The sequence below is a fragment of the Vibrio sp. NH-7 genome (assembly GCF_053643215.1).
Window position 1 is genome coordinate 1 of record NZ_CM132187.1, and the last position, 115343, is coordinate 115343.

Consider the following 115343-nt stretch of genomic DNA (forward strand, 5'->3'; position numbering starts at 1 on the left):
GTGTCATCTTCGCTTTGGTTGCAATGTCTGCAACAGCTTCAAGAAGAGCTACCAGCAACTGAATTCAGCATGTGGGTTCGTCCGCTACAAGCGGAGCTCAATGACAATACGCTCACCTTGTTTGCCCCAAACCGCTTTGTCCTCGATTGGGTTCGTGATAAGTACCTCAACAGCATTAATCGACTGCTGCAAGAGTATTGTGGCAATGACATTCCGAGCTTACGCTTTGAAGTGGGCAGCAGACCTGTTTCTGCACCTAAGCCGGCACCGAAACGCACGCCAGCCGATGTGGCTGCAGAATCTTCGGCACCGGCACAATTGCAAGCTCGTAAACCGGTTCATAAAACCTGGGATGACGACGCACAAGCCATTGCAGACATTAATCACCGCTCTAACGTTAACCCAAAACACAAGTTTACTAACTTCGTTGAGGGTAAATCGAACCAGCTCGGCTTAGCGGCAGCACGTCAGGTGTCGGATAACCCTGGTTCAGCATACAACCCGCTGTTTTTATACGGTGGTACTGGCCTAGGTAAAACACACTTGTTGCACGCGGTCGGTAACGCGATTGTGGACAACAAACCGAATGCTAAAGTGGTTTACATGCATTCTGAGCGCTTCGTGCAAGATATGGTAAAAGCACTGCAGAATAACGCGATCGAAGAGTTCAAACGTTACTATCGCAGTGTTGATGCTCTACTTATCGATGATATTCAATTTTTCGCCAACAAAGAGCGCTCGCAAGAAGAGTTTTTCCATACCTTCAATGCGTTATTGGAAGGCAATCAACAGATCATCCTCACGTCTGACCGTTACCCGAAAGAGATCAACGGTGTAGAAGATCGTTTGAAATCCCGTTTTGGTTGGGGTCTGACGGTTGCGATCGAGCCGCCTGAGCTTGAAACGCGCGTTGCGATCTTGATGAAAAAAGCGGAAGACCACCAAATCCACCTAGCAGATGAAGTGGCATTCTTCATTGCTAAGCGCCTGCGCTCTAATGTTCGTGAGTTGGAAGGGGCATTGAACCGCGTTATCGCCAACGCTAACTTTACCGGTCGTCCTATTACCATCGACTTTGTTCGTGAAGCACTGCGTGACTTGCTTGCTCTGCAAGAGAAGCTAGTGACCATTGATAACATTCAAAAGACGGTTGCGGAATACTACAAGATTAAAGTGGCGGACCTCTTGTCCAAACGCCGTTCACGTTCGGTGGCTCGTCCGCGCCAGCTCGCGATGGCACTGGCTAAAGAGCTTACCAATCACAGCTTGCCTGAAATCGGTGATGCGTTTGGTGGTCGTGATCACACGACAGTTTTACATGCCTGTCGTAAGATTGAGCAGCTTCGCGAAGAGAGCCATGACATCAAAGAAGATTACTCGAACTTGATTCGTACCCTTTCTTCGTAATTCGCAGTATTCTATGGCCTTGAATGTTCTAGGCCATTGCACCTGAACTAATCTCTTTTATAAAGCTAGAAGAATTCTGATAAGAGCGTCCTATGAAATTTTCCATTGAGCGTAGCCATTTACTGAAGCCTCTCCAGCAAGTCTCAGGGGCTTTAGGTGGTCGTCCAACTCTGCCTATTCTTGGTAACCTGCTACTCAAAGTCGAAGACAATGTACTGTCAATGACAGCAACCGACTTAGAAGTGGAACTGATCAGCCGAGTGACGTTAGAAGGCGATTTTGAGGCGGGGAGCATTACTGTCCCGTCGCGTAAGTTCCTTGATATTTGTCGTGGTTTACCCGATGACTCGGTGATTACCTTTGTCTTAGAAGGTGATCGCGTTCAAGTTCGCTCTGGTCGTAGCCGCTTCTCCCTAGCGACGCTACCAGCTAATGACTTTCCGAATATCGAAGATTGGCAAAGCGAAGTTGAAATCTCATTGACCCAAGCAGAGCTGCGCGGACTGATTGAGAAAACTCAGTTCTCAATGGCCAACCAAGATGTGCGCTACTACCTCAATGGTATGTTGTTTGAAATTGAAGGTTCAACGCTGCGCAGTGTGGCGACTGATGGTCACCGAATGGCCGTTTCGCAAACGGCACTGGGCGCTGACTTTGCTCAGCAACAGATCATAGTGCCGCGTAAAGGGGTCCTTGAGCTGGTCAAGTTGATGGATGCGCCTGAGCAGCCCGTCACGTTGCAAATTGGCAGCTCCAATGTGCGCGCCGAAGTGAATAACTTTGTCTTCACATCCAAGCTTGTTGATGGCCGTTTCCCAGATTATCGCCGCGTAATGCCGCAAAATACAACCAAGACGTTGGAAGCGGGTTGCGATGAATTGCGTTCCGCGTTTTCTCGAGCTGCGATTCTTTCCAACGAAAAATTCCGTGGGGTTCGCGTTAATCTAGCCGATACTGAAATGCGCATTACCGCCAACAACCCAGAGCAGGAAGAAGCGGAAGAGATGTTGGATGTGAGCTTTGATGGTGAGCCGATCGAAATTGGCTTCAACGTCAGCTACGTATTGGATGTGCTCAACACGTTACGCTGCGAAAAAGTACGGGTCTCGATGTCGGATGCCAATGCCAGTGCTCTGATTGAAAATGCAGAAGACGACAGTGCCATGTACGTGGTGATGCCAATTCGACTTTAGCATGCCGCTTACACGTCTCATCATTAAGCAGTTTAGAAACATTGAAGCCTGTGACATTAACCTGTCAGCAGGCTTTAACTTTCTTATTGGCCCCAATGGCAGTGGCAAAACCAGCGTCTTAGAGGCGATCTATTTGTTGGGTCATGGCCGTTCTTTCAAGAGCTCTTTGACCGGCAGAATTATTCAAAATGATTGTAATGAACTGTTTGTTCATGGGCGTTTTTTGAACTCGGATCAATTTGAGCTACCAATTGGCATTAATAAGCAGCGTGATGGCTCAACAGAGGTTAAAATAGGCGGTCAATCTGGGCAAAAGCTCGCTCAGTTAGCGCAGGTTTTACCTCTGCAATTAATACACCCTGAAGGGTTCGATTTGCTGACGGATGGACCGAAACATCGCCGCGCATTTATCGATTGGGGGGTATTTCATACCGAGTCGGCATTCTATGATGCGTGGGGGCGATTTAAGCGCCTCAACAAGCAGCGCAATGCCTTATTGAAAACAGCAACCAGTTATCGAGAGCTCAGTTATTGGGATCAAGAGATGGCTCGGTTGGCTGAAAATATCAGTCAGTGGCGCTCAGTGTATGTTGAGCAAATGAAGTCAAAGGCTGAAGAAATCTGTCAAACTTTCCTGCCGGAGTTTGATATCCAGTTGAAGTATTACCGAGGCTGGGACAAAGAGACCCCATATCAGCAAATTCTTGAGAAGAATTTTGAACGGGATCAGGCCCTAGGTTACACCTTTAGTGGCCCAAATAAGGCAGATTTAAAAATTAAGGTAAATGGCACGCCTGTAGAGGATGTGTTATCTCGTGGCCAACTGAAGCTGATGGTATGTGCCTTACGAGTGGCACAAGGCCAACACTTGACTGAAATGACAGGCAAACAGTGTGTTTACCTTATAGATGACTTTGCATCGGAATTAGATAGCCAACGTCGGGAGCGTCTTGCGGACTGCTTAAAAGAGACGGGGGCACAAGTTTTTGTAAGCTCTATTACGCAAAGCCAGATTGCCGACATGGCAGATGAAAATGGTAAGATGTTCCATGTGGAACATGGCACAATAGAGCAAAATATATAGTGGAAGATAACTCATGTCTGAAAATTACGATTCATCGAGTATTAAAGTACTAAAAGGTCTGGACGCGGTACGTAAGCGTCCTGGTATGTACATCGGCGACACGGATGATGGTACCGGTCTGCACCACATGGTTTTTGAGGTGGTGGATAACTCAATTGATGAAGCGTTAGCGGGTCACTGTCAGGACATCGTGGTTACAATTCATGAAGATAACTCGGTATCGGTACGCGACGATGGTCGTGGTATCCCTACCGAGATGCACCCAGAAGAAAAAGTCTCAGCGGCGGAAGTTATCATGACGGTACTTCACGCGGGTGGTAAGTTTGACGACAACTCATACAAGGTATCGGGTGGTCTGCACGGTGTTGGTGTTTCGGTAGTAAACGCACTGTCTAAGCAAGTAACGCTGACAATCCATCGCGGTGGGCAAATTCACACTCAAACTTATCATCATGGTGAGCCTCAAGCACCATTGGCTGTGATTGGTGAGACTGATAAAACGGGTACAGAAATCCGTTTCTGGCCGAGTGAAGAGACTTTCTCTAATACTGAGTTCCATTACGATATTCTCGCAAAACGTCTGCGTGAGCTATCTTTCCTAAACTCTGGCGTATCAATCAAGCTACGTGACGAGCGTGAAGAAGACAAACAAGATCACTTCATGTACGAAGGTGGTATTCAAGCCTTTGTCGATCACTTGAACACCAACAAGACTCCAATTATCGAGAAAGTCTTCCACTTCAACGCAGAGCGTGAAGATGGCATTGCAGTTGAAGTGGCGATGCAGTGGAATGACGGTTACCAAGAGAATATCTTCTGTTTCACTAACAACATTCCTCAGCGTGATGGTGGTACCCACCTTGCGGGCTTCCGTGCTGCGCTAACGCGTACCTTGAACTCGTTCATGGACAAAGAAGGCTTCTCGAAGAAAGCGAAAACCGCAACGTCTGGTGATGATGCGCGTGAAGGTCTAACAGCGGTTATCTCGGTGAAAGTGCCAGATCCTAAATTCTCAAGCCAAACCAAAGACAAGCTGGTTTCTTCTGAAGTGAAATCTGCGGTTGAGTCTGCAATGGGCGAGAAACTGTCAGAATTCCTTGTGGAGCATCCAACAGAAGCAAAAATCGTTTGTACCAAGATCATCGACGCAGCTCGTGCTCGTGATGCGGCGCGTAAAGCACGTGAGATGACTCGTCGTAAAGGCGCACTAGACTTAGCCGGTCTACCAGGCAAACTGGCGGACTGTCAGGAAAAAGATCCAGCGCTCTCTGAACTCTACATAGTGGAGGGTGACTCGGCAGGCGGCTCCGCAAAACAAGGCCGTAACCGTAAGAACCAAGCTATTCTTCCTCTGAAAGGTAAAATACTTAACGTAGAGAAAGCGCGTTTTGACAAGATGCTTTCTTCTCAAGAAGTCGCAACGCTGATCACTGCACTAGGCTGTGGTATCGGTCGTGACGAGTACAACCCAGACAAACTGCGTTACCACAACATCATCATCATGACCGATGCCGACGTCGATGGTTCGCACATCCGTACGCTACTATTGACCTTCTTCTACCGTCAAATGCCAGAGCTTATCGAGCGTGGCTACGTTTACATTGCTCAGCCACCGCTTTACAAAGTGAAGAAAGGTAAGCAAGAGCAGTACATTAAAGATGAAGATGCGATGAACCAATACCAAGTGGCATTGGCGCTTGATAACGCATCTCTGCACGTAAATGCAGAGGCACCAGCACTGGCGGGTGAAGCACTAGAGAAACTGGTTCAGCAATACAACGCTGGCATCAAGCTGGTGGATCGCATGAGCCGTCGTTACCCACGCGCGCTCGTTCATGAGTTCATCTACACGCCGCGTTTAACTGCTGAACAGTGTCATGACGCCGCGGCAGTTGAAGCTTGGACTAAGCAACTTGTCGAGCAGCTCAATGCGAAAGAAGTGGGCGCAAGCCAATACAACGCAGAAGTTGAGCAGCACGCAGAGCTAGGTCTAAGCCTACCTAAGATTGTGGTACGCACTCACGGCGTGACGCATGAGCATGTACTAAGCATTGACCTCATCAACTCGAAAGAGTACAGCAAGCTAGCAAGCCTATCGGAAGCACTAGATGGCCTGATCGAAGAGGGCGCATACATTAAACGTGGTGAGCGTACTCAGCCTGTTGCAAGCTTTGTTGATGCACTAGAGTGGCTAATCAAAGAGTCGCGTCGCGGTCTAAGCCTACAGCGCTACAAAGGTCTAGGTGAGATGAACCCAGATCAGCTTTGGGAAACCACAATGGACCCAGAAACGCGCCGTATGATGCAAGTAACGATCGAAGATGCAGTTGGTGCTGACCAGTTGTTCACGACACTAATGGGTGACCAAGTTGAGCCGCGTCGTAACTTCATCGAAGAGAATGCACTTAAAGTTGCCAACTTAGACGTTTAGTATCTTTGATACTTCACTCTTTGGCTTAATTTCTGTGTCGGAGGTGCTCACATACATTCGTATGCTCCGCGCCTCCTCCTTGAACTAAAGCCAAATAGCTTCGTCTCAAAAAACTAAAATCATTTTAAAGCACTATCCTTTGGGTGGTGCTTTTTTATGTTTGTAAGGTATTGAAAAATATTGGTTTGGAAAAATATTTGAAAATAATCCCTTGAAACTGATTTGTGGTATCCACATATCTATTGGTGAAGAGGAAAGCTGTCTTGCTCAAGAGAGAAGAAACAGGCCTCTGGACTCGCTGATAAGGTATCGCTCAAGAGAGGATGACTTTAGAGGCACACTATTGAATTGATTTATTACTGCGTCCCAGTGCTGATTGAGCCCGAGGAGTAGAATATAAATCCCTTAGCCGGCAAGGATCGAACAGAGCATCGATCTACGCAAACTCACGGCTAAGACTATTGCTTATTATGAGGATAGCATTATGAGAACTGTAGATTTCACTCCACTTTACCGCAACGCAATTGGCTTCGATCGTCTTTTGAATATGATGGAAGCGAATGCATCAAAGAATTCTTCTGGCGGTTACCCTCCATACAACATCGAGCAGCAAGACGAAAACCACTACCGTATTACCATGGCCGTAGCGGGTTTCGCCGAAGAGCAGTTAGATCTGACTCAGAAAGAGAACATGCTAATTGTTAAAGGTGAGCGTAAAGCCGAAGAAGAGAAACAATACGTTTATCAAGGTATCGCAGAGCGCGATTTTGAGCGAAAGTTCCAGTTGGCAGACTACGTGAAAGTCGTAGGGGCAAGTATGGAAAATGGTCTACTGCATATTGACCTAGAGCGCGAAATCCCAGAAGCGATGCAGCCACGTAAAATTGCGATTAACGGCAGCAAGCTTATTGAAAGCAAATAATTGCGAGTAACGAGTGAAAGAGCACCATCTAGGTGCTCTTTTTTGTATCTTACGTAAGCGACTTGGCAAGCATTCATTATTCAGGTCGCTGGCTAGGTATTATCCTTGTTGGTACGCCTTTTCGACCTCTTCAGAGATAATCTTGATGCCTTTTTTCATCATCTCGTCATCCTGAACATAGTTCATGCGCAAGCACTGATGCGCATGCTCCCAATCATCTTCTTGACCGATAAAGAAGTACTCACCAGGGACAATCAATACGCCACGGGATTTAAGGCGTTTGTAGAGCTCCATTGTGGTAATCGGCAACTCATCAAACCATAGCCATAGGAAGATGGCGCCTTCAGGTTTATGGATACGAAAGCGCTTATCGGTAATGGCTTCTTGCAGCAATTGAACCGCACGTTGAGACTTTTGTTGGTAAAACGGCTTAATCACATTGGAACTTAGCTCAAGCAGATCGCCTTTTTCGATCATACGATTGGCCATCGCAGGGCCTAAGCTGCCTGGAGCTAGGCTGATGATGCCATTCATGTTGGTCATCGCTTGGGTTATCTCTTCACTCGCAATCACAATCCCGCAGCGAACACCTGGTAGACCGAGTTTGGACAGGCTCATACACAGGATGGTGTTCTCATTCCAGAAGGGTTCAACGTCTTCAAAAATAATATTTGGGAACGGTAAACCGTAGGCGTTATCGATGATCAGTGGAATGTTGTTTTCACGTGCCAGCTTATCCAATTTATGGATTTCTTCATCAGTGAGTACATTGCCTGTCGGGTTGGTTGGGCGAGAGGCACAAATTGCGGCAACTGAGTCATCGACCTTAAGCTGTTCAAAATCAACGTGGTATTTAAACAAGCCGTTATCAAGTAGCTCAATTTCTGGGTGGTAAGAGACGAAGATATCTTCATCAATGCCAGCGTCGCCATAGCCAATATATTCAGGGGCAAGTGGCAGAAGAATCTTTTTATGCGAACCGTCAGGTTGCTTACCGGCCAGTAAGTTGAATAAGTAGAAGAAGCCACTTTGACTGCCATTGGTCAGGCTGATGTTCTTCTCACTGATGTTCCAACCGTAGGTGTCTTTTAACAGCTTTGCTAGCGCTTTTACGAACGTGTTTTTGCCCTGAGGACCATCGTAGTTCGCCATGGCGGCCACGAGTTCACCACTGGAGAGCATCTCTTCACTGGTTTGATGAAAGTAATCGAGCATGGCTGGAATCGCGGCAGGGTTACCGCCTCCGAGCATGATGGCACCTGGAGTGCGTAGACCATCATTGAGATCATCCATTAATTGTGTGATACCTGAGTACTGATTAAATTTTTCACCAAATTGAGAGAATTGCATCGCAGATTTTACCTAATTCATTATTGTCATTGCTTTTTGTTATCAGAGATCAGTGCGTGGCTGATCAATCGAGTAATCCTTGAACATACCTTAATGGTCATAAGACGAAAAGCACTAAATTGGGGCAGGCTAGAATAAGCGGAAAAATAAAGCCCAACTCCGTGGAGTTGGGCTTTAAAGGTCTTACTTTAAGTAAGGTCTTCTGAGGTTTAATCGAAGGCTTACTTTTGTAGTAAAGAGATATCTGCAATCTGTAGGAACAGGTTACGTAGGTTGTTAAGTAGCGTTAGACGGTTCTTCTTCAGAGCTTCGTCGTCAGCCATTACCATTACGTTATCGAAGAAGGCATCAACAGGCTCGCGTAGACCCGCTAGCTTGCTTAGCGCTTCTTGGTAGTTACCTGTCGCGAATGCCGGCTCTAGCGCTTCTGTCATTACTTCAACGCTTTCTGCTAGAGCTTTCTCTGCGTCTTCTTGTAGAAGAGCTAGGTCGATTTCAGCGGCTAGTTCACCGTCGAATTTCGCTAGGATGTTACCTACACGCTTGTTCGCAGCGGCTAGTGCTTCAGCGGCTTCTAGTTCACGGAAGTGAGATACCGCTTTCACACGCTGGTCGAAGTCTGCAGGTTTAGTTGGACGGTTAGCCAGTACCGCTTGGATGATATCCACGCTGAAGCCTTGGTCTTTGTACCATGCATTGAAACGACCAAGCATGAATTCAATAACGTCGTCTGCAACGTTCGCGTTTGTTAGCTTGTCGCCAAATAGAGACTGAGCTTTCGCGATAAGGTCTGTTAGGTCTAGGTTGTAGCCGTTTTCTACGATGATACGTAGTACACCTAGTGATGCACGACGAAGTGCGAATGGGTCAGAACCTTTAGGCGCTTGGCCAATACCGAAGATACCAACGATAGTATCTAGCTTGTCTGCCATTGCTACAGCAGATGAGATCCCTGTGCTTGGTAGTTCATCACCAGCGAAACGAGGCATGTACTGCTCGTAAAGTGCGAGTGCAACTTGCTCGTCTTCACCATCGTGAGTCGCGTAGTGCATGCCCATGACACCTTGAGTATCGGTAAATTCGAATACCATAGAGGTCATTAGGTCACACTTAGCCAGTAGGCCTGCACGCTTAGATTTTTCAACGTCAGCATCGATTTGCTCAGCGATGTAGCCAGCAAGCTCAGTGATACGGTCTGTTTTGTCTTTGATCGTACCAAGCTGCTTCTGGAAGATAGCTTGCTCTAGCTCAGGTAGACGATCGATTAGAGGACGCTTACGGTCAGTGTTGAAGAAGAATTCTGCATCCGCTAGACGTGGACGTACAACCTTCTCGTTACCTTCGATTACGTAGCGAGGCTCTTTTGATTCGATGTTTGAAACGAAGATGAAGTTAGGCAGTAGCTTCTTGTTGTCATCGTAAACAGGGAAGTACTTCTGGTCACCTTTCATAGTGTATACCAGCGCTTCAGAAGGTACTTTTAGGAACTCTTCTTCAAACTTCGCAGTAAGAACGACTGGCCACTCAACCAGAGAAGTCACTTCTTCTACTAGGTCATCTTCTAGATCCGCTGTACCACCAACCGCTGCTGCTGCTTTTTGCGAATCAGCCAGGATGATTGCTTTACGCGCTTCGTAATCTGCCATTACTTTACCGCGCTCTTCTAGGATCGCTGGGTACTGCTCTGCAGATTCGATAGTGAACTCTTGTTCACCCATGAAGCGGTGACCACGGATAGTGCGGTCTGATGCTACGCCTAGGATCTCACCTTCAATAAGGTCAGAACCCATTAGCATGGTTAGCGTTTTAACTGGGCGGATAAACTGAGTTGTCTTGTTACCCCAACGCATTGGTTTAGCGATAGGTAGGTTACCCAGTGCTTTTGCTGCCAGCTCAACAACGATTTCAGACGTTGCTTGGCCTTTTACTTCTTGTTTGAAAAGAAGCCATTCGCCCTTGTCAGTCACTAGACGGTCAGCTTGTTCAACAGTGATACCGTTACCACGCGCCCAGCCTTGAGCCGCTTTAGTTGCATTGCCGTCAGCATCGAATGCCACAGAAACGGCTGGACCACGCTTCTCAACCACTTTGTCTTCTTGGCCTTCAGATAGAGCTGAAACCTTAAGCGCTAGACGACGAGGAGCGGCGTACCATTTCACACCTTCATGTGCTAGGTCTGCGCCTTTTAGCTCAGCTTCGAAGTTTGCTGCGAACGCTTCCGCTAGCGTGCGAAGTTGCGTTGGTGGTAGCTCTTCAGTACCCAGTTCAATTAGAAATTCTTTAGCCATGATTACTTCTCCTCTTCCTTACGGCACATTGGGAAGCCAAGCGCTTCACGTGATGCGTAGTATGCTTCTGCAACAGACTTAGTCAGGTTGCGGATACGAAGGATGTAACGTTGGCGCTCTGTTACAGAGATAGCTTTACGTGCGTCTAACAGGTTGAAAGCGTGTGCCGCTTTTAGGATGCGCTCGTAAGCTGGTAGAGGTAGAGGCTTCTCTAGCTCTAGGAGTTCTTTTGATTCTTTTTCACACTGGTCGAAGAAGCTGAATAGGAAATCAACGTCAGCGTGCTCAAAGTTGTACGTTGATTGCTCAACTTCGTTTTGGTGGAAGATATCACCGTAAGTCACGTTAGAACCGTCTGGTGCTACGTTCCATACAAGGTCGTAAACTGAGTCTACTTCTTGGATGTACATAGCTAGACGTTCGATACCGTAAGTGATCTCACCGGTAACAGGTTTACACTCAAGACCACCAACTTGCTGGAAGTAAGTGAACTGAGTCACTTCCATGCCGTTTAGCCATACTTCCCAACCAAGACCCCATGCGCCTAGCGTTGGGTTTTCCCAGTTATCTTCTACGAAACGAATATCGTGAACTAGCGGGTCGATACCAAGAACTTCAAGCGAGCCTAGGTACAACTCCTGAATGTTATCTGGAGAAGGTTTTAGAGCTACTTGGAACTGATAATAGTGCTGCAGACGGTTCGGGTTTTCACCGTAGCGACCATCGGTCGGGCGACGTGAAGGTTGAACGTAAGCTGTCGACATTGGCTCTGGGCCAAGTGCACGTAGACATGTCATTGGGTGAGAGGTGCCTGCACCTACTTCCATATCTAGAGGTTGAACAATGGTACAACCGTTTTGTGCCCAGTAATCCTGCAGCGCGAGGATCATTCCCTGGAAGGTTTTGATATCGTATTTTTGCATAGTAATTCGCGCGATTCTTTGAGTAATAGTTGTGTCTAAAATAGACAAAAAATAACAATCAAGTATACCCAGATAATTGGCATGGGAGTAGCGCTAATCTTGATTAATTCCTAGTCGAAATTCTCCTTTAGTAGATTTTTAATGGCTTATTCGTCCAAATTTTCCTAAAAGGGAGTTTTTCACCAGTTTATTGCTTGAGATGTTGCAATGAGATGACTAAAATGCAGCCATCTTTGGGGAGTAGCTTACTTGATAGATACCACGTTTATCAGGTTCGTCCGTCAACATAATTGGTGCAAAATCACCATGGCGTTCGAGGCTCATGCACATGAGCTTAGCAAGACCTTAGATAAACATCGTGAACCGGGGTGGGGCGCGAGGTTTGTCTATGGTTAAAAAACTATAATCCCTACCCCAATGAGCATGTCGTGAGCGTTTTAGCTATTTCAATTACTACCGTAGCCTTAGCAGAAATTGGCGATAAGACCCAATTGCTATCCTTGCTACTGGCCAGTCGATACCGTAAACCCATTCCCATTATTGCAGCGATCTTTTTTGCCACTATTGCCAATCATGCGTTAGCGGCATGGCTTGGGGTTGTAGTGGCGGATTACCTTTCTCCAGAAGTCTTAAAGTGGGTGGTCGTTGTCAGCTTTTTAGCCATGGCAGGCTGGGTGTTGATTCCTGATAAACTGGATGACGATGAAGAGATTTCCAACCGCGGTCCTTTTGTTGCCAGTTTTATTGCCTTTTTCATTGCGGAAATTGGCGATAAAACACAGATAGCCACTTCTATCTTAGGTGCGCAGTACTCCGATGCCTTAACTTGGGTCATTCTAGGTACGACGATAGGCATGCTGCTTGCTAATGTACCTGTCGTGCTGATTGGCAAATTGTCCGCCGATAAGATGCCGCTTGGCTTGATCCGAAAAGTGACCGCATTGCTGTTTGTTGCTTTGGCTGTTGCCGCAGCGCTTTTCTCTTAAACGTCGGTATTCTCAAGGCGACCAGAAAGAGTTTTAATCTGGTCGCATTTTTGTTGATTGGTATGTTGTTGATGTCACTGGAAGATGTGGTAATTTTCCTTCAAACATGACGCCATTTGATGATATGACACGCAAAGCATCCGCAATCTTGATAGAATTGTGGTTGCTTAATAATTAAACAGTGCTGGCTTGTGTTATTTTTGCAACTTTCTGTTTTTTATCAAAAATTACTCATATTGAAGCAGAGCGATAGTCCGGTTAGTTTTTATGCATCTCTACTCGTAAGGTATTGTCATGAAAACAAAACTTTTATCTACTCTGATTACGTCATCATTAGTATTTTCAGCCCATTCTATGGCCGATGCGAACTTAGACAACATGTCGAAGTTGACGATCATTCCCAACCACAACCCTTCTCTGATTCGAAACTTCAACCCTTATGCGGTTTCTCGTTTGCATACGGCTCGAGACTTTATTTTTGAGCCTTTGGTTATCTTCAATGAACTAAAAGGTAATGTCCCAGAGTACCGCCTTGCGACGGGGTACACGATGAGTGATGATCTACTGAGTATCACTTTTGACCTTCGCGAAGGAGTGAAATGGTCAGACGGAGAAACCTTCGATGCCGATGATGTGTTGTTTACCTTTGACCTTGTGCGTAAAAATCCGAATATCGATGACCGTGGTATCAACAGCAAAATTAAGTCGGTTGAGAAATTGGGGCCATATCAGGTGCGTTTCAATTTAGACAAGGTGAATACCAATATCGGTTATGAGATCGCTCAAGTACCTGTTGTTCCTGAGCATCAATGGAAGTCCGTTGACGATCCTGCCGCATTCATGAACCCAAATCCTGTTGGTACTGGACCATTTACTGAGTTGCCTCAATTCACTTCAACACTATTTCTCCAGTGTCGTAATGCGCACTATTGGGATCAAGCAAACCTAGATGTCGACTGCTTACGCGTCCCGCAAATGAATCATAATGACCAAGTGCTCGCTGAATTGATGAACTCGCGCATCGACTGGGCTGGATCTTTTGTTCCTGATATAGACCAAACCTACATGAAAGCGTCAAATCACCATGGTTATTGGTACCCACCCGCAGGAACCCAAGCATTTATGTTTAACTATGCATCGAAAGATAAAGTCAAACATGCGGTGCTGAACGATATTAACTTCCGCCGCGCTTTCTCTATGGCGATCGACCGCCAGACATTGATTGATATCGCTAACTACGGAAATGCGGTCTTGAATGACTTTGCTTCTGGTTTGGGCTACGCGTTTGAAGCTTGGTCAGATGAAAAAGTGCATAACCAGTACAAGCCATTTATGACTTACTCGCCTGAGAAGGCCAAAGCGTTACTTGCCAACTCAGGTTATAAAGATATCGACAATGATGGCTTTGTTGAGTCTCCGTCGGGTGACAAATTTGAATTGAGCATTCAGTCTCCGCAAGGGTGGACCGACTTCAATAACACGGTAATGCTTGCCGCAGAGCAGCTCGTCAGTGTTGGGATTAAGGTCAAAGCACGTACGCCTGATTTCTCTATCTACAATAAGAGTATGCTAGGGGCTGACTACGACATTGCGTACACCAACTACTTCCATGGACCGACGCCACACAAATATTGGGACAGTGGCTATCACTCACGCTTGCAAGCATCGGAAGGAATGCCTCGATTTGCCATGCATCACTGGAAGAGTGAGAAGTTAGATAACTTGTTAGACAGTTTCTACAAAACGGCTGATATTAAAGAGCAGAGAGCCATCGCTCACTCAATCCAAAAGACCATTGCTGAAAATCAGGTCACGGTTCCTGTGTTGTCTGGGCCGAATTTCTACCAATACAATACGACCCGCTTTACTGGCTGGTGGAATGCGGAAAACCCGAAAGGGCGCCCAATGATTTGGGAAGGCACACCTGAGCGTTTACTGCATGTGCTTGACTTAAAGCCTCGTAGCTAGCGACAAGAGTACACCAATATTCAAGGCCCTGATTTCGATTGGGGCCTTTATATTTCAATAACAAAGCAAGTTTCGTGACGCATTGAATAGATTCGGTGGAAGTCGTGATCGCTGACATATTAGTGTCACAATTGTCATGCTAATTTAATCCTGTGGATGATAGCGAGAGGGCAAGTTTATGCTTACACGTTACATGGGGATGACCCCAAAAAGTCAGAGTTATTTGTTCACCTTTGGTCTCGCCTTATGCTTACTAGCAATGGTGCTTACCGACATGTGGTTACCCATTGTCGCCGGGACGTTTATTTTAACTGGGTTGACGGTAGAAGCATGGATTCGCGTCGCACACATTATTCCTATGCACGAGGAGATGAGAGCGATGAGAAAACAGCTCAATAAGCTCCAATCGGAAGTCCGCACCTTAGAATATGATGAATAATTGAAAGCAGCCGTCGGGCTGCTTTTTTTGTCCAATTTTTGAAGTGAAACGTAAACTGTCGGTAAGGCTGTTGCTCTGCTCTAAGGGGCTGTTACAACTAGCGTTATGCGCCAGTTTTGTTTTATTTTACGTATTGTTGAAGCCGTTGAAACTCGCTTACCGTGCAAGCTTGAGATCAACGCACTTGCTGTGTTGATCACGCACCCAATATAGAGATTTTCACCCTCTTCGGTGATGCCTGTGATTATTGCTTTCAGATCATGCTTTTTACTCGCCTCTCTAGTGACTTCTTCGCTCTCGTTGCACCCGATTAAGGCAATAGAAGTCACCAATAGGGCAATCAATTTTCTTCACATTTAGGAACTTCTTGTCAAACTTAATGTATTGAGCTGTTGTTGCCGCTGTTTAATGAGTGGAGGAACAAACAGCAATAATGCGACAGCCACTAAGCTGAGGTTGAAGTTTGGCTGGAAGTTAAAATAACCTAATGCAAACGGTGCTAGAGCAAAAATCACTACGTAGTGCCAAGTAAAAACATGGAGGGAATAGCGGCCAAGAAGCGCTAGTGGCTTAAACGCGAGCTCATTGGGTTTGCAATGCAACAGCCAAGAAAATAAGTAGACTAACAGCATCAAGTTAAAGGCTCTTAGCCAGCCAATAAGAGGCTTATCTGCAAGTTCATACAGTGTCCCATAGTGGATACCATACTCGGCTAATACGTTGCGATTGAGGAAGAAAATGATTGTCGCGATGATAGCTACGGCAACCGTGACAGAGCGATATTTAAACCAGTTTATCGGCTGGTGTTTTGCGTAGTATCCCAAGGTGATACCAATTACAAATATCAACTGCCAAGCCAGTAAACTGAAGTAGCCGGTATTGAGTTCGCTGTCGGGGAAATATGGAGTGAGCCACTCAGACAGGTTTATCACTCGACTCTACAGCCAGAGCAAAACACTGACGATCAGCACTTGAGTAGAACGGCCGTTTTGCAACTGGCTCAGGACGAGCGGAGCAAGTAGCAGGAAAACAATATACATCGGCAAAATATCGAAGTACGCCGGCTTGTGAATCAAGGTGGCACTTGCCGCGACCGCAAGCAGTTTGTTCTCTATCAGGCCAGGAAATATCTTGTTATAAAAGGCTTGAATCGAAGGCTCCAGTGCAATTTGTAGCGACGCGATGGTCAGTAATCCGGCAATCGCTGCCATGTGATAGAAGTAGAGTTGCTTGGCTCTGCGGAACAGTTTTTGGCGGGTCACTTGGCGATCATAGACCGAGTATATTAGCCCAACCATCAGGCCTGAAATGAGAATAAAGCCTTCCGCAGCCCCGACTTGCCCGAGCGGTTGAAGAGTAAAGTATTGAATCTCTGTCCACCCCACAGTAAGCCAAATAAAGTGGTTAACGGACATGATCAGCAGCAAAGTGCCGCGAATGGCATCAATGGAATGATTACGTTGCATAAAATTTCCTCCCTTAATGCTGCTAGCTTAGAAGGGAGGAAAAATGAAAAACTGACTAATTGTGTGGTGAATCGATGAAGTGCGATCCGGCGGTTAGTCTAGCTAAGCCCTTTCTTGATGAGATACAGGTAGGGTAACGCCTCTGTCTGAGAACCAATTAATTGATGATCCATAAAGCGACAGAAACTCGGGATATCTCGAGTGGTTGATGGGTCGTCTGCTTTGACCAACAAAACTTCCCCATCTTGCATAGTTCGAATTGTCTTCCTGACCATCATTACTGGCTCTGGGCAACGTAATCCTTCTGCCTCTAGTGTTTTATTTGCCTGTTCTGGATTGAATGTCATGGTCATATCTGTTTTACCTCAGTTGGGCCTAGATGATACTGCTGAAGAAAAAATATTCAATAACCCCTTGGCAAAGTGATCATTTTGTTTTAACTTAGTTAACAAGTTGGTAACATTTAAAACGGAGAGCAGATATTATGACAGCTTTAGATCGGCTAACAATCTATTCAGTGCTGTGTTTTATTTCCTTTTGCGCTCTTGTTTTACGTTCTCCATCTGAATCGTCTTCATTTATGCCGTTACTTGGTATGGGTGCGACGGTCGTAGGGATTTGGCTCGAGATGCACCGCTGGCCGAGTGCATCTGAAGAGCATGAGAACGGTCAATAGACTTCCAACTATTGTCCGCACTTGCCACTACACTCAACTACATTCCGACACTATCCCCAGTTTTCTTGGGCTTCCCCGCTGAAAAGCGGGATTTTTTTTGCCTGAAAAAGGTACAATAGCGCATCCCATTTTAATGACCTTGGCAGAACGTGGAACTAGAAGACATCTATCGTCGTGATCTGAATTTGCTTGTGGCACTGCGCGTTTTAATCGAAGAATGCAGTGTAAGCAAAGCGGCAAACCGTTTAAATCTAAGCCAATCGGCGATGAGTCGAGTGCTTGGGCGGTTGCGTGACATGTTAGGAGACCCACTCTTTACCCGCCAAGGGCAGCATTTGATTCCAACCGAAAAAGCGCTGGAAATTGATCGATCTTTGGGAGAGCCACTCGAGTCATTGCGTCAGTTGCTGTCACCGCTGGAGTTCGATCCACAAAGCTGCGATCAGACCTTTACTATCGCCACGACCGATTACGCGATGCAAACCATATTGCCGTTTGCCTTGCCGCGTATTTATCAAGAAGCGCCAAATGTCTCGTTTAACTTTTTACCCTTGCAGCATGACAGATTGGCAGACCAACTCACTTACGAGAATGCCGATTTAGCCATTTGTCGCCCGATTGGTCCTGTTGAGCCATTGCGTAGCGAGATCTTAGGCCGAGTTGGGGTGCTTTGTTTGCTCTCTAAACAGCATCCTTTAGCGGACGCAGAAATGAGCTTGGCGGATTATCTGACTTATCCGCACGCGATGATCGCAATCAGTGATGGAGTGAAAGCGTTGATTGAGGGGGCACTTGTCGATCAGCCAAAGCGTAAGATGGTACTTCGTGCCTACCATTTGGAAGCGGCGCTGGCGATCGTTGATACCATGCCCATCATTATTACCGTACCCGCTGACTTAGCGTATCTAGTCGCAGAGCGTTACGACTTAGTCATCAAGCCGTTACCATTTCAGTTTACGCCGTTTGACTACTCAATGATTTGGCACCCACGCTGTGAGCACTCTCCGGCTCAGGAGTGGTTGCGAGGAATTGTAAAGGAAGAGTGCAGTCGCTTGATTGCTAAACGCATTGATGACATTGGATTGGACTAAATGCAAAAGAGCCAGCATTACAGGTGCTGGCTCTTTTTCTTTGTCGCGTTTATTACAGCTTAATCACAACACGACCCGTGACTTGGCCGTTCGTGATGTCTTCTGCGTATTTTGGGGCTTCGGCTAATTCAACCTCGGTACATGCTTGCTCAAAGTAGCTCTCTGGTAGTAGCTCAACCAGTTTTTCCCATGCAGCGATTCGCTTGTCTGTTGGACACATTACCGAATCGACACCTTGCAAACGAACGTTACGTAGGATGAATGGCATTACTGTTGTTGGTAGGTCAAAGCCACCAGCCAGACCACAGGCTGCAACGACGCTGTTGTAATCCATTTGAGCGAGAACTTTCGCGAGCACTTTGCTACCAACAGTATCAACCGCACCTGCCCAAACTTGTTTTTCGAGTGGGCGCGCTGGCTCTTCAAACTCGCCACGCTCAATGATGCGGCTCGCACCAAGTTTTTCAAGTAGTGGACCGTTCTGTTCAATGCGGCCTGTCACTGCTGCCACTTTGTAGCCTAGTGTTGATAGAAGTGTCACGGCTACTGAGCCAACACCACCACTTGCGCCAGTGACTAGGATTTCACCGTCTTCTGGTTTCACGCCACCATCAATGATGGCTTGAACACACAGCATCGCAGTGAAGCCCGCTGTACCGACCATCATGGCTTTTTTGCTGTCGATCCCTTTTGGTAGTGGCACTAGCCAATCTGCTTTTAGGCGTGCACGCTGTGCCATGCCGCCCCAGTGGCTCTCACCCACGCCCCAACCAGTAAGTACAACTTTGTCGCCAGCTTGGTAACGGTCATCGACTGAGCTTACTACTGTACCCGCGAGGTCGATGCCCGGTACCATAGGGAAGTTACGGATGATTTTTCCTTTACCTGTGATTGCTAAACCGTCTTTGTAGTTTAGTGATGAGTAGTCCACATCGATCAGTACTTCGCCTTCCGGCAGTTGCGCTTCATCGATCTGTTCGATGGTTGCGATAGTACGTTTTTCTTCTTGGTTTAGAATCAGTGCGTTAAACATAGTGATCTCCACAAATAGAGCAGCAATTTAAAAACTGGTTATGAGTGTAGACCTAATTTGGGTATGACTAAAATGAAACTTTAGCATTATATCTATGCGTATCACGCATTCTGTGACAATGCTGCGATAAAAATTAAAGCCAGTCGATTGACTGGCTTTAAGCTTGTTAAGAGAGGAAGAACTTGTATGACGGGTTGTCGGTTTCGTCCTTGCACTGGTAACCAAGTTCGCGCAGATGTGCTGAGAAGCGTGATAAGTCTGATTCATCAAGCTCAAAACCACATAGGACACGACCATAATCCGCACCGTGATTGCGATAGTTGAATAAGCTTATGTTCCAGTGTGTTCCGAGCGTGCTCAAGAATTTCAGTAGCGCTCCTGGGTACTCTGGGAACTCAAAGCTGTACAAACGTTCTTTGAGAGGCTTGGAAGGTTTACCACCAATCATGTAGCGTACGTGCAGTTTTGCCATTTCGTCATCGGAGAGGTCAACCACTGGATAGCCTCCATCACGTAGATCGTGAATGATGTGGTTTAGCTCATCTTGGCCACCTTGCAGGCGGACACCGACGAAAATATTGGCTAACGCATCATCGTTGTAACGGTAGTTAAATTCCGTTACCGCTCGGCCGCCAATGAGATTGCAGAACTCAAAGAAAGCGCCCTGACGTTCAGGAATCGTCACTGCCAGCAAGCCTTCACGTTTTTCACCCAGTTCACAACGCTCAGAAACGTAGCGTAGACCGTGGAAGTTGGTATTAGCCCCTGATAAAACCGTACCTAGATTCTTACCCTTAAGCTCGTTTTGCTCGGCAAACTTTTTCAATCCCGCCAAAGCTAACGCGCCAGAAGGTTCAGCAATCGCACGAGTGTCTTCAAAGATATCTTTGACTGCTGCACAGATTTCATCACTGGAAACAGAGATATGACCATCGATGAACTGCTGGCATAAACGGAACGTTTCTTCACCGATGCGTTTTACCGCAACACCGTCGGCAAACATGCTGACTTGGTCAAGCACCACAGGTTCGCCCGCATCGAGTGCTGCTTTTAGACAAGCAGAATCTTCAGGCTCAACCGCAATCACTTTGATTTCAGGCATCAGCTGTTTCACCAGTACCGCAACACCTGCAGCAAGACCGCCGCCACCGACAGGCACGAAGATGTAATCGAGATGGCCATTTTGCTGCAGCATCTCCATACCAATCGTCCCTTGACCTGCAATCACTAGAGGGTGATCGAATGGGGGCACAAAGGTGTAGCCATGCTCAGCAGACAAGCGCTCTGCTTCGGCCTTGGCTTCATCAAAGTTGCTGCCATGCAGAACTACGTTACCACCAAAACCGCGCACCGCTTCGACTTTGATGTCTGGGGTGGTTTTTGGCATCACAATGGTGGTCTTAATACCCAGCTTGGTGCCAGACAGTGCCATGCCTTGAGCGTGGTTACCTGCGGATGCTGCAATTACGCCTGCTGCTTTTTGTTCATCCGTGAGGCTCGCCACCATGTTGTAAGCACCGCGCAGCTTGAACGAGTGCACCGGTTGGCGGTCTTCACGCTTGATTTGTACATTGTTGCCAATGCGAGCTGCTAAGCGAGGCATTTCTTGAAGTGGCGTTACCGTTGCCACTTCGTAGACTGGAGCTCTTAATATCTGGCGCAGATAATCTGCGCCAGTTTGGTTTGTCAGAGTCATAAGCTAGTCCTCTAGCTTAGATTTATCTCGTACAGCGCCTTTGTCAGCACTGGTCGCCATACTTGCGTACGCTTTTAGTGCAAATGAAACTTCACGTTGACGGTCAACTGGTTTCCAGCCTAACTCGTCTTGTTTTGCACGGCGCTCAGCAAGCTCTTGTTCAGATACTTCTAGAGAGATTGAACGGTTTGGAATATCAATCGCGATAATATCGCCTTGTTTTACCAGACCAATTGCGCCGCCGTTTGCTGCTTCAGGAGAAGCGTGACCGATAGACAGACCTGATGTACCACCCGAGAAACGGCCATCCGTCAGCAGTGCACACTCTTTACCAAGACCCATCGATTTTAGGTAAGTGGTTGGGTAAAGCATTTCTTGCATGCCCGGACCACCTTTAGGGCCTTCATAACGAATCACCACAACATCACCGGCTTTGACTTTGCCGCCTAAGATGCCTTCAACCGCATCTTCTTGGCTTTCAAATACGACTGCAGGGCCAGTGAATTTATGGATGCTTTCATCTACGCCAGCTGTCTTAACGATACAGCCATCAAGGGCGATATTGCCTGAAAGTACCGCTAGACCACCTTCTTGTGAGAACGCGTTATCGATGGAACGGATACAACCTTCAGCGCGGTCATCATCAAGACGGTCCCAGCGACAATCTTGTGAAAACGCTTTAGTGGTACGAATACCAGCAGGGCCTGCGCGGAAGAACTTCAATACGTCTTCGTCTTCCGTTTGGATGATGTCGTATTTCGCAAGTTGCTCTTTCATCGAAAGACCAAGTACCGTGCGAGCTTGATTATGAAGTAGGCCTGCACGGTCCAGTTCACCAAGAATCGCCATCACACCACCTGCGCGGTGTACATCTTCCATGTGATATTTCTGGGTTGATGGTGCCACTTTACATAGGTGAGGAACCTGGCGAGATAGGCGATCGATATCTTCCATGTCGAAATCGACGTCACCTTCTTGCGCAGCTGCAAGTAGGTGAAGAATAGTGTTGGTAGATCCACCCATCGCGATATCGAGTGCCATCGCATTTTCAAACGCATCGAACGTTGCGATGTTGCGTGGCAATGCAGATTCGTCGTCTTGCTCGTAGTAACGTTTAGTGAGTTCAACAATGCGTTTACCCGCGTTGATGAAGAGCTGCTCACGGTCTGCGTGCGTTGCTAGCATAGAACCGTTACCTGGCTGAGATAGACCAAGTGCTTCGGTTAGACAGTTCATCGAGTTTGCCGTGAACATACCTGAACATGAACCGCAAGTCGGACACGCGCTACGCTCAATTTGCTCACTCTGATCGTCTGAGACTTTCGGGTCTGCGCCTTGGATCATCGCATCAACAAGGTCGAGCTTGATGATTTGGTCAGAAAGCTTGGTTTTACCCGCTTCCATTGGACCGCCAGAGACAAAGATCACAGGGATGTTTAGGCGCATTGACGCCATCAGCATTCCCGGAGTGATTTTGTCACAGTTAGAGATACATACCATGGCATCGGCGCAGTGCGCGTTGACCATGTACTCTACCGAATCTGCGATAAGCTCACGTGAAGGCAGCGAGTACAGCATGCCGCCGTGGCCCATCGCGATACCATCATCAACGGCGATGGTGTTAAATTCTTTGGCGATACCGCCCGCTTTTTCGATTTCACCTGCAACCAATTGGCCCATATCTTTTAGGTGAACGTGGCCTGGTACAAACTGGGTGAATGAGTTCACCACGGCGATGATCGGTTTACCGAAATCTTCGTCTTTGACACCTGTCGCACGCCATAAAGCGCGCGCACCGGCCATATTGCGTCCATGTGTTGTGGTTGCTGATCTGTATTTTGGCATTGTGTTACTTCCTATATTTGCCGGTGCTTTTTAAGCTTTTTCTGCGTCTTGTGGGTACACGTAATCGAGCCAACCCCATTTGTCTTCTGTAGTGCCATTGAATAGGCCGAAGTAAGCTTCTTGGAGCTCTTTGGTGATTGGGCCGCGTTTGCCTGTGCCGACTTCAATCTTATCGATAGTGGCAACAGGAACGACCTCTGCTGCTGTACCGGTCATAAAGACTTCATCTGCTAGGTAAAGTGCTTCACGAGCAATGTTTGCTTCACGAACTTCATAACCGCGATCACGAGCGATTGTCATGATGGAATCGCGAGTGATACCCGGCAGGATCGCACTGGTTGCTGGTGGCGTGGTGATAACACCATCTTTAATCACAAAGATGTTTTCGCCCGCACCTTCAGATAGGTAACCATCAACGCTTAGCGCGATACCTTCGTCGTAACCGTGACGACGGGCTTCACCGCCGACAAGTAGTGATGATAGGTAGTTACCCCCCGCTTTTGCTGCGGTAGGAATGGTGTTTGGTGCTGCGCGGTTCCAGCTAGAGATCATCGCGTCTACGCCTTTCTCTAGTGCTTCTTCACCTAGGTAAGAACCCCAAGGGAAAGCCGCAATGATCAGATCCATTTCAGTGCCGACTGGCGGGCATACACCTAGACCTACATTACCAACAAAGCCCAGTGGGCGAATGTAGGCGCTTTCAAGTTTGTTTTGACGCAGTGTTTCACGCGTCGCTTCCATGATCTCCTCAACCGTGTACGGGATTGGGAAGCGATAGATTTTTGCGGAATCTTTAAGGCGCTTTGCGTGCTCTAGATGGCGGAAGACAATTGGGCCTTTGGGTGTGTTGTAGCAACGTACACCTTCGAATACTGACGTTCCATAGTGCATCGCGTGAGTCAAAACGTGTACATTTGCCTCCGCCCAAGGAACCATTTCACCATTAAACCAAATGTAGTCTGCTGTTTTTGTAGCCATTTATTGCCTTCCTTATGCACAGATTTTTTGTTGTAGATTGTTATTTGGGAGTTCGTCACGAGCGATTTGCGTGACTTCAACGGTGCGCACATCCCAAAGCTTCTCAATTTGATTGGTTAAGAATGAGATAGGGCGATCGCTGTCGACAATGATTTCAACGCTGGCAACCTTGCTTTCGTGATTTTGAGTGCCAGCCACTTGTTTCACCACAAATCCGCGGTGACGCACGACGCGAAGAACACGCTCTAACAGTACCGGTTTATCGTCAGCTTTGATGTCGATTAAGTATCTTTCCATGTTAGGTGTTCTCCAGCATGTCATTGTTTGATGCACCTGGCGGTACAAGTGGCCATACGTTTTCTTCTTCATCGATTAAAACATGAAGTAAGTATGACGTCTTACTTTCTAGCATTTCTTTCAGTGCTGGCTCAACTTCTTCTTTCTTGGTGATGGTTTTTCCAGGAATATCAAAAGCTTTTGCTAGCATGACGAAATCTGGGTTGTCATCCAAAATCGTTTCACTGTGGCGTCCATCAAAGAACAGTGATTGCCATTGACGAACCATGCCTAGGCGTTGGTTATTGAGCAGAACGATTTTCACTGGGATTTGACGACGCTTAAGTGTCCCCAGCTCTTGCACGTTCATCATAAACGACCCATCACCTGTAATAAGGATAGATTGGTCATCAGGGCGCGCCACTGCCGCACCCATGGCAGCAGGAAGGCCAAAGCCCATGGTGCCAAGGCCTGCCGACGTGATGAAGTTTTGTGGTTCGCGTGGTTGAATGTGCTGCGCTGCCCACATTTGGTGTTGACCAACGTCGGTTGAGACGATCGAGCTGTCTGGCATCATGTCAGACAGCTGATTCAGCAGACCTGGGGCGTAGATAAGTTCGCCTGGGTGATTGTAGTTCCATTTAAAGTCACTACGCAGACTTTCACTGTGCTTCACCCAAGGGGTGATATCTTGCGTCAATTCAAGTTGAGGAAGAACGGCAGGGATCTCTCCACGTACTGGTGCATTGGCTTGGCGCAACTTGTGGATCTCTGCGGCATCGATATCGATATGGATGACTTTAGCGTTTGGCGCAAAGGTATCGAGCTTGCCCGTAACTCGGTCATCGAAACGGGCACCCACAGCAATCAATAGGTCACACTCTTGCACCACTAAGTTCGCCGCTTTGGTTCCGTGCATGCCTAGCATGCCGAGATAGTGCGGATCGTGACGTTCAATAGTGCCTAAGCCTTTTAGCGTACTGACCGATGGCATTGGATTTAAACGCAAGAACTCGCGCACTGCGTCAGTCGCATGACCAAGCTGAACACCGCCGCCAACATACATGACAGGACGTGAACTTTGCGATAACAAGGCTTGCGCTTTGGCTATATCGTCGTTGCTTGCAACTGGCATTGCAGGTAGTGTGAAAGGAGGAAGAAGAGTGACAGGTGCTTGACCTAATTGAACATCTTTTGCGATATCGACAATGACTGGACCGGGTCGCCCCGTTTTTGCCACTTCAAACGCTTCAGCAAGAGTTGGTGCTAGCTCATGAATGTCAGTGACAAGATAACTGTGCTTGGTACAGGAGAGAGACATACCGATCACATCCATTTCTTGGAATGCATCGGTACCGATGTGGGAGCTGGCAACCTGACCTGTTATCGCCACAAGGGGGATGGAGTCCATAAAGGCATCGGCAAGACCTGTTACTAGGTTGGTTGCGCCGGGCCCAGAAGTGGCCATACACACGGCAACATCCTGCGTTGCTCGCGCCATTCCTATGGCAGCCATTGCAGCGCCTTGTTCATGGCGGCAAAGAATGTGTTCGACGCCACCATCATAAAGGGCGTCATAGATTGGCATTATGGCACCACCAGGATAACCAAATACGGTTTTGATCCCTTGTTGTTTTAATGCGGCTACGACTAATTCGGCACCTGTCATCGTAAGCCTCCTTGTTTACCGCTTGAGCGATGTTGTGTTGCATTGCACTTCATGTGCGCTCCCATTCTTCCTGTCATCAGGGTCAAGAACGACGTTGACCAAGATGAACTCTATTTTAATTTTCTGGCGTAAGTTGTAAAAAAACCCCCGGACTTTTCAGTGCGGGGGTTTTTAAAATGCTGTGGTTATTTGTCGCCCACTAGCCCCCGCGTGGAATCAATAATGACCACGATAATCAGGAGAATCAGTGCGTTGAAGCGGGCGTTTAAATTCATAGTTCTTTTAAGTCTTTTGGTACTCAATACTGGTACGAAATTGTTTGCGTCACTAGTGGTAACATACAATTCCGTTAAATGACAAGCAAAAACTCATACTTTTTTCACATTCTTTCAGCAACTGGGCAGGCTATATAACAACCTTGATGACAAATTCAGCGAACTATCAGGGAGATAAATAATGGATTGGAATGTGAGTCAATTATGGGGTTAGCCATCATCCATAGCCGAGCCTCTGTGGGAGTTGAAGCGCCCAGCGTCACAGTTGAAGTCCACATCAGTAATGGAATGCCAGGGTTTACCTTGGTTGGTCTACCGGAAACAACCGTCAAAGAATCCCGCGATCGGGTGCGTAGCGCGATTATTAATTCTCGTTTTGAGTTTCCAGCCAAGCGGATTACGGTCAATTTAGCCCCAGCAGATTTACCTAAAGAGGGAGGCCGCTTTGATCTGCCGATCGCGCTGGGCATCCTTGCCGCTTCAGAGCAGATTCCCTTAACCCATTTGGCCGACAAGGAGTTTATTGGTGAATTGGCGTTATCGGGAGAGTTGCGGCGCGTAAAAGGTGTGTTACCTGCGGCATTGGCGGCGAATCGAGCGCAACGTTGTTTAGTGGTTCCGCAGAATAATGGGGACCAAGCGGCATTGGTGGGTGAAGACCAGCATAAGTCAGCCAGCACTTTGTTGGAGGTCTGCGCGGCGTTGTGTGGCCAAAATGAACTGCAGCTCTACCAATCTCCACACGAGATGTCGTCTCCCGCGCTAGAGCGTGACTTGCAAGATATTATTGGCCAGCAACAAGGGAAGCGTGCACTAGAGATCGCTGCTGCGGGCAATCACAATCTCCTATTTCTTGGTCCGCCGGGGACGGGGAAAACCATGCTCGCCTCTCGCCTTTGTGATTTGTTGCCCGAAATGACCGACGAGGAGGCGATGGAAACGGCCTCCGTTGCCTCTCTAACGCAGCAAGAAATTAATGCCTACAACTGGAAACAGCGTCCATTTCGGTCGCCGCACCACTCTAGCTCGACTGCAGCATTGGTGGGCGGTGGGTCAGTACCGAGACCTGGAGAGATCTCTTTGGCGCACAATGGTTTGCTGTTTCTTGATGAAATGCCCGAATTTGAGCGCAAAGTGTTGGATTCTTTGCGTGAGCCTCTGGAATCAGGGGAAATTATTATTTCTCGTGCTCAAGGGAAAACGCGTTTTCCTGCTCGCTTTCAATTGGTCGGCGCACTCAACCCGAGTCCGACAGGTTACTATGAAGGCAATCAGTCTCGAGTGAACCCTCAAGTGATTTTGCGTTATTTAAGTCGCCTATCTGGGCCGTTATTAGACCGGTTTGATATGTCGCTAGAGATTCCCGCTTTGCCCAAAGGAACCTTGGCGGAAGGAGGGGATCGCGGTGAAACAACTCAAGTGGTGAAGCAGCGAGTTATTGAGGCGCGCGAGAGAATGCTGAGTCGATCAAACAAAGTGAATGCTTTGCTAGGCAGTCGTGAAATTGAGCGATATTGCCCACTACGTAAAGAAGATGCCCAGTTTCTGGAAAGCGCATTACACCGATTGGGCTTGTCTATTCGTGCTTATCATCGAATTATCAAGGTGGCACGCACCATTGCTGATTTGGAGGGGGCAGAGCGCATTGAACGTAATCATTTGGCGGAAGCGTTAGGTTATCGTTCGATGGATAGGCTACTCAAGCAGTTAACGGCTCAAGCTGTATAGAAAGGCTCGCGAAATGCGAGCCTTGATGGTCTGAGAGCTTTGCGTTAAAAGCGGTAGTTTATACCAGCGGAAACCAATGACTCTTGGGTATCGTAGAAGTTTATATTGGCTTGGTTAGAGCCGTAACCCGCAAGACCAATCAGCGACCAGTTTTGCCATCCCATAAACTGCTTGTACTCGTAGGCGGCGAATAAGCTCCACTCGCCATCCTCGCGTGTTTTGTTATACAGCGGATTTTCTTCGTCATAAGAACGAGTGGTGTAGCCAGCCGTGAGAGCGAGCTGATGACGATTCATGATCTTGAAGTAGGAAATTTCGCCGCCGACAGAGTTAAGAGAATTCGCCTCTCCCTTGGCGTCGGTTTTGATAAACGTCATCGAGGGTTGGATAAAAGCGGTTCGGCTTAGAGGGAATCGGTAACTGCCTTTGATGTAGTAGGATTGGGCATCACGTCTGAGACGATTTGCTTCAGCGCTAGTAAGTTGAGAAGTGCCCGACGCTTCGTCTTCCACGTCTTTATTGGCATAAGCGGTATCGATACTCAAGCCGCTGCCAAACAGATTGCTGAGTTTGAGTCGGTAGGCATGACCAGTTTCTTCTGTTGTACTGCGCTTCTCTCCGACGAGATAAGGGTCTTCCCATGTCTTGCCTGACATAATTGTTGGTAGGTATGAAATGTCGACAACGGTACCTGAGCCGAGCTTATGCTTGTAGCCCACTTCGAGTGCTAGCGTACCTACCGCCAAATCTTCACGGGACGTACCCACATAAAATTGCTGATTAAGTGGTACGCCAAAGGTATAGGCTAAATTGCCAAGGGGGGCGGCAATAAATCCATTGTCACTTGATGGCTGATGATCAAGGCTATCGATGGTTTTATCACCAGACGTATTAAAGTTGGATGTGGAAGAGGTGTATCCGACATTAAAGCTCAGCTCTCCACTAAAGCCCGCGCTATCCGAGAGTTGGGCGAAAGCTGGGCTGGCAAAGAGCGAGAGAGTAAGCACTGATAATGTTGTTTTCATAAGTTTTCTTCCTAGATCTAACGTTGGTTGTATGGCCTGAGTAACCTAACTAATCTGACCATAGTCGCAGTGATTCCAATGTGCTTGAGGACCAGTATAATTACACGCTGTTTTATTGTTCATATATGAACCTCATTAAACTTTCATACGGAGCTCACAATTAATCGCTATGTTGGCCTATCTGACTCTTATCCTAAACGTTGTGTTGGTTGCTTTAAACTCCGCTGTCTGCTCTTTAATCATTTGTATCATCGCTGTGTTTAAGATTGTATTACCCACCGCCCTGTTAAAAGCTAAAGCGACTGAAATGGCGAACAAGACAATGTGGCTTTGGGCATCCATTAATGCAGTCATCTTGGCCATGTTCAATCGAGTTGATTGGGACATAGAAGGTGGAGATGAGCTGAAAAAACACGGTTGGTACTTGCTGATTAGCAACCATTTAAGTTGGACCGATATCGTGGTGCTTTGCTGCGTGTTTAAAGATCGTATTCCAATGCCGAAGTTTTTCCTTAAACAGCAGCTACTGTATGTGCCTTTTATTGGGATGGCTTGCTGGGCGCTCGATATGCCGTTTATGCGTCGTTACTCGCGAGAATACTTGATTCGTCATCCGGAAATGCGGGGTAAAGACTTAGAAACGACGCGCCGTTCATGTGAAAAGTTCAAATACTCTCCCACAACGGTGGTGAACTATGTGGAAGGCACGCGCTTTACACCGGAAAAGCAGCGCAAGAGTAAAGCCGGTTACGATTACCTACTTCAACCCAAAACGGGTGGCATCGCCTATACGCTAGCGGCAATGGGGGATCAGTTTGAGAATATTATTGATGTGACTCTCGCCTACCCAGAAAACACCCATAAACCTTTTCGAGACATGTTGATGGGGCGAATGACGAAAGTGGTGGTTCGGATAAATGTCTTGCCTGTCGATCAGCAAGTTCGAGGTGATTACTTTAAAGATAAGCCGTTTAAGCGTCAGTTCCAGCAGTGGCTGGGTAATGTATGGCAAGAGAAAGATGAGTTACTGAAAGAGATTTATCACAAGCAATCATAGAAAAGGGAGCGAAACGCTCCCTTTTTAGTGTGTTTATTTTTGTGTCAGCAAGTAGTTAACCAGTTCAAAATATTCATCAATCGTTTTGATGCTTTGCGCTTGAACCAAGTACTTGTTATTCACCACGACAGCGGGTACACCTGATAAACCGCTATCTTTAAACTGTTTGTCGAAGCGACGAACCATTGAGTCCACCGCAAAACCGTTAAATGCCGCGTCAAATTTTTTCGCATCCACACCTTCATCTAGGAAAATCTGGCGTAACTCTTCGTCATTTTTAGGTGCTTTACGCATGTTGTGAATACGGTTAAACAGCACAGGTGTCATTTTGTCTTCCACTTTTAGCACCAGCATGGTTGCGTATGCCTTGCTCATGGACTCGCCCATGTTTCCGCCCATGAACGAAACGTGGTTCTTTTGGAACTTTGCGTTGTCAGGCAACTGCGCTTTCAACTGCTGAATGATAGGTTCAAAGGTATTACAGTGAGGGCAGTAGAAAGAGAAAAATTCGGTCACAGTTGGCTTTTTAGATGCTTCTAGCTCAAGAACCTTAAAATGCTCGCCTTCTTTAAATTGCGCTGCGTGAGCAGTAAGGCTCAGCATCAAGGTTGCAAATAGTGCAAACAGCTTTTTCATTATTGACTCCATGTTTGTCGTTGTTTGGCTTTTTACCACTGCGGCATCAGTGATAATGGTGGCTCATTCAGTGCTGAGATTTGTTCTTTGAATGCCAACACTTGGCTTTCCCAATATTTTGGATCATCAAACCATGGGAAGGCGAGCGGGAAAGCAGGATCCTGCCATCTTTTTGCTAACCATGCCATATAGTGCACCATACGTAGACCGCGTAATGGTTCGATTAGTTTCAATTGATTCGAATCAAAGTCACTAAATTCTTGGTAGGCTTCCAAGAGAATGTCCAGTTGCATCAGCTTATCGGCACGCTCTCCGTTGAGCAACATCCATAGATCTTGAATCGCGGGTCCATTGCGAGCGTCATCCAAGTCGACAAACATAGGCCCATCACGCCATAAGATGTTACCAGGGTGGCAATCGCCGTGGAGACGAATCTGGGAACTTGGCGTTGTCCAATGCTGCTCAAGCGTTTTGATCAGTAGGTCTAGATCGTTAAAAAAAGCATTCTCTAGGTGCATTGGAATAAACTGAGAGTTTTGCAGCAAGGTACGAGGCTGATAAAGATATTCGTCTAAGCTGATGGAGGGGCGGTGCTCAAATGTCTGTTTTGCGCCAACCTTGTGAATACGTCCTAGGAATCGGCCAACGCCTTCGAGTTGTTCCAAATTATCCACTTCAAACTGGCGTCCGCCGACGCTCGCAAACAAGGCAAACAGATAGCCTTGGTATTGATGGAGTGACTGACCGTTGACGATGACAGGAGGCGCGACTGGAATCTCGGATTCGATCAGCTCAAGGGTAAAGTCGTGCTCTTCTTGAATCTGAGCTTGGCTCCAGCGTTCTGGTCGGTAAAACTTAACCACGTAGCGTTGGCGCTCTTCATCAGTAAATTGGTAGACGCGGTTTTCGTAGCTGTTGAGGGCCAAGAAACCGGATTCTGCGCGAATGCCAATGCTTTCCAGTGCGTACCACATAAAGTCTGGCGTCAGAGCATCAAAGTTAAAAGCGTGTTGAGTCATAAATAAAAAAGGCTCATTGCTGGGCTTTTTGCCTCTCAGTCATAAAACGTGATTAAGCATAAAGCGTTGATTTAAAAGGTTTCACACTTGCTGTTAAATCTCAAAAAACATCATGCGTGGTCTAGTGTGTGGACACTTTGTGGACGCACCATTCTCAGTGGATTGCGCTTCACGGCATCGGTTAAATGTTCAGGGGCAAGGTGCGCATAAACCATCGTCTGATTGATGCTAGCATGGCCCAATATTTCTTTTAGTGTCAGTATATCACCACCATTCATCATAAAATGACTTGCGAAAGTATGGCGAAGTACGTGAACCTTTTGCCCTTTCGGAAGTTCAAAGCCTAGCTCATCAAATACACGGTATAAGCGTTTTTGTGGATCATCGGTAAACAGCTTGCCCCCTTCTAGCGGGTAAATTTCATTGTATAGCTGTTCGTCGATTGGAACGGTTCTTGGTTTGCCTGTTTTTGTATTGGTAAACCGAATACGAAATGGACTCAAGTTACTGGATTTTAGAGTTACAGTTTCACGCCACCTTGAACCAGTCGCTAAGCAAATCTCGACTATTTTCAACAGCTCCCAATCATCATCTAGTGCATCAAGTAGCCGCTCTATCTGACTGGCTGTTAAGTAGGTCATTTCTGACTTTTCTGGCGTGGGTTGTTTGAGTCCATGCAAAGGGTGTGAACCTTTGAAGTCACCCGTTTCAATCAAAACAGAAAACACATTACTCAAGCATGAGGTTAGCCGTCTGACAGTGTTCGCTTTCTGGCCTTTGGCTAAGCGTTCAAGCTGCCAGTTCGTAATCAAAGAGTTGTTTATCTTATCGACCGTTGGATCGCCTAAGTCTTTACAAACAAGGTCTACTTTTTTTCGGTAGTTGTCGGCGGTGCGTTTGAGCTGGCCGGACTTAACCCACCACAACTCTATTAGCTCGGAAAGATGGCGTTTATCAACGGGTGTCCCAAGCCACTCTTTGTTGTGATGAGTCGCTAGGATATGTTTCTCGTACGCAATAGCCTCGCTTTTCTTTTCGAACTTCTTACGAAAGCGAGGTCCTTGTCGTCCAGCAGGGCGAATATCAACCGCCCATTTTTCACCATCTTTCTTCAAACTCATAATATCGGCTTCATTAATGTAGTAACTGCTTTACCAATGATTTTGAAATTTCGGCCATTGTTATGATTTATCTGGAAATTCTTATGTGCAGGATTGTCTGAAATCACCTCGTAAACGCCGTCAGCAATATCCCAACGTAAGCGTTTCACATAAACGGCATCATCAATTCTTATTACATAAACGCCATTCGCAACAGGGTGTTGTTGCTCTCGAATATCAACTAGAAGTCGATCTTTGTGGTTCAGAGTTGGTTCCATTGAGTCACCATCCACATAGATTACTGCGGCTGTAAACTCATCTAGGTTGAAATCTTTTAACCAATCGCATGGGATTTGTAGCATCCCAATTTGAAACTCACTATTGATTAAGTTTCCCGCTCCGGCGGCAGCATGCACATCAAACAACTTTAAATTACACCATTCGTTTATTGTAGATATTGGTTGAATGGAAGCTGGCAAATTAGCTCCATGTAATTCTTCTGATTGGATATAACGTTCCCATTCAGATGCTTGGGTCTCGTAGAAATCTTGAACGCTTTTATCAAATACCTCGCCTAAATTTTGCTTATCTAATTCTGTGGCGTACTTCTCATAAAGCGACTTTTGTATATCAAAGTGAAAGTTGGAAATATGGTATTCCATAGCCTTTCCTTTCACCGATGCTTTTCTTTTTAACCAATTGTTTCTACTGGCTTTTCTTGATACTGCGGTAGTCGAGTTTGGCATGCCTTCCAAGTGCATTAGCTCTGTACTTAAAAACCATTCCTTCATAATTTCTCCCGTGACACCTATTGACACTTACAGATTGTTTTATTTAACCTTGTAAGTGTCAGTAAAGGTCAGATAAAACAGTTTTGAGGGTTTAAGTATATGTTAGAACATAAAAACAAATCAGGAAACGTCACGAACAACCATTTTGCGCCATTTGTGACGCCTGAGAAATATGCAGAATTGACAGGTTTTACGGTTGAAGCGGTCAAAAATCAGGTTCAAAGAGGAAAACTACCAGTTCTCAAGCGCTCTTCCGTCAATGATTCTCGTCGAACCTTAATCAATATGCGCGCGTTGGAGTTGTTCGCTTTGGAGCAAGCGGAACAGCATCAAGACTGGAAAGCGGCAATGTAGAGGGCGACTGATATGAATACACCAGTTCACGCAATCAATATTGATTTTACTCACTCAAGCGAAGCTAAAGCACTGCTTGAGGTGATTGATTCACGAATGGCACCAGTGCCAGATTCAGAAGTGTATCTAGATCGAGTTAGTAACCAACTCAAAGAAGCGATTGAACTACTTGAGAGTTTGGAGGTGTAGCCATGCCGACCGAGCAAGGACTAAAAATCCTAGACGAAATTAAGGCTAAATGGTTCCCGAATGGATACCGTCCACAACCTCAAGGCGGGAAAGATTTCCGCTTTAGCCGTAAAGGTCAGGCTGAGTTTAAGAAGGCCGCACGACTTCAAGCCATTAAGCACAAAGAGATTTTAGTTTGAACCACTTATACGAACCGCAAGCTGAGCGAGAGTTTACCAATGTTCTTAGCCCACACGATGTGGGCTATGTGACAGCCCTAGCTCAAGATGTCACCACAACTGAGAAAAACATAGCCGCTATTGAGAGCGGTTTTTTTAGTACTCCAAATTCTGATTGGATGGAAAGTGAGTTGAACAAGGTTCGTTCTGCGGAGCAAGTTCACTTCCATAACACCAAGGAGTCGGCTGAAACTTGGCAGTTAGTTCAAGATGGAAAGCTCACGTTAATCACCCCCGAATATTTCAACAATCCTAAGCGCGAAGCGCACGCCGTAGGCGTGGAGACACTAGGCTTGTCAAAGGGCGGCAAAGTCCGACACACCAACCGCAAGCACTTAGAACGGTTTATTACCCGCTCACGCCGTCTCAAACCGCGAGCAAAAAGCGAGAGCGTTTACGTTGAACCCCAATGCTATGGCTCTGAACATATTGCACAGCAAACCGGATGGGTGCGAGATAGCGAGAGCAAGAAACTCGATTTCATTCCAAACAAGGGAATGAGCCGCGCCTACCTGCTAAAACGTGATTGGTCGAAGCAAGTTAAGTTGCAAGTGACGTATCACCCAAGCCCAAGTGATGCTCCACAAGCCCCAACGGGTGAGCGCAACACGGAAAAACTGTCTCAAAGCGCGGTTAAGAAAATATTTGAATCGGGTGCTTATGTAGCCGCGTGTCATGGTGGGTTTACCACTTTCCTGACGCTCACGTTTAACGACTTTGAGCGCGCAAAGCTGTTTGCTACTGATTCCAATGTTCATTTGACTTCGCAAGGTTGCGAGTTTACACCGCTTTCAGATGATATGGCCCCATATTCGCCGTTACAAATCACGATTGGTAGTGAGGTGTCGCGTTTTCTCGATGGAGTAAAGCGCATGTTTCATCGTGGTTTCAGCTACAAACAAAGTCACCTATCTGGGCAAGCTAATTTACCCCTTGAGGGGGATGATGTTCGAGTGGCAGGGCATTACAAACCCGTGTCATTGAAGGGAAAGAAAAAGAAAGTGGAGCTTTTCGGCCCTGCTAAGCCGTTAAGTTCTAAGCGTTGGGAAGCAAGACCTATTTGGGGGTGTGAAAGCCAGTGTGAATTAGTAGGCCCCGCGCGCGGCAAAGCGGATTTTCATTATATTTGGGTGGCTGAGTGTCCGACCAACGAACACGGTCAACCTAACCCCCATGTGCATGTGTTGTTGAACTGGCAAGTGGCCCCCGAACATTTCCAAGCGTGGGCGAAACGCATTGAGCGGTTGTGGGGGCATGGTATCGCCCACTTGGAGCGTATCCAGTACAAAGACGCGGCTGCGAGTTACCTTATTAAGGCTGTGGGGTATGCCGCCAAAGGTGACAACGAAGACCAAGGGCTTATTAAAGGAAACCGCTACAACATAGCTCGTTGCAGTCGAGCACCAGATTGGGAGGCGTTGGCGAGCTTTGATGTACACAACATGACCGGAATTATTAAAGAGTGTGGCTACCGATTGGAGCGATGGCGCGCACCCATTAAGCGATCTATTAACCGAAAACAAACCCTAAAATCTGAGACGAAGAAGGCTATCGACATCAACAAAAAATCTCGAAAAGTTGATGTGGTAGTGAAGCTCAATCGATTAATGAAGCAGCTCGACAAAGAAATCAAAGCAGAAAAAGAGCACTTGCGAAGTCGTGGTGTATTCGCCAGTTCAGGGAATCAGTTCTGTATCAGCTTCGAGGGCGAAGATTGCGACGACAAAGCGAATGAGTTTTTAGAGTGGGCGGCGGGGGCTCGTGGTTGGAGTATGCGCACCGACGATATTTATATTGATGATATTCGTCTTGAAGCCAAAGACCGTTATCGACGCGACTTTGAGGCTTGGCTACTCAAGCAATCGGATTGGCGGAGCCAGCTAGAACAACCTATACCGCCGTTGATCTCCGAAGAGATACACAACGAGCTAATGAGCCGAAACATGAGTGAACTTGAGCAGTATTTTCAGTTTCACTAACCAAACACGCCAACGATGGGAATCAGGGGCATCTTATTAACTAACGTCGTGAGACAGAGGAAAACCAATGAAATCACTCTCTATTCAAGAATGTCAGCGTGACCTTGCCGCGTTAGATGCGGCAGACCAATTAACGGCCAACGTTGAGAACGAAGTGAAAAAGCTCAAAGACATGGACATGAGCAAGCTAATGAGCAAAGCCACCAAGATGTTAATGACGGGCTCGTTTTCACTGGAAGCGTTAGGGCTTGTGCCCAACTTCTTCGAGCAAATTGAGCAGTTAACCAAGCTCAACAATGTGGCGCGTAAGAAATACCGCGCTCATGTGACCGCTAACCTCAACCAGTTAGATGGAATTGAAGAGGCGCAAGTGGTGGAGGGTAGCCATGAGTAAACATCCGAATCCAGTTCGAGGCTATGTGCCTTGTCCGGTTTGCTCAAGCGTTGCAACGGTACATCAAGTGGGGGAAGGGCGGTTGATTGCCGAAGGCGAGCCACCGAAGAACAGCCGCAATCTTGGTTTGAAGTATTACAAGTGCCCAAGTTGCGGTAATAGCTCCATGAGCAAAAGCGTTGATAAGTACATTGATGAGCACTTTTCAACGGATAAGGACACGGTAGCACAAACGCTCGAAGCGCTAGATTCAACCGAAGCCAACACACTAGAAACCGTTGAACGCGTTGAGCCTGATGCTATCGCTGAGCCCAGTGATAGCAAGGTTGAAAGCACTGAGTTAACCGAAAGAGAAACCGAAGAGAAAGCGCCCGTCTCAAAGTCGTTCTTCTCGTTCAAGCGTGTATTGACTGCACTTGGTGTACTGATTGTCCTACTGTGGGCTTTTCGCTTATTGATGCCAAAACCACAATCTGAGGAGGTCGCCAATGCAGCAACCGAATGAAACCTTGGAGCCATTGACTGAGGGCGATGATTGGGGCGATTTTGGCGGGTTTATCAAGCAGCTTGAAACCGAAGAGTCACCCACTGAGCTAACCGAAGAAACCGCACCAGAAACCGAAGGGCTGAACGATGAAGCGCTGCAAGGTTTTATGGGGGTGATGTTCACCTTGTGCGAACAAGCCACCTGCATTATTTCCGGAGTGGAATTTAGTTTTGATGAAAAAGGCAAAACCGAAGTGATCAATGCGGCGGTGCCTGTGCTCAATAAACATGGCGGCAGCATTATGGCCGTGTTTGGGGATTACATCGAAGAGGCCACGCTACTGATTGCGGTGCTTGGTCTGATTTACACCTCAAAGCGCACCATCAAAGAGTTAGCGATGCAAAAAGCGGAGGAGGAAAAGCGCAATGTCGAAAAAGCCAAAGCCGCTCAACCTGCCTAATCCGGTGAACTCCAACCCGTCACACGATGCAGAGCATGTGATTTATGTGGCGGGAACGGGCGGGGGTAAAACCTCGGCAGTGAAGCATTTGGGGCTCGTGCCGAAAGCCTCTCAAGCGGTGTTCTTTGACCCGTACCGAAATTATGCGGGGGCGAAGTTTCAGGGACAGATGTGTCATGGCACGGAATCTCGCGCCGCGTTCGTCAAATCGTTGGTGATGGCTCGTCGCTCCGGTCAGTCGTTTAAGCTCGCGTACATTCCCAAGGGCGGGGCAACGGCTGACGAACTGGAGTTCTTTAGCGCCGTGGTGTGGGCGATGGGGAACGGCCATGCGCCCAAGCTGCATACCGTTATTGAAGAGTTGGCGAGCTGCGTTGAGACCTCCGGCAAGCTCAAGGGCAAAGCGGGGGAGCTGCTTCGCGGTGGTCGTCAGTATGGTTTAGTGATTCACACCGTGTTTCAGCGTGGTCAGGAAGTGCCAAAAACCGTGACCGAACAATCCTCGACTTGGTGGATTGGCGCGGTCAACTCGATGTCCGATGCCAAATGGTTGGCTGACAAAAAAGGCTTAGAGATTAGCGAGATTGCCTCGCTGGTCTCCGCCAAGGTCAACAAGCAAAAAATCAACAAGCCGATTGCTGAATACATGCTCGTGCGTGACGGGATTGGTAACGTTGAAAAGCGCGCGTTTAACTGCCAAACAGGGGCGAAAGTCTCCCTAAACTATCGGTGACGCTCTTCACACTCCAACCTATAGGTTAGCCACTTAACCTATAGGTTGCCTTCCGTTGTCTAACTCGTTTTTTCCTCGCTTAATCAAGGCTCTTTTCAACCTGTGACGAATTGGAAACAACATGAAAGCACAACACAAAAACATGTTAATCACGGCCTTGCTGACCATCATCATCTTGGCGGCGATTAACAACATTGCGGCCATGAAAACTCTGAAAGAAACCATCAACGGCAAAACTGGCTGGTTCTAAGGAGAACGGTAATGGAAGCACTTCAAACACTATTTAACCCGCGTCCAAAAGAGCTCGACCCTGTTGAGGGTGTGGCATGGGGCAACCAAGCTACGCTGCGTTTGGTGTCGGGGCCAACCTATCAAAACCTTGAGTTGGTAACGAACATCTTTAACCCGTCTGATATTGAGCGCGTGCGTATCACTCACAACGGTAAAGAGATTGTCTCGCTCTCTGGTCAAGACATGGTGGATTTACAAGAGCACCGCTCGAACTACACGCAGCAAGGCCGCTACGTGATCTCGTTTAGCGACATGACCATGCGCACCAAGATTGGCGTTCGCCAAGGTGAGCTTGTGACGTTGCCAGGCGAAATCTGGTTTGTGTACATCCAACTGAAAGCGAAAAGCGGTGTCGAAGCGCCAAGCATTCGCGCCCGCGCTCATATTACGGAAGCGCAAACGCAGCGCATCTTCATGCCGCGCATCTTCTCGCTGACGTGGTTCGCGTCTGCGTCTGGTCGTACGCCGTTTGATTGGGCTGAGCGCTCGCCGTATCTGAACATTAACCGTGTTCACTTCAAAGACGACACGATTGAGCGTGTTCGCGTCATTCGTGACGACCGCGAAGAAATGAACGTCAACAAAGCGGATAACGCTTTCGACTTGGCGGCGATGGGCCTTGAGCAAAACGATGGTTGGTTCTCGCTCGACTTCATTCGTACTGGTTTTGGTACCGAAGGCAAGCTGAAAACCCAAGCGGTGCGCTCACTGCAATTTGAGCTTGAGAAATCCTCGTCCGGCAGTGTGCCGCTTATCGTGGAAGCCATCGAGCAAGTGGCTGTGGTTAACGCGCAATAGGAGTGGCTATGAGTTGGTTAGATGCAATCAGTGAGGCAGGCGGCGAGCTCGTCGATGCGGTCTCTGATGCGGGCAGCACTTGGATCAAAGGTGTGGCTCAAAACGACATCGACAACAAGCAGACCGCAAGCAACCCAGACGAAGCACGACCGCATCAAGTAGAGGGGCAGACCGCCGATGGTCGCCCTCTGGTTAGCCATCAAGGGGGCATGAATACGACTTACATCGTCATGGGTGTGGGCGCTCTTATTGTTCTCTTGCTTGTCGTGATGCTGATGAAAGGGGGTAAGTAATGCCTTTTCTACTCCCTGTGGTGTTTTTGGGTGGCGGCATTGTGGGCTTTCAGCTCTCTGAGGGCTCAAGCAAGCTCGTGATGATGTTGGTGCTATTAGTGGTGGGCTACGCGCTCCTTAAGGGGGGCTTATGATTCCGATGCTAGGCGGTGGCCTCACCAATAGCGGCACCATGCCTATTAGTGGCGGTCAAGCTGGCCCCTCTACGGCTACGAGTACCAATAACAGCGGCCAAAGCATTGGCTCCATCAACATGGGAAGCCCTCAAGGGGTAAGCCCTTGGTTGATTGGCGTGGTTGTCGTCATTTTGGCTTTTCTGGTGCTGCGTAAGAAATGATTGTCTGTGTCACTGAGAACCCCGAAGCGCTTGCCCGATTGAAGGTGGCCTTTCGCGCTTGTCCGCAGGACTTTGAGGAGCTGAAAGCCGAAGTCCAGACAGGGCGCGTAAGCCTCTATCAACTAACGGGTGAGGGCTACAACATCACAGTGGCCGGAGAAATCCTCGGTGAGAGTTATTACCTATGGGGCGTGTCCGGCTATGGGGTGATTCAAGGCATTCGAGAGCTTCAAACCTACGTGAAGAATGCGGGGTTAACCAGTATTTCCGCTGAGACCTATTTCCCCGCGTTGGCGCGTTTGGTTCGCCGCTTGAACACCACGGAAAAGCCTCTGACCGACACCACGCACCTAACAATGAGAGTGTAATTATGGGTGGTAAATCCAGCTCTAAGAACATCACCTCGACCAGTAACGTCAGCGGTCAAAATGCCATTTCGGGCAACAACCTCGGAACAGCCATTAGTGGCGTGTCGGATTCGACCATTACGGTCACGGCCACTGACCACGGCGCCATCGAGAAAAGCCTATTGTTTGCCGAAAGTGCAATGAATGGCTCGCTGTCGTTTGCGGGTGATGCCTTAGACGATATGAGCGCGGCGAACTCGGAGAACTTGCAAATGTTGGCAGGGCTCGCGGGTAACCAAGCCGAGCAAAACAAACAAAGCCTAGATTCCATTATGGAGCTGGCGAAATTCAAACAAGACAACGGCCAAAGTGAGACGCGCAAAGAGCAAATCATCATGTTGGTTGTGATTGCCTTGATTCTAGGAGCGGTGGCCATGATGGCACTGAAGAAACGATGAAATTTACGCTGCAAGAAAATCAGCCGTATCCAGTGACCATTTCCGGCTCTTGGCTGTGGCTGCGTTACGCGAGCGCTCCGATTGTGATGGAAACCGTGACGGGTGAGCGCGTGACGATCCCGCAAGGCTCGGTGATTAAAAACAACGAGCTGCTTGGTCGAGTGCTGCTGCATTCGAGCGAGTCTCAAACCATTGATGTGGAATTTGGTAAAGGCGACTTCCAACCGCCCTCGGACGGTCAGCGTGTGGTCATTGAGTTAATGCCACCAATGGAGATTGCGCCGAATCAGCAAGTGAAAACCAAGGTGCAGCCCAAGAGCAGCGCCATTGATGCGCAAGAGCTCACGATGCCCGCAAGCCTTGAAGAGAATCTGACTCGACAAAAAATCACGATTCGTACGCCAAGCGATAACGCCGAGCAGGTTTTGATTAACGGGAGCTATCCGCTACTGGCGGGTGAGCTCATTGAGATTGAATCGACCGCCGCCATCGAACTGACAGGAGCAGAAACCGATCGCGTGTTTATCTTGGAGTGTCACTCATGAACGAACAACTTTTTGACCGTATTCGCCAAATCATTGGTGAGGGTAGCTCAGTCAACAAGGTGGAGCGCCTCGCCCAATACGTCTTGTCGCAAGGCTCCGGCGGTCACCTTGGGATTGTAGCTCAGACGATTAAACCGACCTTGGACTTGCGTCCGGTGCGCTACCCGCAACAAGCCTACGCCGATTACATCCGTAAAGACTGCTTTTCCATTGTGGACCAAAACGGCCAAACGGTGACGGTGAGTGACTTTGTGCCCCAAGCCATGCGCGACTCGATTCTGGAAGACATCGACGGGCATCAAAACAAAGAACTTGAGTTCACGCTGAGCATCAACATTCGCTATCAAATCGGCCTGAACGCGGACGGCTTTTCGGATGTGAACCTATGGGATGGGTTAGCGCTCGATATTGGCTTTGATATTGATAAAACGCCTGAAATTGTCGAGCCCTTGGTTCGTATTCCGGTCAATGTAAACCGAGACAGTCACGATGTTTTAGTGCTCACGGCCAATTACACCAAGGTGGCGCGTTTGCCGCTTGGCCCAACCGAAGGCAACAACACCGGACTGACGGCGGAGGCATTGAACTTTACGTTCAACAATCTGCATTTGGCGTGTCAGCTCGTGTGGGAATACACCGAGATTCCGTGGGAGGAATACTCTGAAAAAATCCTCTGGACGGAAAACGTGATTGAGCTGAATCCGCTCAGCATGTACGTCTCTTACGCCGAGCCGTTTTCTATCAGCGTGTTGGACGTGAATGTCGTGGATAAGGTTGATAACAACGTGGTGCCTGTGTGAGAGCGCCCGTTATTGCCTTCATGCTTCTGCTTGTGGGTGGTGTGGTTTACGTCACCCGCTCACAACGTGGGAGCGATGTTATTGAAACCATCACTCAAGAGGTAACCAACGTGGTCAACACCATTCGTAAGCCTCGCGGCGTTCGAGCGAATAACCCGCTCAACATCGAGAGCAATGTAAATAACAACTGGCTCGGCAAAGTCACGCCATCGGTGGATAGCCGTTTTGAAACCTTCCAAGCGCCGGAATATGGCTTCCGAGCAGGGGCTAAATTGCTGCGTGATACCTACCAAGGGCGCTACGGCCTAGAGAGTATCCGTGAGCTTATCCATAAGTTTGCGCCAAGCCATGAAAATAACTCAGACCATTACGCCGAGTTTGTGGCGAAGCGTGTCGGTGTGAGCCCTGATGCACCAATTGACCTACGCAGCGACAACACGCTGGCGCGTCTGATTCATTCTATGTCGATTATGGAAGTCGGTCGCCATTACACCCTAGAGCAAGCGCAACAAGGGGTACAAATGGCATGACCAAACAAGACGCCAAGAAAATCATCGTGATGGTGATAGGGGCCATCCTCAGCGCCTACGCCATCAAGTTTTTGAAAGGGAATAAACTGCTATGAAAAAGTATCTAGAAAGTCTTATCAAACAGCCGTCCACCTACAAAGGGGCGGCGCTTATTGCGGCGGGTGTGGCTGCGGCGTCAGGGCATCCTGAGCTGCTGACTGTCTCGGTAAGCGAGTCTGGCGCAAGCTACGGTGGTCTCATTGGTACGTTGGTACCGATGGCGCTTGGTCTATGGGAAACCCTACGTAACGAGAGCAAATAATGGCGGAATACCAAACCCTAATCATAGCTGCGGTGAGCGCAATCTCTAGTGGTATTGGTGTTGGCGTGGCGATTAAAACCGACCTCAAATGGATCCGTCGAACGATGGAAAAAATGGAAGAGCGGATTGTTCGTCTAGAAGAACGTCATTAAAAACGTCATTGTCTTCGTCATATGACGTTTGATTGTGTTAGCCCACCCTTTGGAGTGGGCTAAATCATTCTTCATTGGCATATAGCTTAATATGAACTAAGAGGATGAAGATAACCGAAGTTGGTATGACTAGTAGTGTCCACCATTCCTTGCTCATAAAGAGAGAATTATCTACAGAAATTATTTCGATGTTCAACACAACTTCAAGCCAACCGACGAAGATAGAGCAACCTACAAGGATGGCGGACAAAACGGTACCTCTACGAGCGATACGAAAGCTGATTCTTTGCTTCTTTGCTAGAACGAGCAAGATGAGCGGTAAGAGTGTAATGAGAAGCTCTGTGGTTATTATGTACAATGTTTGTCTCCACTGTTTAGACCATTTCCGATAAAACCTAGTATAGCGGTTTCCTTGCTCAGTCCTCTTCTGCGGGAGGAGTCTCAATGTAAACCATGAGCATCACAATTAAGGAAATAGGTGCAACGATAGTATTCCACCATCTATCACCTGTAAGTATTGTGCTGTCCTCAAGCAAAATATCGACATCAAATAAAACTTCAATGCAGTTTAAGATGGACACCCCCCCCAAAATAGTCGCGCATGTAATGAGTGCTCTACGAACTACAAAGAAGCTAATTTTTTTCTTTGTCGCTAGGAGTAGCAACGCAAAAGGTAAGAGCAAAATCAGCAGCTCTATAGCAGTTATAAGCAATATACACCTCCGCTTTTACACACCCTTAAGTCTAGACTAGTGCGCCTATGGATAAGGCTAATACCTTAGTCTTACGTGTTGTATTTAATTTAGGTGTGTTGGCCCGCACTATGGAGTGAGATTATCGCCATTACTATTGTGATTGCATATATTGCTATCAAGCGAGACAATCACTTTTTAGGTTCATAACCATAAATAGAGTTGCTTATAGTTGGGAGTATTCATGTTTGGTATGCAAGATAAGTTTGATGAGGCAACAGCAAAGTATTTTCAAGCTCATGTGATAGGTGCTATGACACTTGAACATTTGATTGAAAAGCATACTGGAATACTTCTTAGTGAAGAGCAAAAAGCACTGTTAGAAAAGCAACTTGCTGCATCTCCAACGTCTGTTTCATTTAATTTTTCAGACAAGCAGCTGAAAGCTCATGGCTTTTCGAATGAAGCAGATATAAAACCTTTGCTTGAGAAAGCTATTGATGAGTTTCCTAAAAAAATATCAGAATTCTTTGGAAACATTGACGAGACAATGGATTCAATTGTCACTTCTGTTTCAGACAACATGTCAGATGAATTACTAGAGTCCCTGTTTGAGGGATTTAGCCAGATGCTTGATGAACAACAAGCCGCGAGAGAAGGTGTTACTCAGTATGTTGATGAGTACTGGGCTTATCCGTTAGATCTTATGCAAGGCTTAATTGTAATGCTTGATGAAAGCATCAATGCGTTCCTAGAAAAATATCCTGATTTGTTTAATGAAAACTCTGCGGTTGAAGTACTAGTAAGGATTCACGCTAAAGCCAATCAAATTGCAAAAGAAATTCACGTTCTTTTACGAAATGGTTTTGCTGATGGTGCGCAAGCACGTTGGCGTACCCTACATGAGCTTGCTGTAATTAGTCACTTTGTGAGTAAGTACGGGAATGACTGTGCTGCGCGTTACTTGGAACATGATTTGGTTGAAGAATACAAATCTGCGTTGCAACACAATGAATATTGTGAGCGCTTAGGTACTCCCCCCTATTCTGTACAAGATTTAACTATTTTGAAGTCAGAATATGAGAAAGTTCTTAAGAAATATGGTGATAATTTTAGGTTTGACTATGGTTGGGCAGCTGATGCTCTGAATAATCGAAAGCCAAACTTCAGAGACATTGAGTTAGATGTCGAGCTTGACCATCATCGACCTCTATTTAAGTCGGCAAGTGCCAATGTCCACGCTAATTCCACGGGTGTTCTATGGAGGTTGGGTATGCCAGATGAAATGAATATGCTTTTAGCTGGGCCTAGTCAGGTTGGAATTGAAACTCCAGCGCATTATACCGCTGTTTCACTAATACAGATTTCTGCGGCTCTGCTTAACTTTAAACCGACGATGGACGGAATTATCGTCACACGAACAATGCACAAGTATGCTGATAGGGTTGAGGAGGCGCTTGTAGTTGTTGCGGAAAAATTGCGCGAAGAACTGAACACAGATTAGATAGACAGTTGGATATAGGTCGATTTTTTATTTCTTGTGGTCGTTTTGTGGTCTGGATTAACATAAGTTCCTTTATTTTCAAATGCTTATCTATTGTAAAAAGGCTCATTGCTGAGCCTTTTTCCATAGAGTAATGAAGGTCTAGAGCTTCTTAATAAATCGGCTCTCGACGGCTATCGTAAAGTCTTCGCTGTCAGACAGTATAAACTGAATCTTGGAAACGGAAGAGTCTAGATTCTCAGGGTTGACGCCTAGGCTCATTGGTAAGCTCAGTACTTCACCTGGTGCAACTTGAACGGTTTGTTTGCCATACCAAGAGACATCGCCCAGTCCTTCTACATCTAGATTGTAAACCTGCTGCTGTTGAGTTTTATTGATTACTTTTAGCGTGTAGGTGTTTTCGACTTCTCCGGCACTGTTGACGCGGAAGAGTTGGTTTCGATCGCGAAGCACACTTAAGCCCGCAGGTTCGACGGCCGCAATTTGAGCGAAGAACAACCCAATCATAACAAGCAGGACGGCGCCATAGCCTAGCAGTTTAGGGCGTAGTACTTTGGTGTGTTTGCCCGACAATCTATGCTCAGTCGTGTAGCTAATGAGGCCTTTGTCATACCCCATACGCTCCATAGTCTTGTCACACGCATCGATACAGGCACCACAGTTGATACATTCGTATTGCAGGCCGTCACGGATGTCGATACCAGTTGGACATACCTGAACACACAGGTCACAGTCGATACAATCACCCAATCCCAGCGCTTTTGGATCCGCTTTGCGTGAACGCGGTCCTCGGTTCTCTCCTCGCTGGCTGTCGTAGCCAACGATAAAGGTATCTTTATCAAACATGGCCGATTGGAATCGCGCGTAAGGACACATATGGACACATACGATAGAGCGCATCCAACCCGCGTTGGCATAGGTACATCCTGCAAAGAACAGTACCCAAAACACGGGCCAGAAATCGGCATCAAAGGTAAAGAAGCCCACTACCAGCTCTTTCACGGGAACAAAATAGCCGACGAATGTCAGGCCTGTGGCGATAGCAATGGCAATCCAAGCAGCATGTTTGGCCACTTTACGCATCAGTAGATTCGAGGTGAGCTTATTGGAATCTTGTTTGCGTCGTTTATTCGCGCTGCCTTCGAGTTTTTCTTCAAACCAGATGTACATGAAAGTCCAAACGGTTTGCGGGCAAAGATAACCACACCAGACACGGCCCAAAAAGGTGGTAATAAAGAATAAGCCGAACGCGGCAATCATAAATAGCAGCGCGAGTAGGGTGAGATCTTGAGGGTAAAGGGTTGTGCCAATAAAGTTGAACTGTTGGTTACCAATGTCGAGCAAGATTGCCTGGCGATCGCCGTACGAAAACCATGGAATGGAGGCGAAAAGCACCAGTAAAAACCATCCCCCGTAGCGGCGTAGCTTTTGGAATGTGCCTTTACTTTCTCGCACGTAAATACGATTACTTGGGTTAAACCTATCGCCCTTAGTTTTATGGGTTTTAGGGTTAAAGGTTTTAGGAGTCACATCTTTTACATCGATCTTATCCTGACTCATGAAGCTTCCTTCTTAGGCTTGAACGGTGTGATTTATTGAGCTCACACTCTGTAGACATTGCTATTTTAGTAAATACTTATGGGCGGCGATTATATACGCAATAACATTTTTATTTCTTTAAGGTTATCAACCTTTAACAACAAAGGTCAGTACAGTTTTATAAATAAATGTCCTAACAGTTAGTGGTGTTGTGATGGTTTGGGTATAAAAAAGGCGACCAAGTGGCCGCCTTAACCGAATCTGTTTGTTTTATTTGATGATGCCGCGAGCGCGAAGAATTGCGGTTTTAAAGTCATCTTCTTGGTCTTTTTTTAGACCTGGAATCATTTCATCTTTGGCGCTGTTGCGCATTTTGAGATGGTAGATGAGGACATCATCGGTCAACTCTTCCAGCTTACCTTCGTAGCCCGCTTCTTGAGCCAGTTTTACGATCATTTGCAATAAGTTGAGCTCTTGGTCTTTTTGCCATTCTGGCTCTAGTAGCTCAAGCAGCTCCTCAATGCGATGACATTTCATCTTCTTTCTCCACAATAATTATAATGATTTGCTGATTAAGGTATCAGATTGGCGTATTTGAGTTAAGAAAAAAGCGCAGCCGAAGCCGCGCTTTTTATTAAGCTGCTTTAACGATTTTGGTGGGTGTTGAGCTCATGAAGACACTCTTTTCCACTAAAGTCATACCAGGAGCTGATTTCTTTGCCGTTGGAGCAGCCACAAAGCCACTGCGACGACGCATCGCACTACGGTTAGTGTGCGAGAACCTGACGGTTGTTGGGCGCATTTCTTGACCTAACTGTCAGGCAATTCCATTGCCAATGTAATGGCCTGGCCCGCTTTGAGTTGAGCTTCATTACTGAAGGGTGGCTCTCTGGCTTTCGCCAATCCAAACTGCGGGACAGGAATGCTGATATGCGTGCATATCATTGGTTAGATTAGCACCAAGACTTTTATTGATCGACAGCTATTCACTACGGCCTTAGTCGTAGGAGAAAGTTTCTGTGAGAGGTGTTGCATCCCTGATACATCGTGGCAGATTAGTATGTTACTTTAAGCATAGTTAAAGCGAAGATTGCCAAGGAGGAGCGCATGTCGTTTTTTAAAAAGACAATGGCGAGTTTTGGAATCGGTTCAGCGAAAGTTGATTCTGTGTTGCAGCAAGAGGTCCTTTATCCTGGCCAAAAGGCGAACGTGGTGATCCATGTTTATGGTGGCGCGACGGCGCAAGAAATCGACAACATAGAGCTCAAACTCTTTTGTCGCTATATCAAAGAAGTTCCTGCGGATCATGATAAGAGCAAGCACACGGCAGGACGAATGCGCCGTGTTCCAGCCAGTTATCAACTCGCCGACTGGAAACTGCCGTACGCTTTTACTCTGCAACCTGGCGAGGAACGGACGTTTGATGTCGAATTAGAGGTGCCATGGAATACACCAGTGACGATTGGCGACTCCAAAGTATGGTTAGAGACTGGTCTCGACATTGCGATGGCCAAAGACCCTAGCGATAAAGACATCTTAACAGTACGTCCTGACCCGCTTTTAGATGGCATCTTTACCGCGTTGGAAGAGCAAGGTCTACGTATCCGCCAAGTTGAATGTGAGCAAGTCGATGGGTTTGCGATGCCCTTTGTTCAGGAGTTTGAATTTGTTCCAACCACGGGGCCATTTCATGGTCGCTGGCGTGAATTAGAAGTGGTCGCGTATCGCAGTGAAGAATCGCTTCAGATGTGGTTTGAAATCGATCGCCATCGCGAGGGGGCGAAAGGAATGCTCGCGAGTCTGTTGGGGGTTGGCCAGTTAAAGCGAGAGCTGAAAATCCCATTGCACACCTCCGCTGAAAAAGCCGGTGAACTGGTCCTTGAGTACTTAGATAACCACTCTTAACCTAGCTTTCTTATTTTAGGCTTACAAGTGTAAGCTGAATGTGCCATACTCTGGAGCAATTATTCAAATTCTGGAGTAGGCACTGCTATGTCCGTCAGCGAGTCATCTCAATATAGCGTCAAAGAAGAGATCGCCAATACGATTACGCATGCACTAGGCATGGTGCTGGGCATTGTTGGTCTGATTCTATTGTTGGTCAAAGCGATTGATCACAATGCCGACGCACTGACCATTACCAGCATGAGCATTTACGGCAGTAGTATGATCGTGCTGTTCCTCGCTTCGACGCTGTACCATGCCATTCCTTATCAGCGCGCCAAACGAGCGTTAAAAACTTTTGATCACTGCGCGATTTATTTATTGATTGCCGGCAGTTACACGCCTTTTTTGCTGGTTAGTTTAAGAACGCCACTTGCGATCGGTTTGATGATTGTGATTTGGTCGATAGCGCTGATCGGCATCATCATGAAGCTCGCCTTTGTTTATCGCTTTAAGAAACTATCTTTGGTGACCTACCTGCTGATGGGGTGGTTATCATTGATCGTGATTTATCAATTAGCGCTTAACTTGGAAGTTGGTGGCCTGACCCTCTTGGCTGTCGGCGGTTTAATTTATTCGCTGGGGGTTATTTTCTATGTGGCGAAACGCATCCCATACAACCATGCGATTTGGCACGGGTTTGTACTCGCGGGTTGCGCTTGCCACTTCTTTGCGATCTATTTTTACGTAAAACCTATTTAGATTAGCGTCGCCAAAATGCAGGGAAGAACAGCACCAGTAAGGTAAGAATTTCAAGCCTCCCCATCAGCATGCCTAAGCTCAGAATCCATTTCGCCGCGTCTGGTAGAGGAGCAAAGTTGCCCGTTGGGCCTATAATGCTGCCCATCCCAGGACCGACATTGGCCACGGCGGTAATCGCGCCAGAAATGCTGGTGATTGGGTCAAGCCCCATTGCACTCAAGCAGCCAGCAACGACAATGATGGTGATGAAAAACATCAACCCAAACGCGACGATTGAGCGGACAATATCATCATTCACTGGGCGGCGATTGTAGCGCTGGACGAAGACACCTGAAGGATGAATCAACTTCATCATCTGTTTGTTTAACAGAGTCAGAGCAATCTGAAAACGGAAGATTTTTATTCCGCCCGAGGTTGAACCCGAGCAAGCGCCCGCCATCATCAAAAAGGCAAAGAGTGTGGTTGGCAGTGCACCCCAAGCGGTAAAGTCTTCTAAGCCAAATCCTGTTGTTGTCACCACGGAGACAATGTTGAACATAGAAACACGCAGCGCATCAAGGACGGTGTAGCCATCTCGAATCACCAACCATGCGGCAATCAGTAAGCTGCTGCCAAGGAACAGATAGGTAAAACCACGCACTTGTGCATCTTCTAACAGTTCGTCGAGGCGGCGTTTACGGATCGCAGACACGAACAACAAGAACGGCAGGCCACCCAAGAACATAAACAAGGTTGCGACCCAATGAGCGCCATTCGAAAAGTGGTTCATTGACCCATCGGAGGTTGAGTAGCCACCCGTTGATAACGTGGTAAACGAATGGTTGATGGCTTCAAACAAGTTCATCCCTGTCAGCATAAAGCCAATCAGGCAAAGCCCTGTCAGTACCACATAGACGGACATAATGTTCTTGGCGACGGTTTTCGCTCGAGGGCTGCTTTTATCAGACCAATCCGAAGACTCAGTGTGGAACAGTTTCATCCCGCCGACGTTGAGCATCGGTAATACCGCTACCGCCATCACGATGAAGCCAATCCCACCTAACCATTGCAAGATAGAGCGCCACAGCAAAATACTGGGTGCCATGTTATCTAGGCCACTCAGCACTGTAGAGCCTGTGGTGGTGATGCCAGACATGGTCTCAAAGTACGCGTCGGTAAAGCTAATGTGGTTGATAAATACAAATGGTAAGGCGGCGAAAGCGCTGGCGATGGTCCAAACCAAGCTGGTAATTAGGAACATGTCGCGCACGCTGAGCTTAAAGTTTTTGGTTCTGCCTAAACTGAGGCAGGCAAAGGCGGCCAGATGGGTGATCAGTACCGCTTGACCAAACTCCAAGAATCCCGGAGTACCACTAAAAAATGCCACCAGTGTTGGCACGTACATGAACAGAGCTAGTTTCGAAAGCACTAGCCCTATCACGAACAATACAGGGCGGAAATTGACCATGGTGCCAATCCTAAAGGAAGAATGGGCTCGGTTGGAATAGCGCTTCCACGTCTGGTACATATTTCTTATCAACTAAGAACATCACCACGTGGTCATCTTGTTCAATCACGGTTCGGTCATGGGCGATCAGGACTTCTTCACCGCGGACAATCGCACCGATGGTGGTGCCCGGTGGTAGTTTGATATCACCAATCGCACGTCCCACCACTTTCGAAGTGGTTTCATCGCCATGGGCAACGGCTTCGATGGCTTCGGCCGCACCACGGCGCAACGAGGATACATTGACAATGTCCGCACGGCGTACGTGAGTGAGAAGCGCAGAGATGGTGGCTTGCTGAGGTGAGATGGCTACATCAATTGCGCCACCTTGGACGAGATCAACATAGGCGCCACGCTGGATAAGCACCATCACTTTTTTCGCCCCCATGCGTTTGGCAAGCATGGCTGACATGATGTTGGTTTCATCTTCGTTGGTGAGGGCGATGAACACGTCCACTTGGTCGACATTCTCTTCGCTTAGCAGTTCTTGGTCTGCGGCGTCACCACAGAAAACGATGGTATTCTCTAACTCTTCAGAGAGTTTTTCTGCACGTTGATAGCTGCGCTCAATCAGTTTTACGCTGTAAGTCTGTTCAAGGCGCCTCGCCAAGCTTGCGCCGATGTTACCCCCGCCGACAATCATGATGCGGCGGTACGGTTTTTCTAGGCGCTGCAATTCACTCATCACAGAGCGAATGTGGTTACTTGCCGCCACGAAGAAGACTTCGTCATCGGCTTCAATAATGGTGGTACCTTGCGGGCGAATTGGGCGCCCTTGACGGAAGATAGCCGCAACACGAGTATCAATGTGTGGCATGTGCTCGCGCAGAGTTGAAAGAGCATTACCAACCAGTGGACCACCATAGTAGGCCTTAACGGCAACTAAGCTGACTTTTTGCTCGGCAAAGCTCACCACTTGCAGCGCACCCGGGTATTGAATTAAACGCTCAATGTAGCTTGTCACCAGCTCTTCTGGCGCAATCAGGTGATCGACTGGAACGGCGCCTGATTGGAAAAGCGCTTCTTTTTCAGCAAGGTATTGTGGAGATCGAATGCGAGCAATTCGGTTTGGCGTGTTAAAGAGAGAAAACGCGACCTGACACGCGGCCATGTTGGTTTCATCGGTATTGGTGACCGCAACCAGCATATCGGCATCTTGGGCCCCTGCTTCACGCAGAGAGTCTGGGTGGCTTGCATGACCGTGGACGACACGTAAGTCATACTTGTCTTGCAGTTCACGCAGTCGGTCATTATCTCGGTCAACGATGGTAATGTCGTTGTTTTCACCTACCAGGTTTTCAGCCAAAGTACCGCCGACCTGACCTGCGCCAAGAATGATGATTTTCATAGCTTTTCTCTTTATTCGCTTAGCTGGTTGAATACAGCTTAAGTATTTACTCGTTGCAATGAAATAGCGGCTAAGACAAAGTCATTAGCCGCTCAAATTATTATGCTTGTTTCACTAGTACTGCGTAGTAGAAACCATCCATATCCTCTTCGCCAGGTAAGATTTGGCGTCCTGGATTGTTGATATCAGAGCCGACTAGTGTTGCATCACTTGTACGTTCTAAGAATGCTTTCACTTGAAGGACATTCTCTTTTGGCGTAATTGAGCAGGTGGCGTAAACCATAGTGCCACCGGCTTTCAGTTGACCCCACATTGCATCCATGATTTCACTTTGCAGCTCAGCAAGCGCATCAATGTCGTTTGCTCGGCGTAGCCACTTAATATCAGGGTGACGGCGGATAACGCCAGTCGCTGAACACGGCGCATCAAGCAGAATGCGGTCAAATTTTTCGCCGCTCCACCACTCTTGAGGGTAGCGAGCATCGCCACAAATCACATCCGCGCGCAGTTGTAGACGCTCTAAGTTGTCATAGACGCGATCAAGACGCTTAGCATCACAATCAATCGCAACCACTTCGGTATCTTCTGTGTGCTCAAGAATGTGGGCGGTTTTGCCACCTGGCGCCGCACAGCAATCAAGGATTAGCTCGCCATTTTGTGGCTGTAGATAGTTCACAGACAGCTGAGCGGCAGCGTCTTGGACTGATATCCAACCTCGGTCAAAGCCTGGAAGAAGGGTTACGTCACAAGGCGAGGCCAATTTTATGGCATCTTCTGCTTCTGGGTGAATGCTGAATTCAATGTTTGCATCTTTCAGCAGTTCTAGATATTCATCGCGCGTGTGGTGCTGACGATTCACGCGTAGCCACATTGGGGCCTTGCTGTTGTTTGCTTCGACCAATTGCTCCCATTGCTCTGGGTAGCTTTCACGCAGCATATTCAATAGCCAGTTCGGGTGACCATATTTGCCGGCATTGTGACTAACGGCTTTTTCATCTAATGCTCCTTGATCACGTAAGTAGCTACGTAATACGGCATTGACTAGGCCGCGCAGGCTTGGGCCTTTCAACGTCTTGGTGCCTTCCACCGTTTCTGCTACTGCCGCATGAGCGGGAATACGCATAAAGCTAAGTTGGTAAATACCAACCAGAATTAGATGGTGGAATACGCGTTTTTTCCCTTTCAGTGGATTATCCATCAGCTCATTAGCGATGGATTCCAAACGTGGCAAGTAACGCAGTGCGCCATAACAGATCTCTTGTAAGAGAGCATGGTCTCTTGGTCTGATGGTTTTTTGCGCCGCAGGTAGTGCGTGTGAAAGAGATTGGCCTTTATCGACCACTTGGAATAGGACGTTGGCTGCAGCAGCGCGAACATTCATGATGAATACCTTAAATTAAGGGAGGGTGTCTCCACCCTCAAAATGTACGTTTCCCGTTAGGGAGAATGTGTTTAAACCAGCTGAGTGCCGACTTCAAACCAGCTAGCACGTGAGTTCAAAATGTCTTGAACTGACATGGCTTTTTTACCTGGTACTTGCAGTTGTTCTAGTACTAGTACGCCATTGCCAGTGGCAACGTAGATACCTGTTTTATCCGCTTGCAGGATGGTGCCTGCTGGTTTGTCTGACGTTTGCTCATCAACTCGGCTTTGCCAGACTTTGATGCTGTTTTCAGCCGCTTCAAAGTGGCTCATTGGCCATGGATTGAAAGCACGTACGCAGCGTTCAATATGCTCAGCATCGTCAGCCCAGTTAATACGCGCTTCTTCTTTACTCAGTTTCTTCGCGTAGTTTGCCAGCTCATCATCTTGCTTTTCAGGCACTGCTTTGCCTTGTGCAATATCGGTCAAGCATTCAACTAGCGCATCAGGACCAAGCTCAGCCAGCTTTTCATACATAGTGGCACTGGTGTCAGTCGCTTCAATTGGCAAGGTCGCGATTTTTAGCATGTCACCAGTATCAAGGCCGATGTCCATTTGCATGATGGTTACGCCAGTCTTGTTATCACCCGCCCAAATAGAACGTTGAATCGGAGCGGCGCCACGCCAGCGTGGCAAGATAGAGCCGTGGACGTTGATACATCCAAGTTTTGGTGTATCTAAGACTGCTTGAGGTAGCAAGAGACCGTAAGCGACAACAACCATAAGGTCAGCGTTAAGCTCGGCAAGCTCTTGCTTTGCTTCGTCTGACTTGAAGTTTTCTGGTTGGTAAACCGGAATGTTGTGCTCAAGGGCAATATTCTTTACTGGACTCGCGGTGAGTTTCTTACCACGGCCTGCTGGGCGATCTGGCTGCGTGTATACAGCGATAACTTCATGCTCCGAAGACAACAACGCCGCCAAGTGACGGGCGGCGAAATCCGGAGTACCAGCAAAAACAATCTTCAAAGGTTTGCTCAAGGTACCTTCCTTCTATTTATTATGGCGGTTAAGCTTTAGCGTTTTTCTCGTTGAAGCGCTTGATCTTAGCTAGCTTGTCTTGAATACGCTTGCGTTTTAAAGGCGAAAGGTAGTCTACAAACAGTTTGCCTTCTAGGTGATCAAGTTCGTGCTGTACACAGATTGCTAATAGGTCATCAGCTTCAAAAGTGTACTCTTCGCCATCACGGTTAAGCGCTTTTACTGTTACTTCTGCCGCACGTGGTACGAGTGCTCTTGCACCAGGTACAGATAGACAGCCTTCTTCGATGCCATCTTCACCGCGTTTCTCGATGATTTCTGGGTTGATCAGAACCATTGGCTCGTCACGAGTCTCAGAAATATCGATAACAACAATGCGTTGGTGGAAATCAACTTGGGTTGCTGCCAAGCCAATACCTTCTTCGTCGTACATGGTTTCAATCATGTCATCAACGAATTTTTGAATCTCAGGAGTCACGGCTTCAACCGGCTTTGCGACGGTGCGAAGGCGATCATCTGGGAATGTTAATACTTGTAATACAGACATATACACTCGAAATGTTGAACTGTGCCGAATCAGGATAATCCTTGTTGGCTCAATTCTAGACATTTTGTAGACCAAATGACAGCATCATTGCGTTTTTGACGCGTTTATAGGCAGTTCTCGCGATTCTAATCACCACCAAATTTTACTCTCAGGGATGAACGGTTATGTCAGTTCGGTTCGGGTTTTCGCTTGTGGCATTGTTGTCTTTTTGTACCTCACATTTCGTTTTTGCACAGGAAGAAGTCCTCACCGTAAAAAAGGGTGCGCCTACGACCTATACCGTGGTGAAAGGGGATACCTTATGGGATATTTCGGCGCTCTATTTGGATAGCCCATGGTTGTGGCCACGATTGTGGCAGGTCAACCCAGAGATCGATAACCCTCACCTTATTTACCCAGGCGATAAACTCAGTTTAGTTTGGCGCAATGGGCAGCCAGTACTGAGCTTGAAGCCGATGGTGAAACTGAGCCCTAAAGTCCGTGTTTTGGATAAAAAGGCGCTGCCTACCATCAATGAATCCTTAGTCTTGCCTTATTTAGAGTCGGATCGCCTACTGACAGAGGAAGAGTTATCGACAAGCGCTCGCGTGCTTGGCTCGAGCGATGGCGATCAATATTTAACGAACCACAAACTCATTTACATCACGGGGGAGCACAATCACTCAGACTGGGTGATCTACCGACCGCTTGATGAATACCAGCGCGACACGCACAAAATGACGGCGCTTAAACAGATAGCTAAGGCGACGTTGACCTCGCAAGGGCAAGGCTTTAGTGGTTTGGAAATTAGTGTCCAGAACCAAGAGATTCTGGCAGATGACATCGCACTACCAGTAATTGAAGGTGTTACTGATTCGCTATCTACGACCTTTTACCCAGCGCCTTCTCCTGCGCAGAGTGTGGCGAACTTGTTAGGCTCGCTGGAGGGCAGTCATTATGTGGGGCAAAACCAAGTTGTGGTTATCGACCGAGGTGACATAGACCAGTTGCGCCAAGGTTCCATGTTTGAACTCTATTCTCCGGGTGCGAATATTGAGGATGGTAAACACCTGCCAGATACCTTCATTGGCCATTTAATGGTGATTCGTCCGTACGAACATTTTAGTTTGGCATTGGTAACGCAAAGCGCTCAGCCTATCAGTCAGCAAACGTTACTTCGGTCACCGCTAGACGCTTTGGAATAATGAATCGAGAGGCTTTAGCAGCTTGGCTAGCTCTCTATTTTACCCCGCGCGTTGGCCCCAAAACATTTGCTAAGCTAACAGCAATCGAGAGCCCTGAAAGTATTGCTCAATTAAGCGCTTCAGAGCTTCAATCGGTAGGTTTTAGCACGCAGCAAATTGAGTACTTAAAGCATCGCGCTCAGAAAGACATTGTCGATTGCTTCAATTGGCTAGATGCTTGCTCGCAGCGGGCGATATTGACGTTGCGAGACTCAGCCTACCCTCCACTATTGAAACAAACAGGCACCGCTCCAGCAATACTATTTGTTGAAGGTGATGTTTCTTGTTTATCTCACCCTCAACTGGCCATGGTTGGCAGTCGCAATGCCAGTATCGATGGCTTGAACTGTGCCCGCCGTTTTGCTCAATCACTTGTTGAACATGGACTGGTTATTACCAGTGGTCTCGCTTTGGGAGTTGATGGCTATGCGCATGATGGTGCCTTGCAGGGGGGAGGGAAAACAGTAGCGGTACTGGGGAGTGGGTTGGACTCAGTATATCCTGCTCGCCATCGTCAGTTGGCTGAAAGAATATGCCAAAGTGGAGCATTGATTTCCGAATTTCACCCACTAGCAAAACCCAAGGCGGATCATTTTCCTCGCAGAAATAGAATTATTAGTGGCTTATCGGCAGGAGTGCTGGTGATTGAAGCGGCAGAAAAAAGCGGTTCTTTGATTACCGCACGTTATGCTGTGGAGCAAGGTAGAGACGTATTTGCGATTCCAAGCTCTATTCACCACACTCAAGGTCGTGGCTGTAACCTATTGATAAAGCAAGGTGCTTGCTTGGTTCAGAATGTCGAAGATATTGTCGCTGAAATCGAGACACTGGTTCGCTGGTCTGATCAAGGTATCGGTGCAGTTCAGCAGGAAATTTTTCCTCTAGAAGATAGCAAAGAAGAATTGCCATTTCCTCAGCTGTTAGCTAACGTAGGAAGTAGGGCTACACCAGTTGATATTCTTGCAAGCAGGACCAATATACCTGTTCAAGAAGTCATGATGCAGCTCTTAGAGCTTGAGCTCTCAGGGCATGTTGTTGCAGTTTCCGGTGGCTATATTCGAAAGGGGAGGGGCGAGCTATGATGATGGATATCCTAATGTATCTGTTCGAGACTTACATCCATAGCGATGCAGAGTTACAAGTCAATCAAGATGAGCTTGAAGAAGAGTTGCTTCGTGCAGGCTTTCATCAAAATGACATCTATAAAGCCCTTGTCTGGCTGGAAGAGTTAGCCGCTCTGCAGCAAAGCGAGGCCCACTCAGCGATTTCTGTGTGCAGTACATCGACTTCGACACGTATTTACACCGCCAAAGAGTGTGAGCGTTTGAGCTTAGAGTGTCGAGGTTTCATTACTTTCCTTGAACAAGTGAATGTGTTGACAACGGAAACGCGTGAAATGGTGATTGACCGTATTATGGGCCTCGAGACGGATGAGTTTGAGCTGGATGATCTCAAGTGGATTGTATTGATGGTGCTGTTTAATGTACCAGGCAATGAAAACGCTTATACGCTTATGGAAGAGCTGTTATACACCAAAGAACAAGGTGTTCTACATTAACGAGCTTTCCAAGTGACCAAAAGCAGTAAAATAGATCAGCAGCTGTTTTCAGCTCATGAACATGCATTAGAGCATCAAACGTGCCCGAAATGCCAATCCGATCAGCGCGATGGCGAGCTTCAGCTTCGCCATGGCAAGCATGGCCCATTTCTTGGCTGCACCCTTTATCCAACCTGCGATTACATTAAGCCATTACATCAAAACGATGGGCATATCATCAAAGAGCTTGGTGTGCCTTGCCCAGAATGTGGCAACGAGTTGGTCCTTCGCCAAGGGCGTTACGGTATGTTTATTGGTTGTAGCCATTATCCGCAGTGTCATCATATTGAGTCTCTGGATCAACCTGAAGAAGAGCCAGAGTCACCGCATTTAACTTGTCCGGAATGTCACAAAGGCCATCTAGTTGAGCGCAAAACACGCTTTGGTAAGTTATTCTATGCCTGTGATAACTACCCTAAATGCAAGTTTGCGGTGAACCAGCCTCCAGTAGCCGGGCAGTGCGAGAAGTGTGGTTTTCCATTACTGATTGAGAAAAAGCTAGCCAGTGGAGACCGATTACAGTGTGCTAATCGTAAATGTCATCACACCCAAGAAAACAAATAGCAAAACGGCGCCTAGAGCGCCGTTTTTGTTTACTGTTTATTAAGATTACTCAGTGAAGTTCTCTGCGAAATTATGTACGGCTGGAAAAGCCTTCTTGTCTAGGACATCGGCGAGCGCACATAATTTGCGTTGCAGTTCGCCATTGTAATCACCACACACATTGATGTGGCCCATTTTACGGCCTTCGCGTTTCTCTTTTCCGTACCAATGCACATGGCAACCATCCATCGCGATCACCGCTTCTGGTAATGTATCTTCACCCAAAATGTTGATCATCGATGTGGAGCGGATCAGTTTGGTTGACCCCAGTGGCAAGCCACAAACGGCGCGCAGGTGGTTCTCAAACTGACACGTTTCCGCACCTTGTTGAGTCCAGTGACCAGAGTTGTGAACGCGCGGTGCGATTTCATTGACGAGTAAAGTGCCATCTACATCAAAGAACTCGAGGGCTAACACGCCCACGTAGTCGAGGCTGTTGGCAACCGCAGTGAACATGTTCTTCGCTTGTTCTTGTAGATCTGTGTCTGCAATAGCGGTAGACAGTGTCAGGACACCATTGGTATGAACGTTCTCCGCTAGAGGGTAAACCGCCACGTTGCCATCTTTGCCACGGGCACCAACCAGAGAGACTTCGCGATTAAACGGGACAAACTCTTCAGCGACAATCGCTTGGGTTTCTGTCGCGGCAATGCATTCTGCCATTTCAGCCCAGATTGCATCTGCTTGATCTGCATCTCTTAAGCGCCACTGGCCCTTTCCGTCGTATCCGCCCAAAGCGCTTTTAAGCACCATAGGAATGCCTACGTGATGGATTGCACGATCAAAGTCTTCACGGGAGTTGATGACGTAGTATTTGGCATTACGTACGCCAGCATCATCGAGTAACTGCTTCTCGATGCGGCGATCACCACCAGCTTTAATGGCCTGTGTTGATGGTAAGAATTTGCCACTTTGCTCACACACCGCAAGAATGTCATGAGGGATATGCTCAAACTCAGCGGTGATGACGTCAGCTTGCGCAATCGCATTCTCTAAACCATGGCCAGTCACCATTTGGGTTAGCGGATGAACGATATTTTTGCTCCCCACATCGTACGCAGAGATCTCGATGTTAAGAGGCGCGCCTGCCAATGACATCATACGAGCCAGTTGACCGGCACCTAGCACTAACACATGCATAGTATTAGTCCTCTGCTGGATTTGGGTTAGCTAATACAGTTTCAGTCTGTTCACTGCGGAACGCTTCAACCTTAGCCATCACTTCTTCGTCATGCGTACCAAGGATTTGTGCTGCTAGTATACCTGCGTTTGCTGCGCCAGCTTCACCGATGGCTAGCGTGCCTACCGCAATCCCTTTTGGCATTTGAACAATAGAATAGAGAGAATCTAAGCCACTTAACGCTCGTGATTGAACAGGAACACCAAGTACAGGCAAAGACGTAAACGCCGCAGCCATGCCAGGTAAGTGAGCAGCGCCGCCAGCGCCGGCAATGATCACTTTAAGACCACGTTCTTTCGCGCTAGTCGCGTAATCAGCGAGAAGTTGAGGAGTGCGGTGTGCAGAGACGACTTTTGTTTCGTACTCAACTCCGAATCTGTCTAGCATTTCTGCCGCTAGTTTCATTGTTGGCCAATCTGATTTTGAACCCATGATGATACCGACTTTCATCTCGAACTCCTTAAAGCTGCGCGTAATAGGTGAGCATTCAATTTGTGCGCATTATACGGGGATTTTACTCTTAAGCAAACGTTTGCGTTGGCGTTGAAATCAGATTGATACAATTTATAAATAAATAGCTTTAGTCACTGGTTGTGATTGTTTGTACACTTATCAAAAACAAAGATTGAACAGGAAGTATTCGTGGATAATTTTGATCGAGCGCTCAACGCTTTAAATGATGGTGAAGTGATTGCCTACCCTACAGAGGGCGTATTTGGTGTCGGGTGTGATCCGGATAACCCAGAAGCTATTCAAAAATTATTAGAGCTCAAGCAGCGCCCTGTCGAAAAAGGGTTGATTTTGATTGCTGCAAGCTATGAGCAGCTGCTGCCCTACATTGATGAATCACAATTGACTGCGCAGCAGCTTGAGCAAGTCCATCAAACTTGGCCAGGACCAGTCACTTGGATAATGCCTTGCAGCGATAAAGTGTCTAACTGGGTTTCTGGCCAATTCGATTCCATTGCAGTGCGTGTAACGGATCATCCTTTGGTACAAAAGATGTGTAATGCGTTTGGAAAGCCGCTAACCTCTACCAGCGCGAATCTAACTGGTGAGCCGCCTTGTATGACCACAGAACAAGTCTATCAGCAGCTAGGCGATAAGCTGGTGGCTGTTTTGGAAGGTGAAACGGGTGGAAGAGAAAAGCCAAGTGAGATTCGTGATGCGAAAACGTCACAAGTATTAAGACAAGGCTAACCTTGCAAAGGAAGAAAGATGTCGGCAATTGATAAACAAGCGGTAAAGCAATTCTTAATGGAACTGCAAGACTCGATCTGTCAGAAGTTAGAAGCAGCAGACGGTCAGGCAGAATTTGTTGAAGATGCATGGCATCGTGAACCTGGTGAGAAGCTAGGTGGTGGTGGTCGAACTCGCGTGATGAAAGAAGGCGCAGTGTTTGAGCAAGGCGGCGTGAACTTTTCTCACGTTGAAGGCAAAGAAATGCCAGCTTCTGCAACGGCTCACCGACCTGAGCTAGCTGGTCGACGCTTTGAAGCGATGGGGGTGTCTTTAGTTATGCACCCGAACAACCCTTATGTCCCAACTTCTCACGCTAACGTTCGTTTCTTTATCGCCGAAAAAGAGGGCGAAGAGCCAATTTGGTGGTTTGGTGGGGGCTTTGACCTAACACCGTTTTATCCTTTTGAAGAAGACGCGCAATATTGGCACAACACTGCGAAAGAGGTGTGTGCTCCATTTGGCAGTGAAGTCTACCCAGAGCATAAAGCTTGGTGTGATAAATACTTTTACCTGCCACACCGTGATGAAACCAGAGGCGTCGGTGGCTTGTTCTTTGATGATCTTAATCATTGGGAGTTTAATAAGTGCTTTGAGTACATCAAAGCGGTTGGTCAAGGTTATACAGATGCCTACCTGCCGATTGTAGAGCGCCGCAAAGAAACAGAATACGGCGAGCATGAACGTCAGTTCCAACTATATCGCCGAGGTCGTTACGTTGAATTTAATCTAGTGTTTGACCGTGGCACTCTGTTTGGCCTGCAGAGCGGAGGTCGTACAGAATCTATCTTGATGTCGATGCCACCGTTAGCGCGCTGGGAATATGCTTACCAAGTTGAGCCTGGCTCAGCAGAAGCCGAGTTATACGACCACTACCTCAAGCCGAGAGAGTGGTAAGGCTTTCTTCAATATATAGATAGTGATAGGGTCAATGTTTCGCATTGGCCCTTTTTAGTTCTGCAGGTAAAGGAAATGACTCAGCAAATAGATCGTTACGCCGTTTTTGGTAATCCCATCTCTCAAAGTAAATCGCCTTTTATTCATACCCTATTTGCTCGTCAAACCAATCAGTCATTGACCTATACTGCAGAAAGCCCAAATAAGGACGCGTTTCAACAAGCTGCGTCTGAGTTTTTTGCTCAAGGTGGTAAAGGCTGTAACGTCACGGTTCCATTTAAGGAAGATGCTTATCGCTTTGCAACTCGACTAACAGAACGTGCTCAGTTGGCTGGGGCGGTGAATACGCTAAAGAAGCTCGATGATGGTGAGATCATTGGTGATAACACCGATGGTGAAGGGCTAGTGCAAGACTTACTTCAATATCAAGTGCCTTTAAAAGGAGCGCGTATTTTACTTATTGGTGCTGGTGGTGCCGCACGTGGCGTCATTAAGCCACTATTAGATCAGCAGCCCGCTGAACTTGTTGTTACCAACCGAACCTTTGCTAAAGCGCAACTGCTTGCCGAGATGTTTGCTCCGTATGGAACGATTAGCGCTTGTGAGATGAGTGAAGTTAACCAAGCCTTTGACGTGATCATCAACTCCACCTCTTCTAGCTTGAGCGGTGAACTACCAGAGATATCCGCAGCTATCTTTACGGAACAGGCGGTAGTGTATGACATGATGTATGGCGCTGGTAAAACGACCTTCAATCAGTGGGCACATGAGCATGGGGTGGTGCAAGTCTTTGATGGATTAGGAATGCTGGTCGGTCAAGCGGCAGAAAGCTTTATGCTTTGGCGTGGTTTAAGACCTGGTACCAAACAAATTTTACGTGAGTTAAGAAAGAACCTAGAGGGATTGTAATGAATCAATCGATCTTATTCCCAGACATGCAAACATGGGATGAAGACAAACAAGCTGTTCTCTTTCCAGCGCAGCAATCAGGTGCTCTGATTCAATGCCTAGTGAGTATCAGTAAACTGAAACAGCTGTCGGGACAGGACATCGAGAACGAACAGCAAGCTCTGGAAGTCTTTTCACAATATCGATTCGATCTTGAAGAGCTTGCTGAAGAACTGATTGAAGAGGAAGAATTCAACTCAGAAGGTAATATAGAGGTCGTTAGTTAATCTCTTTAACCTCATGTAGGTAATCTTCTTTATTCTGCACATAGTTATCCGCAGACTTCTGTAAGAAAGCTCGTTCCTTATCGTTGAGGGGGCGAGCTTGCTTGACCGGACTTCCTACATAAAGGTAACCGCTTTCGAGTCGCTTTCCTGGGGGGACCAAACTGCCCGCACCAATCATTACCTCTTCTTCTATAATAGCGGCGTCTAACACGATCGCACCCATACCGACCAAAACGCGATCTTTAATGATACAGCCATGCAGCATCACCTTATGGCCGATCGTGACATCATTTCCAATAATCAGAGGGTATCCGTTAGGGTTCTCTTTATTCTTGTGGGTGACATGCAAAACACTACCATCTTGAACATTAGTGCGTTCGCCGATATGGATATGGTTTACATCACCTCGTGCAGCCACCAATGGCCAGATGCTTGAGTCGCTGCCGATTTTGATATCACCAACCAAAACAGAGCTACTATCTATATAGACGCGCTCACCAATCTGAGGGGAAATACCTTTGTAACTGCGTAGAGAGCTCATGTATTTATCCTTTTACTCTTGTTATATCGTGCTTATAGGCTTAGAAAAGTACTAAAAATCGGTCGTTTTGAATAGAAAATACCCAAACAATAAAAAAATCAAAAAAAACAGCAAAAAGGGCTTGCCAATGTGATGGCGATCTCTATAATGCCCCCTCGCTGACACGGGAACGCTTCGTAAGAAACGAGAGCCCAGTTAGCAAGGTCAATTAGCCAAGCGGAAACGCTTGAAAAAAGTTTGAAAAAAGTGGTTGACACTAAACTTTATCTCGCTAAAATGACCGCCTCTTCCGAAGTGATGTGAGTCACAAAGAAGAAAGCTCTTTAACAATATAAACCTATCAATCTGTGTGGGCACTCGTTGATGATAATCCAATTAGAAACTTCGGTTTCAAATTAGGTTTCAATGAAACGAAGTGACCAACGAGTCGCAAGACTCAGCACAGTCAATTCAAACATTACTTATGTAATGTTCAGTATTCATTGAGCCGAACAAAATCTTAAATTGAAGAGTTTGATCATGGCTCAGATTGAACGCTGGCGGCAGGCCTAACACATGCAAGTCGAGCGGAAACGAGTTATCTGAACCTTCGGGGAACGATAACGGCGTCGAGCGGCGGACGGGTGAGTAATGCCTGGGAAATTGCCCTGATGTGGGGGATAACCATTGGAAACGATGGCTAATACCGCATAATAGCTTCGGCTCAAAGAGGGGGACCTTCGGGCCTCTCGCGTCAGGATATGCCCAGGTGGGATTAGCTAGTTGGTGAGGTAAGGGCTCACCAAGGCGACGATCCCTAGCTGGTCTGAGAGGATGATCAGCCACACTGGAACTGAGACACGGTCCAGACTCCTACGGGAGGCAGCAGTGGGGAATATTGCACAATGGGCGCAAGCCTGATGCAGCCATGCCGCGTGTATGAAGAAGGCCTTCGGGTTGTAAAGTACTTTCAGCAGTGAGGAAGGCGGGTACGTTAATAGCGTGCTCGTTTGACGTTAGCTGCAGAAGAAGCACCGGCTAACTCCGTGCCAGCAGCCGCGGTAATACGGAGGGTGCGAGCGTTAATCGGAATTACTGGGCGTAAAGCGCATGCAGGTGGTTTGTTAAGTCAGATGTGAAAGCCCGGGGCTCAACCTCGGAATTGCATTTGAAACTGGCAGACTAGAGTACTGTAGAGGGGGGTAGAATTTCAGGTGTAGCGGTGAAATGCGTAGAGATCTGAAGGAATACCGGTGGCGAAGGCGGCCCCCTGGACAGATACTGACACTCAGATGCGAAAGCGTGGGGAGCAAACAGGATTAGATACCCTGGTAGTCCACGCCGTAAACGATGTCTACTTGGAGGTTGTGGCCTTGAGCCGTGGCTTTCGGAGCTAACGCGTTAAGTAGACCGCCTGGGGAGTACGGTCGCAAGATTAAAACTCAAATGAATTGACGGGGGCCCGCACAAGCGGTGGAGCATGTGGTTTAATTCGATGCAACGCGAAGAACCTTACCTACTCTTGACATCCTCAGAAGCTTGTAGAGATACGAGTGTGCCTTCGGGAACTGAGAGACAGGTGCTGCATGGCTGTCGTCAGCTCGTGTTGTGAAATGTTGGGTTAAGTCCCGCAACGAGCGCAACCCTTATCCTTGTTTGCCAGCACTTCGGGTGGGAACTCCAGGGAGACTGCCGGTGATAAACCGGAGGAAGGTGGGGACGACGTCAAGTCATCATGGCCCTTACGAGTAGGGCTACACACGTGCTACAATGGCGCATACAGAGGGCGGCCAACTTGCGAGAGTGAGCGAATCCCAAAAAGTGCGTCGTAGTCCGGATTGGAGTCTGCAACTCGACTCCATGAAGTCGGAATCGCTAGTAATCGTGGATCAGAATGCCACGGTGAATACGTTCCCGGGCCTTGTACACACCGCCCGTCACACCATGGGAGTGGGCTGCAAAAGAAGTGGGTAGTTTAACCTTCGGGGGGACGCTCACCACTTTGTGGTTCATGACTGGGGTGAAGTCGTAACAAGGTAGCGCTAGGGGAACCTGGCGCTGGATCACCTCCTTATACGATGATTATTGCGATGAGTGTTCACACAGATTGATGGTTTATGTAGTTTAAGAGATGGAACATCCCCCAAGATGTTCAACTTAGTGTCCCGTTCGTCTAGAGGCCTAGGACACCGCCCTTTCACGGCGGTAACAGGGGTTCGACTCCCCTACGGGATACCATTGGGTCGTTAGCTCAGTTGGTAGAGCAGTTGACTTTTAATCAATTGGTCGCAGGTTCGAATCCTGCACGACCCACCATTCTCTCCACGAGAATGAAAAAATAATGTGGGCGATTAGCTCAGTTGGGAGAGCACCTGCCTTACAAGCAGGGGGTCACTGGTTCGAGCCCGGTATCGCCCACCATTCTCTAAATGTTTTTGGATTAGGATTTCCAAACCACTTCAGTAAAACGTGTGTGGTTGGGGTTTTCGACCGTCTAAGAATCTTTAGAAAATGTATTTCTTCGGAAAACATAGCTCTTTAACAATTTGGAAAGCTGACAAAACAATCTTTTAAAGATTGTTTGTAAAGTTCTCAATGTTTGTCTTTAAGACAAACACCAAACAACACATTCAAGTGTTCTTGGAATTTGAGTCCGGCAAAATCGTGTCTGCACATGTATAAAAATGCAGACAACTTTGGTTACTAACAAAGACCCTTTGGGGTTGTATGGTTAAGTGACTAAGCGTACACGGTGGATGCCTTGGCAGTCAGAGGCGATGAAGGACGTATTAACTTGCGATAAGCCCAGATTAGGTAGTAAAAACCATTTGAGTCTGGGATTTCCGAATGGGGAAACCCACTTGCATAAGCAAGTATCGTTATGTGAATACATAGCATAACGAGGCGAACCGGGGGAACTGAAACATCTAAGTACCCCGAGGAAAAGAAATCAACCGAGATTCCGAAAGTAGCGGCGAGCGAAATTGGACTAGCCCTTAAGCTTTACACGCGTTAGACGAACGGTCTGGAAAGTCCGACGATACAGGGTGATAGTCCCGTAGTTGACGATGTGTGTTCAGTGAAATCGAGTAGGGCGGGACACGTGATATCCTGTCTGAATATGGGGGGACCATCCTCCAAGGCTAAATACTACTGACTGACCGATAGTGAACCAGTACCGTGAGGGAAAGGCGAAAAGAACCCCTGTGAGGGGAGTGAAATAGAACCTGAAACCGTGTACGTACAAGCAGTAGGAGCACCTTCGTGGTGTGACTGCGTACCTTTTGTATAATGGGTCAGCGACTTATATTCAGTAGCAAGGTTAACCATCTAGGGGAGCCGTAGAGAAATCGAGTCTTAACTGGGCGTCGAGTTGCTGGATATAGACCCGAAACCAGGTGATCTAGCCATGGGCAGGTTGAAGGTTGAGTAACATCAACTGGAGGACCGAACCGACTAATGTTGAAAAATTAGCGGATGACTTGTGGCTAGGGGTGAAAGGCCAATCAAACCTGGAGATAGCTGGTTCTCCCCGAAATCTATTTAGGTAGAGCCTCGGACGAATACTACTGGGGGTAGAGCACTGTTAAGGCTAGGGGGTCATCCCGACTTACCAACCCTTTGCAAACTCCGAATACCAGTAAGTACTATCCGGGAGACACACGGCGGGTGCTAACGTCCGTCGTGGAGAGGGAAACAACCCAGACCGCCAGCTAAGGTCCCAAATTATAGCTAAGTGGGAAACGATGTGGGAAGGCTTAGACAGCTAGGATGTTGGCTTAGAAGCAGCCATCATTTAAAGAAAGCGTAATAGCTCACTAGTCGAGTCGGCCTGCGCGGAAGATGTAACGGGGCTAAGCTATAAACCGAAGCTGCGGCAATGACTTTAGTCATTGGGTAGGGGAGCGTTCTGTAAGCCGTTGAAGGTGTGTTGTAAAGCATGCTGGAGGTATCAGAAGTGCGAATGCTGACATGAGTAACGATAAAGGGGGTGAAAAACCTCCTCGCCGGAAGACCAAGGGTTCCTGTCCAACGTTAATCGGGGCAGGGTAAGTCGACCCCTAAGGCGAGGCCGAAAGGCGTAGTCGATGGGAAACGGGTTAATATTCCCGTACTTCTTACAATTGCGATGGGGGGACGGAGAAGGCTAGGTGGGCCTGGCGACGGTTGTCCAGGTTCAAGTGCGTAGGCTTGAGAGTTAGGTAAATCCGGCTCTCTCTAAGGCTGAGACACGACGTCGAGCTACTACGGTAGTGAAGTCATTGATGCCATGCTTCCAGGAAAAGCCTCTAAGCTTCAGATTGTAAGGAATCGTACCCCAAACCGACACAGGTGGTCGGGTAGAGAATACCAAGGCGCTTGAGAGAACTCGGGTGAAGGAACTAGGCAAAATGGTACCGTAACTTCGGGAGAAGGTACGCTCTTGACGGTGAAGTCCCTCGCGGATGGAGCTATTGAGAGTCGCAGATACCAGGTGGCTGCAACTGTTTATTAAAAACACAGCACTGTGCAAAATCGTAAGATGACGTATACGGTGTGACGCCTGCCCGGTGCCGGAAGGTTAATTGATGGGGTTAGTGCTTGCACGAAGCTCTTGATCGAAGCCCCGGTAAACGGCGGCCGTAACTATAACGGTCCTAAGGTAGCGAAATTCCTTGTCGGGTAAGTTCCGACCTGCACGAATGGCGTAATGATGGCCACGCTGTCTCCACCCGAGACTCAGTGAAATTGAAATCGCTGTGAAGATGCAGTGTACCCGCGGCTAGACGGAAAGACCCCGTGAACCTTTACTACAGCTTGGCACTGAACATTGACCCTACATGTGTAGGATAGGTGGGAGGCTTTGAACCCGGTACGCCAGTATCGGTGGAGCCGTCCTTGAAATACCACCCTTGTAGTGTTGATGTTCTAACGTTGACCCCTTATCGGGGTTGCGGACAGTGCCTGGTGGGTAGTTTGACTGGGGCGGTCTCCTCCCAAAGAGTAACGGAGGAGCACGAAGGTGGGCTAATCACGGTTGGACATCGTGAGGTTAGTGCAATGGCATAAGCCCGCTTGACTGCGAGAATGACAATTCGAGCAGGTGCGAAAGCAGGTCATAGTGATCCGGTGGTTCTGAATGGAAGGGCCATCGCTCAACGGATAAAAGGTACTCCGGGGATAACAGGCTGATACCGCCCAAGAGTTCATATCGACGGCGGTGTTTGGCACCTCGATGTCGGCTCATCACATCCTGGGGCTGAAGTCGGTCCCAAGGGTATGGCTGTTCGCCATTTAAAGTGGTACGCGAGCTGGGTTTAGAACGTCGTGAGACAGTTCGGTCCCTATCTGCCGTGGGCGTTGGAAGATTGAAGGGGGCTGCTCCTAGTACGAGAGGACCGGAGTGGACGAACCTCTGGTGTTCGGGTTGTGTCGCCAGACGCATTGCCCGGTAGCTAAGTTCGGAATCGATAACCGCTGAAAGCATCTAAGCGGGAAGCGAGCCCTGAGATGAGTCTTCCCTGACTCCTTGAGAGTCCTAAAGGGTTGTTCGAGACTAGAACGTTGATAGGCAGGGTGTGTAAGTGCTGTGAGGCATTGAGCTAACCTGTACTAATTGCCCGTGAGGCTTAACCATACAACACCCAAAGGGTTTTGATGGACTCGATACAAGAATTACTTGATTGTGTTTTGAGAGCACAAACAGCTTTCCAGATTAAAGAATTTGCTTGGCGACCATAGCGATTTGGACCCACCTGATTCCATGCCGAACTCAGAAGTGAAACGAATTAGCGCCGATGGTAGTGTGGGGCTTCCCCATGTGAGAGTAGGACATCGCCAGGCTTCCAATTTATTTTCACTTTTTAAAAGTGAAGACAAAAAGGTATCGTTACCCGTAATACGTGTAACAACATCTTCAGTGTACTAATCTGACGATGACAATTTGTGGAGAGATGGCTGAGTGGTTGAAAGCACCGGTCTTGAAAACCGGCATACGTTAATAGCGTATCTAGGGTTCAAATCCCTATCTCTCCGCCACATTGAAAAGCCTCGCTAGAAATAGCGAGGCTTTTTTCATTTCATCTCTGTAAATTAGCTTTTCTGTCATCAGTGAGTGCTTAGTAGTATTGCTTGTAGATGGCGTCTGTTTCTCCACTCTCTTTCATTTCCCTTAATATCTTTTCAATCTGGAATGCTTTGGAATCTGTACTAAGCGTGACGGGAAAGTTGGTGGGACTCAACTCTTGGCTAGGATCAAAGTGGGGATTTGGGGCTTCCGAATAGTGCTCAGATTGACGAGAAAAGCCAAGGTAGATAGGCTCCACACCACCGCAGCAGTTAGGGTGGATCTTGATATCGCTACTCTTATTCGTCCTCAGATAGTAGAGCAGTGAAGCGCGGTTATAGATATAAAAGTCGCCTCGTTTTTTCCTCAATAGATTGACTGCTTTGTCGATAGTCATTTCCGGGACAGCATAGATGCGAATGTTCTCGAGATCTCGGACAAAGTCTGGAGAGCCCAGAGATTGAAGGATTGTTGCGCCTTCTAACTCTTCCAAATGATTTATATCAGCAAAGTCAGAGCGTGATATGCCTATTTCCCCTCCGGGAAATCCGTTTTCAATGTAGTAGGTGTACAGGGCTCTATACTCGTTGTAGTTAAAGCCTGGATAGAAGTCTATTTCACCATCTTCGAGCTGTTTCAGGATACGTTTCTTGGGTCCACGAATAATTTTTAATTCACAACCTAGATGATCCGCCATGGCTTGATAGAAGTGTTGATAAAGACCACTGTTGTCAGGGGAAGCGGAAATCAGTGGGATCCTTTCATTCGTGCGATAACCCATTTTTAAGATGCAGGTGTCGGCAGACCATGAACTGCTAGCGTACATGAGTAATGACCACCATATCCAAGCCTTCCATTGCATGCTGTACTCCTTCAAAATTATGTTGAGGGAACACATACAGTTTAGCCAACGTTGAAGGATATGGATCGTAAGAGGTGGATTGGTCCCAGTTAACCCAAGTTAGATGGCCACTCTTGGAAAGGGACAGGGCGACTATAAAGGAACCCTTGTGCTTGATGGCAGTTTAACTGAGCAAGCATCTTAGCCTGTTCTGTTGTCTCGACCCCTTCTGCGACAATGTCGACTTTCATTCCGCGCGTCATGTTGATGACAGCGGCAACAATTGAAGTATCGAGATCGTTGGGAGTTAGCTTGTTGATGAAGGTTCTGTCTATTTTAAGGCAATCAAAGGGTAATTTATGCAGGTAGGCAAGAGAACTGTAGCCTGTACCGAAGTCATCTATCGCGATTTGCACGCCTAGCTCTCTAATTGCCTGCATATTTTGAATCGTCACTGGATCGTTGTCGACGATGCGAGACTCGGTGATTTCTAAGGTTAAGTTGCTCGGATTTAAATCTGAGATAGTCAGCACTTTTTGCAATGTCTCGATGAAGTCCGGTTGTGACAGTTGGTTCACCGAAAGGTTAACGTGTAGGTGGAACTCCGTATCCCACTTGCCTTCTCTTATGCCTTTTACGGCATCGTTACACGCCTGCATGAGAATTTGCTCACCTATTTGACCGATTAACCCGCTTTCTTCAGCGATTGGAATGAAGTCGAGTGGGGAAACGAGACCTGAGCTCGGAGACTGCCAGCGAGCGAGTGCTTCTGCGCCTAATACTTTGCCAGTGCGGATATCAACAATTGGCTGGTAGAAAGGAATAAACTCTGTGTTCTCAATAGCCTCTCTAATTTTTGATAGCATCAGAGTTCGTTTACGTGACACATCGGCCATTTCTGGGCTGTAGTAACTGATTCGAGTGAGCTCTTGTTTCGCATTGCTCAGAGCAATACTGCCGTTTCTTAGCCATAGAGTCATATTTTGGTCTGGACCTTGAGTCACGATCCCTACAGAGATGCTGACCAAAATACTCTCGTACTCCATAACAAATGGAGAAGCAAAAGCCTGCAATACTCGATTTGCCGTTAAGCTATTTTGTTCTTTGTCTTGAGGACCAGGGATGTAGATCGCGAACTCATCACCGCCAATTCGAGATAAATAGCACTCATTGGAGAATACAGACCTCAAACGCTCAGAGATGATGACGAGAAGTTGATCCCCTTTGTAGTGGCCTAAGCTGTCATTGATGTCTCTAAACTTATTTATCCCAATAAGCATGAGTGTGCCATCGAGCTTATCAAGGGTGTCACAGGTATCGATCAAACCTTCACGACTGTAGAGTTTTGTCAGTGAATCGTAGAGCAATTGCGTGCGTAGGGCTCGAAAAGAGGCTTTGAGGTTGTTGGCCATTTCATTGAAAGCAAACACCAACATACTGGTTTCATAGATGCTTCCAGGTTTTGGCATGTGACTATCCCAGTCCCCCTTCGCTAGATGTTTGGCTGCATCAGCGGTAGAGGTAATGGGTGCGACGATGCGATTGAAGGCGATTAAGCCAATGAAGATACCAATTAAGCTGGCCACAATCCCCAAAATCCAACTGTGTCGTTGGCTCTCGGGAAGTTTACCGAGCAGGTCTGACTCAGATATCGCCATGCCTATTTGCCAGTTCAGACCGTACTGATCAACATAAGGGGTGAGATGATTGAAGTAACGTTCACCATTAATGTCGACAGTAAAGTGCTGGGTTTCTTGTTTCTCATACAGGCCCAATGACTCAGCATATTCTGCGCTTGAGTTGACGACAGGGTTCGCACTCTCTATTGCTAATAAGCGGTCACCTTTTTTACTATAGGGGGTACCCCAAGAGACAACACTGCCACCTGTGGAGTGAGCGACCAAGCGCTTCTTATCATCGACAATAAAAACGACGGCATTGGTGTTTTGTTGAAGTCGATTTAAGAAAGTATTGAAGGTATCAATTTTTACGTCTGTGACGACGACTCCTTGAAACTCATCGCCATGAAATACAGGAGTGAGCGCGGAGAGCGTAATTTCTTGACGCTCATCAGCGTTGGCATAAATCGACGACCACATGGGCACTTGGCGATCCGCTACAGGAGCGTACCAAGGACGCACTCTAGGGTCATAGCCATGAATGACCGAACGTACATCTTCACTGATTACCTGACCGCGATATATCACTAGCTTTTGCTCTGTGCGGTCATCCTGAATCATTAGGGTGTAGCCTTTGTTCGCCTCCTTGCGAAAGCCAGTATATTCGGCATTCTCGCCGCCGAATCCAATCACATCGAGGTGAGGGATCGATTGATACAGATCTCTAAAGCTTGAAAGAAGAAATTGTTCAATCTGGGTCGTATTTCCGGGAGTGTAGAGTTGGTTGTAGCCAATACTATGACTGAGAGCGAGGCTCGCTTCGAAAGGTTTGGTTAAGAACTTATTGAGCTCTAGTGTCACATTGTCGGTTAACGACGAGAGCTGCTTATCACTGATGTCAACCACCATCTCTTCATAGCTCTTTTTCTGAACAGCGATAATCACCCCAATTGTAATAATAAAAATCATTACGAATGGGAGGACAACGGCAGTTCGGAGCGTAATCTGTGTGGTCGTTGACATACTATTAATTCTATTAATGCAATATACTGGATTCTATATTCTTTAAATACAACGAGCGAGCCATTTTTGGTGAAAAAGAGACCACTGTGTTTTTAGAAGCGAGAACTTACGAGCGCTTTTTACGCCTCTTTTTTGCATTACTGAGTATATCTTTCTTTAGTAAAGCTCTTTGAGTTTCCTAGTGAGTGTGTTGCGTCCCCACCCCAAAACTTTTGCGGCATCTTGCTTATGACCGTTCGTATGTTCGAGTGCTACTTCCAAAAGTATACGTTCAAATTCAGGAAGTGCGTAAGAAAGTAACTCGGTATCCCCTTGGGTGAGCGACTTTTTTGCCCACGTCGCGAGCTGTTTTTGCCAAGTTGTGTCGCTATCAAAACCTAAATGAGACTTCTCTTCAATCAATTCTGCAGGTAAGTCATTTGGTAAGACTTCACTACCACTTGCCATAACGGTTAGCCAACGGCAGATGTTTTCTAGCTGGCGTACGTTGCCTGGCCACTCGAGGTTATTGAGGCGCTCTACCGTTGAAGGATGCAGTGTTTTTACATCGACGCCCAATTCTTCCGCGGCAAGAGCCAGAAAGTGTAAAGTGAGTTTTTCGATGTCTTGTCTGCGCTCTCGTAGAGCTGGGATTTGAATTCGAATGACGTTCAAGCGGTGAAAAAGGTCTTCACGAAAATCCCCTTGATGCACCAGTTTTTCCAAGTTTTGGTGAGTCGCTGCCACAATTCTCACGTCGACTTTGATGGGAGAGTGCCCCCCCACTCGATAAAACTGACCATCAGCGAGCACACGCAGCAATCGGGTTTGAATATCGAGTGGCATATCGCCAATTTCATCGAGAAACAGTGTTCCGCCATTGGCTTGTTCAAATCGCCCTTGTCGTACCGTGTTGGCGCCAGTAAAAGCCCCTTTTTCGTGACCAAAAAGCTCGGATTCGATGAGATCTTTGGGAATGGCTGCCATATTCAGCGCAATAAATGGTTTAGCCGCTCTTGGACTATGTCTATGTAGTGCATGGGCGACCAGCTCCTTACCTGTGCCTGATTCACCATTGATTAAAACAGAAATTGAAGAGCGAGAGAGGCGTCCAATCGCGCGGAATACCTCCTGCATGGCAGGTGCTTCACCTATGATTTCTGGCGCACTGTAATCGCCTGTGTCGGCATTGGCTTGTTCTCGGCGTTGTTCGTGGCTGTGTGTAATCGCTCGTTCAACCAGGGTCAGTGTTTCATCGACATCGAATGGTTTTGGTAGGTATTCAAATGCCCCTTTTTGGTAGGCATTCACAGCTGCATCCAAATCAGAGTGAGCAGTCATAATGATGACCGGTAAATCGGGTGATCGCTCATGCACTTGGCGTAATAACTCTATACCATCGATGCCAGGCATACGGATATCCGATACCAAAACATCGGGGCTTTCACGCTCTAATGCCAGCAGAACGCTTTCGGCATCGGAAAAAGTGTCGCATTTAATGCCTGCTGAAGAGAGGGTTTTCTCCATTACCCAACGGATGGAACTGTCATCGTCGACCACCCAAACGTATCCTTTACTCATATTCTGGTTTCCTCACAGCAATGCAAATAGTGTTTAATATTAAATTGGCAGGTAAATGGTAAATATGGTTCTGCCTGGCCAGCTTTCGACATCAATCTTGCCTTGATGCTGATCGATCAGGTTTTGAGAAATCGATAGCCCTAAGCCTGTCCCGCCTTCTCTACCGCTGACCATCGGGTAGAAAAGGGTGTCTTGTAAATCGGCTGGAATGCCGGGGCCGTTATCCATGATCTCTATGCGAGCGGCGAGCTTGCAGCGCTGACCATGGATGTTGGCTTGATGCACTGTTCTGGTGCGTATGACGATCTTACCGTTTTCTTGGCCTTGTAGGATTTGCCCAGCGTTGCTAACGATATTGAGTAGTGCTTGCTCTATTTGATCGGCATCCATTAAGAACTCCGGTAGGCTCGGGTCGTAGTCGCGTTCGATGACGATCGATTGACCAATCTCAAGCTCGACCAGTTGGCGAACTTTCTCCAAGATTAAATGCAGATTTTCGTGCTGCTTTTTCCCTGGCTTTTGTGGCCCCAGTAGTCGGTCGACCAAATTTCTAAGGCGATCGGCTTGCTCAATAATGATTTGAGTGTATTCGGTTAATGATTGATCGGGCAGCATACGCTCAAGCAGCTGAGCCGCTCCTCTCAGACCACCAAGCGGGTTTTTGATTTCATGGGCTAAGCCTCTGACCAGCAGTTTGGCCGCTTGTTGCTGCGCATGTTGGTTGAGCTCTTGAGATAGACGTCGTTGTTGGCCGATTTTGCGCATTTCCACTAACAGCATCAGTTCTCTATGCCAGGAAATTGGGCTCACCGTGACCTCAAGCATTAGGGGTTTGCCATCGACCACAAAAGTGACGTCGCTATCGGTGATACTTTGTCCGCTTTGCAGTGGCTGAGAAAGCAACGCGAGGTCCATCGAGGCGTGTTGGATGAGCTTGGACAACGGTTGTTCGACAATGCGTTTTGCACTTTGTGAAAACAATTGCTCCGCTGAAGGATTGGCATATTTGACTTGCAGTGTTTCATTCATCACTAAAATCGCGGTGACTTGGTGATTTAAAACAATCGTATCGAGCTCGCTACTCACAAAAAACCTCTCATCCATGAACTTAAAATGTGCATTGCACCATTGTGGTGCGACGGTTCTTTCAAGTATGGCGCATGATTAGGCGTAGCAGAAGAAAAAAGTCACCAATTTACTGAGCTTTGACTGGAGAGACTGCTTTTTGCTGGCTACTGCGTAGTAGATGCACCGTTATAGGACTTGATGATGCAATAAGCTTGCCGTCTCTATAGGCTTGAATGGTAAAGGTATGAGTTCCACGATCGATGTTTCTCAGTTCCCACAGAGGACGAGTCGTCGGAGCGTGATAATTGGCATCATCCATCTGGAGTTGGAGGGTCTCATCAACAGAGAGTTTACGATTAAGTTCGGCTCGTATGGTGATCATACCGGCATTGCTACGTAAGGCCTGATCGTGCTCAGGGGAGGTTATCGTGATTTCAAGAGGGGACAAGGCTGTTGGTTGGTTATCTTTTTTGTCTGACTTAGGTTCAACTTTTGTTTCAGCTTCAAAAGCAGGCAGTGGGGACGGCTGATGATAGTCTGGCATTTGGATTGCTTTGACGTTCTTACCACTCGGAGTGTCACTGAAATGAATCACGCCATTGTTGTCTGTCCACGTATAGACAGTTTGAGCGAAAGCTAAGCTGGATATGGTGAGCAGTATGCTTAGAAGAGTGATCACTTTGTGCATCTTGTTCTCCGGATGGATTATCGTGGACAGCATGATACTAAAGGGTCTCGGTCAGGTGACAAATATGAAAAAGGCCCGCCTGCGAGGCGAGCCTTGAATTTGTGCAACAAAGCGTTTTGTTGCTTACGTAACCTGATTAAACAGAGTAGTAAAGTTCGAACTCTAGTGGGTGAGTTGTCATGTTTACTTTCTCTACATCTTGAGACTTAAGGTCGATGTAAGAGTCGATGAAGTCGTCAGAGAATACACCACCAGCGGTTAGGAACTCACGGTCAGCGTCTAGACACTCTAGCGCTTCTTTTAGTGAGTAAGCCACTGTTGGGATTTCTGCTGCTTCTTCTGCAGGTAGGTCGTAAAGGTCTTTATCCATCGCTTCGCCTGGGTGGATCTTGTTCTTAATACCGTCAAGACCGGCCATTAGCATTGCTGCGAAACATAGGTATGGGTTCGCTGATGGGTCACCGAAACGTAGCTCGATACGACGTGCTTTAGGGCTTGGTACCACAGGGATACGGATAGAAGCAGAGCGGTTACGTGCAGAGTATGCAAGCATAACAGGCGCTTCGAAACCAGGTACAAGACGCTTGTACGAGTTCGTTGATGCGTTAGCAAATGCGTTGATTGCTTTAGCGTGCTTGATAACACCACCGATGTAGTAAAGTGCCATTTCAGATAGGCCGCCGTACTTGTCACCCGCGAATAGGTTAACACCGTCTTTCGCTAGAGATTGGTGAACGTGCATGCCGCTACCGTTGTCGCCAACGAGTGGCTTAGGCATGAATGTCGCTGTTTTGCCGAACGCGTGAGCAACGTTATGAACAACGTACTTGTAAACCTGAATTTCATCAGCTTTAGCTGTTAGCGTGTTGAAGCGAGTAGCGATTTCGTTCTGACCCGCAGTCGCAACTTCGTGGTGGTGCGCTTCTACAACTTGGCCCATCTCTTCAAGGATTAGACACATCGCAGAGCGGATGTCTTGAGACGAATCCACTGGTGCTACTGGGAAGTAACCACCTTTAACGCCTGGGCGGTGACCTTTGTTACCACCTTCGTAGTCAGAACCTGTGTTCCAAGCTGCTTCTACGTCGTCAATTTTGAAGAAAGAACCTGACATGTCAGTTGCGAACTTAACATCGTCAAATAGGAAGAACTCTGGCTCTGGACCAACAAGAACAGTATCAGCGATGCCAGTTGCACGTAGGTAGTCTTCAGCACGTTTCGCGATAGAGCGTGGGTCACGGTCGTAGCCTTGCATTGTTGCAGGCTCAAGAATGTCACAACGGATGTTTAGTGTTGCGTCTTCTGTGAATGGGTCAAGAACAGCAGATGCTGCGTCTGGCATCATTACCATGTCAGATTCGTTGATACCCTTCCAGCCAGCAACTGAAGAACCATCGAACATCTTACCTTCTTCAAAGAAGTCTGCGTCCACTTGGTGAGCAGGGATAGATACGTGCTGCTCTTTACCTTTTGTATCTGTAAAACGTAGGTCAACAAACTTAACTTCGTTTTCTTGGATCAGCGATAGAACGTTTTCTACTGACATCTTGGATAACCTCCAGTGTTATTAAAGCGGTTTAGCTCGATTGGTTTCATAATCCAGCATTGATTAACTTCGTTTCAATCGTATTAATCGATGCTGAATTTAATAAAGCCAAAACCGTGCCAAAAAAATTAATCCATTAATTTCAATAAATTAGCGGGCTTGATTAACCTTGGTGCAGAAAAGTTGCACCAAAATGATCTTGTTTTGCACTAAATTGGTGCGTTTGTGTCTGTGTTGCACCAAGAGTAAACAAAATCGTACTCCATTCAGCCTAGTTTTACCCCTTATGTCAATGAGGTTTTCGCTTATCGAACAAGGAACTTGGGTGTGGTCATCAAATATCTGCTGAAAAGAAGCGGAACAGATCACATATTTCTGGGTTTTTCGCTAAAATCTGGTACATTATGGCCGTTTTTTTAATCAAATAAGTTCGCGGAGATTCTCGGCGGGCTTCTTATATCGAGTGAATCAAATCCATGGCTACTCCACAGATTGATAAATTAAGAAATATCGCGATCATCGCGCACGTTGACCACGGTAAAACTACACTGGTTGATAAACTACTACAGCAATCAGGTACTTTAGAGTCTCGCGGCGAAGCAGAAGAGCGCGTCATGGACTCGAATGACATCGAAAAAGAGCGTGGCATTACCATTCTTGCTAAGAACACAGCAATCAACTGGAATGACTACCGTATCAACATCGTAGATACTCCGGGACACGCGGACTTCGGTGGTGAAGTAGAACGTATCATGTCGATGGTAGATTCAGTACTCCTTATCGTTGACGCAGTAGATGGCCCAATGCCACAAACGCGTTTCGTAACACAGAAAGCTTTTGCTCACGGTCTTAAGCCTATCGTTGTTATCAACAAGATTGACCGCCCAGGCGCGCGTCCTGATTGGGTTATGGATCAAGTATTCGACCTATTCGATAACCTAGGTGCAACTGACGACCAGCTAGACTTTAAAGTGGTTTATGCTTCTGCACTAAACGGTTGGGCTTCTCTAGAAGAAGGCGAAACTGGCGAGAATATGGAACCTCTATTCCAAACTATCGTTGACGTTGTTGATGCGCCAAATGTTGACCTTGAAGGTCCACTGCAGATGCAAGTTTCTCAGCTAGACTACAGCTCTTACGTTGGTGTTATCGGTGTTGCGCGTGTAACTCGTGGCTCTGTTAAGCCAAACCAACAGGTAACAGTTATCGGTGCAGACGGTAAGACTCGCAACGGTAAAGTAGGCACAGTAATGGGCTACCTTGGCCTAGAGCGTCATGAAGTAGAGCAAGCAAACGCGGGTGATATCATCGCAATCACTGGCCTTGGTGAGCTGAAAATCTCTGACACTATCTGTGCACAAAACGCAGTAGAAGCGCTTCCTGCACTGTCTGTAGATGAACCAACAGTAACCATGACGTTCCAAGTAAACACGTCTCCATTCGCGGGTAAAGAAGGTAAGTTCGTGACTTCACGTAACATCCTTGAGCGCCTTGAGAAAGAATTGGTACACAACGTTGCACTACGTGTAGAGCAAACTGACGATCCAGACAAATTCCGCGTATCAGGCCGTGGTGAACTTCACCTATCTATCCTGATCGAAAACATGCGTCGTGAAGGCTTCGAGCTAGCAGTATCTCGTCCAGAAGTTATCATCAAAGAAGAAGATGGCCAGCTAATGGAACCGTTTGAAACGGTAACTATCGACGTGATGGAAGAGCACCAAGGTGGCATCATGGAGAACATCGGCCTACGTAAAGGTGAGCTGACTGACATGTCTCCAGATGGTAAAGGCCGTGTGCGTATGGACTTCATCATGCCATCTCGTGGTCTGATTGGTTTCCAAACTGAATTCATGACGCTAACGTCAGGTTCTGGTCTTCTTTACCATACATTTGATCACTACGGTCCACACAAAGGCGGCGAGATCGGCCAGCGTATCAACGGTGTACTTATCTCTAACGGTATGGGTAAGGCGCTTACAAACGCACTATTCAACCTACAAGAGCGTGGCCGTATGTTCATTGGTCACGGTGTTGAAGTATACGAAGGCATGGTTGTTGGTATCCACAGCCGTGACAACGACCTAACCGTAAACGTACTGAAAGGTAAGCAGCTAACCAACGTTCGTGCATCAGGTACGGATGACGCACAGGTTCTTACTCCGCCAATCGTGATGACGCTTGAGCAAGCTCTAGAGTTCATCGATGACGACGAACTAGTAGAAGTAACGCCGGAAAGCATTCGTATCCGTAAGAAGTTCCTAACAGAATCGGATCGTAAGCGTGCGTCTCGCGCTGCTAAATAATCTGCGTTAACAGATTAGAATCATTAAAGCCCCGAGCATTGCTTGGGGTTTTTTGTATTTGAAGGAATAACATTATGAAGCCAACTGTCATCACTGGTGGGCCAGGAGCAGGTAAAACCACCTTGCTCAATGCGCTTGGAGAGTTAGGTTACGCGACGTTTGCTGAAGGTTCACGTACCTTGATTGAACAGCAGTGCCAACTCGATGAGGGGGTTCTGCCTTGGACGAACTTGCCTGAGTTCGCCAACTTGTGCCTTGAGTTAATGGGAAATCAAAAGCGAGAAGCAGAGAACCACAAGGTCGCGTTTGTTGACCGCGCAATCCCAGATATTGTGGCCTATCTTCAGGTGGGTGGCTGTAAGGTCGAGCCAAGGTTTATCACTGAGAGTAGGGGATACCACCCTCAGGTACTTGCTTGTCGACCAGAAGCCTCTATCTATGTTCAAGATGAAGTGCGCCCACACACTTTCGAAGAAGCGCTGCAAATTCATCAAACCCTAGTTGAGACTTATGCAGAGCTTGGCTATCACGTGGTGGAAGTACCTTGGGGAAGTGTGGCGGAGCGGGTGGACTTTGTTCGAATAACGTTGGGGCTTGAGAGGGAAAGCTAAAACCTCCCCACAAGGAGGAGGTGAGTCTGTTTACTTTTGGTTGAGTTTTTGCAAGAACTTATCCGATTCCGTTATCGCGGCATTCATTTGTTTGATCGCGAACTGAATGTCTTGCTCTAGATTCGAAAACTCGCCTTGTAGGGAGCCAATCGCACTCGCATTGAGGTTATGTTTCAAATAGAGCGTATTGTCACGCAGAGTATTGAGGACCGGCGTCATTTTCTGCTCAGCACGCTTCATCGCTTTCAGCATGGTGGCGTATGACGATTTGGTGTCACGTAGCTTCTGTTCGCTCGCACGACGCAGTTTTGAGCTGGTATAGAGTTCTAACTCATCTTGCCACTCGGCAAAGAGAGCGTCGGACACATCTTCAATCGCCGCAATGCGTGAACGTACATCTTCTGCTGCTTTTTCGCTGTCTTGGTATTTGTCGTTAATCTGGTTATAGACGCTTTCTAACTCGCCACCATCAAAGTTGGTGAGTGCTGAGAGCGCGTCCAGTGCACTCGTGAACTCTTGCTGTGCTTCTTGTTGTGATGTTTTGGCTTCTTCAACGCGATCCACCATAATGTCACGTTTGTGGTAGCCTACTTGCTCCATGGCTGAGTAGTAGGCGGACTGGCAGCCTGTTAGAGTAAAAATGGATAATACCAAAGCCAGTATGTACGGCATGATTGTGTCCTTTCTTTTAGAATTACGATGTTAGGATGGCTGAGACGGTCAGGAGATACAAGTTGAAATTAGAGCAAACTCTTAAGCAAAGTCTGATTTTTGGGCAATATTTAATCGCCCGAATGGCGCATGATCGCGTCAACGTCAATGCGGGCTACCTTGCGTATATTACTTTATTGTCGATCGTACCCATGTTGACGGTGTTGTTGTCTGTTCTGTCATCGTTCTCCATTTTTGAAAACGCGGGCGACGCGATTCAAGACTTTGTGATTACCCATTTTGTCCCTGCGGCGGGTGATGCAGTGAAAGGAGCATTGCTCGAGTTTGTTTCAAATACTGGCAAGATGAGTGCGGTCGGTGGTGGCTTTCTGTTTGTGGCTGCGTTGATGTTGATCTCTAACATTGATAAGAATTTGAATTACATTTGGCGAGTTAGACGCAAGCGCAGAGCCGTGTTCTCGTTCTCGATGTATTGGATGGTGCTGACTTTGGGGCCGATTCTGGTTGGAGCTAGTATTGCCGCGACCTCTTACGTGACTTCGCTGAAAATTATAGAAAGTGAAGCGGTATCGGGTGTGTATAACTTATTGTTGCGCTGGTTACCGTTTTTACTCTCCCTATTTGCCTTTGTTGGCCTGTATCTTTTGGTCCCCAACAAAAAAGTACACATTTCTCATGCTTTAATTGGTGCTGTTGTTGCGGCCATTTTGTTTGAAGCGAGTAAGAAAGGATTTGCGGCTTACATTACCCAGTTCCCTTCGTATCAATTGATTTATGGCGCGTTAGCCGCTATCCCAATCTTGTTTGTTTGGGTCTATTTGTGCTGGCTGATTGTACTTGTTGGCGCCGAAGTGACGGCGGCGCTCGGGGAGAAAGAGCACTGGAGCAAGCCGCAAGAAATGGTACACTCGCCTGAAAACTTAACTCAATCAACATCTAAGAAAGGAAACCACAGTGATAGCCCTGATCCAGAGAGTGAGTGAAGCCGCCGTTCGTGTCGACGGTGAAGTCGTTGGCGAAATTGAGCACGGCCTTTTGGTACTATTGGGCGTTGAAAAAGATGACGACGAAGCAAAAGCGAAGCGTCTTATGGAGCGAGTCACCACCTACCGTGTGTTTGGTGACGACGAAGGCAAAATGAACCTCAATGTCAAACAAGTTGAGGGCAAGGTCTTAGTGGTGTCGCAGTTTACGTTGCCCGCTGATACCAAGAAGGGAACACGCGCAGGGTTTTCTCGTGGTGCTCACCCTGCAGACGCTGAGCGCTTGTACGAATATTTTGCCGATCGCTGTGCAGAGGTATTACCCACGGAGCGAGGCCAGTTTGCCGCAGATATGAAAGTGTCGCTGGTGAATGACGGCCCTGTGACATTCTGGCTACAAGTTTAGCCACACTATAATGAAAGACAAAGGCTAGAAGGGAAGAGCGGTGCTCTTTCATAAAAAAGGACTTTTATGTTTAAGCTGATTACGCCAAAAACGGAAAACCAACTGAATAAGTACTATCACTTTCGTTGGCAAATGCTGCGTGAGCCTTGGCGCATGCCGCTTGGTTCAGAGCGAGATGAGTACGATCCAATGAGTCACCACCGCATGATTGTCGATGGCCGTGGACGACCTATGGCGATTGGGCGTTTATACATCACCCCTGATAGCGAAGGTCAGATTCGCTATATGGCGGTAAAAGGTGCTCGCCGAAGCAAAGGGATGGGGTCGCTTGTGCTTGTTGCTCTTGAATCCTTGGCTCGCCAAGAAGGGGCAAAGCGCTTGGTGTGTAATGCTCGTGAAGATGCGATCGCCTTCTACGAGAAAAACGGCTTTGAGAGGCGAGGTGAGTTGACGGATGAGCGTGGCCCTGTTCGCCACCTACAGATGGTTAAACCCCTTGACCCAATGGCCAATGTCCTTCGCAAGCCGGAGTGGTGTACGGAGCTGCAAGAGCGTTGGGAAAATCAAATTCCCATCAGTGACAAAATGGGCATCAAGATTAACCAGTATACGGGTTATCAGTTTGAGTGTAGTGCCCAGTTAAACCCCAACCTAAACCCACACAATACGATGTTTGCTGGCTCGGCCTTTACACTGGCGACCTTAACGGGATGGGGCATGACATGGTTATTGATGAAAGAGCGTAATCTTACCGGAGATATCGTACTGGCAGACAGCCAGATCCGCTATCGTCATCCAGTGACCCAGAATCCAGTTGCGTCGACATCTCTTGACGGCATCAGCGGAGATTTAGACCGACTTGCGTCTGGCCGCAAAGCGCGGATTGTCATTCATGTGACTATCTACAGCGGTGATGACGCCGCCGTTGAGTTCATTGGCACATACATGCTGCTACCCAACTACAAGGCGATTTTGCCGGAAGAGTCAGACGCCTCTTCTTGATGTTGCGCGCCATCAGCATGGGCTGGTGGCGCGGCCTCTGCCTCTTGGCAGGTTTGTTCAATCACATTGGTTAAACTGAAAATATCCGACCACAACCTCTGACATGGGGTTTGAGTGCGAAAGAGCAGCGTCGCAAATTCCGGCTTTAACATATCAATATGCCCTGTCAGTTCGGCTTCTTCTCCTTTAGAAGAAAGGCTCAGCCGCCCTCGGTCGGCCTGAATCGAAATCGTCTCTAATGGCCACTCCTGTTCAAAACTGGTTTCGCCATCGGCGCTCTTTGCTTTGAGCGTGGTTTGATGCAGTTGCAGTTTGGCATCACCGGACAGGCTATGTGCAAACATGGCGTAATCACCAGATAAACCCGATAGCTCAAGCTCAACTTCCGCCATCCCTTGCAGGTGAAATGGCAGCTGTGCATCAAACAGTGGTAAGTCGGTAGGTACGCCATCGGCATGTAGGGTTAGCCTCCAAGGCGCGCTGATGCTGCTACGATCCCACTGGCCATTGGCTTCGATGTAGCCAGCCTGAAGCGGGAAGAAGGCGCGCTCCAGATTCAGTTTCCCTTGCTCAGCTTGCATCTCCACGACCAACTGAGTGCTCAATAGGTTATCTAGGCTGGCGTTACTAGCGCTTAGCTCAATCTTGCCGTTCAGTAACCCCGTTTGCTGGGGATTGATGAACTCAAGGTCACGCCCTTCGATACTCAGTCCTGATACCTGCCAATAGGGGCGTTTTTCCACTTGAATAAATTGACTGTTACGTACGTCGAGCTCTTTGATGGTCAGAGAGTTGCGCGATGAAGCCAACGCCTTTAACTCACTGCTCATCTGAGGCAGGTCTTCAAGCCATTTCACGCCAGAGACTCTAAGCTCATCAAGTGCAATGCGTTCTTGGGATAGCTTGCCTTTAAATTGCAGCCAGCCTTGTTTGAAGTCGGCGTTAAACAGCTCAACGTTAATGTCATTTTTCCCAAATCCAAGCTCGGCCGTTGGGTTAATAAACCTTAACTCTTGGTGAGTGAGCAGTTCGGCATCAAATGAGAAGTAACCATTTTCCTGCTGCCAAAGCGACTGATTGAGATAAAGATTCTCGATTGAGGCATCCAACTGTTCAAAATGCCAACCTTGATAGTTAACGTTGCTTCGCAGTATATCAAGGCTGTTGATGTGGTAGACCGGAAACTCTAGAGAGTTCAATGTGTTGATCAGTTTTGTGGCCGGTGCGACGCTGTCGAGGTTGAGATCAAAAACCGTCACATTGATGAGTGACCAGCCTTGTTGAAATTGCTCTGCTTGACCAGAGAACTCAGCGCCATGCCATTTGAATGATGCGCCATAGAGAGTGCTGTTCTGAGGTTTGTATTGAGCATCAACTAAGACGTCGTTCAGCGCTTCGCCACGAACATAAAGCTGTTTTGCTGAAAACTGAATATCGCCAAAGGGCAGGGCCTGATTGTCTTGCTTCCATTCAGGATTCTCGACCTGCAAATTGACCTCTCTTGCTGACCATTGGTCCGAAGTAAGATCGACATGCTGCAGCGCGACTTGGCGAAGGGTAATGCCGTCCAGCATCGAAGCATAATTGTGGCTAAGGTCGAGTGTTGCGCCTTCAATGAGTAATGAATCAAAAGCGAGCTTGCCATTTTGCCAGAACGACTGACTGAGCCATACGGTCAGCTTTGGAATGCGTGCTTGTTGTTGTTCTCGTTCGACAATCACGTTCTGTAGAGAAAGCTGGAGTGGTGGTGTGTAGGTAACTTGCTGGGCATTTACTCGGTAGGGGGTGAGTTGTTCGAACAAATAGCTAACCACTTGCGGCGCGTGGCGTGTCTGCAGTATGGCAAACAACGATAGCAACGAAAGGCAAATTAGGCTTATCAGGATGATGGTGGTCAGTATCAGCGGTTTCTTCACAGCACGTATTCCCTCGCTTTAGTGCTGTTAGCTTGAAACATTTTTGACCATCAGGCAACAAAAAGCCCCTCAAAAGAGGGGCTTAGATTACGATTTGATGTCGATATCACTAATCTAGCTGAGGACCAGCTGCAACTAATGATTTACCTTCATCGTTATCCGTGTACTTGTCAAAGTTGTTGATAAAACGACTAGCGAGATCTTTCGCTTTGCTTTCCCACTGCAGAGGATCTGTGTAGGTATCACGAGGATCTAAGATGTTCGGATCTACATCATGCAGCGCTGTTGGTACTTCAAGGTTGAAGATCGGGATGTGTTTAGTCTCCGCTTGTTCGATTGACCCGTCTAGGATCGCATCGATAATACCGCGCGTATCTTGGATTGAGATACGTTTACCGCTGCCATTCCAACCTGTATTCACTAGGTACGCTTCAGCGCCGGCCGCTTCCATACGCTTAACTAATACTTCAGCATATTTAGTCGGGTGTAGTGTCAAGAATGCCGCGCCAAAACATGCTGAGAAGGTTGGCGTTGGCTCTGTAATACCACGCTCAGTACCTGCTAGCTTAGCAGTGAAGCCAGATAGGAAGTGGTACTTAGTCTGCTCCGGAGTCAGCTTAGATACTGGTGGAAGAACACCAAACGCATCTGCCGATAGGAAGATAACCTTGTTGGCATGGCCTGCTTTAGACACCGGCTTCACAATGTTCTCAATGTGCTCGATTGGGTAAGAGACACGCGTGTTCTCTGTTTTGGAACCGTCATCAAAGTCAATAGAACCATCATTACGTACGGTGACGTTTTCTAGCAGCGCATCACGGCGAATCGCGTTGTAGATATCCGGCTCAGCTTCTTTCGAGAGCTTGATCGTCTTCGCGTAACAACCGCCTTCGAAGTTGAAGATACCGTCGTCGTCCCAGCCGTGCTCATCGTCGCCGATTAACTCACGTTTAGGGTCTGTCGATAGGGTTGTTTTACCCGTACCAGAAAGGCCAAAGAAGATCGCCACATCGCCGTTTTCTTTGCACTTGTTCGCACTACAGTGCATTGACGCGATCCCTTTAAGTGGCAGGAAGTAGTTCATCATGGCGAACATACCTTTCTTCATCTCGCCGCCATACCAAGTACCGCCGATTAACTGCATGCGCTCAGTTAAGTTAAACACGGTGAAGTTTTCAGAGTTCAGACCATGCTCTTTCCACTTCTGGTTGGTGCATTTTGCGCCATTCATGACCACGAAGTCAGGTTCAAACGTTGCAAGCTCTTCTTCTGAAGGGCGGATGAACATGTTTTTCACGAAGTGCGCTTGCCATGCCACCTCGGTGATAACACGAATACTCAAACGAGTATCAGGGTTTGCACCACAGTAACCGTCAATGACAAACACGCGTTTACCAGAAAGCTGGTTGGTCACGAGTTCTTTAAGATCATTCCATACCGCTTGATCGATTGGCTTATTGTCATTTTTAACGGCGTCAGAGGTCCACCACATATGCTCTTCTGTGGTTGCGTCTTTAACGATGTACTTATCTTTCGGTGAGCGGCCAGTAAAAATACCGGTATCAACTGCAACAGCGCCTAATTCGGTGACTACACCTTTTTCGTAGCCTTCCAGATCAGCACGAGTCTCTTCTTCGAACAACATTTCGTAGCTTGGGTTACGAACAACCTCTTTTACGTTTTGCAGCCCATGTTTAGTAAGATCAATTGTTGCAGCCTTTGTATGTTCCATAACGGTCATAGGTGCTCCTTATCGGAATATTTGTAGGGATTTTGTAAGAATTTTTGTAATTTTTATCTGCTCACCATGCTAGCAATGGGCTTGCGAGAAAACAGGGATATAGCTCAAAAAATATCCATGATTTTCGTGGGGTTTTAAGCGACTCATCACATATTGGCTGGGATAGTTTATCGTGTGCGCAAAGCTTTGCGCTAGGGCAAAAGAATTAATAATTGATTAAAATTAACCAGTTGTTTTATTACAGTTCAGGCTAGGTGTAGCGGGCTTTTGATCACAAAAAGGCCTGCGTGGTGCAGGCCTTTTGATAGGAAAATTACGTGCTTGATAAGCTATGAAAATTAATGCAGGGTTTTATTGCCCGAATTTGCTTCAATAAATAGCTCAGAGACCTCTGCTTCGTCATACGTATATGTCGTGCCGCAGTAATCACAATGTAAAGAAATTGAACCAAGCTCGGCTAAAATGTCGTTCACTTCTGCTCGTTCGATCGTCACGATCGCGGCACCGCTGCGTTCACGTGAACAGCCACAGTGGAATTCAACAGGTTGTGGTTCAAATAGACGAACTTTCTCCTGGTTGTATAAACGATATAGCAGCTCATTGGCTTCAAGCGTGAACAACTCTTCGTTTTTGACGGTGTCCGTCAACTGCTCGAGGTGCTCAAAGTCCTCTGGTGAACCGGTACCGTCTGGCATTACCTGAATAAGCATACCTGCAGCGTGCTTCTTGCCATCGATCTCGCCATTGCGGATCCAAATGCGCGTTTTAAGCTGCTCAGAGTTGGCGAAGTAACCTTCTAGGATTTCTGCCAGATTGTCGCCTTCTAGCGCAACAATACCTTGGTATCGCTCACCTTTTTTCGGCTCAATCGTAATGACAAGATAACCTTTACCCATCATGTCATGGATTGACGCGTCTTCAGCGATGTCACCTTCCCAGCGTGCAACGCCACGGATTTTTTGGTCGTGATCACCGTTGATAACCGCCAGTGATACCGGTCCATCACCTTGAAGTTGCATGGTAATGGAACCTTCAAACTTTAATGTTGCCGTAAGAAGGGTCGTTGAAACGAGTAGCTCACCAAGCAGCTTTTGCAGTGCAGCTGGGTATTCCTTGCTAGAAATAATACGTTGGTATGCTTCATCCAATTGTACCAACTCACCACGTACAGAGAGATCTTCGAAAAGGTAGCGGTTTAATACGTTGTTTGACATGGAGTGGTTTCCTCGTACGTATGGTACTTACTGATGTTTAAACTTGATGATGTCGCGACGCTGTTTCTTATCGGGGCGACGATCAGGGCTAGGGTTGTGAGCATGAAGTTTTCGCTGCATGGCGTTTTCTTCACGCTTATTTACGCTTTCGGCGGTTTCACTGTATAGGGTTTGAGCTTCTGGGGCGCCACGGCGTTGATCAGAAATCTTTTCTATTACAACGGTTTTCTCTTCGTGACCTTGACGAAGGGTAATGATGGCACCGAGTTCAACAGCCTTACTCGGCTTGCTTCGTTGGCCATTATAGTGAACTTTGCCGCCATCGACCATATTTCGAGCAATGGAGCGAGTCTTATAAAAGCGCGCGGCCCAAAGCCATTTATCGAGTCTGACTGCTTCTGTTTGGGAACCCATTGGGAATAGTGACCTCTAAGGATGGTGGATGTGGATGCCAATATGTTGAAGTAACAATGGTGACATGCCGCCCATTTTTCAAGCGAGAGTTGCAAAAATGTCTTTTGCAAGGCTGTACAAATAGAGTAAACGGTTTAGCTTGTTTCATATTTTGGTACAATGATTGGCTGCCCTTTTGATTATCGGGCGCCATTTTTACTCAGCGCAAACGAGAAGGATATTCAGTGAAGCAACAAGGCGTAAGCGCACTTTATAAGTTGGGCGAGTCAGTAAAAGAAGTTCAAGTGCAGCAGCGTATTAGCTTTACCTTAATGACGTTGTTGCTCGCGTTGAGTGCGTGGATTTTAGGACAACTGATTTGGCAACCTTTAGTGTCTGATAGCGTGACGAAATGGCAACCTGTCCTCGCCTCGTCTGGGAAGCCTACCGCCTCACAAACCGTCAACTTGTCAGAGCTGCAGAATAGTCACTTATTCGGTGAATATCAGGAGCAACGTCAAGTTGTTACACAACCAAAAGTCGAAGATGCTCCGAAAAGCCGTTTGAATGTGGTATTGGTGGGCGTGGTTCAGAGTACAAACTCTAATAAGAGCCTCGCGGTGATCGCCAATCGAGGCAAGCAAGCCACCTACGGGATTGGCGAAGTTATAGAAGGCACGCGAGCGAAATTATACCAAGTACAGGTTGACCGTGTGATTATCGACAATGCTGGTCGCAACGAGACGGTCATGTTGGAAGGCTTGAAGTACACCAAACCCCAGCCGACACCAGACACTTCACCTGTTCGCCAACCTGCTCAAGTCTCAGAGCAAAAACTTGAGCAGATTCGCCAAGAGATCCAACAGGACGCGAAGCAAATCTTCCAATATGTCCGAATGTCACAGGTGAAGCGAGATGGCGACGTCTTGGGCTACCGACTGACACCGGGTAAAGATAAAGCGCTGTTTGACTCTGTCGGTTTAAAACCGGGTGATGTCGCGACACAAATAAATGGATTGGATTTAAAAGACTCAGCGGCGATGGGAGAGATTTTCCAAACCATCTCTGACATGACTGAGTTGACTCTCACGGTTGAGCGAGATGGCCAACCCTACGAGATATACATTGAATTATAAAACAGCGTTGGCTTTGTTCATCGCATGAGGAGTAACGAGTGAACCATTGGCTCAAGAAAAGCGCATGGCTTTTAGCAGGAAGCTTACTGACCGCACCTAGCTTAGTCACGGCGAACGAAAATACGTTCAGTGCCAGCTTTAAAGGCACAGACATTCAAGAATTCATCAATATTGTTGGCCGTAACCTAGATAAAACCATTATTGTTGACCCTTCCGTTCGCGGCAAAGTGGACGTGCGCAGTTACGATATGTTGACGGAAGAGCAATACTACAGTTTCTTCCTCAATGTATTGGAAGTGTATGGTTATGCCGTGGTTGAAATGGACAACGGCGTTGTTAAGGTCGTTAAGTCGAAAGACGCCAAGACTTCTGCGATTCCAGTGGTGGGCGACGGCTCGGTAAAAGGCGATGAAGTCGTGACGCGAGTGGTCGCGGTGCGCAACGTTTCTGTCCGTGAGCTTTCTCCTCTGTTACGCCAGTTAAACGACAATGCTGGTGCGGGTAACGTCGTGCACTACGATCCAGCAAACATCATCTTGATTACAGGCCGTGCTGCGGTTGTGAACCGTTTGGCTGACATCATCAAGCGTGTCGACCAAGCGGGTGACAAAGAGATCGAAGTGGTTGATCTTGATAACGCATCAGCCGCTGAAATGGTGCGAATCGTTGAAGCACTTAATAAAACCAATGACAGCAAAAATACCCCTGCTTTTCTACAGCCTAAACTTGTGGCTGACGACCGAACAAACTCAATCCTCATTTCTGGTGACCCTCAAGTGCGCCAGCGTTTACGTAAGTTGATCAAGCAACTTGATGTAGAAATGGCATCGAAAGGCAACAATCGCGTTGTGTATCTAAAATATGCCAAAGCAGAAGAATTGGTTGATGTGCTAAAAGGCGTGTCAGACAACCTTCAAGCTGAAAAGTCTGCGGGAAGCAAGAGCAGTTCAAGTGCCAAGCGTGGCGAAGTGATGATCGCAGCGCACCCAGATACCAATGCGCTAGTACTGACTGCGCCGCCAGATATCATGAATGCACTTCAAGATGTGATTTCTCAGCTAGATATTCGCCGAGCTCAGGTATTGATTGAGGCACTTATTGTTGAGATGGCAGAAGGTGACGGTATTAATCTTGGCGTGCAATGGGGCTCGTTAGAGACGGGTGCCATGATTCAGTATGGCAACGCAGGCGCACCAATTGGTCAGGTGATGGTCGGCCTAGAAGAGGCGAAAGACACTACCGAAAAGAAACCGATTCGCGATAGTAATACCGGTGCAATTAAGTATTACGAAGAAACGACTAAACAAGGCGATTACTCGACATTAGCTGCTGCTTTAGCTGGCGTAAACGGCGCGGCGGTGAGCCTAGTGATGGGAGATTGGACTGCGTTGATCAGTGCTGTGTCGACAGATTCAAACTCAAACATCCTGTCCTCTCCAAGCATTACCGTTATGGATAATGGTGAAGCGTCGTTCATTGTTGGTGAAGAAGTGCCAGTTATCACGGGTTCTACCGCAGGTTCAAATAACGATAACCCATTCCAAACAGTTGATCGCAAAGAAGTGGGCATCAAGCTTAAAGTGGTTCCACAAATCAACGAAGGTAACTCTGTTCAACTTAACATTGAGCAAGAAGTTTCTAACGTCTTGGGTGCAAATGGCGCTGTTGACGTGCGTTTTGCTAAGCGTCAATTAAACACGTCGGTGATGGTGAATGACGGCCAGATGATTGTGCTAGGTGGATTGATTGACGAGCGAGCGTTAGAAAGTGAATCAAAAGTGCCGTTGCTTGGCGATATCCCTGTGCTAGGGCATTTGTTTAAGTCGACCAGCACTCAGGTTGAAAAGAAAAACCTCATGGTATTTATCAAGCCAACCATCATTCGCGATGGCATGACGGCCGATGGTATTACCCAGCGTAAGTACAACTTCATCCGAGCGGAACAGCTCTATAAAGCCGACCAAGGTTTGAAATTGATGGATGATGGTCATATTCCAGTACTGCCGAAATATGGGGATGACATTCGCCACCCTGCCGAAATCCAAGCATTCGTTGATCAAATGGAAACCAACTAATGACTATGGAAGCGGTAACCACGGTGCGTCGTTTGCCTTTCAGTTTCGCTAATCGTTTTAAATTGGTTTTAGAACCAAGCGAGCGTGGGGCAATACTCTATTACATTGCGCCTCTCGCAGTGCCGGCGCTGCTTGAAGTGCAGCGCGTGGCTGGGCAAAACATCACCCTAGAAGAGCTCACAAAAGAGGCGTTCGAACACAAGCTCACGCAGGCGTATCAGCGTGACTCGTCGGAAGCTCGCCAGTTAATGGAAGACATTGGCGCTGATAATGACGATTTCTTCTCGCTTGCAGAAGACCTTCCTCAAGATGAAGACTTGCTCGAGTCCGAAGACGATGCGCCAATCATCAAGTTGATCAACGCGATGTTGGGTGAGGCCATCAAAGAAGGCGCCTCTGATATTCATATTGAGACGTTTGAAAAGAGCCTAGCGATCCGATTCCGTGTTGATGGCGTGCTTCGTGATGTCTTGTCTCCAAGCCGTAAGTTGTCGCCCCTATTGGTTTCTCGTGTGAAGGTAATGGCCAAACTGGATATCGCAGAAAAGCGCGTGCCACAAGATGGCCGTATTTCGCTGCGTATCGGTGGCCGAGCGGTGGATGTGCGTGTTTCAACCATGCCTTCATCCCATGGTGAACGCGTGGTAATGCGTCTGCTAGATAAAAACGCGACCCGCTTAGATTTACACAGCTTGGGCATGACAGAGTGTAACCATGATCACTTCCGGACCATGATTGCGCGACCGCACGGCATCATTTTGGTGACCGGTCCAACCGGCTCGGGTAAGTCGACAACCTTGTACGCAGGTTTACAAGAGCTCAATAGCAACGAGCGAAATATCCTGACTGTCGAAGATCCGATTGAATTTGATATCGATGGAATTGGTCAAACGCAGGTCAACCCGAAGGTCGATATGACCTTTGCTCGCGGTTTGCGTGCTATTTTGCGTCAAGACCCAGATGTGGTGATGGTCGGTGAGATCCGTGACTTGGAAACGGCGCAAATCGCAGTCCAAGCCTCGCTGACAGGTCACTTAGTGATGTCGACGCTGCACACCAATACCGCGGTAGGTGCCATTACACGTCTTCGTGATATGGGCATTGAACCCTTCCTGATTTCTTCTTCACTGCTTGGCGTACTGGCTCAGCGACTAGTCAGAACGCTGTGCTCGGACTGTAAAGAGCCTTATGAGGCAGACAAAGAGACCAAAAAGCTGTTTGGCCTGAAGAAGAAAGAGGACCTGACTCTCTATCGCCCATGTGGTTGTGAGACGTGTAACTATAAAGGTTATCGCGGACGTACCGGCATCCATGAACTCTTGGTGGTGAACGAGCAAGTCCAAGAATTGATTCATGGCGAAGCGGGTGAACAAGCGATTGAAAAAGCGATTCGTGAGGACGTGCCGAGTATTCGTGAAGACGGTTTATCCAAAGTACGCAATGGGATCACCTCTCTTGAAGAAGTGATGAGAGTGACTAAGGAAGGGTAATGGCAGCATTTGAGTATAAGGCTCTCAATGCCAAAGGTAAGACTCAGAAAGGCGTGATCGAAGGCGATAACGCCCGTCAGGTCCGTGCTCGTCTTAAAGAGCAAGGGCTGGTGCCGGTTGAGGTAAACGAAACTCGCCAGAAAGCCAAGAAGCAGAGTAGCCAACCGAGCCTAAGTTTCAAGCGTGGTATCAGTACGCCGGATTTAGCGCTGATCACTCGTCAACTTGCGACCCTAGTTCAATCCGGTATGCCGCTGGAAGAGTGCTTGAAGGCGGTCTCTGAGCAATCCGAGAAGCCACGTATTCGCACCATGTTGCTCGCGGTGCGCTCAAAAGTGGTGGAAGGTTATACCTTAGCCGACAGCTTAGCGGACTACCCACACATCTTTGACGAGCTGTTTCGTTCTATGGTGCAAGCGGGCGAAAAATCAGGCCACCTTGATGGCGTACTGGAGCGTCTAGCTGACTATGCGGAAAATCGTCAGAAGCTGCGCTCAAAGTTGCAGCAAGCGATGATTTATCCGGTAGTGCTGGTAGTGTTTGCCGTTGGCATCGTGGCGTTCTTGCTTGCGGCAGTGGTGCCAAAAATCGTCGGTCAGTTTGTGCAAATGGGCCAAGAGTTGCCTCAATCAACGCAGTTTTTGTTGGCGTCCAGTGATTTTATTCAGCACTGGGGGTTGCAACTGCTGCTTGCGATTATCGTCTTGGTTTACGCGATCAAGATGATGCTGCGCTCGCCAAACGTGCGATTGAATTGGGATCGCCGTGTCGTTCGTTTGCCTCTGATTGGTAAAATATCACGCGGACTCAATACCTCTCGATTTGCGCGTACGCTCTCTATTTGTACCTCGAGCGCAATCCCGATTCTGGATGGAATGAAAGTAGCGGTGGATGTCATGTCCAACCATTTTGTTAAGCAGCAAGTGATGTTGGCGCGAGATAATGTCCGTGAAGGGGCAAGTTTGCGCAAGGCTCTCGACCAGACTAAGTTGTTCCCACCGATGATGCTGCATATGATTGCCAGTGGTGAGCAAAGTGGCGAACTGGAAGGGATGCTGACCCGTGCTGCGGACAACCAAGACGCTAACTTTGAGTCGACCATCAATATTGCTTTAGGAATTTTCACCCCTGCGTTGATTGCTTTGATGGCGGGGTTAGTACTGTTCATTGTGATGGCGACCTTGATGCCAATCCTAGAAATGAACAACTTAATGAGTGGATAACGTAGAGGACATTCGTGTACCTCAGATTTTGGTTTGGAGAAAATAATGAAAAATAAAACTAAGAAACAGTCTGGCTTTACCTTACTGGAAGTCATGGTTGTTGTTGTTATCTTAGGCATTCTGGCGAGCTTTGTTGTGCCTAACTTGCTGGGCAACAAAGAAAAAGCCGATCAACAAAAAGCGATCACTGATATTGTCGCATTGGAAAATGCGCTAGACATGTACAAGCTTGATAACAGCGTGTACCCGAACACGGACCAAGGGTTGGATGCACTAGTTACCAAACCATCTAGCCCAGAGCCACGCAACTACCGCGATGGTGGTTACATCAAGCGTCTACCAACAGACCCTTGGGGTAACGACTACCAATACCTAAGCCCGGGCGACAAAGGGTCAGTGGACATCTTCACGCTAGGTGCTGATGGTCAAGAAGGTGGTGAAGGTGCCAATGCCGATATTGGTAACTGGAACATTCAAGACTTTCAGTAACCGCTAATCTTTGCAAAGGGGGCAGCCAGCTGCTCCCGATTCTTATGCTCAGCCGTAAAGGGTTTACCCTCATTGAGATCTTATTAGTACTTGTGCTGCTTTCAGTTGCATCGGTCGCTGTCATCTCAACATTACCGCAGAAAAGCTCAGACGAAGCGAAAAGTCAGGCGCTCTCCCTTTATCATCGCTTACAACTTCTCAATGAGGAGGCGATTTTGAGTGGCCGAGATTACGGTGTGCGCTTTGACGAAAAACGCTCGAGTTACCTTTTAATGGCACTTGAGAGCGAAGGTTGGAAAAAACTCGACGATGAACAGATTCCGGAACAAGCACAACTACCAGATTCACTGGCGATGCTCCTGGAGTTAGGTGGAAACAGTTGGAAAGACGAAGATCGACTTTTCAAGCCAGGTAGTCTGTTTGATGAGGAGATGTTTGCCGATGTTGAAGAAGAGAAAATGCTTAAGCCGCCGCAAGTATTTATTATGTCGAGCGGAGAGGTGACCCCATTTTCTATTGCCATTTATCCTCAAGAGCGAAGTGTCGAAAAGGATGCATGGCGCGTAGTGGCAAAAGAAAATGGCCAAATCATTGTTCTAGCCCCGGGAGAGAGCGATGAAGAAGAACAATAAAGGTTTCACCTTGTTAGAGGTGTTGGTTGCTCTGGCGATTTTCGCCACCGCTGCCATCGCCACGATTCGTTCAGTGAGTCAGCACATTAATACGCTCAGCTACCTAGAGGAAAAGACGTTTGCTTCAATGGTGGTGGACAATCAAATGGCGAAAGTGATCTTGTCGGGCCGCAAACCCACCAAGAAACAAGGAAGCGAAGAGTTGGCCGGTCGAGAGTGGTTCTGGACAATCGAGCCTGTTTCGACAACTGGTGATTTATTGCAGGCTTTTGATGTCAGTGTGTCAGACAAAAAAGGTGGCGCCTCCATCGTGACGGTAAGAAGCTATGTCGCCAAATAAGCGTTTCCAGCGCCGCCAGCAAGGCTTTACTCTTATTGAGGTTTTGGTTGCGATAGCTATTTTCGCCAGCTTGAGTGTCGGTGCGTATCAAGTGCTAAACCAAGTTCAGCGCAGTAACGAGCTCTCTTTGGAGCGCAGCGAGCGGCTAAAAACCTTGCAGCGCGCCTTGGTCTTTATGAACAATGACTTTCGCCAAATGGCTCTCAGACAAACACGCACCCAGGGTGAGGCGCCGTCATCACAGCTTGTTCATTGGCAAGATTATCTGCTCGACTCAGACACCAAAGGGGTGATGTTTGCCCGTAGTGGTTGGCATAACCCACAGCAGCAGTTTCCTCGTGGAGAGGTAACCAAGGTAGGTTATCGAATCAAAGATGAACAGCTTGAGCGTGTGTGGTGGCGATACCCAGACACACCAGCAGGGCAAGCGCCTGTAGTGATGCCACTGATTGATAAGGTCGAGAGTTTTGATTTGCGCTTTTTTGATGGTCAAAACTGGCAACCAACTTGGGAAAAGAAAAACGCCTTGCCTCAAGCCATCACGGTCATTTTGGCGCTTAAGGATTACGGGCGCATTGAGCGAATTTATCTCACCAATGGTGGTGAGTTGACGCCGACCGGAGGTACCGATGAGTCGAGTTAAGCCTCAGCGCGGTGTTGCCTTGATCGTCGTATTACTCCTTCTGGCGGTTATGGTCAGTATTGCTGCGAGTATGGCCGATCGTCTATTTGGTCAGTTTAAGCGAGCTACCAATCAAATTAATTACCAGCAAGCCTACTGGTACAGCATTGGCGTTGAAGCCTTGGCTAAGGTTGGTATTGAGCAGAGCTACAAAGATGCGGACACCATCAACCTGTCACAGCCTTGGGCGCTTGAAGAGCAGACTTACCCACTTGATTACGGCACCTTAAAGGGGCGATTGGTGGATCAGCAGGCTTGTTTTAATCTCAACGCCTTAGTGGATGCGAAGCAAGATACTGGCTCAGATAAAGTGCCGTATCTTGTCGAGAGCCTACAGAACCTGATGGAGCAGTTAGAGGTTGAGAATTACCAAGCAGAAGCGGTCGCCCAGTCCGTATGGGAATTTGTTGACCGAAATACCACGGTTAACTCCGTTTCTGGCGTGGAAGACAGCTACTACGAGTCAATGACGCCTGCCTACTTAGCGGCTAACGGCTTACTGGCAGACAGCTCTGAGCTGCGCGCAATCCACCAAGTCTCTGGCGAGGTGATGAATACCTTAGCGCCTTACGTTTGCGCCATACCCACGACGGAGTTTCGATTGAACGTCAATACTGTTCGCCCAGAGCAAGCGGAGCTCCTGAGTGCGTTATTTCAGCCCCACATCAGTGTCGACCAAGCCAAGCAGGTATTGGAAGATCGACCGTTTGACGGCTGGGCAAGCGTCGAAGATTTTTTGAATGAAGGTGCGTTTGCAAGTATCAAACAAGAAACATTGAAACCCATCAAAGGTTACCTATCGGTTGATAGTAAATATTTTGAAATGGATGCAGAAATACTAGTAGGGGATTCGCGAGTGCGGATTCGTAGCCTGCTATTTAGTGATAATCGAGAAACTGCCACGGTAATTAGCCGTCGCTTTGGAGGTATCGGTGAGCGAGTTTCTGATCGTTCGACTGAGCAATAATACCAACGCCGCCATTCAATGGTTGGTTTGGTCTGAGCAGCAAAAGGAAGTGATCGCGAGCGGAGAGCTGGCGAGTTGGGAGCATCTCTCTGATCTGACCGATTATGCTGACAACCGTCGCACCATTGTGCTGCTATCGACGGCGAGCATTGTTTTGACTGAGGTCGAAATTCCCGCGGGTGGCAGCCGCCAATTTGAAGCCATGCTGCCATTTATTGTTGAAGATGAATTGGCTCAAGATGTAGAGCAGCTTCACTTTACCATTTTGGGTAAACAGGCTGGCCACGCTCAAGTGTGTGCAGTTGAAAAAAGTTGGCTGAAGCAAATTCTTCATGGGTTGGCTGAGGCAGGCTGCCAAGTCCAAAAGGTGATGCCTGACGTGCTGGCGCTACCAACGCAAGAGGGCATCAGCGCGGTTGAGTTAGATGACATGTGGCTACTGAAAAAAGGGCCGCATCAAGGCCTTGCTATTCACTCAGATTGGCTAGGCATGGTGGCGCAATCGGACTGGGTTAAACAGCAAGATGACTACTTGCCTTTAACCGCGTACTCAACGTTACCTGAGCTTGCCTTGGCTGACGGGCAAGAGTGGCATAATGGTGAGCCAACGCTCGTGATGCAGATGCTAGCGCAAGAAGCGGTTGGCAGCAAAATTACGTTGCTGACAGGTGAGTTTAAGGCAAAATCGTCGCTAGTCCGTTATTGGAAGGTGTGGCAAAAGGTGGCGGTCGCGGCTGTGGTTCTTATGGCGGTGGTGATGGTCGACAACCTGCTGCAGATTCAACGCTATGAAGCGCAAGCTGCTGCTTATCGCGCCGAGAGTGAACGCATTTTTCGCCAGTCTTTACCGGGGAAAAACAAGATTCCAACGGTGAGTTATCTCAAACGAGAAATGGATCGCGAAGCCAAGCGATTGTCTGGTGGAAGCGTCGATGAATCCATCTTAACTTGGATGGCGGGTTTCCCGGTACTACTAAAACAAGTCCCTGGTTTGACGTTAACGAGCTTTAAGTTTGACGGTGCTCGTAAAGAAGTTCGGATTCAAGCCCAAAGCAAAGACTTCCAAACGTTTGAAAAAGCGCGCGAGTTATTTGCTGGTAAATATCAGGTGGAGCAAGGTCAGTTGAATCGTTCAGGCACATTGGTTAACGGTTCTTATGTACTGAAGCCATTATAAGGAGCGAACATGAACGCATTATTAGCCCCGCTCCAAACTTGGTGGAGCAAAATAACCCCACGCGAGCAGCGTTTAGTGATGATCTGCTCGGCGTTTATTGCATTGGGTAGCCTTTACTGGGGCGTGATTCAGCCCGTGTCTGAACGCGCAGAGGCTGCGCAAATGCGTATCCAAAGTGAAAAGCAGTTGCTGTCTTGGGTAAAAGAGAAAGCAGATGAGATCAGCCAGTTGCGCAGCCAGACGGGTAAAGTCGTTTCTGGTCAGCCTCTCAATCAAGCCGTATCTTCGTCCGCTCGTCGCTACAAGGTGGAACTGGTTCGAGTCCAGCCTCGTGGTGAACAGTTGCAAGTGTGGATTTCGCCGATGCCTTTTAACCAGTTTGTTGAATGGATTACGGCCTTGCAGGAAGATCACGGTATTTTGGTCAGCTTCCTTGATATCGACAAAGGCGATCGCGAAGGGATGGTTGAAGTGAAGCGTTTACAGTTGACCAAGGGGTAATGTGTGAAAAAAGTAATCTTACTCACTTTGTTGCTGGTTGTGATTTTTGTCACCAGTGCGGTTGTACACCTTCCAGCGCAGTTGGTTGTGAAGTACGTGCCACTCCCGGGCGCTTTGCAGTTAAGTGGCGTTGAAGGAACGCTATGGAATGGCCGCGCGCAGAGCGTGAGCTGGCAACGAGATGATTTTGGTCAAGTTCAGTGGCAGTTCCAACCAAGCAAGTTACTCTCAGGGAAAGCGGAAGCACAAATCCGTTTTGGTCGTGGCAGCGATATGCAGCTGACGGGTCGAGGTGTTGTTGGTTACCGTTTGTCGGGCGCCTATGCAGAGAACCTCATTGCCTCTTTGCCTGTTGAGCAGGTGCTGGCATTCGCACCTCGTTTGCCGATTCCGCTCGAGTTAACTGGGCAAGTTGAGCTTAGTGTGAAACACCTTACTTACGCAGCGCCGTATTGCCAAGCAGCAGAAGGCAGTGTGGTGTGGAACACGGACACAATTGGCACGCCAGTTGAAGATCTGCAAGTCGGCCCGATTGTGGCGAATTTCACCTGCAGTGATAGCACCATTACCATCAAAGGGGACCAACGTAGTTCTCAGGTTGAAAGTGCTGCCGAAGTGGTTGTTCAGCCAAATCACAATTACCAAAGCAGCGCTTGGTTTAAGCCGGGAGAAGAGCTCCCAGCGGCGTTTCGTGAACAGTTAAGTTGGTTACCTACGCCCGACGGGCAGGGACGATACCGCTTTAACTATAATGGACGGTTAAGATTCTAAATCTCATCAACAACAAAGGCCGCTTGAACAGCGGCCTTTTCTTATGCTCTCGAAAAACGTATCAGGTCAGAACGTGACATGAGCACCTGAAAACCTATTTCATAACAGGAAAGCTGATTTGTACCTTTAACCCACCGCCGCTGCGGTTGTTAACAATGACGGAGCCGTTGTGCTGGCTAACGATGCGCTTCACTATCGCTAAACCTAAGCCGGTTCCTTCACTTCCGCGTGCTGTGTCGCCTCGGGTAAAGGGTTCAAAGAGCTTGCCGATTTGGCTTTGTTCAATACCGGGGCCGTTATCTTCTACGCAGACCCAAACCAGTTTGTTGTCTGCGGTAATACCTGTGCTCACCTTGACCCATCCGTTACCATAACGCAGAGCGTTCACCACCAAGTTGCTCACCGCGCGCTTAATAGCAATCGGGCTCCCTAGGGTTTCTTTCATCGGCTGGTAGAGCTGCGTTTCTATTTGCACTTCATAACCGCCTTCCGATGAGGCGACATCATCTGCAATGTCGTTCAAATCGACCTCAATAAACGACTGTTTGTTTACAGGTTTAAGGTAGTCCATAAATTGACTGATGATTTCATTACATTCTTCGGTATCGCCAATGATGCCCTCGGCCAGGTAACTGTCTTCTGGCGACATCATTTCTGTTGCGAGGCGAATGCGAGTTAGCGGCGTTCGAAGGTCATGGCTGATTCCCGCCATCAGCAGTGCGCGATCTTCTTCGAGCGCTTGAATGCCTTTCGACATTTGGTTAAAGGCTCGAGTCACCGAACGAATTTCAGATGCGCCTTTTTCAGGAATCGGAGGGGGTATTTCTCCTCGGCCGACGCCTTTCGCTGCCCGTTCAAGCGCGATAAGAGGGCGATTTTGCAATCGGATAAACAGCCAGCCTCCGGCAATGATCAGCAATGCCATAATTAAGCTATTGCGAAACAGCGGCGTAAAGTCTTCCTCTTGCAGCTCTGATAAAGGAATGCGCAACAAGGAGCCGGGAAGGGAGTCTATTTTCATCCACAAAACGTAGCTTTCCGAGCCCAGCATCATGCGTACATCGGTAGGAGAGCCAAGTTCGTTGCTCATCTCTTCACTCATCAGGTCGATGCTGACCGCATGATAGAACTCATCGGCAATTGGGCTATCCTCGGCGTGGATGGTTACGCCTAGTAGTTCTAGCACTCGGCGACGCAGTGGGGCATCCAGCGCCAGTTCATCCTCAAGATTGGCAGAGTCATCAAGCATTAAGTTGATTTCGTGGCTGAGGATTTTATTGAACTGCTGCAAGCTCGGCATGAGGGCGTAGTTAAACACCGCATAGTAGGAATAAATTTGGCTAGCGATCAGCAGTGTAAGGAAAATGACGATAGATTGAGTAAATGAGCTGCGAATACGCATATCAACAACCTTGCTAGTAGGAAAACAAAAAGTGCGAGACAATGTCTCGCACTTTAGCAGAATTCAAATTAGGCTTCTTTGCCATCGGGGACAAAAACGTAACCTAGCCCCCAAACGGTTTGAATATAACGCGGTTTGCTTGGGTCGACCTCAAGCATACGACGTAGGCGCGAGATTTGGACGTCGATGGAGCGCTCCATTGCCGAGTATTCTCGGCCGCGCGCCATGTTCATCAGTTTATCTCGAGACATTGGCTCACGCGCATTGGTGACCAGCGCTTTGAGTACTGCAAACTCACCGGAAGTCAGTGGCATCGCTTCTTCACCGCGGAACATTTCACGTGTCCCTAGGTTTAAGCGGAAATCGCCAAACTCGACCACCGACTCTTCACTACTAGGTGCGCCTGGCAGTTCTGTCGTTTGGCGACGCAAAACTGCTTTGATGCGCGCCAGCAACTCGCGTGGGTTAAACGGTTTTGGTAGGTAATCATCGGCGCCCACTTCAAGACCGACGATACGATCCACTTCGTCCCCTTTGGCTGTCAGCATCAGGATTGGCAGCATGTTATTTGCATTGCGCAGGCGGCGACAAATCGATAAGCCATCTTCACCCGGAAGCATCAAATCGAGCACCATAAGGTGAAAGTTTTCACGGGTCAGTAGTCGGTCCATCTGCTCGCTATTGGCAACGCTGCGTACCTGGAATCCCTGCTCAGACAAGTAACGCTCTAGCAGTGCACGCAGGCGTGCATCGTCATCAACGACTAAAATCTTGTAATTTTCTTGCATGTAGTGATTCCACCTATCAAATACGCTTAGCGCTCAGGACCGGGCTCAGTTGCCCTTTTTTAACCGTCAAAATGTAACACTGTTCTGACTAAAGTGGCGCAAAGAATTGTTAACGTTTATTTCCTTTTTAGCTAATGTATACGTCATATTCAATTCAATATCGTCAGAAACATGAAAACAAACCTAATTACGCGTGAAGGCTTTGATCGACTTAAGAAAGAACTCGATTTTCTGTGGAAAGAAGAACGCCCAGAGGTGACGAAGAAAGTGACGTGGGCCGCCAGCCTAGGCGATCGCAGTGAGAACGCAGATTACCAGTACAACAAGAAGCGTCTGCGCGAAATCGACCGTCGTGTTCGATATTTACGTAAGCGTCTGGAACAAGTCAAAGTGGTGGATTATTCGCCGCAGCAAGAAGGTAAAGTCTTCTTTGGCGCGTGGGTGGAGATTGAAAACGAAGATGGCGATGTAAAGTCGTTTCGAATCGTTGGCCCTGATGAAATCTATGGCGATACGAAAGGCTATATTTCTATCGACTCGCCAATGGCGCGTGCGTTGCTTAAAAAAGAAGTAGACGACGAGTTTAGCGTTAAAACGCCAGACGGCTTCAAAGATTGGTTTGTCAATCGTATCGACTACAAGGCGTCACTTTAGATTTTGCCTGCCTGCCCCCATATAGACCCGAAACATAAAGAAAGAGATTCAACGGATGAGCCAAGCTATCTGTCATATGATTGCTCAAGAACTGAATGTTCGTACTGAGCAAGTTACTGCTGCTGTTAACTTGATTGATGATGGCAACACAGTCCCATTTATTGCTCGTTACCGTAAAGAGGTGACGGGTGGGTTGGATGATACCCAACTGCGTAATCTAGATAGCCGTTTATCTTACCTGCGTGAACTGGATGACCGTCGTCAGACGATTCTCAAGTCGATTCAAGAACAGGGTAAATTGAGTGCGGAACTTGAAGCGGAAATCAATCAAGCGGACAGCAAAACTCGCCTTGAAGATTTATACCTGCCTTACAAGCCTAAACGCCGCACTAAAGGCCAAATCGCGATTGAAGCGGGTCTAGAGCCTTTAGCGGATAAGCTATGGAATGAGCCGCAAACTGACCCAGATAGTGAAGCTGAGCGCTACATCTGTTCCGACAAAGGCGTGGCAGATGCCAAAGCGGCGCTTGACGGTGCCCGCGCGATCATCATGGAGCGCATTGCAGAAGACGCCAACCTGCTAGAAAAAATTCGCCATCACCTTAACCGCAATGCCGAGCTGGTGGCTCGTGTGGTTGAAGGCAAGGAGCGTGAAGGCGAGAAGTTTAAAGACTATTTTGAGCACAACGAAGCCTTGAGCAAAGTCCCTTCGCACCGCGCTTTAGCCATGCTACGCGGCCGTAACGAAGGCTTCCTTACTTTGTCGATGAATGCGGATCCTGAGCAAGAAGAGGGCGTTCGCCAATCGTACTGCGAAACCATCATCGCGGATCATTACGGCATTTCATTGAGCAGTGCGCCGGCGGATGGCTGGCGTAAACAGGTCATCAGTTGGGCATGGCGCATCAAGGTTTCAATGCATATGGAAACCGAGTTGATGGGCGCTATGAAAGAACGCGCTGAAATTGAAGCGATAGAAGTGTTTGCTACCAACTTAAAAGACTTGTTGATGGCAGCGCCTGCTGGCCCGCGTGCTACTCTGGGTCTTGATCCTGGTTTGCGTACTGGGTCGAAGATTGCGGTGGTGGACTCGACAGGTAAAGTTCTTGCCACTGAAACCATCTACCCACATCCACCGCAAAATCAGTATGACAAATCTGCCCAAGTGGTCGCCGCTATGGTTAAGCAATTTAATGTTGATCTGATTGCGATTGGTAATGGTACCGCTTCGCGTGAAACAGACAGTTTTGTGGCTGATCTCATTAAGCGCAATAATCTCAAAGTGCAGAAGATCATGGTCAGCGAAGCGGGGGCATCGGTTTACTCAGCGTCTGAGCTTGCTGCGAAAGAGTTCCCAAATCTAGACGTGTCATTGCGCGGCGCAGTATCGATTGCTCGTCGTCTCCAAGACCCTCTAGCAGAGCTGGTTAAAATTGACCCGAAATCAATCGGTGTCGGCCAATACCAACATGATGTTAGCCAATCAATGTTGGCAAAACGTCTTGATGCGGTGGTTGAAGATTGTGTAAACGCGGTGGGTGTGGATGTGAACACCGCCTCTCCAGCACTACTGACTCGCGTGGCGGGGCTCTCCAGCACCATCGCGCAAAACATCGTGGATTACCGTGATGAACATGGCCGATTTGAAGCTCGCACCACATTGAAGAAGGTCGCTCGTCTTGGACCTAAAGCGTTTGAGCAGTGTGCGGGCTTTTTAAGAATTATGGATGGTAAGAATCCGCTTGATGCCTCTTCGGTTCACCCAGAAGCGTACCCTGTGGTGAAAGCGATCGCAGAGAAAAACAGTAAAGATGTGAAATCTCTGATTGGCGATACTCAATTCTTACGCGGTTTGCATGCGGTTGATTACACAGACGACAGCTTCGGTTTGCCAACGGTAACGGACATCATCAAAGAGCTCGACAAGCCAGGTCGAGATCCGCGTCCTGAGTTTAAAACTGCGACCTTTGCTGAAGGTGTGAACTCTGTGTCTGACTTAGAGCCGGGCATGGTGCTGGAAGGGGTGGTGTCCAATGTGGCGAATTTCGGTGCATTCGTGGATATCGGCGTTCATCAAGATGGCTTAGTGCATATTTCGGCACTGACCGACAAGTACGTTGCTGACCCTCGTGAAGTGGTCAAAGCGGGCGATATTGTTAAAGTGAAAGTGATGGAAGTGGACGTGCAGCGTAAGCGCATTGGTCTTTCGATGCGTTTAACGGATGAGCCGGGGCAAGACAATCGAGCGCAACGTTCATCGGCGCCTCGTGGTCAGCAGCGCCAAGCGCACAACAAGTCTGGCGGTCAACGTCGCCGTGATGAGTCAAGTGGCAACAGCGCAATGGGGGGCGCATTTGCAGCGGCCTTTGCTAAGGCGAAGCGCTAACCGATAAGCTCAGATTGAAAAACAAATCCCCGTCCTTTTCAGGTGCGGGGATTTTTTTCGGTATTTCCTAACTGATGTAGGTACTACAACACCGCTATGACATCAGAAGGCGTATTGGGAGCAACGGCGTGACCATAGTGAAACTTAATCACGGTTCGTCGTTTTTCCATTTTGCCCTCTGTTATCGCCGCATCGATGATGCGTTTGGGTAACCGAAAGCGCATTGCGTAGCCTTTGCCTTGAGTTTCACTGTAGCTATTCAGGGCAAGCAGTTGAAAGATTCGCTCGAGTGTATCTTGCGGGGCTTCCTGAATCGCAACACCTACCTCATCTTGCTCTCCCGCATCGTAGCCTGGATGCTCCGCAGGATCCCAAGAAGATTGTTTGCGCCGCTTATCGTCTGCTTTGACTTGTCGCTCTGCATTACTTTTAGCCAATGCAATCGTCGCTGGGACAGGTTCGCGCACTTTATTGTCGCGTGCTGTCTGCTCCGTTTGAACATTCACCGATGGGGCGATTAGCGGCACACTTACGTTAGTAGGTGATACGAGCATCGCTTTACCTCCTCACGCCCAGCCCGTACTGATAACGCGTTGTGGCGCTATTTTCTTGGCTTGCTTATTTATCGACCAATGGAGTCAAAAATTTAGCGTATCGAGTGTAATAAATTGTTATTTCTCGGCGATGAAGCGACTAACCCGCTGACAAAACTCATGAAGTTCTGTCATGAAGGGGGCGTGAGATGACGCGCCAAACATATAACTCTCACTCAGAGGCATGATTTTATCGACATCGCTCGCCACTTTAGCTGGTACCAGGCCATCCAATCGTCCGTACAGACGTAATGTCGGGATTTCGATACTAGAGAGCAGATCGCGATAATCGATGTCTGCCAGCAAGTTTAAGCCCGCGAGCAATGACTTAGGGTTGGGCGTTGGCCGTGATAATACCGCTTTTTTTAGGGCTTTCACGTCTTGACGTGCCGAGGGGCTCCCCATCGCTTGAAGTGCCATAAACCGCTCAATCGTCAGTTGAAAATCTTCGACCAATTGCTCGGTGAATGCCGACAGTACGTTGGGTTGAATGCCTCTCCACGGACGTTCTGCGGCAAATTTTGGAGAGCTAGCAACGGTAATCAGCTTGGTGACTCGCTCTGGGTGGTGTGCGGTGATGTGTGTTGCGAGCAAGCCACCCAGTGACCAGCCCAACCAAACGGCTTGCTGTGGGGCATCGGCAAGGACCAGTTCAGCCATCTGCTCAATAGAATCAAAATGGTGCTGGTGGCTGTGACCAAAACCAGGCAGGTCGACGACATGGACGCGATAGCACTGGCTGAGCTCTTCCACGGCCTGATGCCAAACTGCGCCGTTCATCCCCCAACCGTGGAGTAACACCAAATCTTGGCCTTCGCCAGAACTTTGCCAATGCAGAGGCGTTGTTGTGCTCTCAGTCTGTACCACTTTTCTCATCCTTTTGCTGTGCTCAATCGGGCCACAATAGCACGACGTATTGCCGACAAATCGTGCAGAAAGTCTATGTTATCGCATTGGAGAAAGAAGTACATAACAGACCTGTTGCCTGTGCAATGTGAGGTGTGTGGCCTCAGGGTTGTCGGTGAGCAAAAGCTCTCTTGGTTGTGTGAGCATTGTTTGGCGTACTTTGCGCCTCAATCTCGGTGTCAGCGGTGCGGGTTGCCAACGGTGTCTGACGTTCTTGAGTGTGGTCGCTGTTTAACATCACCGCCACTTTGGTCAAAACTGTACTGCGTGGGTGACTATCAAGCGCCCTTGTCTCGCTATGTTCATCAACTTAAATACGAGCGTCAGTTTTGGGTGGCGGAAAAACTAGCAGAGCTGTTCGTTCCAACAGTGAGTGACCCTGCACCTCTTATCACATCGGTGCCCTTGCATTGGCGGCGTCATGGTTATCGTGGTTTCAATCAAAGTGAGTTATTGGCGATGGCCATTGCTCGTCAACTGAAGGTGATGTATTCCCCTCTCTTTAAGCGAGTCCGCGCGACATCCCCTCAGCAGGGGAAAAATCGTCAGCAGCGCATGGCGAACTTGCATCAAGTTTTTACACTCAAAGGTGGGGTTGCAGCAAAACGTGTCGCGATTGTTGATGATGTTCTCACCACAGGCAGTACGGTGCATCATTTATGCAAATTACTGCTTGATGCGGGCGTCGAAAGCGTTGATATTTACACGATATGCCGTACTCCTGAACCAGCAGATAAGAGCGACTAGACGAGTTTTCGTCGTCAAGGGCTAGATCTTGGCAAAATCAGGAGTAGAATGGTGACCAAATATCCTACAAATTTACTCAGGTATTCGTCGTGTCAAATCCTATTACAATTACAGAAAATGCACAGTCGCATTTTGCTAATCTTCTGAGCCAACAGCCAGAAGGTACTAACATTCGTGTATTCGTTGTGAACCCAGGAACTCAAAACGCAGAGTGTGGCGTTTCTTACTGCCCGCCGGAAGCGGTTGAGTCAACGGATACTGAGCTGGCATACGAGCACTTTTCTGCGTTCGTTGATGAACTTAGCCTTCCGTTTCTTGAAGACGCTGAAATCGACTTTGTGACAGACAAAATGGGCTCTCAGCTGACGTTGAAAGCACCGAATGCCAAGATGCGTAAAGTGTCTGACGACGCACCTTTGGTAGAGCGCGTTGAGTATGTGATTCAAACTCAAGTGAACCCTCAGCTTGCAGGTCACGGTGGCCACGTTAACTTGGTGGAAATCACTGAAGAAGGCATTGCAATCGTCGCGTTTGGTGGTGGTTGTAACGGCTGTTCAATGGTTGATGTGACACTAAAAGAAGGCATCGAAAAAGAGCTACTTCAACAGTTTGAAGGTGAGCTAACGGCTGTCCGTGATGCAACAGAGCACGATCGTGGTGAGCACTCTTACTACTAATATCGTGTGGTGCATGAGCGTTCATGTTTAACCATATGCAATACAAAGGGTTGACGGAAAAGTCAGCCCTTTTTTTGATTTCAAACGAGAGCAATTTCTCATATATTAATAGCTTCATCTTATGCTAAGGAGCGCGTTCATGGCGAAACGGAACCCACCAGAAATTCTGGCTAAACAAGCCGTTGCACAATCACGATTGTTTACCATTGAGGCGATGGATTTGCGTTTTAGTAACGGTGAAGAACGCACTTATGAACGTATGAAGCCCAGTGGTCGCAATGCCGTCATGATGGTACCTGTGACAGAGCAGGGTGATTTACTCTTGGTGCGAGAGTATGCTGCGGGAACCGAGCGCTACGAGCTGGGGTTCCCTAAAGGTCTTATTGACCCAGGAGAAACGCCGTTTGACGCGGCCGATCGAGAACTTAAAGAAGAGATCGGTTTTGGCGCACGTAAGCTGACGCCACTGAAAGATGTGGTCTTAGCACCGTCTTATTTCTCCAGCAAAATGACCCTGTTTATTGCAGAGGATCTATACTCAGAACAGTTAGAGGGTGATGAGCCAGAGCCGCTAGAGATCATTCGTTGGCCTCTTGCGCAAGCCGAAGAGCTCCTCACTCATCTCGATTTTTGCGAAGCGCGCAGTATTACCGCGTTGCTACTCGCTCTGCGTACCTTAAAACCATAAATAAAGCAGAGTGATAAGGATGGATTATGCCAATGACAGAAGACCTTTCCCATCATTTGCCTGCAGTGATTGAAGTCGCCCGTTCAGCCGGGCAGCTTATTCTCGATATCTATGAGAAAAAAGAGTATCAAGAGTACACCAAAAGTGATGAGACCCCCGTTACCAGTGCTGACATCGCGGCTCATAAACTGATTGTTGAGAAGCTGTCAGAACTGACGCCTGATATTCCTGTGTTATCGGAAGAGGCGGCGGATATTAGTTTGGATCAGCGCTCACAATGGAGTCGCTATTGGTTGGTGGACCCGCTGGATGGCACTCAAGAGTTCATTGCACGCAGTGGGGATTTTGCGACCATTATTGCCTTAGTGGAAGATAACAAGCCTGTGATGGGTGTGGTGTACGGCCCCGTTTCTGGGGTCACGTATTATGCCTATCAAGGAAAAGGGGCTTGGAAAATCCCTGACATGAGTGAGAGCGTGAGCATCAATACGCATCAGCATGACGGACAGGCGCACCCTATTGCCATTGCGATTAGCCGTCGTCAGGACATTAATCGCATTACAAACCGCATGAGCAGTGCGTGGAATTACGATCTGGTACCTTTGGGCTCGGCGGCGCTAAAAGCGTGTTTAGTTGCGGAAGGAGCGGTGGATTGCTACCTTCGTTTGGGACCCACTGGGGAGTGGGACACCGCGGCGACGCAGTGCATTGTGGAAGAAGCCGGAGGTCGAATCCTCAGTACACAACTTGCGCCACTCTCATACAACGAGCGTGAGTCACTGGAAAATCCAAACTTTATCGTCTTGGGTGATGAAACCTTACCTTGGGACGAGATTCTTAAGGTCAAAGATTAGCGGCTAGCGCGAAATCAAAAGGAGACACTTGTTAAGAGTGGCTCCTTTTTTGTTTCTTCGTATCTGGCATCACTTTCTTGCTACGCTTTGGAGTACACGTCCCTATCACCTAACCAGCGGTCAATAATCGCTGCAGCGTTGTCGGGGTAATGGTCGTGTATATGGCGAGCGATACGTTGCACTTCAGGAATTAAGCGTTGATCGCGCACTAAGTCTGCAATCTTGAAATCCGCCATGCCCGTTTGTTTGGTACCTAATAACTCACCTGGGCCTCGAATCTCTAAATCACGCTGTGCAATCACAAAGCCATCGTTGCTCTCACGCAGCACGGCTAGGCGCTTTTGCGCGGTTTTCGATAGGGGTGAATGGTAGAGCAGCACACAATGGCTGGCAACGCTGCCTCGACCTACACGACCACGCAGCTGGTGCAACTGCGCCAAACCCAAGCGCTCGGGGTTTTCGATGATCATTAAGCTAGAGTTAGGCACATCAACGCCAACTTCAATGACCGTTGTGGCAACCAGCAGGTGTAGCTTATTGTCTTTGAAATCCTGCATCACAGCTTGTTTCTCTGCCGGCTTCATGCGGCCGTGGACCAAGCCAATCTTCACGTCTGGCAATTTACGTTGTAGCTCCTCGGCGGTATCAGCAGCGGCTTGAGCTTCTAACACCTCAGATTCATCAATTAATGTACACACCCAATACGCTTGCTTACCCTCGTTGAGGCAGGCATTTCTGACTCGCTCAACAATATCGTCTCGTTTTGTATCGGGAATGGCGACGGTTTGAATTGGCGTCCTGCCTGGTGGGAGTTCATCAATGACTGATGTCTCGAGATCTGCATAAGCGGTCATCGCCAAGGTGCGCGGGATCGGTGTCGCTGTCATGATCAACTGGTGTGGGTAGGTTCCTTGTTTTTCGCCTTTTTCACGCAGTTCAAGACGTTGATGAACGCCAAATCGGTGTTGTTCATCAATGATGACTAACGCGAGATGATCAAAAGCAACATGTTCTTGAAAGAGCGCGTGAGTACCGACCACCATTTGCGCTTCGCCGCTGGCAATACGAGCTAACTCGGCCTCTTTGGTTTTGCCTTTTAGTTTGCCCGCTAGCCAGCCAACCTTGATGCCCATGGGTTCAAACCAGTTAGCAAAGTTTATTGCGTGTTGCTCAGCGAGAAGCTCAGTTGGCGCCATAAGGGCGACTTGATAGCCGTGCTCAAGAGCGCGCACCGCAGCTAAAGCAGCGACTAAGGTTTTCCCTGAGCCAACGTCGCCTTGTACCAAGCGCATCATCGGGTGGGGCTTAGCCAAATCTTGTTCTATCTCGCCCACGACTCGTGCTTGAGCATTGGTTGGCGTGAACGGCAGTTGGTCGAGCAGTTGCTGTTTGAGTTGATGTGACTCACCCAGAGGTAGCGCTGCGTCTTGCTGGCCCTTACTGCGAACTGACAGCATCGAGAGATTTTGTGCCAGTAACTCTTCCATGATCAAGCGAATTTGCGCTGGATTCTTCCCTTCATCAAATTGGTCTAAATCCATATTGGGTGGTGGGCGATGAATGGTATGTAGCGCCTGCCCGAGTGTGATTTGGTGATCGTATAACCCTGCCGGAAGTAGCTCTTGCACGGCTGATTTATCCAGTAGTGCCAAAGCTTGCTCTGTCAGATTACGCAGAGTGATCTGGCGTAACCCTTCTGTGGTTGGGTAGACCGGCGTCAGTGTTTCCTCAACGTCTGTTTTCTGATTTGGGGCGTAAAATTTGTAGTCTGGATGGACAATCTCTAAACCAAAGCCACCGCGTTTGACTTCTCCATAAGCATGAACAGTTTTGCCTTCTGCAAAATTGTTCTTCATTGCAGCGGTAAAGTTGAAGAAGCGCAGCGTAATCGTACCGTTGCCATCGCTCAGTTTCACTGTCAGCATTTTTCGCTTACCAAACAGCGTATCGACGGCCATTACTTTGCCTTGGACCGCCGCCCATAGGCCCGCATGCAGTTTGGCGATTGGGTAGATTCGAGTCCGGTCTTCGTAGCGCAGTGGAAGATGGAAAAGCAAGTCTTGGACGGAGTGAAGCCCAACTTTTGCCAGTTTCTCAGCCACTTTTGCTCCCACACCGGTGAGAGAAGTTAATGGAATCGCAGATAGCAGTTGGGACATAGCAAGGCTCGGTAAGTCATTCAATCTAATCTAGATAGTTAACCACCGAGCTGTGTTTTTGTACAGGGATTTTTGGCTGGTTACTTCTTCTGCATCTCAGCCCACCAAGACTCATCGGCGACGATTTGGCCTTGGTCATCGAGCGGTGGGTAGGCCAGGCCTTTGCGTTTGGCGACTTTCGCCAGAACAGGATGACCGCGTTCAAATAGGGTTCGATGGATGACTTCTTCAGGAATGGCGCTGACTTCGTTGTCGTACATACCTGCGGCTTCACGTTGGCGCTGCGCTTCATACAGGATGACCGCGCTCGCCACAGAGACGTTGAGTGATTGAACCATACCAATCATAGGGATGATGATATCTTGGTCGGCCAGTTGTTTCGCTTGCTCGGATGCGCCCGTCTTTTCGCTGCCTAAAATGATGGCGGTTGGTTTGGTGTAGTCAATCTCGCGAAAATCGACGGCGGTTTCAGACAGGTTGGTCACAAGGACTTGCATGCCTTGTGATTTCAGCTCATTGATGGCGTCTTCAATAGAGTCATGGGTTTCAACGTCGACCCAATTGCGCGCGCCTGCTGAAGTATGGCTTAGCGTGCGCATTTCATTTGGCCAGACCGCATGGACTTTATGAACTCCCGTAGCATCGGCAGTGCGAATAACAGCAGAAACATTGTTTGGCTTGTGCACTTCTTCCAAGCAGAGTGTGAGGTCTGCTTGGCGAGCTTTGAGGACTTCTTGGATTCGGTTGTAGCGTTCTAAATTCATAACAATAACTTACTTACAAAAATGTCCCTGAAACCAGTGGCTTCAAGGACATTTAGATTCAACGAGTGAGTTGATTAATTCTTACGACGTCGAACCTTGAGCGTCTGCGGCATAGCTTTAATTTTGCGCATGATACCAGCAAGGTGAACACGATCTTTGGTGGTCAGCAGTACCGTCACGGTATAGAGTCGGCCGTCTCGCTCTTCGGTCGACAAACCATGAATGTTGGACCCTGTCTTGGAGATAACATTGGTTAGCTCTGCCAGTGCACCTTGACGATTCTGCACATCGACTCTTAATTCAGTAATGAACTCTTGGTCGTATTCGGCAGACCACTCTACCGCCATGTACTTGTCAGGCTCTTTTTGGTAGCCACGCACATTAGGACAGGTTTCACGGTGAACCACTAAGCCGCGACCTGGAGAGACATGGGCAATGATGTGGTCATCTGGAATTGGGTGACAACAGTTAGCGAAAGTGAGGAGTAAACCCTCTGCTCCGCGGATCGGCAGTTTTTTCTTCGAGTTGTCATCGGGTCCTGCGACCTCGGTGAGTTCATCTGCATCACCGAGTAGGCGGCGTGCAATGACAATACTCATCAATTCGCCTAAGCCAATATCGGCCAGCAAATCATCAATCGATGCGACTTTCAGATCGCTGAGGACGTGAGCGATGTTCTCTTCGCTAATGTCAGAAAGCGACAATTCACCCAGTGCATGGTTGAGCAGACGACGACCCAGTGTGATGGACTCTTCGCGGCGCATGGTTTTCAGCACTTGACGAATTTTGGTACGAGCACGCGATGTCACGACATAGTTGAGCCATGCTGCGTTCGGACGAGCGCCCGGCGCGCTAATGATCTCGATGGTCTGACCGTTTTTCAGTGCTTTGCTCAAAGGGTAGGGGTTGCGGTCAACACGCGCGCCCACACAAGTATTACCGACATCGGTATGCACGGCGTAAGCAAAATCAACGGCGGTTGCACCGACAGGCAGTTCTACAATTCGACCTTTTGGCGTGAAGACGTAAATCTCATCAGGGAAGAGATCAGATTTTACATTTTCGATGAACTCAAAGGAGTTGCCTGCACTTTGTTGAAGCTCGAGTAGGCTCTGCATCCAACGCTGCGCTTTGACCTGAGCGGTTGTACCAGAGCGATCGCCGTTGCCTTTGTATGACCAGTGCGCAGCGACACCTTTGTCCGCCATTTGGTCCATGTCTTCAGTACGGATTTGTACTTCAACAGGCACGCCATGAGGGCCAACCATTGAGGTGTGCAGAGATTGGTAGCCATTAGCCTTAGGCACGGCAATGTAATCTTTCATGCGCCCTGGACGCGGCTTGTACAAACTGTGTACTTGACCTAACACTCGGTAACAGGTGTCTGCGCTTTCTACGACGACCCGAAACGCGTAAATATCCATAATGGTATGGAAGCGTTGCTCTTTGGTCTTCATCTTGTTGTAGATGGAGAACAAGTTCTTTTCGCGACCAAACACGCGAGCCTTGAGACCAACTTCTTCTAGTCGACCTTCAATCTCAGAGTGAATGCGCTGAATCATCTCTTTTCGGTTACCACGAGCCGCCTTAACCACCTCTTTGAGGACGCGATAGCGATTAGGGTAGAGGGCTTCAAAGCCAAGCTCTTCTAGCTCAGTTTTGATGTTGTGGATACCGAGGCGGTGAGCCAAAGGAGAGTAAATTTCGAGAGTTTCGCGGGCGATTCGACGCTTTTTGTCTGGACGAAGTGCACCTAACGTACGCATGTTGTGTGTACGGTCTGCAAGCTTAATGAGGATAACGCGGATGTCTTGCACCATAGCAAGGACCATCTTACGAAAGTTCTCGGCTTGAGCCTCTTTGCGATCACGAAATTTAAGCTTATCCAGCTTAGATACACCATCCACTAGTTCAGCAACGGTATTGCCAAATTGTTCTTCCAGTTCTTCTTTGGTGACTTCGGTGTCTTCAATCACATCGTGGAGAAGTGCCG

General features: G+C 47.9%; 110 protein-coding genes, 4 tRNA genes, 3 rRNA genes, 1 pseudogene and 1 riboswitch (1 of these 119 running past the window's edge). Of the genes and pseudogenes, 73 read left to right on the top strand and 45 right to left on the bottom strand.

Features of this window, described 5'->3' with window-relative positions; genetic code table 11:
• The 5 genes from dnaA (at position 1) to ACUALS_RS00025 (ending at position 7037) form a co-directional block, all read left to right on the top strand.
• Positions 1-1407 (top strand): chromosomal replication initiator protein DnaA, encoded by a 1407-nt coding sequence (gene dnaA, locus ACUALS_RS00005; protein WP_038141356.1) that lies wholly within the window; start codon positions 1-3, stop codon positions 1405-1407.
• Positions 1408-1499: 92 nt separating this feature from the next.
• On the top strand, positions 1500-2600 hold the full coding sequence (gene dnaN, locus ACUALS_RS00010) for a DNA polymerase III subunit beta (RefSeq protein WP_005472478.1): 1101 nt from the start codon (positions 1500-1502) through the stop codon (positions 2598-2600).
• A 1-nt stretch (position 2601) separates the two neighbouring features.
• On the top strand, positions 2602-3684 hold the full coding sequence (gene recF, locus ACUALS_RS00015) for a DNA replication/repair protein RecF (protein WP_005472484.1): 1083 nt from the start codon (positions 2602-2604) through the stop codon (positions 3682-3684).
• A 13-nt stretch (positions 3685-3697) separates the two neighbouring features.
• Positions 3698-6115: a DNA topoisomerase (ATP-hydrolyzing) subunit B gene (gyrB, locus tag ACUALS_RS00020; protein WP_038141353.1), complete on the top strand. Its 2418-nt coding sequence runs from the start codon at positions 3698-3700 to the stop codon at positions 6113-6115.
• A gap of 484 nt (positions 6116-6599) precedes the next feature.
• Positions 6600-7037, top strand: coding sequence for an Hsp20 family protein (locus tag ACUALS_RS00025; protein WP_038215820.1), 438 nt, complete (start codon positions 6600-6602; stop codon positions 7035-7037).
• 99 nt (positions 7038-7136) lie between these two features.
• Here ACUALS_RS00025 and ACUALS_RS00030 read toward each other — a convergent pair whose 3' ends face one another.
• From ACUALS_RS00030 to glyQ, 3 genes are all read right to left on the bottom strand, one after another.
• Positions 7137-8387, bottom strand: a complete 1251-nt coding sequence (locus tag ACUALS_RS00030) for a valine--pyruvate transaminase (RefSeq protein WP_454448572.1) — start codon at positions 8385-8387, stop codon at positions 7137-7139.
• Between the two features lie 221 nt (positions 8388-8608).
• Positions 8609-10675 carry a glycine--tRNA ligase subunit beta gene (gene glyS / locus ACUALS_RS00035; RefSeq protein ID WP_454448573.1) on the bottom strand — a complete coding sequence of 689 codons (2067 nt, stop codon included), beginning with the start codon at positions 10673-10675 and terminating at the stop codon, positions 8609-8611.
• Positions 10676-10677: 2 nt separating this feature from the next.
• Entirely contained in the window at positions 10678-11598 is a 921-nt protein-coding gene (gene glyQ, locus ACUALS_RS00040; RefSeq protein WP_038141346.1) for a glycine--tRNA ligase subunit alpha, read from the bottom strand.
• Between the two features lie 223 nt (positions 11599-11821).
• Positions 11822-11934: riboswitch (yybP-ykoY riboswitch) on the top strand.
• 92 nt (positions 11935-12026) lie between these two features.
• Between glyQ and ACUALS_RS00045 the strand changes: the two genes are divergently transcribed.
• The 3 genes from ACUALS_RS00045 (at position 12027) to ACUALS_RS00055 (ending at position 14991) form a co-directional block, all read left to right on the top strand.
• Complete coding sequence (locus ACUALS_RS00045) at positions 12027-12584, top strand: TMEM165/GDT1 family protein (RefSeq protein WP_454448574.1); 558 nt, start codon at positions 12027-12029, stop codon at positions 12582-12584.
• Between the two features lie 294 nt (positions 12585-12878).
• On the top strand, positions 12879-14552 hold the full coding sequence (locus ACUALS_RS00050; protein ID WP_454448575.1) for an ABC transporter substrate-binding protein: 1674 nt from the start codon (positions 12879-12881) through the stop codon (positions 14550-14552).
• A 178-nt stretch (positions 14553-14730) separates the two neighbouring features.
• Positions 14731-14991: a hypothetical protein gene (locus tag ACUALS_RS00055; RefSeq protein ID WP_005451077.1), complete on the top strand. Its 261-nt coding sequence runs from the start codon at positions 14731-14733 to the stop codon at positions 14989-14991.
• Between the two features lie 356 nt (positions 14992-15347).
• Here the strand turns inward: ACUALS_RS00055 and opgC are convergent.
• Both opgC and tusA read right to left on the bottom strand, forming a co-directional pair.
• A pseudogene (gene opgC, locus ACUALS_RS00060) lies at positions 15348-16457 on the bottom strand (OpgC domain-containing protein).
• A 98-nt stretch (positions 16458-16555) separates the two neighbouring features.
• Positions 16556-16804 carry a sulfurtransferase TusA gene (gene tusA / locus ACUALS_RS00065; protein ID WP_038141339.1) on the bottom strand — a complete coding sequence of 83 codons (249 nt, stop codon included), beginning with the start codon at positions 16802-16804 and terminating at the stop codon, positions 16556-16558.
• Positions 16805-16938: 134 nt separating this feature from the next.
• On the opposite strand from tusA, the gene ACUALS_RS00070 reads away from it, so the two are divergent.
• Both ACUALS_RS00070 and ACUALS_RS00075 read left to right on the top strand, forming a co-directional pair.
• Positions 16939-17133 (top strand): hypothetical protein, encoded by a 195-nt coding sequence (locus tag ACUALS_RS00070; protein ID WP_038141338.1) that lies wholly within the window; start codon positions 16939-16941, stop codon positions 17131-17133.
• Positions 17134-17282: 149 nt separating this feature from the next.
• Positions 17283-18224, top strand: a complete 942-nt coding sequence (locus ACUALS_RS00075; protein WP_005472544.1) for a LysR family transcriptional regulator — start codon at positions 17283-17285, stop codon at positions 18222-18224.
• Positions 18225-18276: 52 nt separating this feature from the next.
• Here ACUALS_RS00075 and acuI read toward each other — a convergent pair whose 3' ends face one another.
• The 6 genes from acuI to ilvG all read right to left on the bottom strand — a co-directional run bounded on the left by acuI (position 18277) and on the right by ilvG (position 25721).
• On the bottom strand, positions 18277-19257 hold the full coding sequence (gene acuI / locus ACUALS_RS00080) for an acrylyl-CoA reductase (NADPH) (protein ID WP_454448576.1): 981 nt from the start codon (positions 19255-19257) through the stop codon (positions 18277-18279).
• 166 nt (positions 19258-19423) lie between these two features.
• Complete coding sequence (gene ilvA, locus ACUALS_RS00085; RefSeq protein WP_038191789.1) at positions 19424-20953, bottom strand: threonine ammonia-lyase, biosynthetic; 1530 nt, start codon at positions 20951-20953, stop codon at positions 19424-19426.
• A gap of 3 nt (positions 20954-20956) precedes the next feature.
• The gene (gene ilvD / locus ACUALS_RS00090; protein ID WP_454448577.1) at positions 20957-22798 is read right to left on the bottom strand and encodes a dihydroxy-acid dehydratase; all 1842 of its coding nucleotides are present in this window, start codon (positions 22796-22798) and stop codon (positions 20957-20959) included.
• A gap of 30 nt (positions 22799-22828) precedes the next feature.
• Complete coding sequence (gene ilvE / locus ACUALS_RS00095) at positions 22829-23776, bottom strand: branched-chain-amino-acid transaminase (protein ID WP_005472570.1); 948 nt, start codon at positions 23774-23776, stop codon at positions 22829-22831.
• 12 nt (positions 23777-23788) lie between these two features.
• Positions 23789-24073: an acetolactate synthase 2 small subunit gene (gene ilvM, locus ACUALS_RS00100; protein WP_005472540.1), complete on the bottom strand. Its 285-nt coding sequence runs from the start codon at positions 24071-24073 to the stop codon at positions 23789-23791.
• 1 nt (position 24074) lies between these two features.
• Positions 24075-25721: an acetolactate synthase 2 catalytic subunit gene (ilvG, locus tag ACUALS_RS00105; RefSeq protein WP_454448578.1), complete on the bottom strand. Its 1647-nt coding sequence runs from the start codon at positions 25719-25721 to the stop codon at positions 24075-24077.
• Positions 25722-26200: 479 nt separating this feature from the next.
• Between ilvG and ACUALS_RS00110 the strand changes: the two genes are divergently transcribed.
• On the top strand, positions 26201-27724 hold the full coding sequence (locus ACUALS_RS00110) for a YifB family Mg chelatase-like AAA ATPase (protein ID WP_038191785.1): 1524 nt from the start codon (positions 26201-26203) through the stop codon (positions 27722-27724).
• Between the two features lie 44 nt (positions 27725-27768).
• Here ACUALS_RS00110 and ACUALS_RS00115 read toward each other — a convergent pair whose 3' ends face one another.
• Positions 27769-28749 (bottom strand): DUF2860 domain-containing protein, encoded by a 981-nt coding sequence (locus tag ACUALS_RS00115; RefSeq protein ID WP_454448579.1) that lies wholly within the window; start codon positions 28747-28749, stop codon positions 27769-27771.
• Between the two features lie 169 nt (positions 28750-28918).
• Here ACUALS_RS00115 and ACUALS_RS00120 point away from each other — a divergent pair, with 169 nt between their 5' ends.
• Complete coding sequence (locus tag ACUALS_RS00120) at positions 28919-29806, top strand: acyltransferase (protein WP_005472613.1); 888 nt, start codon at positions 28919-28921, stop codon at positions 29804-29806.
• Positions 29807-29839: 33 nt separating this feature from the next.
• Here the strand turns inward: ACUALS_RS00120 and ACUALS_RS00125 are convergent, their stop codons facing one another.
• From ACUALS_RS00125 to ACUALS_RS00140, 4 genes are all read right to left on the bottom strand, one after another.
• Positions 29840-30442, bottom strand: coding sequence for a thiol:disulfide interchange protein DsbA/DsbL (locus tag ACUALS_RS00125; protein ID WP_038141321.1), 603 nt, complete (start codon positions 30440-30442; stop codon positions 29840-29842).
• A 32-nt stretch (positions 30443-30474) separates the two neighbouring features.
• Positions 30475-31461 carry a serine/threonine protein kinase gene (locus ACUALS_RS00130; RefSeq protein WP_454448580.1) on the bottom strand — a complete coding sequence of 329 codons (987 nt, stop codon included), beginning with the start codon at positions 31459-31461 and terminating at the stop codon, positions 30475-30477.
• Positions 31462-31571: 110 nt separating this feature from the next.
• Positions 31572-32582 (bottom strand): phage integrase, encoded by a 1011-nt coding sequence (locus ACUALS_RS00135; protein ID WP_269979671.1) that lies wholly within the window; start codon positions 32580-32582, stop codon positions 31572-31574.
• Entirely contained in the window at positions 32579-33352 is a 774-nt protein-coding gene (locus tag ACUALS_RS00140; protein ID WP_269979672.1) for a helix-turn-helix domain-containing protein, read from the bottom strand. Before ACUALS_RS00140 ends, ACUALS_RS00135 begins: the two co-directional genes overlap by 4 nt.
• A 99-nt stretch (positions 33353-33451) precedes the next feature.
• Between ACUALS_RS00140 and ACUALS_RS00145 the strand changes: the two genes are divergently transcribed.
• The 21 genes from ACUALS_RS00145 to ACUALS_RS00245 all read left to right on the top strand — a co-directional run bounded on the left by ACUALS_RS00145 (position 33452) and on the right by ACUALS_RS00245 (position 45214).
• Positions 33452-33706, top strand: coding sequence for a hypothetical protein (locus ACUALS_RS00145; RefSeq protein WP_269979673.1), 255 nt, complete (start codon positions 33452-33454; stop codon positions 33704-33706).
• 12 nt (positions 33707-33718) lie between these two features.
• On the top strand, positions 33719-33895 hold the full coding sequence (locus ACUALS_RS00150; protein ID WP_269979674.1) for a hypothetical protein: 177 nt from the start codon (positions 33719-33721) through the stop codon (positions 33893-33895).
• Between the two features lie 2 nt (positions 33896-33897).
• Entirely contained in the window at positions 33898-34074 is a 177-nt protein-coding gene (locus ACUALS_RS00155; RefSeq protein ID WP_331399061.1) for a hypothetical protein, read from the top strand.
• Positions 34071-36092: a rolling circle replication-associated protein gene (locus ACUALS_RS00160; protein WP_454448581.1), complete on the top strand. Its 2022-nt coding sequence runs from the start codon at positions 34071-34073 to the stop codon at positions 36090-36092. Before ACUALS_RS00155 ends, ACUALS_RS00160 begins: the two co-directional genes overlap by 4 nt.
• A 67-nt stretch (positions 36093-36159) precedes the next feature.
• Positions 36160-36486: a hypothetical protein gene (locus ACUALS_RS00165; protein WP_454448582.1), complete on the top strand. Its 327-nt coding sequence runs from the start codon at positions 36160-36162 to the stop codon at positions 36484-36486.
• Positions 36479-36991 carry a hypothetical protein gene (locus tag ACUALS_RS00170; protein ID WP_454448583.1) on the top strand — a complete coding sequence of 171 codons (513 nt, stop codon included), beginning with the start codon at positions 36479-36481 and terminating at the stop codon, positions 36989-36991. The genes ACUALS_RS00165 and ACUALS_RS00170 overlap by 8 nt, the downstream gene beginning before the upstream one ends.
• On the top strand, positions 36975-37433 hold the full coding sequence (locus tag ACUALS_RS00175) for a hypothetical protein (protein ID WP_038215978.1): 459 nt from the start codon (positions 36975-36977) through the stop codon (positions 37431-37433). The genes ACUALS_RS00170 and ACUALS_RS00175 overlap by 17 nt, the downstream gene beginning before the upstream one ends.
• A complete protein-coding gene (locus ACUALS_RS00180; RefSeq protein ID WP_454448584.1) occupies positions 37399-38166 on the top strand; it encodes a hypothetical protein in 768 nt (255 codons plus the stop codon). Before ACUALS_RS00175 ends, ACUALS_RS00180 begins: the two co-directional genes overlap by 35 nt.
• A gap of 121 nt (positions 38167-38287) precedes the next feature.
• Positions 38288-38416: a hypothetical protein gene (locus tag ACUALS_RS00185; RefSeq protein WP_005475944.1), complete on the top strand. Its 129-nt coding sequence runs from the start codon at positions 38288-38290 to the stop codon at positions 38414-38416.
• Between the two features lie 11 nt (positions 38417-38427).
• Complete coding sequence (locus ACUALS_RS00190; RefSeq protein WP_005475981.1) at positions 38428-39255, top strand: major capsid protein P2; 828 nt, start codon at positions 38428-38430, stop codon at positions 39253-39255.
• A gap of 8 nt (positions 39256-39263) precedes the next feature.
• Entirely contained in the window at positions 39264-39548 is a 285-nt protein-coding gene (locus ACUALS_RS00195; RefSeq protein ID WP_005475961.1) for a hypothetical protein, read from the top strand.
• Positions 39548-39682: a hypothetical protein gene (locus ACUALS_RS00200; RefSeq protein WP_263280378.1), complete on the top strand. Its 135-nt coding sequence runs from the start codon at positions 39548-39550 to the stop codon at positions 39680-39682. The genes ACUALS_RS00195 and ACUALS_RS00200 overlap by 1 nt, the downstream gene beginning before the upstream one ends.
• Complete coding sequence (locus ACUALS_RS00205) at positions 39679-39885, top strand: hypothetical protein (protein WP_454448585.1); 207 nt, start codon at positions 39679-39681, stop codon at positions 39883-39885. Before ACUALS_RS00200 ends, ACUALS_RS00205 begins: the two co-directional genes overlap by 4 nt.
• Positions 39882-40253, top strand: coding sequence for a DNAase (locus ACUALS_RS00210; protein WP_454448586.1), 372 nt, complete (start codon positions 39882-39884; stop codon positions 40251-40253). Before ACUALS_RS00205 ends, ACUALS_RS00210 begins: the two co-directional genes overlap by 4 nt.
• A 2-nt stretch (positions 40254-40255) precedes the next feature.
• The gene (locus ACUALS_RS00215; RefSeq protein WP_005475942.1) at positions 40256-40690 is read left to right on the top strand and encodes a hypothetical protein; all 435 of its coding nucleotides are present in this window, start codon (positions 40256-40258) and stop codon (positions 40688-40690) included.
• Positions 40687-41235 carry a hypothetical protein gene (locus ACUALS_RS00220; protein WP_454448587.1) on the top strand — a complete coding sequence of 183 codons (549 nt, stop codon included), beginning with the start codon at positions 40687-40689 and terminating at the stop codon, positions 41233-41235. Before ACUALS_RS00215 ends, ACUALS_RS00220 begins: the two co-directional genes overlap by 4 nt.
• The gene (locus ACUALS_RS00225; protein ID WP_269979715.1) at positions 41232-42035 is read left to right on the top strand and encodes a hypothetical protein; all 804 of its coding nucleotides are present in this window, start codon (positions 41232-41234) and stop codon (positions 42033-42035) included. Before ACUALS_RS00220 ends, ACUALS_RS00225 begins: the two co-directional genes overlap by 4 nt.
• Positions 42036-42055: 20 nt before the next feature.
• The gene (locus ACUALS_RS00230; protein WP_156143328.1) at positions 42056-42565 is read left to right on the top strand and encodes a structural protein; all 510 of its coding nucleotides are present in this window, start codon (positions 42056-42058) and stop codon (positions 42563-42565) included.
• A gap of 91 nt (positions 42566-42656) precedes the next feature.
• Positions 42657-42866 (top strand): hypothetical protein, encoded by a 210-nt coding sequence (locus ACUALS_RS00235; RefSeq protein ID WP_005475922.1) that lies wholly within the window; start codon positions 42657-42659, stop codon positions 42864-42866.
• Positions 42866-43018 (top strand): hypothetical protein, encoded by a 153-nt coding sequence (locus ACUALS_RS00240; protein ID WP_005475908.1) that lies wholly within the window; start codon positions 42866-42868, stop codon positions 43016-43018. The genes ACUALS_RS00235 and ACUALS_RS00240 overlap by 1 nt, the downstream gene beginning before the upstream one ends.
• Positions 43019-43954: 936 nt before the next feature.
• On the top strand, positions 43955-45214 hold the full coding sequence (locus ACUALS_RS00245) for a DUF5677 domain-containing protein (protein WP_454448588.1): 1260 nt from the start codon (positions 43955-43957) through the stop codon (positions 45212-45214).
• 141 nt (positions 45215-45355) lie between these two features.
• On the opposite strand, the gene ccoG is transcribed toward ACUALS_RS00245, so the two are convergent.
• From ccoG to ACUALS_RS00260, 3 genes are all read right to left on the bottom strand, one after another.
• Entirely contained in the window at positions 45356-46774 is a 1419-nt protein-coding gene (gene ccoG, locus ACUALS_RS00250; RefSeq protein WP_005472451.1) for a cytochrome c oxidase accessory protein CcoG, read from the bottom strand.
• Positions 46775-47023: 249 nt separating this feature from the next.
• Positions 47024-47290, bottom strand: a complete 267-nt coding sequence (locus tag ACUALS_RS00255; protein WP_005472551.1) for a YihD family protein — start codon at positions 47288-47290, stop codon at positions 47024-47026.
• Between the two features lie 97 nt (positions 47291-47387).
• Entirely contained in the window at positions 47388-47555 is a 168-nt protein-coding gene (locus tag ACUALS_RS00260; protein ID WP_086028707.1) for a hypothetical protein, read from the bottom strand.
• Between the two features lie 305 nt (positions 47556-47860).
• Between ACUALS_RS00260 and ACUALS_RS00265 the strand changes: the two genes are divergently transcribed.
• Positions 47861-48658, top strand: coding sequence for a sporulation protein (locus ACUALS_RS00265; protein WP_454448589.1), 798 nt, complete (start codon positions 47861-47863; stop codon positions 48656-48658).
• A gap of 87 nt (positions 48659-48745) precedes the next feature.
• On the top strand, positions 48746-49399 hold the full coding sequence (gene trhA, locus ACUALS_RS00270; RefSeq protein ID WP_038141309.1) for a PAQR family membrane homeostasis protein TrhA: 654 nt from the start codon (positions 48746-48748) through the stop codon (positions 49397-49399).
• 1 nt (position 49400) lies between these two features.
• On the opposite strand, the gene ACUALS_RS00275 is transcribed toward trhA, so the two are convergent.
• From ACUALS_RS00275 to def, 5 genes are all read right to left on the bottom strand, one after another.
• The gene (locus ACUALS_RS00275) at positions 49401-50846 is read right to left on the bottom strand and encodes a TrkH family potassium uptake protein (RefSeq protein ID WP_454448590.1); all 1446 of its coding nucleotides are present in this window, start codon (positions 50844-50846) and stop codon (positions 49401-49403) included.
• Between the two features lie 10 nt (positions 50847-50856).
• Positions 50857-52233, bottom strand: a complete 1377-nt coding sequence (gene trkA, locus ACUALS_RS00280; RefSeq protein ID WP_005472471.1) for a Trk system potassium transporter TrkA — start codon at positions 52231-52233, stop codon at positions 50857-50859.
• A 100-nt stretch (positions 52234-52333) separates the two neighbouring features.
• Positions 52334-53614 (bottom strand): 16S rRNA (cytosine(967)-C(5))-methyltransferase RsmB, encoded by a 1281-nt coding sequence (gene rsmB, locus ACUALS_RS00285; protein ID WP_454448591.1) that lies wholly within the window; start codon positions 53612-53614, stop codon positions 52334-52336.
• A gap of 71 nt (positions 53615-53685) precedes the next feature.
• On the bottom strand, positions 53686-54633 hold the full coding sequence (gene fmt / locus ACUALS_RS00290) for a methionyl-tRNA formyltransferase (RefSeq protein WP_454448592.1): 948 nt from the start codon (positions 54631-54633) through the stop codon (positions 53686-53688).
• Between the two features lie 28 nt (positions 54634-54661).
• Complete coding sequence (gene def / locus ACUALS_RS00295) at positions 54662-55180, bottom strand: peptide deformylase (RefSeq protein WP_005472495.1); 519 nt, start codon at positions 55178-55180, stop codon at positions 54662-54664.
• 164 nt (positions 55181-55344) lie between these two features.
• Between def and ACUALS_RS00300 the strand changes: the two genes are divergently transcribed.
• From ACUALS_RS00300 to ACUALS_RS00315, 4 genes are read left to right on the top strand one after another with little or no spacing between them, the layout of a single operon-like run.
• Positions 55345-56364 (top strand): LysM peptidoglycan-binding domain-containing protein, encoded by a 1020-nt coding sequence (locus tag ACUALS_RS00300; RefSeq protein WP_454448593.1) that lies wholly within the window; start codon positions 55345-55347, stop codon positions 56362-56364.
• The gene (gene dprA, locus ACUALS_RS00305; protein WP_454448594.1) at positions 56364-57485 is read left to right on the top strand and encodes a DNA-processing protein DprA; all 1122 of its coding nucleotides are present in this window, start codon (positions 56364-56366) and stop codon (positions 57483-57485) included. The genes ACUALS_RS00300 and dprA overlap by 1 nt, the downstream gene beginning before the upstream one ends.
• The gene (locus tag ACUALS_RS00310; RefSeq protein WP_038141288.1) at positions 57482-57961 is read left to right on the top strand and encodes a DUF494 family protein; all 480 of its coding nucleotides are present in this window, start codon (positions 57482-57484) and stop codon (positions 57959-57961) included. The genes dprA and ACUALS_RS00310 overlap by 4 nt, the downstream gene beginning before the upstream one ends.
• A 12-nt stretch (positions 57962-57973) precedes the next feature.
• Positions 57974-58564 carry a DNA topoisomerase family protein gene (locus tag ACUALS_RS00315; protein WP_454448595.1) on the top strand — a complete coding sequence of 197 codons (591 nt, stop codon included), beginning with the start codon at positions 57974-57976 and terminating at the stop codon, positions 58562-58564.
• 45 nt (positions 58565-58609) lie between these two features.
• On the opposite strand, the gene ACUALS_RS00320 is transcribed toward ACUALS_RS00315, so the two are convergent.
• Positions 58610-59743 (bottom strand): 5-(carboxyamino)imidazole ribonucleotide synthase, encoded by a 1134-nt coding sequence (locus ACUALS_RS00320; protein ID WP_454448596.1) that lies wholly within the window; start codon positions 59741-59743, stop codon positions 58610-58612.
• A 4-nt stretch (positions 59744-59747) separates the two neighbouring features.
• Entirely contained in the window at positions 59748-60233 is a 486-nt protein-coding gene (purE, locus tag ACUALS_RS00325) for a 5-(carboxyamino)imidazole ribonucleotide mutase (protein ID WP_004410971.1), read from the bottom strand.
• A 192-nt stretch (positions 60234-60425) separates the two neighbouring features.
• Here purE and ACUALS_RS00330 point away from each other — a divergent pair, with 192 nt between their 5' ends.
• The 4 genes from ACUALS_RS00330 to ACUALS_RS00345 all read left to right on the top strand — a co-directional run bounded on the left by ACUALS_RS00330 (position 60426) and on the right by ACUALS_RS00345 (position 63094).
• Positions 60426-60983: an L-threonylcarbamoyladenylate synthase gene (locus ACUALS_RS00330; protein WP_038141280.1), complete on the top strand. Its 558-nt coding sequence runs from the start codon at positions 60426-60428 to the stop codon at positions 60981-60983.
• An 18-nt stretch (positions 60984-61001) separates the two neighbouring features.
• Positions 61002-61919, top strand: a complete 918-nt coding sequence (gene hemF / locus ACUALS_RS00335; protein WP_454448597.1) for an oxygen-dependent coproporphyrinogen oxidase — start codon at positions 61002-61004, stop codon at positions 61917-61919.
• 75 nt (positions 61920-61994) lie between these two features.
• A complete protein-coding gene (aroE, locus tag ACUALS_RS00340; RefSeq protein WP_454448598.1) occupies positions 61995-62828 on the top strand; it encodes a shikimate dehydrogenase in 834 nt (277 codons plus the stop codon).
• Positions 62828-63094, top strand: a complete 267-nt coding sequence (locus ACUALS_RS00345; protein ID WP_454448599.1) for a DUF1488 domain-containing protein — start codon at positions 62828-62830, stop codon at positions 63092-63094. Before aroE ends, ACUALS_RS00345 begins: the two co-directional genes overlap by 1 nt.
• On the opposite strand, the gene ACUALS_RS00350 is transcribed toward ACUALS_RS00345, so the two are convergent.
• A complete protein-coding gene (locus ACUALS_RS00350; RefSeq protein ID WP_454448600.1) occupies positions 63087-63635 on the bottom strand; it encodes a gamma carbonic anhydrase family protein in 549 nt (182 codons plus the stop codon). The two genes, ACUALS_RS00345 and ACUALS_RS00350, sit on opposite strands and share 8 nt — an antisense overlap.
• Before the next feature lie 501 nt (positions 63636-64136).
• Here ACUALS_RS00350 and ACUALS_RS00355 point away from each other — a divergent pair.
• The 7 genes from ACUALS_RS00355 (at position 64137) to ACUALS_RS00385 (ending at position 69632) form a co-directional block, all read left to right on the top strand.
• A 16S ribosomal RNA gene (locus tag ACUALS_RS00355) occupies positions 64137-65688 on the top strand.
• Between the two features lie 88 nt (positions 65689-65776).
• Positions 65777-65852, top strand: a tRNA-Glu gene (locus tag ACUALS_RS00360).
• Between the two features lie 2 nt (positions 65853-65854).
• Positions 65855-65930: transfer RNA gene (locus ACUALS_RS00365), tRNA-Lys, on the top strand.
• 29 nt (positions 65931-65959) lie between these two features.
• Positions 65960-66035: transfer RNA gene (locus ACUALS_RS00370), tRNA-Val, on the top strand.
• 308 nt (positions 66036-66343) lie between these two features.
• Positions 66344-69231, top strand: a 23S ribosomal RNA gene (locus ACUALS_RS00375).
• Positions 69232-69321: 90 nt separating this feature from the next.
• Positions 69322-69437: ribosomal RNA gene (gene rrf, locus ACUALS_RS00380) — 5S ribosomal RNA — on the top strand.
• Together the 16S, 23S and 5S rRNA genes with 4 tRNA genes alongside form the textbook arrangement of a ribosomal RNA operon.
• A 104-nt stretch (positions 69438-69541) precedes the next feature.
• Positions 69542-69632: transfer RNA gene (locus tag ACUALS_RS00385), tRNA-Ser, on the top strand.
• A gap of 80 nt (positions 69633-69712) precedes the next feature.
• Here ACUALS_RS00385 and ACUALS_RS00390 read toward each other — a convergent pair.
• From ACUALS_RS00390 to glnA, 6 genes are all read right to left on the bottom strand, one after another.
• A complete protein-coding gene (locus tag ACUALS_RS00390; RefSeq protein ID WP_454448601.1) occupies positions 69713-70522 on the bottom strand; it encodes a substrate-binding periplasmic protein in 810 nt (269 codons plus the stop codon).
• A gap of 89 nt (positions 70523-70611) precedes the next feature.
• Positions 70612-73143: a phosphodiesterase GepA gene (gepA, locus tag ACUALS_RS00395; RefSeq protein ID WP_454448602.1), complete on the bottom strand. Its 2532-nt coding sequence runs from the start codon at positions 73141-73143 to the stop codon at positions 70612-70614.
• 156 nt (positions 73144-73299) lie between these two features.
• Positions 73300-74703, bottom strand: coding sequence for a nitrogen regulation protein NR(I) (gene glnG / locus ACUALS_RS00400; RefSeq protein WP_454448603.1), 1404 nt, complete (start codon positions 74701-74703; stop codon positions 73300-73302).
• 39 nt (positions 74704-74742) lie between these two features.
• Positions 74743-75807: a nitrogen regulation protein NR(II) gene (glnL, locus tag ACUALS_RS00405; RefSeq protein WP_005472605.1), complete on the bottom strand. Its 1065-nt coding sequence runs from the start codon at positions 75805-75807 to the stop codon at positions 74743-74745.
• 91 nt (positions 75808-75898) lie between these two features.
• Positions 75899-76459 carry a DUF4124 domain-containing protein gene (locus ACUALS_RS00410; RefSeq protein ID WP_454448604.1) on the bottom strand — a complete coding sequence of 187 codons (561 nt, stop codon included), beginning with the start codon at positions 76457-76459 and terminating at the stop codon, positions 75899-75901.
• Between the two features lie 136 nt (positions 76460-76595).
• Positions 76596-78005 carry a glutamate--ammonia ligase gene (glnA, locus tag ACUALS_RS00415; protein ID WP_005472535.1) on the bottom strand — a complete coding sequence of 470 codons (1410 nt, stop codon included), beginning with the start codon at positions 78003-78005 and terminating at the stop codon, positions 76596-76598.
• Between the two features lie 476 nt (positions 78006-78481).
• Between glnA and typA the strand changes: the two genes are divergently transcribed.
• Both typA and ACUALS_RS00425 read left to right on the top strand, forming a co-directional pair.
• Positions 78482-80311 carry a translational GTPase TypA gene (gene typA, locus ACUALS_RS00420; RefSeq protein WP_005472550.1) on the top strand — a complete coding sequence of 610 codons (1830 nt, stop codon included), beginning with the start codon at positions 78482-78484 and terminating at the stop codon, positions 80309-80311.
• Between the two features lie 74 nt (positions 80312-80385).
• Positions 80386-80922, top strand: coding sequence for an AAA family ATPase (locus ACUALS_RS00425; protein WP_454448605.1), 537 nt, complete (start codon positions 80386-80388; stop codon positions 80920-80922).
• A gap of 30 nt (positions 80923-80952) precedes the next feature.
• Here the strand turns inward: ACUALS_RS00425 and ACUALS_RS00430 are convergent, their stop codons facing one another.
• Positions 80953-81594, bottom strand: a complete 642-nt coding sequence (locus ACUALS_RS00430) for a DUF2959 domain-containing protein (RefSeq protein WP_454448606.1) — start codon at positions 81592-81594, stop codon at positions 80953-80955.
• A gap of 35 nt (positions 81595-81629) precedes the next feature.
• On the opposite strand from ACUALS_RS00430, the gene ACUALS_RS00435 reads away from it, so the two are divergent.
• The 3 genes from ACUALS_RS00435 to ACUALS_RS00445 all read left to right on the top strand — a co-directional run bounded on the left by ACUALS_RS00435 (position 81630) and on the right by ACUALS_RS00445 (position 83985).
• Positions 81630-82577 carry a virulence factor BrkB family protein gene (locus tag ACUALS_RS00435; RefSeq protein WP_411572129.1) on the top strand — a complete coding sequence of 316 codons (948 nt, stop codon included), beginning with the start codon at positions 81630-81632 and terminating at the stop codon, positions 82575-82577.
• Complete coding sequence (dtd, locus tag ACUALS_RS00440; protein WP_038140824.1) at positions 82549-82983, top strand: D-aminoacyl-tRNA deacylase; 435 nt, start codon at positions 82549-82551, stop codon at positions 82981-82983. Before ACUALS_RS00435 ends, dtd begins: the two co-directional genes overlap by 29 nt.
• Positions 82984-83049: 66 nt before the next feature.
• The gene (locus ACUALS_RS00445) at positions 83050-83985 is read left to right on the top strand and encodes a bifunctional GNAT family N-acetyltransferase/hotdog fold thioesterase (protein WP_005472601.1); all 936 of its coding nucleotides are present in this window, start codon (positions 83050-83052) and stop codon (positions 83983-83985) included.
• On the opposite strand, the gene ACUALS_RS00450 is transcribed toward ACUALS_RS00445, so the two are convergent.
• From ACUALS_RS00450 to hslR, 4 genes are all read right to left on the bottom strand, one after another.
• The gene (locus ACUALS_RS00450) at positions 83943-85901 is read right to left on the bottom strand and encodes an AsmA family protein (RefSeq protein ID WP_454448607.1); all 1959 of its coding nucleotides are present in this window, start codon (positions 85899-85901) and stop codon (positions 83943-83945) included. The two genes, ACUALS_RS00445 and ACUALS_RS00450, sit on opposite strands and share 43 nt — an antisense overlap.
• Positions 85902-86010: 109 nt before the next feature.
• On the bottom strand, positions 86011-87642 hold the full coding sequence (pckA, locus tag ACUALS_RS00455) for a phosphoenolpyruvate carboxykinase (ATP) (protein ID WP_454448608.1): 1632 nt from the start codon (positions 87640-87642) through the stop codon (positions 86011-86013).
• 338 nt (positions 87643-87980) lie between these two features.
• Complete coding sequence (hslO, locus tag ACUALS_RS00460; protein WP_454448609.1) at positions 87981-88856, bottom strand: Hsp33 family molecular chaperone HslO; 876 nt, start codon at positions 88854-88856, stop codon at positions 87981-87983.
• Between the two features lie 27 nt (positions 88857-88883).
• Complete coding sequence (hslR, locus tag ACUALS_RS00465; RefSeq protein ID WP_005472530.1) at positions 88884-89270, bottom strand: ribosome-associated heat shock protein Hsp15; 387 nt, start codon at positions 89268-89270, stop codon at positions 88884-88886.
• A 224-nt stretch (positions 89271-89494) separates the two neighbouring features.
• Between hslR and gspC the strand changes: the two genes are divergently transcribed.
• The 12 genes from gspC to ACUALS_RS00525 are packed head-to-tail and all read left to right on the top strand — an operon-like array spanning position 89495 to position 100732.
• Positions 89495-90385 (top strand): type II secretion system protein GspC, encoded by an 891-nt coding sequence (gspC, locus tag ACUALS_RS00470; RefSeq protein WP_052125162.1) that lies wholly within the window; start codon positions 89495-89497, stop codon positions 90383-90385.
• Positions 90386-90423: 38 nt separating this feature from the next.
• On the top strand, positions 90424-92460 hold the full coding sequence (gspD, locus tag ACUALS_RS00475; RefSeq protein WP_005472447.1) for a type II secretion system secretin GspD: 2037 nt from the start codon (positions 90424-90426) through the stop codon (positions 92458-92460).
• Positions 92460-93950, top strand: a complete 1491-nt coding sequence (gspE, locus tag ACUALS_RS00480) for a type II secretion system ATPase GspE (protein ID WP_454448610.1) — start codon at positions 92460-92462, stop codon at positions 93948-93950. The genes gspD and gspE overlap by 1 nt, the downstream gene beginning before the upstream one ends.
• On the top strand, positions 93950-95173 hold the full coding sequence (gspF, locus tag ACUALS_RS00485) for a type II secretion system inner membrane protein GspF (RefSeq protein WP_038140832.1): 1224 nt from the start codon (positions 93950-93952) through the stop codon (positions 95171-95173). Before gspE ends, gspF begins: the two co-directional genes overlap by 1 nt.
• Before the next feature lie 45 nt (positions 95174-95218).
• Positions 95219-95662, top strand: coding sequence for a type II secretion system major pseudopilin GspG (gene gspG / locus ACUALS_RS00490; RefSeq protein ID WP_005472556.1), 444 nt, complete (start codon positions 95219-95221; stop codon positions 95660-95662).
• Between the two features lie 44 nt (positions 95663-95706).
• Positions 95707-96294 (top strand): type II secretion system minor pseudopilin GspH, encoded by a 588-nt coding sequence (gene gspH / locus ACUALS_RS00495; RefSeq protein WP_454448611.1) that lies wholly within the window; start codon positions 95707-95709, stop codon positions 96292-96294.
• The gene (gene gspI, locus ACUALS_RS00500) at positions 96278-96634 is read left to right on the top strand and encodes a type II secretion system minor pseudopilin GspI (RefSeq protein ID WP_038140838.1); all 357 of its coding nucleotides are present in this window, start codon (positions 96278-96280) and stop codon (positions 96632-96634) included. Before gspH ends, gspI begins: the two co-directional genes overlap by 17 nt.
• Positions 96621-97277, top strand: coding sequence for a type II secretion system minor pseudopilin GspJ (gspJ, locus tag ACUALS_RS00505; RefSeq protein ID WP_454448612.1), 657 nt, complete (start codon positions 96621-96623; stop codon positions 97275-97277). Before gspI ends, gspJ begins: the two co-directional genes overlap by 14 nt.
• Positions 97264-98283 carry a type II secretion system minor pseudopilin GspK gene (gene gspK, locus ACUALS_RS00510; protein ID WP_454448613.1) on the top strand — a complete coding sequence of 340 codons (1020 nt, stop codon included), beginning with the start codon at positions 97264-97266 and terminating at the stop codon, positions 98281-98283. Before gspJ ends, gspK begins: the two co-directional genes overlap by 14 nt.
• Positions 98249-99460, top strand: coding sequence for a type II secretion system protein GspL (gspL, locus tag ACUALS_RS00515; RefSeq protein WP_454448614.1), 1212 nt, complete (start codon positions 98249-98251; stop codon positions 99458-99460). Before gspK ends, gspL begins: the two co-directional genes overlap by 35 nt.
• Positions 99461-99469: 9 nt before the next feature.
• A complete protein-coding gene (locus tag ACUALS_RS00520; RefSeq protein WP_454448615.1) occupies positions 99470-99961 on the top strand; it encodes a type II secretion system protein M in 492 nt (163 codons plus the stop codon).
• 3 nt (positions 99962-99964) lie between these two features.
• Complete coding sequence (locus ACUALS_RS00525; protein ID WP_454448616.1) at positions 99965-100732, top strand: type II secretion system protein N; 768 nt, start codon at positions 99965-99967, stop codon at positions 100730-100732.
• A 94-nt stretch (positions 100733-100826) separates the two neighbouring features.
• Here ACUALS_RS00525 and envZ read toward each other — a convergent pair whose 3' ends face one another.
• Both envZ and ompR read right to left on the bottom strand, forming a co-directional pair.
• A complete protein-coding gene (gene envZ, locus ACUALS_RS00530; RefSeq protein ID WP_038192395.1) occupies positions 100827-102134 on the bottom strand; it encodes a two-component system sensor histidine kinase EnvZ in 1308 nt (435 codons plus the stop codon).
• Between the two features lie 68 nt (positions 102135-102202).
• A complete protein-coding gene (gene ompR, locus ACUALS_RS00535) occupies positions 102203-102922 on the bottom strand; it encodes an osmolarity response regulator transcription factor OmpR (protein ID WP_005472616.1) in 720 nt (239 codons plus the stop codon).
• Between the two features lie 171 nt (positions 102923-103093).
• Here ompR and greB point away from each other — a divergent pair, with 171 nt between their 5' ends.
• Positions 103094-103576, top strand: coding sequence for a transcription elongation factor GreB (gene greB / locus ACUALS_RS00540; protein ID WP_454448617.1), 483 nt, complete (start codon positions 103094-103096; stop codon positions 103574-103576).
• A 55-nt stretch (positions 103577-103631) separates the two neighbouring features.
• Positions 103632-105962 (top strand): Tex family protein, encoded by a 2331-nt coding sequence (locus tag ACUALS_RS00545; RefSeq protein WP_454448618.1) that lies wholly within the window; start codon positions 103632-103634, stop codon positions 105960-105962.
• Positions 105963-106045: 83 nt separating this feature from the next.
• Here ACUALS_RS00545 and ACUALS_RS00550 read toward each other — a convergent pair whose 3' ends face one another.
• Positions 106046-106516 carry a hypothetical protein gene (locus ACUALS_RS00550; protein WP_005472607.1) on the bottom strand — a complete coding sequence of 157 codons (471 nt, stop codon included), beginning with the start codon at positions 106514-106516 and terminating at the stop codon, positions 106046-106048.
• A 117-nt stretch (positions 106517-106633) separates the two neighbouring features.
• Positions 106634-107431, bottom strand: a complete 798-nt coding sequence (gene bioH / locus ACUALS_RS00555) for a pimeloyl-ACP methyl ester esterase BioH (protein WP_454448619.1) — start codon at positions 107429-107431, stop codon at positions 106634-106636.
• Positions 107432-107497: 66 nt separating this feature from the next.
• On the opposite strand from bioH, the gene ACUALS_RS00560 reads away from it, so the two are divergent.
• From ACUALS_RS00560 to cysQ, 4 genes are all read left to right on the top strand, one after another.
• The gene (locus ACUALS_RS00560) at positions 107498-108208 is read left to right on the top strand and encodes a phosphoribosyltransferase family protein (protein ID WP_454448620.1); all 711 of its coding nucleotides are present in this window, start codon (positions 107498-107500) and stop codon (positions 108206-108208) included.
• 89 nt (positions 108209-108297) lie between these two features.
• Entirely contained in the window at positions 108298-108885 is a 588-nt protein-coding gene (gene nfuA / locus ACUALS_RS00565) for a Fe-S biogenesis protein NfuA (protein WP_005472515.1), read from the top strand.
• A gap of 139 nt (positions 108886-109024) precedes the next feature.
• The gene (gene nudE, locus ACUALS_RS00570; RefSeq protein WP_005472520.1) at positions 109025-109573 is read left to right on the top strand and encodes an ADP compounds hydrolase NudE; all 549 of its coding nucleotides are present in this window, start codon (positions 109025-109027) and stop codon (positions 109571-109573) included.
• Between the two features lie 26 nt (positions 109574-109599).
• Entirely contained in the window at positions 109600-110427 is an 828-nt protein-coding gene (cysQ, locus tag ACUALS_RS00575; protein ID WP_454448621.1) for a 3'(2'),5'-bisphosphate nucleotidase CysQ, read from the top strand.
• Between the two features lie 80 nt (positions 110428-110507).
• On the opposite strand, the gene recG is transcribed toward cysQ, so the two are convergent.
• From recG to spoT, 3 genes are all read right to left on the bottom strand, one after another.
• The gene (gene recG, locus ACUALS_RS00580; RefSeq protein WP_454448622.1) at positions 110508-112586 is read right to left on the bottom strand and encodes an ATP-dependent DNA helicase RecG; all 2079 of its coding nucleotides are present in this window, start codon (positions 112584-112586) and stop codon (positions 110508-110510) included.
• Between the two features lie 80 nt (positions 112587-112666).
• Positions 112667-113350 carry a tRNA (guanosine(18)-2'-O)-methyltransferase TrmH gene (trmH, locus tag ACUALS_RS00585; protein ID WP_005472507.1) on the bottom strand — a complete coding sequence of 228 codons (684 nt, stop codon included), beginning with the start codon at positions 113348-113350 and terminating at the stop codon, positions 112667-112669.
• Between the two features lie 74 nt (positions 113351-113424).
• On the bottom strand, positions 113425-115343 hold the 3' portion of the coding sequence (gene spoT / locus ACUALS_RS00590; RefSeq protein WP_038140856.1) for a bifunctional GTP diphosphokinase/guanosine-3',5'-bis pyrophosphate 3'-pyrophosphohydrolase. 202 nt of this gene lie beyond the right edge of the window; only the last 1919 of its 2121 coding nucleotides appear in the window; its start codon lies off the right edge, out of view — the gene reads right to left on this strand; the stop codon is at positions 113425-113427.

Coding starts and splice junctions, on each gene's coding strand:
- dnaN (WP_005472478.1), top strand. CDS start 1,500: ATGAAATTTTCCATTGAGCGTAGCCATTTACTGAAGCCTCTCCAGCAA.
- recF (WP_005472484.1), top strand. CDS start 2,602: ATGCCGCTTACACGTCTCATCATTAAGCAGTTTAGAAACATTGAAGCC.
- gyrB (WP_038141353.1), top strand. CDS start 3,698: ATGTCTGAAAATTACGATTCATCGAGTATTAAAGTACTAAAAGGTCTG.
- ACUALS_RS00025 (WP_038215820.1), top strand. CDS start 6,600: ATGAGAACTGTAGATTTCACTCCACTTTACCGCAACGCAATTGGCTTC.
- ACUALS_RS00030 (WP_454448572.1), bottom strand. CDS start 8,387: ATGCAATTCTCTCAATTTGGTGAAAAATTTAATCAGTACTCAGGTATC.
- glyS (WP_454448573.1), bottom strand. CDS start 10,675: ATGGCTAAAGAATTTCTAATTGAACTGGGTACTGAAGAGCTACCACCA.
- glyQ (WP_038141346.1), bottom strand. CDS start 11,598: ATGCAAAAATACGATATCAAAACCTTCCAGGGAATGATCCTCGCGCTG.
- ACUALS_RS00050 (WP_454448575.1), top strand. CDS start 12,879: ATGAAAACAAAACTTTTATCTACTCTGATTACGTCATCATTAGTATTT.
- ACUALS_RS00055 (WP_005451077.1), top strand. CDS start 14,731: ATGCTTACACGTTACATGGGGATGACCCCAAAAAGTCAGAGTTATTTG.
- tusA (WP_038141339.1), bottom strand. CDS start 16,804: ATGACATTCAATCCAGAACAGGCAAATAAAACACTAGAGGCAGAAGGA.
- acuI (WP_454448576.1), bottom strand. CDS start 19,257: ATGTTTAACGCACTGATTCTAAACCAAGAAGAAAAACGTACTATCGCA.
- ilvA (WP_038191789.1), bottom strand. CDS start 20,953: ATGACTCTGACAAACCAAACTGGCGCAGATTATCTGCGCCAGATATTA.
- ilvD (WP_454448577.1), bottom strand. CDS start 22,798: ATGCCAAAATACAGATCAGCAACCACAACACATGGACGCAATATGGCC.
- ilvE (WP_005472570.1), bottom strand. CDS start 23,776: ATGGCTACAAAAACAGCAGACTACATTTGGTTTAATGGTGAAATGGTT.
- ilvM (WP_005472540.1), bottom strand. CDS start 24,073: ATGGAAAGATACTTAATCGACATCAAAGCTGACGATAAACCGGTACTG.
- ilvG (WP_454448578.1), bottom strand. CDS start 25,721: ATGACAGGTGCCGAATTAGTCGTAGCCGCATTAAAACAACAAGGGATC.
- ACUALS_RS00110 (WP_038191785.1), top strand. CDS start 26,201: ATGGGGTTAGCCATCATCCATAGCCGAGCCTCTGTGGGAGTTGAAGCG.
- ACUALS_RS00115 (WP_454448579.1), bottom strand. CDS start 28,749: ATGAAAACAACATTATCAGTGCTTACTCTCTCGCTCTTTGCCAGCCCA.
- ACUALS_RS00120 (WP_005472613.1), top strand. CDS start 28,919: ATGTTGGCCTATCTGACTCTTATCCTAAACGTTGTGTTGGTTGCTTTA.
- ACUALS_RS00125 (WP_038141321.1), bottom strand. CDS start 30,442: ATGAAAAAGCTGTTTGCACTATTTGCAACCTTGATGCTGAGCCTTACT.
- ACUALS_RS00130 (WP_454448580.1), bottom strand. CDS start 31,461: ATGACTCAACACGCTTTTAACTTTGATGCTCTGACGCCAGACTTTATG.
- ACUALS_RS00135 (WP_269979671.1), bottom strand. CDS start 32,582: ATGAGTTTGAAGAAAGATGGTGAAAAATGGGCGGTTGATATTCGCCCT.
- ACUALS_RS00140 (WP_269979672.1), bottom strand. CDS start 33,352: ATGAAGGAATGGTTTTTAAGTACAGAGCTAATGCACTTGGAAGGCATG.
- ACUALS_RS00145 (WP_269979673.1), top strand. CDS start 33,452: ATGTTAGAACATAAAAACAAATCAGGAAACGTCACGAACAACCATTTT.
- ACUALS_RS00150 (WP_269979674.1), top strand. CDS start 33,719: ATGAATACACCAGTTCACGCAATCAATATTGATTTTACTCACTCAAGC.
- ACUALS_RS00155 (WP_331399061.1), top strand. CDS start 33,898: ATGCCGACCGAGCAAGGACTAAAAATCCTAGACGAAATTAAGGCTAAA.
- ACUALS_RS00165 (WP_454448582.1), top strand. CDS start 36,160: ATGAAATCACTCTCTATTCAAGAATGTCAGCGTGACCTTGCCGCGTTA.
- ACUALS_RS00170 (WP_454448583.1), top strand. CDS start 36,479: ATGAGTAAACATCCGAATCCAGTTCGAGGCTATGTGCCTTGTCCGGTT.
- ACUALS_RS00175 (WP_038215978.1), top strand. CDS start 36,975: ATGCAGCAACCGAATGAAACCTTGGAGCCATTGACTGAGGGCGATGAT.
- ACUALS_RS00180 (WP_454448584.1), top strand. CDS start 37,399: ATGTCGAAAAAGCCAAAGCCGCTCAACCTGCCTAATCCGGTGAACTCC.
- ACUALS_RS00185 (WP_005475944.1), top strand. CDS start 38,288: ATGAAAGCACAACACAAAAACATGTTAATCACGGCCTTGCTGACCATC.
- ACUALS_RS00190 (WP_005475981.1), top strand. CDS start 38,428: ATGGAAGCACTTCAAACACTATTTAACCCGCGTCCAAAAGAGCTCGAC.
- ACUALS_RS00195 (WP_005475961.1), top strand. CDS start 39,264: ATGAGTTGGTTAGATGCAATCAGTGAGGCAGGCGGCGAGCTCGTCGAT.
- ACUALS_RS00200 (WP_263280378.1), top strand. CDS start 39,548: ATGCCTTTTCTACTCCCTGTGGTGTTTTTGGGTGGCGGCATTGTGGGC.
- ACUALS_RS00205 (WP_454448585.1), top strand. CDS start 39,679: ATGATTCCGATGCTAGGCGGTGGCCTCACCAATAGCGGCACCATGCCT.
- ACUALS_RS00210 (WP_454448586.1), top strand. CDS start 39,882: ATGATTGTCTGTGTCACTGAGAACCCCGAAGCGCTTGCCCGATTGAAG.
- ACUALS_RS00215 (WP_005475942.1), top strand. CDS start 40,256: ATGGGTGGTAAATCCAGCTCTAAGAACATCACCTCGACCAGTAACGTC.
- ACUALS_RS00220 (WP_454448587.1), top strand. CDS start 40,687: ATGAAATTTACGCTGCAAGAAAATCAGCCGTATCCAGTGACCATTTCC.
- ACUALS_RS00225 (WP_269979715.1), top strand. CDS start 41,232: ATGAACGAACAACTTTTTGACCGTATTCGCCAAATCATTGGTGAGGGT.
- ACUALS_RS00230 (WP_156143328.1), top strand. CDS start 42,056: ATGCTTCTGCTTGTGGGTGGTGTGGTTTACGTCACCCGCTCACAACGT.
- ACUALS_RS00235 (WP_005475922.1), top strand. CDS start 42,657: ATGAAAAAGTATCTAGAAAGTCTTATCAAACAGCCGTCCACCTACAAA.
- ACUALS_RS00240 (WP_005475908.1), top strand. CDS start 42,866: ATGGCGGAATACCAAACCCTAATCATAGCTGCGGTGAGCGCAATCTCT.
- ACUALS_RS00245 (WP_454448588.1), top strand. CDS start 43,955: ATGTTTGGTATGCAAGATAAGTTTGATGAGGCAACAGCAAAGTATTTT.
- ccoG (WP_005472451.1), bottom strand. CDS start 46,774: ATGAGTCAGGATAAGATCGATGTAAAAGATGTGACTCCTAAAACCTTT.
- ACUALS_RS00255 (WP_005472551.1), bottom strand. CDS start 47,290: ATGAAATGTCATCGCATTGAGGAGCTGCTTGAGCTACTAGAGCCAGAA.
- ACUALS_RS00260 (WP_086028707.1), bottom strand. CDS start 47,555: ATGCGCCCAACAACCGTCAGGTTCTCGCACACTAACCGTAGTGCGATG.
- ACUALS_RS00265 (WP_454448589.1), top strand. CDS start 47,861: ATGTCGTTTTTTAAAAAGACAATGGCGAGTTTTGGAATCGGTTCAGCG.
- trhA (WP_038141309.1), top strand. CDS start 48,746: ATGTCCGTCAGCGAGTCATCTCAATATAGCGTCAAAGAAGAGATCGCC.
- ACUALS_RS00275 (WP_454448590.1), bottom strand. CDS start 50,846: ATGGTCAATTTCCGCCCTGTATTGTTCGTGATAGGGCTAGTGCTTTCG.
- trkA (WP_005472471.1), bottom strand. CDS start 52,233: ATGAAAATCATCATTCTTGGCGCAGGTCAGGTCGGCGGTACTTTGGCT.
- rsmB (WP_454448591.1), bottom strand. CDS start 53,614: ATGAATGTTCGCGCTGCTGCAGCCAACGTCCTATTCCAAGTGGTCGAT.
- def (WP_005472495.1), bottom strand. CDS start 55,180: ATGTCTGTATTACAAGTATTAACATTCCCAGATGATCGCCTTCGCACC.
- ACUALS_RS00300 (WP_454448593.1), top strand. CDS start 55,345: ATGTCAGTTCGGTTCGGGTTTTCGCTTGTGGCATTGTTGTCTTTTTGT.
- dprA (WP_454448594.1), top strand. CDS start 56,364: ATGAATCGAGAGGCTTTAGCAGCTTGGCTAGCTCTCTATTTTACCCCG.
- ACUALS_RS00310 (WP_038141288.1), top strand. CDS start 57,482: ATGATGATGGATATCCTAATGTATCTGTTCGAGACTTACATCCATAGC.
- ACUALS_RS00320 (WP_454448596.1), bottom strand. CDS start 59,743: ATGCATGTGTTAGTGCTAGGTGCCGGTCAACTGGCTCGTATGATGTCA.
- purE (WP_004410971.1), bottom strand. CDS start 60,233: ATGAAAGTCGGTATCATCATGGGTTCAAAATCAGATTGGCCAACAATG.
- hemF (WP_454448597.1), top strand. CDS start 61,002: ATGTCGGCAATTGATAAACAAGCGGTAAAGCAATTCTTAATGGAACTG.
- aroE (WP_454448598.1), top strand. CDS start 61,995: ATGACTCAGCAAATAGATCGTTACGCCGTTTTTGGTAATCCCATCTCT.
- ACUALS_RS00345 (WP_454448599.1), top strand. CDS start 62,828: ATGAATCAATCGATCTTATTCCCAGACATGCAAACATGGGATGAAGAC.
- ACUALS_RS00350 (WP_454448600.1), bottom strand. CDS start 63,635: ATGAGCTCTCTACGCAGTTACAAAGGTATTTCCCCTCAGATTGGTGAG.
- ACUALS_RS00390 (WP_454448601.1), bottom strand. CDS start 70,522: ATGCAATGGAAGGCTTGGATATGGTGGTCATTACTCATGTACGCTAGC.
- gepA (WP_454448602.1), bottom strand. CDS start 73,143: ATGTCAACGACCACACAGATTACGCTCCGAACTGCCGTTGTCCTCCCA.
- glnG (WP_454448603.1), bottom strand. CDS start 74,703: ATGAGTAAAGGATACGTTTGGGTGGTCGACGATGACAGTTCCATCCGT.
- glnL (WP_005472605.1), bottom strand. CDS start 75,807: ATGGATGAGAGGTTTTTTGTGAGTAGCGAGCTCGATACGATTGTTTTA.
- ACUALS_RS00410 (WP_454448604.1), bottom strand. CDS start 76,459: ATGCACAAAGTGATCACTCTTCTAAGCATACTGCTCACCATATCCAGC.
- glnA (WP_005472535.1), bottom strand. CDS start 78,005: ATGTCAGTAGAAAACGTTCTATCGCTGATCCAAGAAAACGAAGTTAAG.
- typA (WP_005472550.1), top strand. CDS start 78,482: ATGGCTACTCCACAGATTGATAAATTAAGAAATATCGCGATCATCGCG.
- ACUALS_RS00425 (WP_454448605.1), top strand. CDS start 80,386: ATGAAGCCAACTGTCATCACTGGTGGGCCAGGAGCAGGTAAAACCACC.
- ACUALS_RS00430 (WP_454448606.1), bottom strand. CDS start 81,594: ATGCCGTACATACTGGCTTTGGTATTATCCATTTTTACTCTAACAGGC.
- ACUALS_RS00435 (WP_411572129.1), top strand. CDS start 81,630: ATGGCTGAGACGGTCAGGAGATACAAGTTGAAATTAGAGCAAACTCTT.
- ACUALS_RS00445 (WP_005472601.1), top strand. CDS start 83,050: ATGTTTAAGCTGATTACGCCAAAAACGGAAAACCAACTGAATAAGTAC.
- pckA (WP_454448608.1), bottom strand. CDS start 87,642: ATGACCGTTATGGAACATACAAAGGCTGCAACAATTGATCTTACTAAA.
- hslO (WP_454448609.1), bottom strand. CDS start 88,856: ATGTCAAACAACGTATTAAACCGCTACCTTTTCGAAGATCTCTCTGTA.
- hslR (WP_005472530.1), bottom strand. CDS start 89,270: ATGGGTTCCCAAACAGAAGCAGTCAGACTCGATAAATGGCTTTGGGCC.
- gspE (WP_454448610.1), top strand. CDS start 92,460: ATGACTATGGAAGCGGTAACCACGGTGCGTCGTTTGCCTTTCAGTTTC.
- gspF (WP_038140832.1), top strand. CDS start 93,950: ATGGCAGCATTTGAGTATAAGGCTCTCAATGCCAAAGGTAAGACTCAG.
- gspG (WP_005472556.1), top strand. CDS start 95,219: ATGAAAAATAAAACTAAGAAACAGTCTGGCTTTACCTTACTGGAAGTC.
- gspH (WP_454448611.1), top strand. CDS start 95,707: ATGCTCAGCCGTAAAGGGTTTACCCTCATTGAGATCTTATTAGTACTT.
- gspI (WP_038140838.1), top strand. CDS start 96,278: ATGAAGAAGAACAATAAAGGTTTCACCTTGTTAGAGGTGTTGGTTGCT.
- gspJ (WP_454448612.1), top strand. CDS start 96,621: ATGTCGCCAAATAAGCGTTTCCAGCGCCGCCAGCAAGGCTTTACTCTT.
- gspK (WP_454448613.1), top strand. CDS start 97,264: ATGAGTCGAGTTAAGCCTCAGCGCGGTGTTGCCTTGATCGTCGTATTA.
- ACUALS_RS00520 (WP_454448615.1), top strand. CDS start 99,470: ATGAACGCATTATTAGCCCCGCTCCAAACTTGGTGGAGCAAAATAACC.
- envZ (WP_038192395.1), bottom strand. CDS start 102,134: ATGCGTATTCGCAGCTCATTTACTCAATCTATCGTCATTTTCCTTACA.
- ompR (WP_005472616.1), bottom strand. CDS start 102,922: ATGCAAGAAAATTACAAGATTTTAGTCGTTGATGACGATGCACGCCTG.
- greB (WP_454448617.1), top strand. CDS start 103,094: ATGAAAACAAACCTAATTACGCGTGAAGGCTTTGATCGACTTAAGAAA.
- ACUALS_RS00545 (WP_454448618.1), top strand. CDS start 103,632: ATGAGCCAAGCTATCTGTCATATGATTGCTCAAGAACTGAATGTTCGT.
- ACUALS_RS00550 (WP_005472607.1), bottom strand. CDS start 106,516: ATGCTCGTATCACCTACTAACGTAAGTGTGCCGCTAATCGCCCCATCG.
- bioH (WP_454448619.1), bottom strand. CDS start 107,431: ATGAGAAAAGTGGTACAGACTGAGAGCACAACAACGCCTCTGCATTGG.
- ACUALS_RS00560 (WP_454448620.1), top strand. CDS start 107,498: ATGTTATCGCATTGGAGAAAGAAGTACATAACAGACCTGTTGCCTGTG.
- nudE (WP_005472520.1), top strand. CDS start 109,025: ATGGCGAAACGGAACCCACCAGAAATTCTGGCTAAACAAGCCGTTGCA.
- cysQ (WP_454448621.1), top strand. CDS start 109,600: ATGCCAATGACAGAAGACCTTTCCCATCATTTGCCTGCAGTGATTGAA.
- recG (WP_454448622.1), bottom strand. CDS start 112,586: ATGTCCCAACTGCTATCTGCGATTCCATTAACTTCTCTCACCGGTGTG.
- trmH (WP_005472507.1), bottom strand. CDS start 113,350: ATGAATTTAGAACGCTACAACCGAATCCAAGAAGTCCTCAAAGCTCGC.